The organism is Pseudomonas hygromyciniae (assembly GCF_016925675.1).
GTDB lineage: Bacteria > Pseudomonadota > Gammaproteobacteria > Pseudomonadales > Pseudomonadaceae > Aquipseudomonas > Aquipseudomonas hygromyciniae.
This window is the reverse complement of the sequence record NZ_CP070506.1, coordinates 352,139-467,481: the sequence shown is the minus strand read 5'-3', so window position 1 is coordinate 467,481 and position 115,343 is coordinate 352,139. Positions and strand designations below refer to the sequence as shown.

Here is a 115,343-nt window from a genome sequence, read left to right as displayed (position 1 = left end):
TTTTCCTGTTTGGCCGCACTGCGCGCCAGAGCATCTGGCAATACCAGCAGCGCCTGGCCGACTGGAGCGGACGCGACGACCTGCGCCCCAGCCACACCAAGGTCTTCGGCCAGTTCATGGCCTTCGCCGACGCCTTGCTGGACAAGCTCGACGTCTGGAACGGCAAGCTGCGCCTGGAACAGATCGAAATCATCGACCCCGCCCAACTGCGCGGGCAACTGCGTGGCGAGCGCGGGCAGATGCTGGTGGGCGCACATCTGGGCAACCTGGAAGTGTGCCGCGCCCTGGCGGAACTGGGCGAGAAAGTCACCATGAACGTGCTGGTGCATACCAAGCATGCCGAACAGTTCAACCGCCTGCTGGGCGAAGCCGGGGCGAGTAACCTGCGGCTGATCCAGGTCAGCGAACTGGACCCGGCGGTGATGCTGCTGCTCAGCCAGCGCCTGGACGACGGTGAATGGCTGGCGATTGCCGGCGACCGTATCCCGCTGCATGGCGGGCGCACGGTGCGCGTGGATTTCCTCGGCCATGACGCGGCATTCCCCCAGGGCCCATGGCTGCTGGCCGGCCTGCTCAAATGCCCGGTCAACCTGCTGATGTGCCTCAAGCACCAGGGGCGCTATCGATTGATCATCGAACCCTTCGCCCAATTGATCGAATGGAAACGCAGCGACCGCCAGCAAGTGCTCGCCAACTGGGCCGCTCGCTATGCCGAGCGCCTGGGCCAGTTCTGCCTGCAAGCGCCCCAACAATGGTTCAACTTTTACCCTTTCTGGAAGACCGATGACGACGCATCTGCTTGAGCCGGTAACCTTCGGCGAACTCCCTTTGCGCATCGAAGACGTGCTGGCCCTGGCCAACCGTCAGGCGCCCACCCGCCTGCAAGACGATGCCGGGTACCGCCAGCGCATCGCCAAGGGCGCGCAGTTTCTCGATTCGCTGCTGGACAAGGAAGGCGTGATCTACGGCGTGACCACCGGCTACGGCGACTCGTGCGTGGTGGCGGTGCCGTTGCAGCATGTCGAGGCCTTGCCGCGTCACCTGTACACCTTCCACGGCTGCGGCCTGGGTAAATTGCTCGACGCCCAGGCCACCCGTGCGGTACTCGCGGCGCGCTTGCAGTCGTTGTGCCATGGCGTGTCCGGGGTACGGGTTGAACTGCTGGAACGCCTGCATGCGTTCCTTGAACACGACATCTTGCCGCTGATCCCCGAAGAGGGTTCGGTGGGCGCCAGCGGCGACCTGACGCCGCTGTCCTACGTAGCTGCGACCTTGTCCGGCGAACGCGAAGTACTGTTCCACGGCGAGCGCCGCCAGGCCGCTGACGTCCACCGCGAACTGGGCTGGACACCGTTGGTGCTGCGGCCCAAGGAAGCTCTGGCACTGATGAACGGCACCGCCGTGATGACCGGCCTCGCCTGCCTGGCCTTTGCCCGCGCCGACTACCTGCTGCAACTGGCCACGCGCATCACCGCGTTGAACGTGGTGGCGCTGCAAGGCAACCCGGAGCACTTTGACGAACGCCTGTTCGCCGCCAAGCCGCACCCCGGGCAGATGCAGGTTGCGGCCTGGCTGCGCAAGGACCTGGCCATCGACGCCCCGACCGCGCCACTGCACCGCCTGCAGGATCGCTACTCGCTGCGCTGCGCGCCCCACGTCCTCGGCGTGCTGGCCGACAGCCTGAACTGGCTGCGTTCGTTTATCGAGATCGAACTCAACAGCGCCAACGACAACCCGATCATCGATGCCGAGGCCGAGCGCGTGCTGCACGGTGGGCACTTCTACGGCGGGCATATCGCCTTTGCCATGGACAGCCTGAAAAACCTGGTGGCCAACGTCGCCGACCTGCTCGACCGACAACTGGCACTGCTGGTGGACGAGCGTTACAACCATGGTTTGCCGAGCAACCTGTCGGGCGCCCCGGCGGATCGCGCGATGATCAACCACGGCTTCAAGGCTGTGCAGATCGGCACCAGCGCCTGGACTGCCGAAGCGTTGAAAAACACCATGCCGGCCAGCGTGTTCTCGCGCTCCACCGAATGCCACAACCAGGACAAGGTGAGCATGGGCACCATCGCCGCCCGCGATGCGATCCGCGTACTGGAGCTGACCGAACAGGTGGCCGCCGCCACCTTGCTCGCTGCCAACCAGGGGGTGTGGCTGCGCGCCCAGGTCGACGATGCACGACCATTGCCGCCGGCCCTGGCCGCCATGCACATCGAGTTGGCCAAGGACTTCCCGCCGGTGATTGAAGACCGCGCCCTGGAAGGCGAACTGCGCCTGTGCCTGCAACGTATCGCCGCACAACACTGGAGGCTGCATGCGTAGCCCCGGCGTATTGCACAGCGACACGCAGATCCTCGTGCCGTTCTTCGACATCGACACGATGAACGTGGTCTGGCACGGCCATTACGTGAAATACCTGGAAATCGCCCGTTGCGCGCTGCTGGACAAGCTCGGCCACAACTACACGGCGATGCTCGAATCCGGCTATGCGTGGCCGGTGATCGACATGCAACTGCGCTACGTGCGTGGCGCCACCTTTGGCCAGACCATCAACGTGCGCGCCAGCCTGGTGGAGTGGGAGAACCGCTTGAAGGTCAACTACCTGATCACCGACCTTGCCAGCGGCGAACGCCTGACCCGCGCCAGCACCGTGCAAGTGGCCGTCGAAATCGCCAGCCGCGAAATGCAGTTGGCCTCGCCCAGCGTATTCACCACCGCCGTCGAAAGGGCCCTGAAATGCTGACCCCTGTGGGAGCGGGCTTGCCCGCGATGGTCGTCAACGATAACGCGGGGTGCCTGACGCTGCGCGGCGTCCTCCGGTTTTTCGCGAGCAAGCTCGCTCCTACAAAGGAGTGTCGAAAGGACGGCCCTGTAGGAGCGGGCTTGCCCGCGATGGTCGTCAACGATAACGCGGGGTGCCTGACACTGCGCGGCGTCCTCGGGTTTGTCGCGAGTAAGCTCGCGCCTACAGGGGTTGGGTTGTTTTTGAGCTTTGGGGCTTATGCCTTCGACTTGCAACAACTGAGCGATCAGTTGGCCAAGCCCTCGGTGATCCATGGCAACTTTATCCAGGAGAAACACCTGCGTGCCCTGCCCCAGCCGTTGACCAGCAAAGGCACCTTCGTATTGGCCCGGGACCACGGCCTGCTCTGGCTACTCAAAACCCCGTTGCAACAGGACTATCGCATCAACGCCCAAGGCATAGCCCGCCGCGATGCCAACGGCTGGCAGCCCCTGCCGAACAAAAGCGCCGGGGCCGAGCAGAACCGCTTGTTCCTTGCCGTGTTGCAAGGCGACAGCAGTGGCTTGCAGCGCGACTTCGAATTGCAACTGCAAGGCGAGGCCAAGGCCTGGAAACTCACGCTGATCCCACGCTCGCTGCTGCTCAAGCAAGTGTTCACCCAGATCAATATCGATGGCGGCGAGTTGGTGCACACCATCGAACTGCTGGAAACCCAGGGCGACAGTACCCTGCTGCGCATGCAGGACAGCACCAGCACGCAACCCTTGAGCGACGCGGAGCAACACGACTTTGCCCAGTGAGCGTTGGTTGCCGCACCTGTTCCTGATCCTGCTGGTGGCCGTGCTGGCCCTGGCCGGCTGGCAATGGCGCCATGGCGCGCCGTTGTCGGCGAACCTGATGGAGCTGGTGCCGGGCAACACTCCGAACGCCCTGGAACTGGCGGCCGAGCAGCGCATGCAGGAACCGCTGAACCGCGAGATGCTGGTGCTGGTCGGGCATGCCGAGCGCCAGCAAGCGCTGACCATGGCCCAACAACTGGGTGAGCGCTGGCAATCCAGTGGCCTGTTTGAGAAGGTCACCTGGACCCTGCAGGCCGACCTGCCAGCCCTGCGCCAGCAATTACTGCAAGGTCGCCTGGCGATGCTTTCGGCCAAGGACCGCGAACAGCTGATCGCCGAGCCCGAAGCCTTTATCCAGCAGCGGGTGCAGACACTGTTCGACCCCTTTACCGGCTTCAGCCTGGTGTCGAGCCAGGACGATTGGCTGGGCCTGACCGGGCGCATCCAGAACAGCCAGCCGCAACACGGCGCGGTGCAACTGGATATTGGCAGCGGCGCGTTGATCGCCGATGCCGACGGCAAGAGCTGGGTACTGCTGCGCGCGCGTACCAAAGGTAATGCCTTTGATATGAAACTGCCGCTGCAAGTCGCCGACCTCCTGCAAGCCAGCCGCGACCAGGCCAGCGAGCAAGGCGTGCAACTGCTTGCCGCCAGTGGCCTGCTGTACGCGGCCAACGGTCAACAGCAGGCCAGCCGCGAGATGACCTGGGTCGGCGGTGGCGCAACGGTGGGGATTCTGTTGCTGTTGCTGCTGGCGTTCCGCCGTTGGCGCGTGTTGCTGGCCTTTGTCCCGGTGCTGGTGGGCATGCTGTTTGGCGCAGTCGCCTGCGTGGCGCTGTTTGGCCATATGCATGTAATGACCCTGGTGCTGGGCGCGAGCCTGATCGGCGTCGCGGTCGACTACCCGCTGCACTACCTGTCCAAGAGTTGGAGCCTGCAACCCTGGCGCAGTTGGCCGGCCTTGCGCCTGACCCTGCCGGGCCTGAGCCTGAGCCTGGCCACCAGTTGCATCGGCTACCTGGCCCTGGCCTGGACGCCGTTCCCGGCGCTGACCCAGATCGCCGTGTTCTCCGCCGCCGGCCTGGTGGGCGCCTACCTGTCGGCAGTGTGCCTGTTGCCGGCGCTGCTCAGCGGCATGGACCTGCGCCCGGCACAATGGCCGCTGCGGGTCGCCGAATTCCTGCTGGGGGTGCGCGAGTCGCTGCTCAAACGCCTGCCAAGCCAGGCGCTGCTAGTGCTGGCCCTGCTGTTCTGCGCCGGTGGCCTGTGGCAGTTGAACAGCAAGAACGATATTCGCCAGTGGATCGGCGCGCCGCCGCAGTTGCTGCAAGAAGCCCAGGCCATTGCGCGCATCACCGGCTACCAGCCCACCAGCCAGTTCTTCCTGGTGCGTGCGGACAATCAACAACAATTGCTGGAGCGCCAGGCAGCGCTGAGCCAGCGTCTGGATCAACTGGTGCATATGGACAAGCTCCAGGGCTACCTGGCGCTCAATCAACTGGTCAGCACGCCCAGCGAACAGCAGCAAGTGCGCGAAGCCCTCAAGCAATTGCCGGCGCTGTGGCAACCGCTGCTGGACCTCGGCATCCCCACCAGCGCCCTGCAAGCCGAGCTGGCGCAACTGCAGGCGCTGCCCACCGAAGATATCGACGCGGCCCTGAGGGGACCATTGGCCGAGCCCTGGCGCCTGTTATGGCTGGGCAATGTCGATGGCGGCGTGGCGGCGATGGTCAGCCTGCAAGGCCTGAACAACCCGGCGCTGCTACGGGTCCAGGCCCAGGATTTGCCGGGCGTGCAACTGGTAGACCGCCTCGGCGACTTGAACCAGGTATTTGCCGCGACCCAGGTCAGCGCCGCCGAATTGAAATTATTGTCCTGTGTACTGATCGTCTTGCTGCTGGTCCTGCCCTTCGGCCTGGGCGGCGCACTGCGCATTGTCGCCCTGCCGCTGCTGGCCGCCCTGTGCAGCCTGGCAAGCCTCGGCTGGCTGGGGCAACCGTTGACCCTGTTCAGCCTGTTTGGCCTGCTGCTGGTCACAGCGATCAGCGTCGATTATGCGATCCTCATGCGCGAACAGATCGGCGGTGCCGCGGTCAGTCTGCTGGGGACATTGCTGGCCGCCGTCACCACCTGGCTGTCCTTTGGTTTGCTGGCAGTCTCCAGCACACCGGCGGTAAGTAATTTCGGCCTGTCGGTCAGCCTGGGCCTGGCTTTCAGCTTTATGCTGGCGCCATGGGCCGGCCGCCAGGAACATGCGCAATGACGCCCACTAATTTTTTTGAGTTGAATGTGATGATCGCCAACCCGGCAAGGAGCCACAGTGCCCACAGTTGAAATGGAACGTCGCCAGGTCGTGGTGATCGGTGCCGGTCCGTCCGGTGCCATTGCAGCCGCGTTGCTCAAGCGTAACGGCCACGATGTGTTGATCATCGAGCGCGAGCACTTCCCGCGTTTTTCCATCGGCGAGAGCCTGCTGTCCCACTGCATCGACTTTATCGAAGAAGCCGGCATGCTCGAGGCGGTCAACGCCGCCGGTTTCCAACTGAAAACCGGTGCCGCGTTTGCCTGGGGCGAGCGCTACAGTGCCTTTGATTTCGGTGACACGTTCAGCGCAGGCAAGCCCACCACCTTTCAGGTCCAACGTGCCGATTTCGACAAGTTGCTGGCCGATCAGGCGGCGCTGCAAGGCGTGGAGATCCGTTACGGCCAGACCCTGGTCGGGGTGGATTTTGCTGCTGGCCACCGCTACCTGCATGTGCGCCGCGAGAACGGCCGCGAATACCACATCAAGGCCGGCTTCGTGCTCGACGCCAGCGGTTACGGCCGCGTGCTGCCCCGCCTGCTGAACCTGGAAGCACCCTCGAACTTTCCGTTGCGCCAGGCGGTGTTCACCCACGTCGAAGACCGTATCGAACACCCGGGCTTCGACCGCAGCAAGATCCTCATCACCACCCACCCCACCCAACGTGATATCTGGTTCTGGACCATCCCGTTCAGTAACGGGCGCTGCTCGGTGGGCGTGGTCGCGGCCAAGGAGCATTTCGATGGTTGCGATGGGGATCTGGATGCCTGCCTGCGCGGCTTTATCGAGCAAACCCCGAGCCTGTCCAAGGTGCTGGCGAACGCGGTCTGGGACACCCCGGCGCGGACCATCGGCGGCTACTCGGCCAACGTCACCACCTTGCACGGCCCGGGCTTTGCGCTGCTGGGCAACGCGGCAGAGTTCCTCGACCCGGTGTTCTCCTCCGGCGTGACCATCGCCATGCGCTCGGCCAGCATGGCCGCCGGCCTCTTGCACCGCCAGCTCAAGGGCGAAAGCGTGGACTGGCAGACCGAGTTTGCCGAGCCACTCAAGCGCGGGGTCGACACCTTCCGTTGCTACGTCGAAGGCTGGTACGCCGGCACGTTCCAGGATGTGATCTACCACCCAGGCAGCTCCCCGGAGATCCGCCGCATGATCAGCTCGATCCTCGCCGGTTATGCCTGGGACGAGCGCAACCCGTTTGTCAGCGAACCCAAGCGCCGCTTGCGGATGCTTTCGGAAATCTGCGCGGGGGAAAACCTATGAGCAACCCATCTGTGTCAAAAGAGTACTTGAGCAAAAACTACGTCGAAGAAACCAAATTCGGCTTCTGGTTCCTGCGCAGCCACACCTGGCAGCATCACGTGCTGCGCGTGGCCATCAACGACCTGCGCAGCCTGTTCAGCGCGCCGTTGCCACAGGCGCCAGTGCTGCTAGATGCCGGTTGTGGCCAGGGCAAGTCGTTCCGCTATTTACAGCAGGTGTTCGCCCCCAAGCGCCTGATCGGCCTGGACGCCGACCCGCACAGCCTCGATTTGAGCCGTGCCGAAGCCGCACGCCAGGGCATTGAGATCGAATTGATCGGCAGCGATTGCGCAACGCTTAAAGTGGCCGATGAAAGTGTCGACATCCTGTTCTGCCACCAGACTTTCCACCACCTGGTGGAGCAGCAACGGGCGCTGACCGAGTTTTATCGGGTGCTCAAGCCCGGCGGTTACCTGCTGTTTGCCGAGTCCACCGAAGCCTATATCGATACCTGGGTAATTCGCTGGCTGTTCCGCCACCCGATGCATGTGCAGAAAAGCGCCGCCGAGTACCTGGAGATGATCCGCGACCAGGGTTTCGAGTTCGGCCCGCAGAATATCTCGTACCCGTACCTGTGGTGGAGCCGTTCGACTGACTTCGGCCTGCTGGAGCGTTGGGGCCTGCGCCGGCCCAAACCGTTTGGCGAGCGTGAAGAAACCCTGGTGAATGTGGTCGCACGCAAGCCACTCACAGGCCCGCCAGCATGATCCGTGTGTTGTTGATCGGCTGCCTGTTGCTGCTGAGCGCCTGCGCCAGCCAGCCGCCGCTGCCGGTGCATGCGCCAAGCCTGGCCTTGCCCGTGCAATTGCATATCGAGCGCGAGCAGGACGGCCAGCGCCAGGACTGGCTGCTGGTGATCCAGCGCGAGGGCGAAGCGCTGCGCTGGTCGCTGATGGACCCTCTGGGCATCCCCCTGGCCCGGCAGAAACTGGTGGCCGGCAGTTGGCAGGCAGATGGTTTATTGCCGCCCAATCCCCAGGCCCGTGAATTGTTTGCCGCCTTGCTGTTTGCTTTGACGCCCGCCGCCGAGCTGCCAGGCAACTACCCCCAAGCCCGTGAAGACGACGGCGTGCGGGCGCTCAAGCCGCACTGGCAAGTGATTTACCGCGCGCCCCTGACCTTCACCGTGAGCATGCCCGGCCAGCACCTGGATTATCGTGTCACCGCGCTTGAGAGCAGCCCATGACCGCCTACCTCAATGCCCTCGGGATCATTTGCGCCCTGGGCCGTGGCCAGCAGCAAGTGCGGCGCAACCTGTTTGCCGGGGATTGTTCGGGCATGCGCGCCGAGAGCGGCTGGGTACCCGAGCGGGTGCTGCCGGTGTGCAGCGTGCCCGGCGAACTGGCGCCGCTGCCGCCGCACCTGGCCCAACAGAACAGCCGCAATAACCAGTTGCTGCTGGAGGCCGCCTTGCAGATCGAAGGCCCGATCCAGCAGGCGATCCAGACCTTTGGCGCCTCGCGCATCGGCATCGTACTGGGCACCAGCACCTCGGGCATCGATGAAGCCAGTCGCGGCATTGCCCATTACCTGCAACAAGGGCAGTTCCCCGAGGATTACGACTACCGGCAACAAGAACTCGGCGCCCCGGCCAACTTCCTCGCCGACTGGCTGCAACTGAGCGGCCCGGCCTATGTGATTTCCACGGCCTGCACCTCCAGCGCCCGCGCGATGATGAGCGCGCGCCGCCTGCTGGACCTGGGCTTGTGCGATGCCGTGCTGTGTGGCGGGGTCGATAGCCTGTGCAAGCTGACCCTCAATGGCTTTACCTCGCTGGAGGCAGTGTCCTCCGAGCGTTGCAACCCGTTTTCGGTGAACCGCAATGGCATCAATATCGGCGAGGCGGCGGTGCTGTTCCTGATGAGCAAGACCCCGGCCCCCATTGCCCTGCTGGGCAGCGGCGCGAGCTGCGATGCACACCATATTTCCGCGCCGGAACCCACGGGCAAGGGCGCTTTGCAGGCGATGAGCAAGGCCCTGGCCAATGCGAAGTTGGCACCGGAGCAGATCGGCTACCTGAACCTGCACGGCACCGCGACCCAGCATAACGACGCCATGGAAAGCCTGGCCGTGGCGACGCTGTTTCCCGCTGGCGTGGCCTGCTCCTCGACCAAGCCGATGACCGGCCACACCCTTGGCGCCGCCGGGGCGCTGGAAGCAGCGTTCTGCTGGCTCAGCCTGGTCGAGGGCATGCTGGCGCCGCATATCTGGGACGGCCAGGCCGACCCGGCGCTGCCCGCCCTGCGCTGGGCCAAGGTCGGCGACACCCTGGAAAAACGCTGCCTGATGAGCAACTCGTTTGCCTTCGGCGGCAATAACGTCAGCCTGATTATCGGAGACGCCCCATGACCCATTGGCCGCTCGCCGAACTGCTGCCCCACGCCGGGGACATGATCCTGATCGACCAGGTGCTGTCGTTCGATCAAGAGCAGATCCGCACCCGCCTCACCGTCAAGCCCGGTGGCCTGTTCAACCGCCCCGACGGCAGCCTGCCGGCCTGGGTCGGCGTCGAGTTGATGGCGCAAAGCGTCGCCGCCTATGCTGGCTGTCGCGCACGCCAGAACGGCGACGCGGTGGAATTGGGGTTCCTGCTGGGCACCCGTAAGTTCGAATGCAACGTCGAGCACTTTCCCGCCGGCACCGAGCTGACCATCCACGGCCTGCGCTCCCTGGAAGACGACAACGGCATGGGTGTGTTCGAATGCAACCTGACCGGCGACGGGATCCAGGCCAGCGCGCGCCTGAACGTATTTCGACCGCCCCAGGCGGCCAACTATTTAGCTGAATCGAAGGACACGCGTCATGACTGAATCCGTACTGGTCACCGGCTCCAGCCGGGGTATCGGCCGCGCTATCGCCCTGCGCCTGGCCCAGGCCGGCCATGACATCGTGCTGAATTGCCGCAGTGGTCGTGCCGAAGCGGATGCCGTACAGGTCGAAATCCAGACCCTGGGCCGCAAGGCGCGGGTGCTGCAATTCGATGTGGCAGACCGTGCCACCTGCAAGCAGATCCTCGAAGCCGACGTTGAAGCCCACGGCGCCTATTACGGTGTGGTGCTCAACGCCGGGCTGACCCGCGATGGCGCGTTTCCGGCGCTGTCGGAAGACGACTGGGACGTGGTGATGCGCACCAATCTCGATGGGTTCTACAACGTGCTGCACCCGGTGATGATGCCGATGATCCGCCGTCGCGCGGCCGGGCGCATTGTGTGCATCACTTCGGTCTCGGGGCTGATCGGCAATCGCGGCCAGGTCAACTACAGCGCGTCCAAGGCCGGCTTGATCGGCGCGGCCAAGGCCCTGGCAATCGAGTTGGGCAAGCGCAAGATCACCGTCAACTGCGTGGCTCCCGGCCTGATCGACACGGCCATGCTCGATGAGAATGTGCCGGTGGAAGAGTTGATGAAGATGATCCCCGCACAACGCATGGGCACCCCCGAAGAGGTCGCCAGCGCGGTGAACTTCCTGATGTCGGCCGAAGCCGGCTACATCACCCGCCAGGTCCTGGCCGTGAACGGGGGCCTGTGCTGATGAAACGTGTGGTAGTCACCGGCATGGCCGGCATGACCTCCTTGGGCTGCGACTGGGAAACCATCGTCGCCAACTTCCGTGCCCAGCGCAGCGGTATCCGGCGCATGGACGAGTGGGACCGCTTCAGCGAACTGAACACCCGCCTGGCCGGGCCGATTGACGACTTCGTGGTGCCGGCCCACTGGACCCGCAAACAACTGCGCAGCATGGGCCGGGTCTCGCGCCTGGCCGTGTGGGCAGCAGAGCAGGCACTACAGGACGCCGGCCTGCTGGGCGATGCATCGATCAAGGATGGGCGCATGGGCGTGGCTTGCGGCTCATCCACCGGCAGCACCGATGAGATCAAGGCCTTTGGCAATATGCTGCTCAATTCGGTGGCCGAGGGCCTGAACGCCAACTCCTATGTGCGCATGATGCCGCACACCACCGCGGCCAATATCAGCATTTTCTTTGGCCTTACCGGGCGCCTGATCCCCACGTCCAGCGCCTGCACCAGCGGCAGCCAGGGCATTGGCTATGCCTATGAAGCGATCAAGTTCGGTCGCCTGCCACTGATGCTCGCCGGCGGCGCCGAAGAACTGTGCCCCACCGAAGCCATGGTGTTTGATGCACTCTACGCCACCAGCCTGAAAAACGACGCCCCGCAAACCAGCCCACGTCCCTACGACAGCGGTCGCGACGGCCTGGTGATCGGCGAAGGCGGCGGCATGCTGGTGCTTGAGGAGCTGGAGCATGCCTTGGCCCGTGGCGCGCATATCCATGCCGAGATCGTCGGCTTTGGCAGCAATGCCGACGGCCAGCACACCACCCGTCCCGAGCAGGTCACCATGCGCCGGGCCATGGAACTGGCCCTGGAAGATGCCGGCCTGACGCCCGATGCCATCGGCTACGTGAACGGCCACGGCACCGCCACCGAACAAGGCGACATTGCCGAAACCCTGGCCACCAGCAGCCTGTTCGGCAGCCGCATGCCCATCAGTTCGCAGAAGAGTTTCCTGGGCCATACCCTGGGTGCCTGTGGGGCGCTGGAGTCGTGGTTCAGCATCGAGATGATGAACCGTGACCAATACGTGCCGACCTTCAACCTCGATCAAGTCGACCCGCGCTGCGGCGAACTGGATTACCTGCGCGGCGAGTTCCGCCAGATGCATAACGACTACGTGATGAACAACAACTTTGCCTTTGGCGGCGTCAACACGTCGCTGATCTTTCGCCGCTGGCAGTAAGCCTTTTATTTGATTGGAGAAAACGGAATGTCTTCGTTGCTGCGCGCCACCCTCATCGCCCTGACCCTGCTGACCGCTGCCGGCTGTACCAGCAAACCGGTGCTCAACACCCAGCACGCGCTCGCCGCCAACGAGCAAGTCAGCGAAGAGAAAATGAAACAGAGCATCCTCACCGCCCTGGACAAGCGCAACTGGACCGTCCAGCGCGCCGACCCACGCCTGATCCAGGCCCAGATCAACGTGCGCAACCGCTACTACGCCGAAATCGACATCCGCTATACCGGCACCAGCTACGCCATCACCTACCGCGACAGCCAGGAACTGGGCTACAAGGACGGCAAGATTCATCGCAACTACAACCGCTGGGTGAGCATGCTCGACCGCGACATCATGGCCGGGCTGCGCACAAACGGCGCGGCGCAAGCGGGTACGGCGGCGCAGTTGTTCAAGGAGACGGGGACGTCGAAGCAGAACTGAGTGGCGCCTGGCAAGCCAGCATCCACCTAACACCAGAAACGACAAAGGGCGCCTTTCGGCGCCCTCTTCACAAGCAGGCTGGCTTGTCATCGCCCTTGTCCTGCCCGGCTCTGCGATAGCTGGATTTCCAGGATCCTCAGAGTCTCACAAGCCCCTTTCGGGAACCGGGGCAGTATGCCTGAAAAGCCGGATAGGACAATCCGTGGCAAAACGCCTCCTGTCTTTGGGTTGATAGAGAAGTGTCATCCATGTCACTCAGTGAAAAAGAAACGATTTTGCGCAACGCCAAGGCAAATCGCTAAACCGGTTCCGTTACCTGATATGTGACCGCCGCTACACCAACGCCTTGCGCGTCAGCAGCTCGACAAACGCCTTGGCCATGGGCGACTGCTGGTCTTTACGCTGCACCAGCCACACCGCCGTCACTGCCTCAGGGTCGAGCAAGGTGCGGTAGACCACGCCGTCGATGCGGATGCGCTGGTACGACGCCGGCAACACCGACACCCCCAACCCCGCCGCCACCAGACCGATGATAGTCATGGCCTCGCCGGCCTCCTGGGCGAAGTACGGACTGAAGCCGGCATCGCGGGCCAGGTTGATCAGTTGCGCATATAAACCACTGCCATAGGCCCGTGGGAAAAATACAAAAGGCTCGTCAGCCAACTGCGTCAGGTGCAGGCCACGTTCGCTGCCTTGGGCCAACGGATGGCCGGCACTCAGCACCGCCACCAGGGGCTCGCGCATCAACTCCACGACACTCAACGAGTCTGGCAGGGGCAACGGACGCATCAAGCCGACCTGGATCGACTCGTCCACCAGCGCGCCCGCCACTTCGGTGCTGCTCATTTCCTGCAAATTCAAATGCACTGCCGGGAAGGCCTGACGAAAAGCAAAAATCGCCTTTGGGATGCTGGAGTTGAACGGCGCCGACGAGGTGAAGCCAATCTTCAATTCGCCCAACTCCCCCAACTGCGCACGGCGCGCTACGTCTGCGGCCTTGTCGACCTGAGCCAGTACCAATCGGGCTTCCGCGAGGAACAATCGCCCTGCCTCGCTCAGCTCGACCCGACGGTTGGTACGCTCGAACAGCCGGGCGCCGACCTCCTGTTCCAGGGCCTGTATCTGCTGGCTCAACGGCGGCTGGGAGATGCCCAATACCTGAGCAGCCCGGCCGAAATGCAGCTCTTCAGCCACGGCGATGAAGTAGCGCAAGTGGCGCAATTCCATGAAAACCTCATTAGGTCGTAAAAGCTATCAAACAGGTCGAACAATATATTGGAAAGAATCATTAGCCAGCTATATTCTTTTTTCATTGCCAGCCCTGGCAGCCTTTGCCACCGAGGTCCCGCGTGAAATCTGCTGTTGCTCCACTCTCCCAGGAACTGCCACCCACCGCCCTCGACGAGGTGGTGGCGCAACTCAACGATGTGTACATCGAAAAAGATACGCCGATGTTCATGCGCACGGTGCTGGCCCTGTTTTCCGGCGGATTTGCCACCTTTGCCCTGCTGTATTGCGTGCAGCCGATGATGCCGGCGCTGTCCCATGAGTTCTCCATCAATGCCGCGCAGAGCAGCCTGATCCTCTCAGTCTCCACGGCGATGCTCGCTTTTGGCCTGTTGATCACCGGACCGATCTCCGACCGCCTGGGGCGCAAGCCGGTGATGGTCACCTCGCTGTTCTGCGCGGCGGTATGCACCATCGCCAGCGGCCTGATGCCGACCTGGGAAGGCATCCTGTGGATGCGCGCGCTGCTCGGCCTGTCCCTCAGTGGCTTGGCGGCCGTGGCCATGACCTACCTCAGCGAAGAGATCCATCCGCAGCACATCGGCCTGGCCATGGGCCTGTATATCGGCGGCAATGCGATTGGTGGCATGAGCGGGCGCCTGATCACTGGCGTGTTGATCGACTTTGTCAGCTGGCACACGGCAATGCTGATCATCGGCGCGCTGGCGCTGATTGCGGCGACGGTGTTCTGGAAAATCCTGCCGCCCTCGCGCAACTTCCGCGCCAGTAGCCTCAAGCCGCGCAACCTGCTCAACGGTTTCGTCATGCACTTCAAGGATGCCGGCCTGCCGTGGCTGTTCCTTGAAGCCTTCGTGCTGATGGGTGCCTTCGTCACGCTGTTTAACTACATCGGCTACCGTTTGCTGGCCGATCCCTATGACCTGAGCCAGGCGGTGGTGGGCTTGCTGTCGGTGGTGTACCTGTCGGGCATCTACAGTTCGGCGAAGATCGGCTCGCTGGCCGACCGCCTGGGACGGCGTCGCATGCTGTGGGCCACTATCGTACTGATGCTCGCCGGCATCACCCTGACCCTGTTCAGCCCGCTGCCACTGATCATCATCGGCATGCTGATCTTCACCTTCGGCTTCTTCGGCGCCCACTCGGTAGCCAGCAGCTGGATTGGCCGGCGTGCGCTGAAAGCCAAGGGCCAGGCTTCGTCGCTGTACTTGTTCAGCTATTACGCGGGGTCGAGCATTGCCGGGACGGCGGGTGGGTTTTTCTGGCATTACGCCGGCTGGAACGGGATTGGCGGGTTTATCGTTGCGCTGTTGATCGTTGCGCTGCTGGTGGCGCTGAAGCTGGCGAAGTTGCCGCCGTTGGGGAACGTAAAGACCTGATACGGCGTTGCTTCAAATGTGCGAGCGGGCTTGCTCGCGAAAGCGGTGTATCAGTCATGAATGTATCAACTGACACTCCGCATTCGCGAGCAAGCCCGCTCTCACATATGTTTTGCGTGTTATTCGTGATACTGCGCCGACAACTCATGCACCGCCCGCAGGAACGCGCCCGCATGCTCCGGGTTCACTTCCGGGGTGATGCCATGACCAAGGTTGAACACGTGGCCGCTGCCCTTGCCGTAGCTGGCGAGGATGCGACCTACTTCGGTACGGATCGCTTCCGGCTTGGCGTAGAGCACGGTCGGGTCCATGTTGCCTTGCAGGGCCACTTGGTTGCCCACACGGCGACGGGCTTCGCCCAGGTCGCAAGTCCAGTCCAGGCCCAATGCGTCGGCACCGGCGTCGGCGATGCTTTCCAGCCACAGGCCGCCGCCCTTGGTGAACATGATCACCGGCACTTTGCGGCCTTCGTGTTCGCGGATCAGGCCGCTGACGATTTTGCGCATGTAGGCCAGGGAGAATTCCTGGTAAGCCGCCGCCGACAGGTTGCCACCCCAGGTGTCGAAGATCTGCACCGCTTGCGCACCGGCCATGATCTGGCCGTTGAGGTAGGAAATGACCGACTGCGCCAGCTTGTCCAGCAGCAGGTGCATGGCTTGTGGGTTGTCGTAGAGCATGGCTTTGGTCTTGCGGAAGTCTTTCGACGAACCGCCTTCGACCATGTAGGTGGCCAGGGTCCACGGGCTGCCGGAGAAGCCGATCAACGGTACGCGGCCATTGAGCTCGCGGCGGATGGTGCTGACGGCGTCCATCACATAACCGAGGTCTTTGTGGGGATCAGGGATCGGCAGAGCTTCGATATCGGCCAGGGTGCTGACCACTTTCTTGAAACGTGGACCTTCGCCGGTTTCAAAGTACAGGCCTTGGCCCATGGCGTCGGGGATGGTCAGGATATCGGAGAAGAGGATGGCCGCATCCAGTTGTGGATAGCGGTCCAGCGGCTGCATCGTGACTTCGCAGGCGAACTCCGGATTCATGCACAGGCTCATGAAATCGCCCGCATTGGCGCGGCTGGCGCGGTACTCCGGCAGGTAGCGACCGGCTTGACGCATCATCCACACGGGGGTGACGTCTACAGGTTGCTTGAGCAGGGCACGAAGGAAACGGTCGTTCTTGAGGGCAGTCATGTCGGCATCCGCAAAAAAAGTGCGGGCATTTTCTCAGAGCCGGACGCAAAAGGCACGGTTGCAGGTCAGCCTTTTGTCTATCGGGTCAATTTGTCGCGGATATGAGAGCGCCGCAAAACAAAAGTGGGAGCGGGCTTGCTCGCGAATGCGGTGGCTCAGTCGACCTATTTAGTGACTGATACACCGCATTCGCGAGCAAGCCCGCTCCCACATTTTTGATCCCATTCCTGCTGGAGATCAGTATTAGACCTGCAAGTAGTCCAGGATGCCTTCGGCGGCGTTGCGGCCTTCGAAGATCGCGGTGACTACCAGGTCAGAGCCGCGCACCATGTCGCCACCGGCGAAGATTTTCGGGTTGCTGGTCTGGTGCTTGTACTGGCCTTGTTCCGGGGCGACGACGCGGCCCTGGCTGTCGGTCTGGATCTGGAACTGCTCGAACCACGGCGCAGGGCTTGGGCGAAAGCCGAAAGCGATGACCACGGCGTCGGCCGGGATGATCTCTTCAGAGCCGGGGATCGGCTCAGGGCTGCGACGGCCACGGGCGTCGGGCTCGCCGAGACGGGTCTCGACCACCTTCACGCCTTCGACGCGATCTTCACCCACAATGGCGATCGGCTGGCGGTTGTAGAGGAATTTCACGCCTTCTTCCTTGGCGTTCTTCACCTCTTTGCGCGAGCCGGGCATGTTGGCTTCGTCACGACGATAAGCACAGGTCACAGACTTGGCGCCCTGGCGGATCGACGTGCGGTTGCAGTCCATCGCGGTGTCGCCACCGCCGAGCACCACGACCTTCTTGCCTTTCATGTCGACGAAATCTTCCGGCGACTTTTCAAAGCCCAGGTTGCGGTTGACGTTGGCGATCAGGAAGTCGAGCGCGTCATACACACCCGGCAGGTCCTCGCCGGCAAAGCCGCCCTTCATGTAGGTATAGGTGCCCATGCCCATGAATACCGCATCGTATTCTTCGAGCAACTGCTCCATGGTCACGTCTTTGCCGATCTCGGTGTTCAGGCGGAACTCGATGCCCATGCCGGTGAAGACTTCGCGGCGATTGCTCAACACGGTCTTTTCCAGCTTGAACTCGGGGATGCCGAAGGTCAGCAGGCCACCGATTTCCGGGTTCTTGTCGAACACCACCGGGGTCACGCCGCCACGCACCAGCACGTCGGCACAACCCAGGCCAGCAGGGCCTGCGCCAATGATTGCGACGCGCTTGCCGGTCGGCTTGACCTTGGACATGTCCGGGCGCCAGCCCATGGCGAACGCGGTGTCGGTGATGTACTTCTCCACCGAACCGATGGTCACCGCGCCAAAACCGTCATTGAGGGTGCAAGCACCCTCGCACAGACGATCCTGAGGGCAAACCCTGCCGCACACTTCCGGCAAGGTGTTGGTCTGGTGCGACAGCTCGGCGGCGGCGAGGATGTTGCCCTCGGCCACCAGCTTGAGCCAGTTGGGAATGAAGTTGTGCACCGGGCACTTCCATTCGCAATACGGGTTACCGCACCCCAGGCAGCGGTGGGCCTGGTCGGCCGAGTGCTGGGGTTTGAAGGGTTCGTAGATTTCCACGAACTCTTTCTTGCGTTGACGCAACAGTTTCTTCTTCGGATCTTTGCGCCCGACATCGATGAACTGGAAGTCGTTATTCAGACGTTCAGCCATGTTAAAACCTCATCAAACTCTTCAGGCGCATATCACTGCGGGTTGGCACGGATGCTGGAAAGCAACGATTTCAGGTTGGCAGCCTTGGGCTTGACCAGCCAGAAACGACGCAGGTAATCATCGAGGTTCTCGGCGAGGTTACGACCCCATTCGCTGCCGGTCTCCTCGACGTACTCGTCCAGCACGTGCTGCAAGTGGTTCCGGTAGGACTCCATGGCTTCGCCGCTGATCCGCTGGATCTCGACCAACTCGTGGTTGACCTTGTCGACGAAGGTGTTGTCCTGGTCCAGCACGTAGGCGAAACCGCCGGTCATGCCCGAACCGAAGTTGTAACCGGTCTTGCCCAGTACCGCGACAAAGCCCCCGGTCATGTACTCGCAGCAGTGATCGCCAGTGCCTTCGACCACGGTGTGGGCACCGGAGTTACGCACGGCGAAACGCTCACCGGCGGTGCCGGCAGCGAACAGCTTGCCACCGGTAGCGCCGTACAAGCAGGTGTTGCCGATGATGGCACTGTCCTGAGTCTTGTAAATGCTACCCGCTGGCGGAACGATCACCAGCTTGCCACCGGTCATGCCCTTGCCCACGTAGTCGTTGGCGTCGCCTTCGAGGTACATGTGCAGGCCACCGGCGTTCCACACACCAAAGCTCTGGCCGGCCGTGCCCTTGAAGCGGAAGGTGATCGGCGCCTTGGCCATGCCCTGGTTGCCGTGCTTGCGCGCGATTTCGCCGGAGATCCGTGCGCCGATGGAACGATCGCAGTTGCAGATATCCAAGGCGAACTCGCCACCGCTGGCGTCATTGATCGAGGAGCCGGCCATATCGACCATCTTCTCGGCCAACAGGCCTTTATCGAACGGCGGGTTGCGCTCTACCTGGCAGAACTGTGGCTTGTCTGCCGGGATGTGATCGCTGCCCAACAGTGGCGTCAGGTCCAGGTGCTGCTGCTTGGCGGTCTGGCCCTGGAGGATGTCCAGCAGATCGGTACGCCCGATCAACTCTTCCAGGGAACGCACGCCGAGCTTGGCCAGCCACTCGCGGGTTTCTTCGGCGACGTAGGTGAAGAAATTCACCACCATGTCGACGGTGCCGATGTAGTGATCCTTGCGCAGCTTCTCGTTCTGCGTCGCCACGCCGGTGGCGCAGTTGTTCAGGTGACAGATGCGCAGGTATTTGCAGCCCAGGGCAATCATTGGCGCGGTACCGAAGCCAAAGCTTTCGGCGCCGAGGATTGCGGCCTTGATCACGTCGAGGCCGGTTTTCAGGCCGCCGTCGGTTTGTACCCGGACTTTGCCGCGCAGGTCGTTGCCGCGCAGGGTCTGGTGAGTCTCGGCCAGGCCCAGCTCCCACGGTGCGCCGGCGTACTTGATGGAGGTCAGCGGCGATGCGCCGGTGCCGCCGTCATAGCCAGAGATGGTGATCAGGTCGGCATAGGCCTTGGCCACGCCAGCGGCGATGGTGCCCACACCGGCTTCTGCCACCAGTTTCACCGAGACCAGGGCCTGCGGGTTGACTTGTTTCAAGTCGAAAATCAGCTGCGACAAGTCTTCAATCGAATAGATGTCGTGGTGCGGCGGTGGCGAAATCAGGGTCACGCCTGGCACTGCGTAACGCAGCTTGGCGATCAGGCCGTTGACCTTGCCGCCCGGCAGTTGCCCGCCTTCACCAGGCTTGGCGCCCTGGGCCACCTTGATCTGCAGCACTTCGGCGTTGACCAGGTATTCCGGGGTCACCCCGAAACGACCAGTGGCAACTTGCTTGATTTTCGAGCTCTTGATGGTGCCGTAGCGCGCCGGGTCTTCGCCGCCTTCGCCGGAGTTGGAACGCGCACCCAGGCGGTTCATGGCTTCGGCCAGGGCTTCGTGGGCCTCGGGCGACAAGGCACCCAGGGAAATACCCGCGGAGTCGAAGCGCTTGAGGATCGATTCCAGCGGCTCGACTTCGGCGATGTCCATCGGCGTGTCCAGGGTCTTCACCTGGAACAGGTCGCGGATCATCGATACCGGGCGGTTATCCACCAGCGCGGTGTATTCCTTGAACTTGGCGTAGTCGCCCTGCTGCACAGCGGCTTGCAGGGTGTTGACCACATCCGGGTTGTACGCGTGGTATTCGCCACCGTGCACGAACTTGAGCAGGCCGCCTTGCTGGATCGGCTTGCGCGCGCTCCAGGCTTCGGCTGCCAGGGCTTTCTGCTCGGCTTCGATGTCGACGAAACGCGCGCCCTTGATGCGGCTTGGCACGCCACGGAAGCTCAGCTCGCAGACTTCTTCGGACAAGCCGATAGCTTCGAACAGTTGCGCACCGCGATAGGACGTGACGGTGGAGATGCCCATCTTCGACAGGATCTTCAGCAGGCCCTTGGTGATGCCCTTACGGTAGTTCTTGAACACCTCGTAGAGGTCGCCCAGTACTTCACCGGTACGGATCAGGTCACCCAGCACTTCATAAGCCAGGAACGGATACACCGCCGAGGCGCCAAAGCCGATCAGCACCGCAAAGTGATGCGGGTCGCGGGCGGTGGCGGTTTCGACGAGGATGTTGGAGTCGCAGCGCAGGCCCTTTTCGGTCAGGCGATGGTGCACCGCGCCGGTGGCCAGGGATGCGTGGATCGGCAGCTTGCCCGGTGCGATATGGCGGTCGGTCAGCACGATCTGGGTGCGACCGGCGCGCACGGCTTCTTCAGCCTGATCCGCAACGTTGCGCACCGCGGCTTCCAGGCCGAGGCTCTCGTCGTAGTTCAGGTCGATGATCTGGCGGTCGAAACCTGGACGCTCCAGGGTCATCAACGAGCGCCACTTGGCTGGGGAGATCACCGGCGAGCTGAGGATCACGCGTGATGCGTGCTCTGGCGATTCCTGGAAGATATTGCGCTCGGCACCGAGGCACACTTCCAGGGACATCACGATGGCTTCACGCAGCGGGTCGATCGGTGGGTTGGTCACCTGGGCGAACTGCTGGCGGAAATAGTCGTACGGCGTGCGCACGCGCTGGGACAGCACGGCCATGGGCGTATCGTCGCCCATGGAACCGACGGCCTCGTAGCCTTGCTCGCCGAGCGGGCGCAGTACCTGGTCGCGCTCTTCGAACGTGACCTGGTACATCTTCATGTACTGCTTGAGCTGGTCGACGTCATAGAAAGCCGAACCGTGGTCGTTGTCTTCCATGGTCGCCTGGATGCGCAGGGCGTTCTTGCGCAGCCATTGCTTGTACGGGTGACGCGACTTCAAGCGGTTGTCGATGGCATCGGTGTCGAGGATCTGCCCGGTTTCGGTGTCCACGGCCAGGATCTGGCCAGGGCCGACGCGACCTTTGGCAATCACGTCTTCAGGCTGGTAGTTCCACACGCCGACTTCCGACGCCAGGGTGATGAAGCCGTTGGTGGTGGTCACCCAACGCGCCGGGCGCAGGCCGTTGCGGTCGAGCAGGCACACCGCGTAGCGGCCATCGGTCATTACCACGCCGGCCGGGCCGTCCCACGGTTCCATGTGCATCGAGTTGTACTCATAGAACGCCCGCAGATCGGGGTCCATGGTCTCGACGTTCTGCCACGCTGGCGGAATGATCATGCGCACGCCACGGAACAGGTCGATGCCGCCGGTGACCATCAGTTCCAGCATGTTGTCCATGCTCGAGGAGTCGGAACCCACGCGGTTGACCAATGGGCCGAGCTCTTCGAGGTCCATCAAGTCGTTGGCGAACTTGGTGCGACGGGCTACGGCCCAGTTGCGGTTGCCGGTGATGGTGTTGATCTCGCCGTTGTGGGCGAGGAAGCGGAATGGCTGGGCCAGCGGCCATTTCGGCAGGGTGTTGGTGGAGAAGCGCTGGTGGAACACGCAGATCGCGGTTTGCAGGCGCTCATCGCTCAGGTCTGGATAGAAGGCGGTCAGGTCCGCCGGCATCATCAGGCCTTTGTAAATGATGGTCTTGTGGGAAAAGCTGCAGATGTAGTGGTCGGTGTCCAGGGCGTTGGCCACGGACGAGCGGCGACGGGAGGTGAACAGCTTGATCGCCATGTCCTGGTCGCTCAGGCCGTCGCCTGCGATAAACACTTGTTCGATCTGCGGCAGGCGCTCGTGGGCCAGACGGCCGAGCACGCTGGTGTCGATTGGCACTTTGCGCCAGCCGACCAGTTGCAGGCCGGCGGCGAGGATCTCGCGGTTCATGTTTTCGCGAGCGGCCTCGGCTTTGACCGGATCCTGATTGAAAAACACCATGCCCACGGCGTATTGCTTGGGCAGATCGGCGCCGAAGGTTTGCTTGGCGACGGCGCGCAGGAACAGGTCGGGCTTTTGAATCAGCAAGCCACAACCGTCACCGGTCTTGCCGTCGGCGTTGATCCCACCGCGGTGGGTCATGCAGGTCAGGGCCTCGATGGCCGTTTGCAGAAGGGTATGACTGGGTTCGCCCTGCATATGGGCTATCAGGCCGAAACCACAGTTATCCTTGAATTCATCGGGTTGGTACAGACCTGCTTTCATAGACACTTTCTCACCAGGCTGCCTCTTATTTCGAGGCAAATTTCTTTTCAATTCAACCGGTTACCTTCCACGCCGAACGTACGCCGGCTTAGCGGGGGCAAAAGGGAGGTCATTGTACACACCGACACAGACGCCCACAAATTTGGCGACGAACTGTCGCAAATCTATGTCGCATTTATGAAAGGTTTAAAGCGATATGCTGTGCTAGTCAAAACTTTTTTAACTTTGACCGCTACTACTCAAAAGCCACTGTGACGCAGACACCACAAAGCGCGCGGCCTTCAGGGCTGCACGCTGTTGTCGTTTTTTGAGGTGCTGGGAGGGCGACCTGGGTAAGGTCGCCGGATCTTCAGCGGGTTGTTGCGAGTTCTTGTTGAACGCTGGCAACAGTGCGAGGCCAAGGTTTACCAGCCTGAACCTTCGCTGGCAAGGCCTTGATCGCGGAATCAGCTGCCGCGCGGCTCGGGAAACTGCCGTAGGTGATCACGTAGAGAGGCTTGCCGTTGAGCACTTTCTTGAAATAACGGTACTCGCCACCCTGCTCTTTCACGAACGCCTGGGCGTTGGCTTCGGAGCTGGTGCCGAGGATCTGCACCACATAGTTCTTGGCCGGTTGGCTGCCGTACCAGCCGCTGCCGGCAGCGGCCTTGGCCACGGTCACCGGTTTTTCAGCGGGCTTGGCGGCTGGCGCTAGCTTGGCCGCAGGGGCTGGCGTCGGCTTGACCACTGGGGCCGGGGCTGGGGCAGGCTTGGCGGTGGCGACCTGGGTCGGAGCAGGCGTTGGCTTGGCCGCCGGCACAGGTGCCGGGCTGGCTGTTGCGCCAGGCGGTGGGGCCACGGTGGTAACGGTTGGCGGCGTGGCGCTGGAGCCTTCTACCGGCACGCCGTCGTCGCCTTCGGAGATAGCGCCGGCTTCTTCTGCCAACGGGCCACGCATGACCGGCTGGCCGACCATCGGCAGGTTGGTAGGCTGGCCGGAGCCGGCAAACTCAACGGCAGGTGCGCCGTTGGTAGTGGGCTTGCCCAGTGGCAGTTGCGCCTGCTCGGTCGGCGCGCCTGGCGCGGTCGGAGCCTTATTGCGGCCAGGAATCAACCAGGCGGCGGCGACGGCAACCACGACTACAGCAGAAATCGCCAGTACGTGTTTCTTCGGCATGGTGAACCCCATCTTTGGACGCTTAACCGCAGAGCGGCTGGCAATCATTGCTTCGATCATTGCATCCCGGGCCACCTGGTTGATGGTGCCAGGCCAGCCGTCGGAGCTTTCGTGAATATCAGAGATCTGCTGGGCAGAGAAAAGTTCGATGCCCTGGCCCGCACCTTCAAGGCGCTGGGCCAGGTACTCGCGGGTTTCTTCTTCTTCGTAGGGCTGCAATTCGATGACGTGAAACAGCTCTTGCTCGCCACTGAGCTGCTCCAGATCGGCAATCAGCGACGCCTCACCGAACAGGAACACATGGGGACGACCTTCCGGCGTACCCGCCGCCAGCGCCAGCAAGGCTTCGAGGGCAGATTCGTCGAGCTGCTCGGCGTCGTCCACCAGCAGGTAGACTTCCTGGCCGGTCAGGCCCAGTTGTACCACTTGCTTGAGAATCGCGGTCGGCTCGGCATTGGCCACGTCCAGCGCCTGGGCAACCTGGCGCAACACGCCTGCCGCATCGCCGGCGCCGCGGGCGGAAACCACCACGCTCTGCACCGATTGTTTGTTGGTGCTGGCCACCAGTGCCTGGCGCAGCAGGGTCTTGCCACTGCCCAAAGGGCCGGTGACCACCAGCAGCAACTGGCTATAGCGCGCCAGGTGGTGCAACTGCCCCAGCACCGGCTTGCGCTGCGCAGGGAAAAACTTGAAACCGGGGACCCGTGGCGCAAAAGGGTCGTGGCTCAACTGGTAATGGCCGAGGAAAGCCTCGTCGGCATGCAAACTAGTCATCGGGATCTGGTTAACCTTTCAGCTGGGCCAGGGCGCGGTAATCCGCTCCCAGCGTGGCCTGTAGAATCTCTTTCGGATAATCGTCGGTCACTACCGCTTCGCCCATTCGGCGCAACAGCACCAGACGCAAACGACCATCGATCACTTTCTTGTCTATCGCCATATGTTCAAGGAAGTCAGCCTCGGTCATTTCCTCGGGAGGAATGACCGGCAACCCGGCACGCTGGAACAGGCGGATACCGCGATCACGCTCTTGGGCACTGATCCAGCCCAGGCGTTGCGACATCTCCAACGCCATCACGGTGCCAGCCGCCACAGCCTCTCCATGCAACCAGACACCATAGCCCATGTGGGTTTCAATCGCATGACCGAAGGTGTGGCCCAGGTTCAAGGTGGCGCGTACGCCCGACTCACGCTCGTCGGCATTGACCACCAGGGCCTTGGCCGCGCAGGAGCGGGAGATCGCTTCAGTCAGCGCGACCTGGTCCAGGTTACGCAAGGCATCGACGTGTTCTTCAAGCCAGGTCAGGAACGGCTCGTCACAGATCAGCCCGTACTTGATGACTTCCGCCAGGCCCGCCGACAGCTCGCGGGGTGGCAGGGTGTTGAGGGTGGCAGTATCGATCAGTACGGCATTGGGCTGGTAGAACGCGCCGACCATATTCTTGCCCAGGGGATGGTTGATGCCGGTCTTGCCGCCCACCGACGAGTCGACCTGGGACAGCAGGGTGGTCGGCACCTGGATAAAGTCCACGCCACGCTGGTAACACGCCGCAGCAAAGCCGGCCATGTCGCCGATCACGCCGCCGCCAAGGGCGACCACCGTGGTACGCCGGTCGTGGCGCGCGGTGAGCAGCCCGTCAAAGATCAGTTGCAGGGTTTCCCAGTTCTTGAACGCTTCGCCATCGGGAAGAATCACCGAGATCACCGAATACGCCGCAAGGCTGCGACTCAGACGCTCAAGGTAGAGCGGCGCCACTGTCTCGTTGGAGATGATTGCCACTTGTCGCCCGGCAATATGCGGCGCGAGCAACTCGGGCTGGTCCAACAAACCTTCGCCAATATGGATCGGGTAGCTACGCTCGCCAAGATCGACCTTAAGTGTCTGCATGTGTCCCCGCGCTGAAGATGGAAGCAGGCGTCCTGCCCTGTATTAACGTTGTTGGCACCGTCGAGATCGGACGTTGCCTGATGGCTCTACGCCACACCTCGAACGGCTGCAACGCGTTGCCGAGGATAGCGCATTTCGGCCCTGGCTTTAACGGGGCGCTAGTTGCTGCAAGCGCTCGAGAATATCGATTACGACCATGCGCGGTGGCCGTTCATCGGTTTCCACCACCAGATCGGCGATTTCCCGATAAAGCGGATCGCGCAGCGTCAGCAAGTCCCGCAGGGTTTTCTCGGGGTTGGCGGTGCGCAGCAATGGCCGGTTGCGATCACGCGCAGTGCGTCCGACCTGCTGCTCGACCGACGCATGCAAATAGACCACCCGACCGCCGGCATGCAGCGCCCGTCGGTTTTCCTCGCGCATCACCGCGCCGCCGCCGGTGGCCAATACCACGCCATCGCAGCCGCAAAGTTCGGCAATCATCGCCTGCTCGCGGTCACGAAAGCCCAGTTCGCCTTCCTTATCGAAGATCCACGGGATATTGGCGCCCGTGCGCAATTCAATTTCCTTATCGGAGTCTTTGAATGGCAGGCGCAGCTCTTTGGCCAGCAAACGGCCGATGGTGCTTTTTCCAGCCCCCATCGGCCCTACAAGAATCAAATTTCGCACAGAATCAACGACTCACAGCAATCGCCTGGTTATTCATAATACGCGGAGTCAGGAATACCAGCAGCTCGGATTTTCTTTGGGCAACGACATCACGCCGGAAAAGGCGGCCAAGATACGGCACATCGCCCAAAAATGGCACTTTATCTACCACCTTGCTTTGGTTTTTGGAGAAAACCCCGCCAAGGACAATGGTCTCGCCATCCTTGACCAGAACCTTGGCAGTGACCTCGTTCTTCTTGATCGGCGGCACATCGTTGAGTTTGTTCAGGTAGTCCGGCTCATCCTTGGTCACCCGGACTTCCATGATGACCTGATCATCCGGCGTGATTTGCGGCGTCACCTCCAAAGAAAGCGAGGCCTCCTTGAACGAGACCGAAGTCGCCCCCTCGGAAGTGGCTTCCTGATAAGGAATCTCGGTGCCCTTGAGAATCCGCGCGGTCTCCTTGTTGGAGGTGACCACCTTGGGCTGGGAGATCACTTCGCCGTTGCCGCCTTTTTCCATGGCCGTGAGTTCCAGGTCCAGCAGCACGTTATCGGTGATAAACGCGACGCCCAGGCCAGAGCTTGCGTTAACCACGCCCAGGTCAACGAACGGCGAGCTATCGGGCGGCTCACCCTCACCTGGTGTTTTATTGCCAACCCCACCACCGCCCCAATTACCTTTATTGCGCAGCAAACCACCCCAGCGCACGCCCACGCTTTTGTCATAGTCGACATTGGCTTCGACTATCCGCGCCTCGATCATCACCTGCCGCACCGGGATATCCAACTGATTGACGATGCGCCGCAGCTCCTCCAGGCGCTCCCCCGTCTGGTAGGCGATGATGTTGTTGGTACGGTCATCTACCGTCACCGAACCACGCTCATCGGCCACACCTTCAGGCCCGCTCACCGACTGGAACAGCTTGGCCAACTCGGCCGCCTTGGCGTAATTGACTTGCAACAGCTCCCGCCGCAAGGGCGCCAGCTCGGTCATCAACTTGCGCGACTCCAAGGCCAGCAGTTCGCGAGAGGCCAGTTCCTCAGCCGGCGCCACCAGCAGCACATTGGCCGTCACCCGCTTATCGAGCCCCTTGGCTTGCAGCACCAGGTCCAGGGCCTGATCCCAGGGCACGTCCTTGAGGCGCAGGGTAATCGAGCCCTGCACATCATCGCCGGCCACCAGGTTGAGGCCAGCCACGTCGGCAATCTGCTGAAGTACTGCACGAACCTCGATGTCCTGGAAGTTGAGAGAGAGCCTGTCACCGCTATAGGCCCCACGCCCGGCGCCCAAGGGCGAAGCACCGGGAGGCGGCAGTTGAATCAGGTCAATCCGCTTGGGCACAGCCTCAGTCATCGGTGCCGTGAACGCTATCCATAGCGCCACACCGAAGGACGAAATAATCCTTTTCATTTTTTGCTTCCGTTATGAGTTCACGTTCAACACCAAGGTGCGCGGGCGCTCAAGCCAGGCACCCTCGCCATCGGGAAAAAGTTCGACCAGCTCCAACTGCCCCTCATGGATCGCCACGACACGCCCATGGTCGGTCCCCAGGTAATCCCCCACCGCCAGGCGATGAACACCTGCCGCGCCGCGCAGCAGGGCAAATGTCTGCGCGCCCAGGGACAAGGTGCCGACCATCTGGAACTGGTCCACGGCAAAACCTTCGAGAAACTGCCGGGGGCGGTCGAAGTCCGGCGCAGGTCCGGCTTTGCCGGTGGGTCGACTGGCGGGCTGGTCCGCTGGCTGGAAGGGATCACGCACGGGTGGCGAGCTGGAGACAACCCGCGGCCCCGCCAATGCTGCAGGCGTTTCGTCCGCAAGCGGCAGCACCTGCTGGCGAATCAATTGCAACTCGTCATTCAACGCCTGCAACTGCGGGTCACGCTCGCATCCAGCCAGAAGCAGCAGGCTCAGGCAGGCAACCTTGAGGCGGTTCATGGTAAGGCTCCCTGGTTGCCGTACCTGTAGGTCTTGGCGAGCATCGTCAGGCTCAACAATGCGCCATCCTGGGGACCCTCAGGACGAATGACAAAGTCATGCAGGGTAACGATATGCGACAACCCAGCCACCCCACTGATGAAAGCCAACAGATCGTGATAGGTACCGAGCAGCCTGAGCTGCATCGGCCGCTCGACGAACCCGGGCTGCACCTGCTCCTCCTGCACGCTGAGTTGCTCGAGCAGCACCCCGCTGGCTTGCCCCAGCCGGGCGAAGTCTTCCAGCAGGCCGGGCATTTGCGTCAGTGTCGGCATTTGGCGCAACTGCTCGTTGAAGGCGACACGTAGGGTTTCAAGCTCGCGCACTACCCCTTCATGCCGGGCAGCTAGCCGGGCTTTTGCAGCAAACTGCTGGCGCAGCGCTATTTCTCCCGCTTCCCGGCGTTGCAACACCTCGCGGGCGCTGCTCAGGTAGACAGCATCCCCCGCCACCAGCACCAGCGAGGCGAGTACCGCGCCCACCACAAGCCTGCCAGCCAGCGGCCAGCGAGCGGTGTTGCGGTACAGCGTGGAGAGTTGCGGGAGTGCCAGCCCTGGCGGGCTGGACACGAGGCTCACCGCTGCGTCTCCCGGTGCTCCCCATGGTCCACCATCAACTGGAAGGCGCTGCCCGCACCACCCTCCTCGGCCCGGACATGCCGCAGATTGGGCGCGCGTAGGGTGTTGGAAGCTTCCAGGCTGCGCATCAGCCGGGCGACATCATCGCTGGACACCGCCGTGCCGGTGACCTCCACCGATGTGCCACTGACACTCACCTCGCGCAGTTGAACGCCATCCGGCATCGCCCGGGCCAACTGCTCGAACAAATCCTGGCCGAATGCGCGATGACCCTGTAGGTCTTCGACCACCTTCATCCGCTCCATCAGTTGCTGACGCTGTTCGCGCAGTTCGTCGATGGTCTTGATCCGCGAGTCCAATACCGTGACTTGCTTGCTCAAGTGGTTGTTACGGGCCACTTGCCGATCAATCGCCCGGTCAATGACCCGGTCGGCCAGCCATACGGCGGCCAATGCAATAGTGGTGATCACCAACAGAAAAATCAGGAAAAACCTGCGACGGCGCTCAGCGCGCTCTTCACGCCAGGGTAAAAGGTTGATTCTTGTCATCAATCGAAACTCCTGAGGGCCAAACCGCAGGCGACCCGCAATCCCTGGGCATCGGCTGCCCATTGTGCACTATTGATCCCACTCCCCGGCGCTATCCGGGCGACCACCTGGTAGGTCATCCGCGCCATGGCAAACGCCTCTACATCCACCACTCGCGCAACCAGGCCAGCCATGGCCAATACCGCTTCGCGCGCTTCCACCTGCTCCTTGAGACACGCCACAAGCAGCACATCAACATAACCGGGTTCACGACCCGATGGGCCCTGGACCTGAAAATCAATGGCTACCTCATCCAGCGGATAAGGAATGTACTGGTCGGCTTCACAGCGCAAGCGCTGCTCCATCTCGTCGGGCTCAAGCCCCGCCTCCAGCGCAACCACCCTGCTGATCACCGCAGGGCCCGCCACGGCAACTGCGGCATGCGTGACCTGGATCTGCGCCCGGAACAATGCCTTGGAAATGGTCTGCGCGACAACCTCCAGATCAACGATATTACTGTCGACCACCGCATGACCCGGCAACGGCTGGCTCGCATATGCACGCACCGCATAGTCCTCGCCGGCACGGGCCAGCTCCAGTACCTTGACGCCGCTGTCCTGGATGTCCACACCCAGTAAAGTATTGGCTTTTCGCCTGAAAAATCCCTTTCTCATAAAACTCCCTAAAGCTTTGCCTGTCTCAGGGCTGCTCAGTTGCGGGTTTGATGCATTCGGTCGGCTCGGTTGAGCGGCGCCCATGACGCCCCGAGGCGAAAAATGCTTTAATGCCCAGCGTTTTTTCCCGCTTTTTATCCGCAGGTCGGGTCGATACATTCCTAGTCATGCCTATCCCGACACCTAACTCATTCTTTTCTCTGGAAATCCAAAAGCCTTGATTCGTCTGCTGAAGTTTTTCGGGTACTCCTTCGTCGCGATCGTTTGCGGGCTGCTGCTCGTGTTCAGCGGCGCCTATCTCTACCTTAGCCCGGGATTGCCCTCGGTAGAGGCCCTGAGAAGTATCCAGTTGCAGATTCCTTTGCGGGTCTACAGCAGCGATGAAAAACTGATCGCGGAGTTCGGCGAAATGCGCCGCACCCCGATCCGTTTCGCCGACATTCCGCCCAATTTCATCAATGCCCTGCTGTCGGCCGAAGACGATAATTTTGCCAACCACTATGGCGTCGACCCCAGCAGCCTGGTGCGCGCGGCTACGCAACTGGTAAAAAGCGGACACATTCAATCGGGCGGCAGCACCATCACCATGCAGGTGGCGAAGAACTTCTTCCTCACCAGCGAGCGCAGCTTCTCGCGCAAGGCCACGGAAATCCTCCTGGCGCTGCAGATTGAACGCCAACTGACCAAGGACGAAATCCTTGAGCTGTACGTCAACAAGATCTACCTGGGCAACCGCGCCTATGGGATCGAGGCGGCGTCTCAGGTGTACTACGGCAAGTCGATTCGTGACGCCAGCCTGGCACAAATGGCAATGATTGCCGGCCTGCCCAAAGCGCCATCGCGCTTCAACCCGCTGGCCAACCCGGCCCGCAGCAAGGAGCGTCGCGACTGGATCCTGGGGCGCATGTACAAGCTGGGCAAGATCGACCAGAACGCCTATGAAACGGCGGTGGCCGAGCCGTTGAATGCCAGCTACCACGTACCGACGCCAGAAGTCAGCGCGCCGTACATCGCCGAGATGGCCCGCGCCGAAATGGTCGGCCGCTATGGCAGCGATGCCTACACCGAAGGTTTCCGCGTCACTACGACCATTCCGAGCAACTTGCAGGAAATAGCCAACAACGCCGTGCATGAAGGGCTGATCACCTATGACCAGCGCCATGGCTACCGTGGGCCGGAATCGCGCCTGCCGGGCAAGACCCTGAGCGCGTGGACGGTCGAACTGGGCAAGCAGCGCTCCATCAGCGGCCTGGATCCCGCCATCGTCACCCAGGTGAAAAAAGACGGCGTGCAGGTACTGACCCGCAGCGGCGAAGAACATGTGGCGTGGGACAGCATGAAGTGGGCGCGACCCTTCCTGAACACCAACAGCATGGGGCCGATGCCCAAGCAGCCATCGGACGTGACCCAGGTCGGCGACCTGATCCGCGTGCAGCGCCAGAAGGACGACAGCCTGAAATTCAGCCAGGTCCCGGTCGCCCAGGGTGCCCTGGTGTCCCTGGACCCGCAGAACGGTGCGATCCGCGCCCTGGTCGGTGGCTTCGCCTTCGAGCAGAGCAACTACAACCGCGCCACCCAGGCCAAGCGCCAGCCGGGCTCGAGCTTCAAGCCATTTGTCTACAGCGCCGCGCTGGATAACGGCTATACCGCAGCCAGCCTGGTCAACGACGCGCCTATCGTGTTTGTCGACGAGTACCTGGACAAGGTCTGGCGTCCGAAGAACGACACCAACACCTTCCTCGGGCCGATCCGCGTGCGCGAGGCGCTGTACAAGTCGCGCAACCTGGTGTCGATCCGCTTGCTGCAGGCGATGGGCGTGGGCAAGACGATCGACTACATGACCCGCTTTGGCTTCAACAAGCAGGACCTGCCGCCCAACCTGTCCCTGGCCCTGGGCACCGCCACCCTCACCCCGATGGAAATCGCGACGGGCTGGAGTACGTTTGCCAACGGCGGCTACAAGATCACGCCGTACCTGATCGACAAGATCGAGAGCCGCAACGGCGACACGTTGTTTGTTGCCAACCCGCCGAGCGTACCCAACGGTGTCGCCGCCAGCGATGGCCTGGCCGCCCCTGCCAACGGCGGCATCACTATCGAGCCTGTGCCTGGCGCTGCCCCCACCGATGCCGCAGCCGTCCCGCAAACACCGGCGGTGGCTGAGCGCGTGGTTGACGGACGTACGACCTACATCCTCACCAGCATGCTGCAGGACGTGATCAAGCGCGGCACCGGCCGCCGTGCGCTGGCCCTGGGCCGCACGGACCTGGCGGGCAAGACCGGTACCACCAATGAATCCAAGGATGCGTGGTTCTCCGGCTACAACGCCGACTACATCACCACCGTCTGGACGGGTTACGACCAGCCGGAAAGCCTCGGCCGCCGCGAATACGGCGGCACCGTCGCGCTACCGATCTGGATGAGCTACATGGGCGGCGCCCTCAAGGACAAGCCGGCCCACACCCAGGCCGAGCCGGAAGGCATCCTCAGCCTGCGCATCGACCCGATCAGCGGCCGCGCTGCAGCACCCGGCACGCCGAATGCGTACTTTGAGCTGTTCAAGAGCGAAGACACGCCGCCGTCAATGAATGAACTGGGGAATGGCGTGGCACCGGGCAGCCCGTTGCCTGCGGATGAGTCGGCGCCGATCGATCTGTTCTGATTAACACAGACCCCCTTGTGGGAGCGGACTTGCTCGCGAAGGCGGTGGGTCAGTCACCAAAAAATGCCGACTGATCCACCGCCTTCGCGAGCAAGCCCGCTCCCACAAGGGGTTATATGTAGATGTCTAGTCCTGAAATAGGTTTACACCTGTTTCAGTCTCAAAACGCCCGATGCACCGCATCGGGCGTTTTGTATTTCAGGGACAGGTGTGGCCGTTCCCCGTTGTAGATCAGCACCGATTCATCCACCATTTTCACTGCTTCCGCCAGGTTTTTAGGGCGGCACAGCAAAAGCTCGGTCTTCAAGATCCCGTTTATCCTTTCTGCCAGAGCATTCTGGTAGCAGTCATATCCGTCGGTCATTGAGCATCTAACGTTATGGCTAGCGTGCAAGCGCTGGTAAAGCTCGGAGCAGTATTGGGCTCCACGGTCTGAGTGATGGATCAGTGGCAGCTTGCTTCGACGTTTGCTAATTGCTTTTTCCATCGCTTTGATCACCGACTCGGTATGCAAGCTCTCATGCACATGATGGCCTACGATCTTGCGCGAGTAAGCGTCTGTCACGAGGCTCACGTAGGCGACGCTTTCCTGTGTCGGAAGGTAGGTTATATCTGCGACCCAGACATGCTCGGGCCTGCTGGCAACGATTTGTCCTGGACCCTCTTTGAGCAAATTCGGATGGCGGCGAAAGCGGTGATGGCTGTCCGTCGTTTTGTGGTAAGCCCGTTTGCGCACCACCAGTTCTCGAGCGTTGCGCAAGATGCTAAACAGGCGGTCTCTACCGACCCGCACTGGCGCGCCAACTTCGACGCTCATCAGGTAATGCAGCTTGCGCGTGCCTATCCTGGGCTGGCGGCGGCGCTTTTCAAGAACAAAGTCCATGACCTCTTGATCTTGACGAGTCCTTGCGTCAAAAGCTCGATTACGTTGGTAATACGCTTGGCGCGAAATGCCCATGAACAGGCAAGCCCTGGTGATGCTCAGGTCTTGGATTTGCCCTTGCGAGAGGACTTGCCGAGTCGCTTTTTTACGACGCAAACACCGTAGTCATTCTTCAGAACATTCACGACGGCTTCGAAGAATTGCGCCTTCTGATTGCTTAGCGCCAGCTGTTCTTCGAGCTCTTTGATCCGCTGCTCGGGTGTCAGCGGGAGGGTTTGCTCGGTCATGGACCTGCTCCTCGGCTCTCGAATTGAGGCGCCTTGGCTCCAGTCCTGCCGGCCATGCTTGCGTAGCCAGACCAGTACCGTGGACCGGCCCTGAATGCCGTAGCGCCGTTGAGCCTCTTTATAACTCAACTCGCCCTTTTCGACCTGGTCTACGACCGATAATTTAAAGGCTAGCGTGTAGTCACGCTGGCTCCGCCTTTTGCCCGAATCCATTGGTTCCTCCTGAAGATAGGTCAGAAGGTGTAAACCTTATTCAGGACGGGACAAGAGCCACAAAAAAGCCCCGGCTCGCAAGAGCCGGGGCTTTTTGTTGGTGCGCTACAACGGCTTAGCCGTTGAACACATCATCCACGCTTTGCAGCGGGTAGTTCTTCGGATACGGCAGGGTTGCCACACCGGTCTCGATGGCGGCCTTGGCCACGGCATCGGAGATCACGGTGATCAGGCGCTTATCCATTGGTTTGGGAATGATGTACTCACGGCCAAATTCCAGTTTGCCGCCACCGTAGGCGTCGCACACGTCCTGAGGTACCGGCAGCTTGGCCAGTTCACGCAGGGCGTTGGCAGCAGCCACTTTTATCTCTTCGTTGATGCGCTTGGCGCGAACGTCCAGGGCGCCACGGAAGATGAACGGGAAGCCCAGTACGTTGTTGACCTGGTTCGGGTAGTCCGAACGGCCAGTGGCCATGATCACATCGTTACGGGTGGCGTGTGCCAGTTCCGGGGCGATTTCCGGATCAGGGTTCGAGCAGGCGAACACGATCGGGTTGGCCGCCATGGACTTCAGGCCTTCGGCGCTCAGCAGGTTCGGGCCGGACAGGCCGACGAACACGTCAGCACCATCCAGTGCGTCTGCCAGGGTGCGCTTGGAGGACGGGTGGGCAAACATCGCCTTGTACTGGTTCAGGTCGGTACGCTCGGACTGGATCACGCCCTTGCTGTCGACCATGTAGATGTTTTCAAGGCGGGCGCCCATGCTCACAATCAGCTTCATGCAGGAGATGGCCGCAGCGCCGGCGCCCAGGCAGACGATCTTCGCGTCGGACAGGGTTTTGCCAGCGATTTCCAGGGCGTTGATCATGCCGGCTGCGGTAACGATCGCGGTGCCGTGCTGGTCATCGTGGAATACCGGGATGTCGCACTGTTCGATCAGGGCCTTTTCGATCTCGAAGCACTCAGGTGCCTTGATGTCTTCCAGGTTGATGCCACCGAAGGTGATGGAGATGCGCTTGACGGTGTCGATGAAGGCCTGTGGGCTTTCGGAGTCGACTTCGATGTCGAAGACGTCGATGCCGGCAAAGCGCTTGAACAGTACGCCCTTGCCTTCCATCACTGGCTTGGAAGCCAATGGGCCGAGGTTACCCAGGCCAAGAATCGCGGTGCCATCAGAAATCACTGCAACCAGATTGCCCTTGCCGGTGTATTTGTAGGCCAGTTCGGGATCGCGGGCGATTTCACGCACGGGCTCGGCTACACCGGGGCTGTACGCCAGCGACAGGTCGCGGGCGGTAGCAGTGGCTTTGGTGAGCTCGACACTCAGCTTTCCTGGACGAGGATGGGCATGATATTCGAGAGCGGCAGTTTTCAAATCAGACATATCGGCATTCCGCTTTTTACTGTTGGACGACGGATCGCCGAGGATACTCGCCTCGCAAAGTCCCCACAAGACTGAGTAGTCACAGGTGTCAAGGGCCCTACCCTACGACTTTCGGCCAAGAGCCACGGGATACAAGGCCTACAACTGTTCACAATCGATAGAAAAAATGTCTACAATTTTTCTTATTGTGCCAATTGCAGCATGCCGGGATCGGTCAACGGGAGCAGCCAACGCGCCTGGCCACTTTTCAGGCCGCCACGCCGAGAGCGGTCCACCACCCAGCCACGGGCCTCGATATCCTGGCCTTGCAGGCGCCGGAGCAAGGCGTCATCGAATTGTCCGACAAGATTGGGTGCAACCCGTAATACCAGAGAGCCCTGCAATTCGATCCAGATCCCGCCACGATTGCGTTCGACCTTGCTTACGCGGCCACTGACCACGGCAAAGCCCGACTGCCTGATTTGCTCGGCTTTCTGCACGGGTGACTGGCGCCACAGGCCCAACCTGGCAGCGCGCGCACTGCGCTCGGCCGCCTGCTGGCAGGCGACCAAGTCGACATTCGGCGCCACCGCCACCAAGAATCCGAGGCCCTCGGCGAGCAGTTGGGCCTCCAGGTTTGCGCCGTTGGCCCCATAAAGATGGGCCAGGGTCCGCCCGTAACGGTCCTTGCCCTCACGGCCCGACACCACCCCGACCCGACCACCACTGGCATCCACCAACCCTTGCAGGCGTTGGCGCGCAGCCACGGCGAATGGCTCGTCCGGGCGGCCTTTCTTGCCGGTCTCCGGGGCATTGACGCCGATCATCCGCACACTGCGGCCGTCCTTGAGGCGGACGGTGTCGCCATCGACCACGCGCTGCACCTCGAAGGTGCTGAGTGCAGTGGGCGTAGGGCAAAACACCTCGGCCTGGGCGACCGACAGCCAAATCGCAGGCACAAAAAAGGCGCCCGCAAGGGACGCCTTTTTCATTAGCAGGTAAAAGCCCATCAGGCTCTTGAACCTTACTCTGCTGCTGGAGCTTTCTTGCCGAAAGCACCGAAACGGTCGGCGAAGCGCTGTACACGGCCGCCAGTATCCAGAGTCTTCTGCTTACCGGTGTAGAACGGGTGGCACTCGTTGCATACGTCAGTACCCAGTGGCTTGCACAGGTTCGAACGAGTTTCGAACTTGTTGCCGCAGCTGCAAGTAACTTGGATGGTTTCGTACGCTGGATGGATATCGGCTTTCATGGTGTCTTCCTCAGGCTAGCGTGCCGCCACTCGACACTATTGTCGAATACCGCACGTAATTAGGCCGCGGATTCTACCAGAGCTTTTTAAACGCGCAAGCGCCGCCATGCCCCCTTTCATCAGAAACTGTGGCAGGACACTCCCCTGCGGGTCTGCTAGGCTCGCGCCCTTCTCCACCGCCTGCCATATGAGAACCTCCCGCGTGCCCGACGCCATTTTGCGCCTCGCCCTGCCCTCGCCCCTGCGCCGCTTGTTCGATTATCGGGCGCCTGCCGGTGTGGTGCGGGCGCAGTTGCAGCCAGGGATGCGCGTGCGCGTGCCGTTCGGCCGGCGGGAGATGATCGGGATCCTGATCGAAGTGGCGGACCACAGCGAAGTGCCGGCAGAAAAGCTCAAGCCGGCCCTGGCCATCCTCGATGCCACGCCACCGCTGCCGGCGTCGCTGTTCAAGCTGTGCCTGTGGACCTCCCAGTATTACCAGCACAGCCTGGGCGACACCTTGAGCTGGGCGTTGCCGGTGCTGTTGCGCCAGGGCGAGCTGGCCGAGGCCCGCCAGGAGCGCTTCTGGTCGATGGCCCCCGGCGCGCGCCTGGACGACCCGCGCATCGCCCGCGCCCCGCGCCAGCGTGAGGCCCTGGCCACCCTGGCGCAGCATCCCCACGGCGTTGCCCATCAGTTGCTGAGCAAACTGATGTTGAGCAAGGACAGCCTGGACCTGCTGCTGGCCAAGGACCTGGTGCAAGTGGAAATCCGTCGCCATGCCCCCGGCGAGCGCCATGAGCACTGGCTGGCCCAACCGGAACTGCCGCTGAACCCGGAACAGCGCGCCGCCTTTGAAGCCATCAGCGCTGGCGCCGACAGCTTCCACGCGTTCCTGCTGGCCGGCGTCACCGGCAGTGGCAAGACCGAAGTCTATTTGCAGTTGATCCGCGAAACCCTGGAAGCCGGTAAGCAGGCACTGGTGCTGATCCCCGAGATCAACCTCGGCCCCCAGACCCTGGCGCGCTTCGAGCAACGCTTCAATGCGCGGATTGCCCTGGTGCACTCGGCCGTCAACGACCGCGAGCGCCTGGAGTCCTGGCTTGCCGCCCGGGACGGCGAGGCCGACATTATTATCGGTACCCGCTCGGCCCTGTTCACGCCGATGAAAAACCCCGGCCTGATCATCATCGACGAAGAACACGACGGCTCTTACAAGCAGCAGGAAGGCCTGCGCTACCACGCCCGCGACCTGGCCCTGGTGCGCGCACGCCAGGAAAACATCCCGATTGTGCTGGGCTCGGCCACGCCCTCCCTGGAGAGCCTGCACAACGCCTATACCGGGCGCTACGGCCTGCTGCGCCTCAACGAGCGGGCGGGCGGTGCCAAGCAACCGCGTTTCCTGCGCCTGGATGTAAAAAGCCGGCCACTGGACAGCGGTATTTCCGGGCCGATGCAACAAGCCATCGGCCAGACCCTGGCTGCCGGCCAGCAAGTGCTGGTGTTCCTCAATCGCCGGGGCTTTGCGCCAACTCTGCTGTGTCACGACTGCGGCTGGATGTCCGAGTGCAACCGTTGCGATGCACGGATGACCGTGCACCAGCGCTCCGGCGAGTTGCGCTGCCATCACTGCGGCCATGTGGAACGGGTCCCGCGCCATTGCCCGCAATGCGGCAAAGTCGACCTGCGGCCAGTAGGCGCAGGCACCGAGCGCGCCGAGGAACGCCTGGGGATTCTGTTTCCGGACTTCCCGGTACTGCGGGTAGACCGCGACAGTACGTCGCGCAAGGACGCGATGAACCAGTTGTTTGCCACCATCCAGAAAGGCCAGCCCTGCATTTTGGTAGGCACGCAGATGCTTGCTAAAGGCCATCACTTCCCCCGCGTGACCCTGGTCTCGATCCTGGATGCCGATGGCGGGTTGTTCTCCGGGGACTTTCGCGCCAGTGAGCGCATGGCGCAACTGATCGTGCAGGTCGCAGGCCGCGCCGGACGTGCCGAGGAACCCGGCAAAGTGATCATCCAGACCCACTTGGCCGACCACCCACTGCTGATTCAACTGACAGAGCAAGGCTACTTCGCCTTCGCCGAGCAGGCATTGAGCGAGCGTCGCTCCGCCGGCCTACCGCCCTTTGCGCACCTTGCCCTGTTGCGCGCCGAGGCCCATAAACCGGGACAGGCCGAAGGTTTCCTGGATGAAGCATGCAGCGCGGCTGAACGTTTGCTCGGCGAGCTGGGTCTGAGCGGCATTGAGTTGCTGGGCCCTGTGCCAGCACCGATGGAACGCCGCGCCGGGCGTTATCGCGCGCAGTTACTCTTGCAAGCCAGCGCCCGTGCGCCGCTGCATCGCCTATTAAGTAGCTGGTTGCTTGCTCTGGAGCAAATGCCCAGCGGGCGACAGGTGCGATGGTCGTTGGATGTCGATCCGGTGGATTTGTACTGATAGATACATCGCTATCGCAGGCAAGCCAGCTCCCACATTTTGAACTGTGAACGACGTCAAATCTGGGAGCGGGCTGGCCCGCGATGAGGCCCGCAGGTCCAGTAACGGACCTTGATGGTTGGCAAGCCCGCCCTCGCACCGGATAATGTCCAGTTTTTCCACCTGCGCATCGCGCGCCGCCGCATGCGGTCGAAAGAGAACACCATGAAAGACACAATTCGCCAGTTGATCCAACAAGCCCTCACCCAACTCGTCAACGAAGGTGTGTTGCCTGAAGGCCTGACGCCGGCGATCCAGGTGGAAAACTCTCGAGACAAGACCCACGGTGACTTCGCCAGCAACATCGCAATGATGCTGGCCAAGCCTGCAGGCATGAAGCCGCGCGACCTCGCGGAAAAAATCATTGCCGCACTGCCGGCCGACCCACAGGTCAGCAAGGCCGAAATCGCCGGCCCTGGCTTTATCAATATTTTCCAGAACACCCAGGCCCTGGCTTCGCGCCTGGACGCCGCCCTGGCCGACGCCAAAATCGGCGTGCGCAAGGCCGGCCCTGTGCAGCGTGTGGCCATCGACCTGTCGGCACCCAACCTGGCCAAGGAAATGCACGTCGGCCACCTGCGCTCGACCATCATTGGCGACGGCGTGGCGCGGGTCCTGGAGTTCCTCGGCGACACCGTGATCCGCCAGAACCACGTGGGTGACTGGGGCACCCAGTTCGGCATGCTGATGGCGTACCTGCAAGAGAACCCCATCACCAGCAACGAACTGTCGGACCTGGAAAACTTCTACCGCGCTGCCAAAAAGCGCTTTGACGAATCCGAAGAGTTCGCCAATCGCGCCCGTGGCCTGGTGGTCAAGCTGCAGGCCGGCGACCAGGAATGCCTGGAGCTGTGGGCACGCTTTCGCGATATTTCCCTGTCCCACTGCCAGAAAATCTACGAACTGCTGAACGTCAAGCTGACCATGGCCGACGTCATGGGCGAAAGCGCCTACAACGACGACCTGATCAATGTGGTCAACGACCTCAAGGCCAAGGGCTTGCTGGTTGAAAGCAACGGCGCCCAGTGCGTGTTCCTCGACGAATTCAAGACGGCCGACGGCGAGCCGCTGCCGGTGATCATCGTCAAGGCCGACGGCGGCTATCTGTACGCCACCACTGACCTTGCAGCCGTGCGCTACCGCAGCGGCGTGCTCAAGGCCGACCGTGCGCTGTATTTCGTCGACCAGCGCCAGGCCCTGCACTTTCAGCAAGTGTTCGAAGTGGCGCGCCGCGCCGGTTTCGTCACCCACCCGATGCACATGGAACACATGGGCTTCGGCACCATGAACGGCGCCGATGGCCGCCCGTTCAAGACCCGCGACGGCGGCACCGTGAAGCTGATCGACCTGCTGAACGAAGCCCAGGAGCGTGCCTACAACCTGGTGAAGGAAAAGAACCCGGAACTGGCCGATGCCGACCTGCGCAACATCGCCCGGGTGGTGGGGATTGGCGCGGTGAAATATGCCGACCTGTCCAAGCACCGCACCAGCGACTACAGCTTCAACTTCGAGCTGATGCTCAACTTCGAAGGCAATACCGCGCCGTATCTGCTGTATGCCTACACCCGTGTGGCGGGCGTATTCCGCAAGCTGGGCAAGGATTTCAGCGAAGTCGACGGCCAGATCATACTGCAAGCGCCGCAAGAGCACGACCTGGCCGCCAAGCTGGCGCAGTTCGGCGAAGTGCTCAACAGCGTGGGCGAGAAAGGCACGCCGCATATTCTGTGCACCTACCTGTATGAAGTCGCCGGGTTGTTCTCCAGCTTCTACGAGAACTGCCCGATCCTGAGTGCCGACGACGAAACGCAAAAGCAAAGCCGCCTGCGCCTCGCCGCACTGGCTGGACGGACCCTCAAGCAAGGCCTGGAACTGTTGGGCCTGGAAACTCTGGAGCGTATGTAAGTTGGCAGCCAAGAAAAAACCTGCACCCAAGCGCGGCGCCAGCCGCTACCAGGCACCGGCCAAACAACCGATCCCGGGCTGGATGTGGCTGGCCATCGGCCTGTCGGTCGGTGCGTTTATCGTGTTCCTGATGAAACTGGAACCGGGCCAGGGTGAAGACGTCAAGCGGGTCAAGCAGGAGCAGCAGAAAGCCAGCAAGATCGCCGAAGCGAACAAGACACCACCGAGCCCGACCGCACCTGTGAAGCCGAAATACGACTTCTACACGCTGCTGCCGGAATCGGAAGTGATCGTGCCGCAAGACGCCGTGCCGGAGAAAACCCTGCCGACACCGCAGGTGCCGACGACCCCGGTAACCCCGGCGGAAGCAGCGAAGATCGACACCGCGCGGGCCCAGGCGGCACTGGCCGGGATTACCCCGCCACCGGCACCACCGGTCGCTACCACCAAGGCGGCGCCAGTGACCAAGTTCTTCCTGCAGGCGGGCTCGTTCCCCAAGCAGGCGGATGCCGATCGGGTGCGTGCGCAGATCATCCTGCTCGGGCAGACGGTGACGGTGGAGTCCGGGACGGTGAAGGAGGCGACCTGGTATCGCGTGTTGGTCGGGCCGTTCAGCAACCGTGAACAGCTGACCGTGGCGCAGAAACAACTGGCCGGGGCGGGCTTTAGCAACCTGCTGTTACAACAACGCCAGAGCCGTTGATCCACAGCCAACACGAATCAAATGTGGGAGCTGGCTTGCCTGCGATAGCCATAGGTATCTACACAACTTTCAGAAACTGACGAACTCCCCCGTGGCGAGCGGGCTTGCCCCGCGCTGGGCTGCGAAGCAGCCCTAAAACCAGCCGCTACGGAGTATCTGATACACCGCATACGGCTTACTGGGGCTGCTTCGCAGCCCAGCGCGGGGCAAGCCCGCTCGCCACAACTGCGCTATCTGCCTGGATCTAGGCGTTGCGGCAAAGTTGTGTAGATACCTATGCTGCGATAGCGGTGTATCAGTCAATATTTTCAGTGACTGGTACACCGCTATCGCAGGCAAGCCAGCTCCCACACTGGTTTTATAGTGCGCTCAAGCCTGTGCCAGCCCGCTAGACACCACTCGTCCGCACATCCTTCCTACGGTTGAAATCTCCCCCGCCACCCCCATATGAGTTCCATCAGGGCATTTTCGCCCCGCAGCGTGGAGACTCTCCCCTTGACCACCATCGTTTCAGTTCGTCGCCACGGCAAAGTCGTCATGGGCGGCGACGGCCAGGTTTCCCTTGGCAATACCGTGATGAAAGGCAACGCCAAAAAAGTGCGTCGCCTGTACCACGGCCAGGTCCTTGCCGGTTTTGCAGGGGCCACCGCTGACGCCTTTACCCTGTTCGAACGCTTTGAAGGCCAGCTGGAAAAACACCAGGGCCATCTGGTTCGCGCCGCCGTCGAACTGGCCAAGGAGTGGCGCACCGACCGCTCCCTCAGCCGCCTCGAGGCCATGCTCGCCGTCGCCAACAAAGACGCGTCCCTGATCATCACCGGCAACGGTGACGTGGTTGAGCCCGAGAACGGCCTGATCGCCATGGGTTCCGGCGGTGGCTATGCCCAGGCCGCAGCCAGTGCATTGCTGAAAAAAACCGACCTGTCGGCCCGGGAAATCGTCGAGACCGCCTTGGGTATCGCTGGCGATATCTGCGTGTTCACCAACCACAACCTGACCATTGAGGAGCAGGACCTCGCGGAATAAGCCGTCGGCTTTTTCCTGCTTGAGGACCACACACCACTATGTCCATGACTCCCCGCGAAATCGTCCATGAACTCAATCGCCATATCATCGGCCAGGACGATGCCAAGCGCGCCGTTGCCATCGCCCTGCGTAACCGCTGGCGCCGGATGCAACTGCCCGAAGAATTGCGCGTTGAAGTAACCCCCAAGAACATCCTGATGATCGGCCCGACCGGTGTCGGCAAGACCGAGATCGCGCGTCGCCTGGCCAAGCTGGCCAACGCACCGTTCATCAAGGTCGAAGCCACCAAGTTCACTGAAGTCGGCTATGTGGGCCGTGACGTCGAGTCGATCATACGTGATCTGGCCGACGCTGCCCTGAAGCTGCTGCGCGAACAGGAAATGACCAAGGTCAGCCATCGCGCCGAAGACGCTGCCGAAGAGCGCATCCTCGATGCCCTGCTGCCACCGGCACGTACCGGTTTCAATGAAGACGCCGCTCCCGCCTCGGATTCCAACACGCGCCAGCTGTTCCGCAAGCGCTTGCGTGAAGGCCAGTTGGACGACAAGGAAATCGAGATCGAAGTCGCCGAAACCTCCGGCGTCGATATCTCCGCCCCGCCTGGCATGGAAGAAATGACCAGCCAGTTGCAGAACCTGTTCGCCAACATGGGCAAGGGCAAGAAGAAAAGCCGCAAGCTCAAGGTCAAGGACGCACTCAAGCTGGTGCGCGACGAAGAAGCCGGGCGCCTGGTCAACGAGGAAGAACTCAAGGCCAAGGCCCTGGAAGCGGTCGAGCAGCACGGTATCGTGTTTATCGACGAGATCGACAAGGTGGCCAAGCGCGGCAACTCCGGCGGCGTCGATGTGTCCCGCGAAGGCGTGCAGCGCGACCTGTTGCCGCTGATCGAAGGCTGTACGGTGAATACCAAGCTGGGCATGGTCAAGACTGACCACATCCTGTTTATCGCCTCCGGTGCGTTCCACCTGAGCAAGCCAAGCGACCTGGTGCCGGAGCTGCAAGGCCGCCTGCCGATTCGCGTGGAACTCAAGGCGCTGACCCCTGGCGACTTCGAGCGCATTCTCAGCGAACCGCACGCCTCGCTCACCGAGCAATACCGCGAGCTGCTCAAGACCGAAGGCCTGGGCATCGAGTTCCTGCCCGACGGTATCAAGCGCTTGGCGGAGATTGCCTGGCAGGTCAACGAGAAGACCGAGAACATTGGCGCCCGTCGCCTGCATACCTTGCTTGAACGCTTGCTGGAGGAAGTTTCCTTCAGCGCCGGCGACATGGCGGGCGCGCAGAATGGCGTGGCGATCAAGATCGACGCCGACTACGTCAACAGCCACCTGGGCGAATTGGCGCTGAACGAAGACCTGTCTCGTTATATCCTGTAAGCCTTACGCAGGAACCGCTCTGCTTTAATCTGGGAGCGGGCTTGTGTGGGAGCCGGGCTTGCCCGCGATGGGATCGCCGCGTGGTGTCAGAAACACCGCAGTGATGCCATCGCAGGCAAGCCAGCTCCCACACAAGCCCGCTCCCACATTTTAAAGCCGGTTCCTTCAGGATCATCCATGAGCGGTTCCCCCAATGTCTAAAATGCCCACCGCCATCAATCTGCACAAAGCCTCCAAGACCCTGGCGCTGACCTACGGGCCGGACGAGGTCTATCACCTGAGCGCCGAACTGCTGCGGGTGCACTCGCCTTCCGCCGAGGTCCAGGGTCACGGCAATCCGATCCTGCAATTTGGCAAGCTCAATGTCGGCCTGACCAAGATCGAACCCGCCGGGCAATACGCACTGAAATTGACCTTCGATGACGGTCATGACAGCGGACTGTTCACCTGGGACTACCTCTACCAACTCGCCGTACGTCAGGACGCGTTGTGGGCCGATTATCTTGCCGAGCTCAAGGCGGCCGGAAAAACCCGCGACCCGAGCCAGTCCGTCGTCAAGCTGATGCTCTAACTCAGCCTTCTTGCTCATTAGTGGGCATTTTCTAATTTCATCTGCTTGAATGCCCTGTCGTGTGGCCAACGATTGGCCCGCTTGCGCATTAAATAAAACTCGGGTAACCAATGGAATTGGCAAGTTCCCTGCATTTGACGATGCGGTATCAACGGTCACCCGAGCAGCAGTACCAGGCTTGTGTTGTGCCTCGATAGTTGGGGCACAGCGGTACCCGGTACTCGTCTTTCGGACAATGGAGCGTCGTAGATGAGTAATAAGAATAACGATGACTTGAAACGCCAGGCCTCGGAAAACACCCTGGGGCTGAACCCGATCATCGCGTTACGCAAAAAGGATTTATTGGCTTCTGCGCGAATGGTGCTGACCCAGGCCATCAAGCAACCGTTACACAGCGTCAAGCACGTCGCCCACTTTGGCGTCGAATTGAAGAACGTGGTGTTCGGCAAGTCCGAGCTTGCCCCGGAAAGCGATGACCGTCGCTTCAACGACCCGGCCTGGAGCCAGAACCCGCTCTACAAGCGCTACCTGCAAACCTATCTGGCGTGGCGCAAGGAATTGCACGACTGGATCGGCGACAGCAACCTGTCGGAACAGGACATCAGCCGCGGGCACTTCGTCATCAACCTGATGACCGAGGCCATGGCGCCAACCAACAGTGCCGCGAACCCGGCCGCCGTCAAACGCTTCTTTGAAACCGGTGGCAAGAGCCTGCTCGATGGCCTCTCGCACCTGGCCAAGGACCTGGTCCATAACGGCGGCATGCCGAGCCAGGTGAACATGGGCGCCTTTGAAGTAGGCAAGAGCCTGGGCACCAGTGAAGGCGCGGTGGTGTTTCGCAATGACGTGCTGGAGTTGATCCAGTACAAGCCGATCACCGAGCAGGTGCACGAGCGTCCGCTGCTAGTGGTACCGCCGCAGATCAACAAGTTTTATGTATTCGACCTGAGTCCGGACAAGAGCCTGGCGCGCTTTTGCCTGCGCAATAACCAGCAGACCTTTATTGTCAGTTGGCGCAACCCCACCAAGGCCCAGCGCGAATGGGGCCTGTCGACCTACATCGAGGCGCTCAAAGAGGCGGTCGATGTGGTGACCGCGATTACCGGTAGCAAAGACATCAATATGCTCGGCGCCTGCTCGGGCGGCATCACCTGCACCGCGCTGCTGGGCCACTATGCGGCGCTGGGCGAGAAGAAGGTCAACGCCCTGACCTTGCTGGTGAGCGTGCTGGACACCACCCTTGACACCCAGGTGGCCCTGTTCGTCGACGAGCAGACCCTGGAGTCAGCCAAGCGCCACTCCTACCAGGCCGGCGTCCTGGAAGGGCGGGACATGGCCAAGGTCTTCGCCTGGATGCGCCCCAATGACCTGATCTGGAATTACTGGGTCAACAACTACCTGCTGGGCAATGAGCCGCCGGTGTTCGACATCCTGTTCTGGAACAACGACACCACGCGCCTGCCCGCGGCCTTCCATGGCGACCTGATCGAGCTGTTCAAGAACAACCCGCTGATACGGGCCAATGCCCTGGAAGTGTGCGGTACACCGATCGATCTCAAGCAGGTGACAGCCGACATCTATTCGCTGGCAGGCACCAACGACCACATCACACCGTGGCAGTCCTGCTACAAGTCGGCGCAGTTGTTTGGCGGCAAGGTGGAGTTCGTGTTGTCCAGTAGCGGGCATATCCAGAGCATCCTCAACCCACCGGGCAACCCGAAGGCGCGCTACCAGACCAGCGAAAGCATGGGCGAGAAGGCCTTGGACTGGCAGGAAAACGCCACCAAACATACCGACTCGTGGTGGCTGCACTGGCAGGGCTGGATAGGGGAACGCTCGGGCAAGCTGAAGAAAGCACCTACGAGCTTGGGTAACAAGACTTACGCAGCGGCAGAGGCTGCACCCGGCACATACGTTCACGAGCGCTAAGGCAAACACTTTTGCGCGATTGAAATGGGATCAAATGTGGGAACTCGGTCAGGGTGGGAGCGGGCTTGCTCGCGATGCAGGCAACACGGTGTATCTGTCAGGCCGAGTTGATGCGATCGCGGGCAAGCCCGCTCCCACACAAGCCAGCTCCTACATTGGCCACATTCCAGCAGTAACACTTCACAGGGTTTGAGCATGCCGCAACCGTTCATCTTCCGTACCATCGACCTGGATGGCCAGACCATCCGCACGGCGGTACGACCGGGCAAGTCTCACTTGACGCCGCTGCTGATTTTCAACGGCATCGGCGCCAACCTGGAGCTGGTGTTTCCGTTCGTCCAGGCCCTGGACCCGGACCTGGAAGTGATTGCCTTCGACGTACCCGGTGTCGGCGGATCGTCGACACCCAGCCGCCCCTATCGCTTTCCCGGCCTGGCCAAACTCACTGCGCGCATGCTCGACTACCTGGACTATGGCCAGGTCAATGCCGTTGGGGTTTCCTGGGGCGGCGCCCTGGCACAGCAGTTTGCCTACGACTACCCGGAGCGCTGCAAGAAGCTGATCCTTGCCGCCACCGCCGCCGGCGCCTTCATGGTGCCCGGCAAGCCGAAGGTGTTGTGGCTGATGGCCAGCCCCCGCCGCTATATCCAGCCGTCCCATGTGGTACGCATCGCGCCGATGATCTATGGCGGCTCGTTCCGCCGGGATTCAAAACTGGCTGCCGAGCACGCGAGCAAAGTGCGCTCGGCGGGCAAGCTGGGCTACTACTGGCAACTGTTCGCAGGCCTGGGCTGGACCAGCATTCACTGGCTGCACAAAATCAAGCAGCCGACCCTGGTGCTGGCCGGCGACGACGACCCGCTGATCCCGCTGGTCAATATGCGCATGCTGGCCTGGCGCATTCCCAATGCGCAGTTGCACATCATCGACGACGGCCATCTGTTCCTGATTACCCGGGCCGAAGCGGTGGCACCGATCATCATGAAGTTTCTCCAGGAAGAACGCTTGCGTGCGGTGATCCATCCGCAGCCGGCGCCCTATAGCAATACCTGAGCAATACCGGGTCAGGATGACCTTTACGCGCAACTTGGCCAGAACCGACTATGGTTCTGAACTGGCGTGCTTGTTGGCGAATTGACGAAGGAGTGTTGACCCATGCGTGACAGACCCGCAAATGTCCCGGCGCCCACACCCGCCGCGTTCATCAATGCACAAAGTGCAATCACCGGCCTGCGCGGCCGGGATCTGCTCTCGACCCTGCGCAGTGTCGCGGCCCATGGCTTGCGCAACCCGCTGCACAGCGCCCGCCATGCCCTGGCACTGGGTGGGCAGTTGGGCCGTGTGCTACTGGGCGAAACCGTGCATGAGCCCAACCCCCACGACAGCCGCTTCGCCGACCCCACCTGGGCCCTCAACCCCCTGTACCGGCGCAGCCTGCAAGCCTATTTGAGCTGGCAGAAACAGACCCGGCACTGGATCGACGACAGCCGCTTGAGTGACGACGATCGCGCGCGGGCGCACTTTGTCTTCTCGTTGCTCAACGATGCGGTGTCGCCGTCCAATACCCTGCTCAACCCGCTGGCGATCAAGGAGTTGCTCAACTCCGGCGGTAACAGCGTGGTGCGCGGCATAAGCAATCTGTTCGATGACGTGCTGCACAACAACGGCCTGCCGCGCCAAGTCACCAAGCAGGCGTTTGAGGTCGGCAAGACGGTGGCCACCACGCCCGGCTCGGTGGTGTTTCGCAATGAACTGCTGGAGCTGATCCAGTACAAGCCCATGAGCGAAAAACAGTACGCCAAGCCGCTGCTGGTGGTGCCGCCGCAAATCAACAAGTACTACATTTTCGATTTAAGCCCGGCCAACAGCTTCGTGCAGTACGCCCTGAAGAACGGCCTGCAGGTGTTTATGGTCAGTTGGCGCAACCCGGATGTGCGCCATCGCGAGTGGGGCCTGTCCACCTATGTGGCGGCGCTGGAAGAGGCGCTGAATATCTGCCGGGCAATCAGCGGCGCCCGTGAAGTGAACCTGATGGGCGCCTGCGCCGGTGGCCTGACCATCGCGGCCCTGCAAGGCCATCTGCAAGCCAAGCGCCAACAGCGCCGGGTCGCCAGTGCCACCTACCTGGTCAGCCTGCTGGACAGCCAGATCGACAGCCCCGCCATGCTGTTTGCCGACGAACAGACCCTGGAAGCAGCCAAGCGCCGCTCCTATCAGCAGGGCGTGCTGGATGGCCGCGACATGGCCAAGGTCTTCGCCTGGATGCGCCCCAACGACCTGATCTGGAACTACTGGATCAACAACTACCTGCTGGGCAAGGAGCCGCCGGCGTTCGACATCCTGTACTGGAACAACGACAACACCCGCTTGCCGGCAGCCTTGCACGGCGACCTGCTGGACTTCTTCAAGCACAACCCGCTGAGCCATCCCGGCGGCCTGGAAGTGTGTGGCACGCCCATCGATTTGCAGAAAGTCACGGTCGACAGTTTCAGCGTGGCCGGGATCAACGATCACATCACGCCGTGGGACGCGGTCTACCGCTCAACCTTGCTGCTGGGCGGCAACAAACGCTTCGTGCTCTCCAACAGCGGGCATATCCAGAGCATCCTCAACCCACCGGGCAACCCCAAGGCCAATTTTGTCGAAAACCTCAAGCTGAGCAGCGACCCACGCGCCTGGTACTACGACGCCAGCCATATCGAGGGCAGCTGGTGGCCCCAGTGGCTTGAGTGGATCCAGCAACGCTCCGGGGTGCAGCGCGAGACCCTGACGGCCCTGGGCAACCAGAATTACCCACCGATGGAAGCGGCGCCCGGCACCTATGTGCGGGTTCGCTGACACCCTGGCCCCTTGAACACTAAGAAGACTGGATGAAAACCCGCGACCGAATCCTTGAATGTGCCCTGCAGTTGTTCAACCAAAAGGGCGAACCGAATGTTTCAACCATGGAAGTGGCCAATGAAATGGGGATCAGCCCCGGCAACCTCTATTACCACTTCCATGGCAAGGAACCCCTGGTCATCGGGCTATTCGAGCGCTTCCAAGGCGAACTGGCGCCGCTGCTCGACCCACCGGCGCAGGTGCAGTTGGCGCCGGAGGATTACTGGCTGTTCCTGCACTTGATCGTCGAGCGCATGGCGCACTATCGGTTCCTGTTCCAGGACCTGTCGAACCTGGCCGGGCGCTTGCCGAAGCTGGCCAAGGGCATTCGCAACCTGCTGACCGCACTCAAGCGCACCCTGGCTTCACTGTTGGCACGGCTCAAAGCCGAGGGGCAGTTGGTCAGCGAAACCCAGGCGCTGGGGCAACTGGTGGAGCAGATCACCATGACCCTGCTGTTTTCCCTGGATTACCAGCGGATTCTTGATCGCGAGGCTGAGGTGCGGGTGGTGGTCTATCAAGTGATGATGCTGGTGGCGCCGCACCTGTTGATGCCCGCGAGGTTGGCGACGGAGCGCTTTGCACTCAGATACCTGGATGACACCGATTAGAAATATGGGGGTGGGCTTGCTCGCTCCCACATCAGGGATGTGTTGTTGCACGCGCCAAGCAAAAACGCCCGACCTTTGCAGGCCGGGCGTTTTTACAGGTCCCGTGTGAATCAGGACTGACTGGATGACGTCGGGGTTACCGGCGTTACAGTCGAGGTAGCTGCGGCGGGCGTCGGCGCGGTAGCCGAGTTGGTCGCGGGTACCGGGGTCGCAGGCTTGGCCGCAACAGCAGGCTTGGGCGCTGCAGGTTTCTTGGCTACGGCCGGTTTTTTCGCCACTGGCTTTGCAGCAGGTTTGGCTGCTGGCTTGGCGGCGGCCGGTTTGGCAGCGGGTTTTGCGGCAACTGGCTTGGCAGCCGGCTTGGCCGCAGCGGTTTTGGCCGCTGGCTTGGCGGCAGGTTTCGCTGCCGGCTTGGCCGCTGGTTTTGCAGCAGCTTTGGCCGCTACTGGCTTCTTCGCAACAGGTTTGGCAGTAGGTTTGGCGGCTGCGGTTTTCGCTGCAGGCTTGGCGGCTGCTTTCGCTGCAGGTTTAGCAGCGGCCTTGACCAAAGGTTTGGCCACGGTTTTGCTCGCAGGTTTGGCCGCAACAGTCTTCGCAGCCGGCTTGGCAGCAGGTTTTGCCGCAGCTTTGACTGGAGCCACTTTGGCGCCGGTCAGTTTCTCGATTTGCTTGGTCAGGGTATCGACCTTGCTGTGCAGCGCCTTCACTTCATTGCGGCTAGGCACGCCCAGGCGCGAAATGGCACTGTTAAGACGCTTGTCGAGTGCGCCTTCCAGTTCGCCCCAGGTACCCAGGACCTGTTTTTTGGCATCACTGATACGGGACTTGGCAGAGCTGGCGCTCGCCTTGGCCGCATCGACTTGTTTACCGACGGTGCTCTTGGTCAACTTCTCGGCCTTCTCGCCGTCTTTAACCAAAGTCTCGAAGAGTTTGCTGCCGTCACTGTCGATCTTCGAGTACACGCCTAAGCCAGCCAGCCAGATCTTGCGGGAGTATTCTTCAACTTTCCCGACCCAAGAGCTGCCTTCTTTCTGAGTAGTCTTTTTAACAGCCATCCGATGTCTCCTTAGTGTTTACGCGCGACACGTTCGAGCAATGCCGTTAGCTCATCGAGCTTAGCAGAGAGTGTCTCCACGTCATGTTTAGACGCAATGCCGATACGATTCAAGGCACTTGCGACACGCGCATCAAAAGCCTTCTCGACTTTATCCAGTTGCACTTCCACACGACCTTTGACGCCGGAGACATTGCTCTTGACGTAATCAATCTGACTGTTGGCCGCATCAAGTTGTTCATTCACAACTTTTTTGCCTTTGCTTTCAACATGTTGACCGGACTTCACGAGTTCCTTGAAGTACTCGCCGCCTTCGCTACCGACCTTCGCGTAAGCCCCCAAACCCGCCAACCATATCTTGCGAGCATAGGTTTTAACCTCGCTCAGGGCGTTGTTTTGGGTGTCGATTTTTTTCTTCAAAATAACTTTGGCCATGGTGCACCTCACGCATAAAAGGGTGGAGGAACTGCCCACAGGAGTTGAGGGCTGAGGACAAAGTAGGGAGAAAAATTAGAATCGGCACCCTAACAAGCAGCCCTTTCCAAGGCGCTCAAGTTCCACTTCGTGCCTAGTCGTGGCGAGGGGGCTTGTCCCCCGCTGGGCTGCGCAGCAGCCCCAAAGCCTGGCACCTCGGTGTATCTGATAAAAATGAGGTGTGCCTTATTGGGGCTGCTGCGCAGCCCAGCGGGGGACGAGCCCCCTCGCCACAACAGCCTGCTTGCCACAGTTGAGTGTTTGCGCTGCAAGTGCAGGTCAGGCCAGTGCCTTATCCAGGGCCTTTTCGATTTCCGACTTGATGGTGCCACTCATGGCCGACATCAATAGACCCAGCTCCACCTCGATCCTTAAAGAGTCCTCCGCTACTTTCAGCGTGCCTTTAACTCCCGAACGCTTGAGGTTCAGCGTATCGCCGGACCACGACGGCTCAAGGCCGTACTGTTCCTTGAGTTTGTGCGCCAACTTCTCGGCCTTCGCCCTGGCGACTTCTTTCCCAAGAGTATGGGCACGTTCAACCTGTATCCGGGCCATGTGAATGACTCCTCGCTGCAAAGACTTATTGAGCCCCTTGTTTACCCGGCCATGCGGCAAAAGGTCTCGGTGGCGACCTATCTTACCTTCAGCCTTGCCAAGACAAAGCAGGCCCTGGGGATTATCATGTCCCGCATTCTCTTTTGGTGACAGCGATATGACTGATCAGCGCAAAGGCAGCGATGCCGAACCCACCACTCACTTCGGCTTCAAGAACGTCCCGGAAAGCCAGAAAGCGGAAAAAGTCGCTGAAGTGTTCCACTCCGTGGCCGCCAAGTACGACCTGATGAACGACGTGCTGTCGGGCGGCATGCACCGCCTGTGGAAGCGGTTCACTATTGAGTTGTCGGGCGTGCGCGCCGGCAACCGGGTGCTGGACATCGCCGGTGGCACGGGCGACCTGGCAGCCAAGTTCTCCAAACTCGTCGGGCCTACCGGCCAGGTGGTATTGGCCGACATCAACGGCTCGATGCTCAAGGTGGGCCGCGATCGCCTGCTGGACAAGGGCGTGGCGGGCAATATCGAATTCGTCCAGGCCGACGCTGAAAAGCTGCCGTTCCCCGACAACCATTTCGACTGCGTGACCATCGCCTTCGGCCTGCGCAACGTGACCCATAAAGAAGACGCCCTGCGCTCGATGCTGCGGGTGCTCAAGCCGGGCGGCCGCCTGCTGGTGCTGGAATTCTCCAAGCCGACCAACGCGCTGATGTCCAAGGTCTACGACACCTACTCGTTCGCCTTCATGCCGTTGATGGGCAAGCTGATCACCAATGACGCCGAAAGCTATCGCTACCTGGCCGAATCGATCCGCATGCACCCGAACCAGGAAACCCTGAAGTCGATGATGGTCGAGGCCGGTTTCGACCGTGTGACCTACCACAACATGACCTCCGGCATCGTTGCCCTGCACCGCGGCATCAAACCCTGATGTTGTTCACGGGCCTTCTCGCCAGCGTTGAACACGGCCTCAACCGTGTCTTGCGCCTGGACAGCACCGCCCTGGCGCGGCTGGCGCACCTCAATGGCAAGATCATTGCCGTCGATTGCACCAGCCCCGCCTTGCAACTGTTTATCCTGCCCAGCGATGAAGGCCTGTTGCTGGCGGCGCACTGGGCCGCCGATGCCGACTGCACCCTGCGTGCTTCCGGCTCAAGCCTGCTGCGCCTGGCCATGAGCCGGGACAAGACCACGATCCTCCACGGCCCGGACGTGGAGCTTGAAGGCGACAGCGCGGTGCTGATGGACCTGGCCGCCGTGCTGCAAGACCTGGAGCTGGACTGGGAGTACGAGCTGTCGCGCTGGCTCGGCCCCGTGGCCACCCAACTGATCAGCGGGCACCTGCGCAGCCGTTCACGCTGGTACCAGCAGGGTTTCGCCAGCCTCAATCAGAACCTCGCCGAATACCTGAGCGAAGAATCGCGCACCCTCGTCGGACAACGGGAGGCCGAAGCGCGCTTTCGTGAACTCGACCAGGCCAAACTCGACCTGGAACGGCTTGAGGCGCGCTTCGAGCGCCTGAGCCGCTCCCTTGATCCAAGCGATAACGCATGAAGCTGCTCGCCGTCCGCCGTCTGTTCCGAATCCAACGCGTCGTCATTCGCTACCGCCTAGATGACCTGCTGTTCGCCCTGCCGCTGCCGTGGTTTTTGCTGGCGGTGCGCTACGTGCTGCCGTGGCGCTGGTTCCCGCGCAAGACCCTGGACCTGAGCCGGGGTGCACGCCTGCGCCTGGCCTTGCAGGACTTGGGGCCGATCTTCATCAAGTTCGGGCAGATCCTGTCCACCCGCCGCGACTTGCTGCCCGAAGATATCGCCGACGAGCTGATGTTGCTGCAGGACCGCGTGCCGCCGTTCGACTCACAGCAATCGATGAAGCTGATCGAAGAACAGCTGGGCAGAAAAATTAGCGACGTGTTCAGCCGGTTCGACGTCGAACCCCTGGCCTCGGCTTCAGTCGCCCAGGTGCATGCCGCGCAGTTGAAAACCGGCGAAGAAGTGGTGGTCAAGGTGATCCGCCCCGGCCTCAAGCCGATCATCGGTCAGGACCTGGCATGGCTGTTCATTCTTGCCCGCGCCGCCGAGCGGTTCTCTGCCGATGCGCGCCTGCTGCACCCGGTGGACGTGGTCGCCGACTACGAAAAAACCATCTACGACGAACTCGACCTGCTACGTGAGGCGGCCAACGCCAGTCAACTCAAGCGTAACTTCGAAGGTTCGCCGCTGCTGTATGTGCCGCAGGTGTATTGGGACTGGTGCCGGCCGAAAGTGCTGGTGATGGAGCGTATCTACGGGGTGCAGGTCACTGACCTGGCGACCCTGGCCGACCAGCGCACCGATATGAAGATGCTCGCCGAGCGCGGTGTGGAGATTTTCTTCACCCAGGTGTTTCGCGACAGTTTCTTCCACGCCGACATGCACCCCGGCAATATCTTCGTCAGTACGGTGAACCCGTGGAGCCCGCAGTACATCGCAATCGACTGTGGCATCGTCGGTAGCCTCACCCCCGAGGACCAGGACTACCTGGCGCGCAACCTGTTTGCCTTCTTCAAGCGTGACTACCGCCGCGTGGCGCAATTGCACATCGATTCGGGCTGGGTGCCGGCCGAAACCAAGCTCAATGAATTCGAAGCGGCGATCCGCACCGTGTGCGAGCCGATCTTCGAAAAACCGTTAAAAGATATTTCCTTCGGCCAGGTACTGATGCGCCTGTTCCAGACGGCCCGGCGCTTCAATATGGAAGTGCAGCCGCAACTGGTACTGCTGCAAAAGACCCTGCTCAATATCGAAGGCCTGGGCCGCCAGCTGTACCCGGACCTGGACCTGTGGAACACCGCGCAACCGTTCCTTGAACGCTGGATGCGCGAGCGCGTCAGCCCGAAAACCCTGCTGGGCAACCTGCAAAGCCAGGTCGAGCAACTGCCGCACCTGGCCAACATGACCCGCGACCTGCTCGAGCGCATGTCCCAGCCCCACGCCAAGGACCCGGCGCCGCCGTGGCACCCGCGCAAGGACGATTGGTTCCTGCGCCTGCTGGGCGCGGCGCACCTGGCCGGTGGCGCGGTGCTCGCAGCCGGTGGGCCGTTGAATGGGCTGGGCCATTGGCCGGCGGGGATCATGGTCGCCGTGGGCCTCTATCTGGTCGTGCGTCGATAGGCCGACCGGTTATACACTGTTGCACATTGCCGGGGCGGGTCGCGCACGGCTGTCGGAGTCGAAGATGAAAGACTGGCTGGACGAGATCAAGTGGGACAGTGACGGCCTGGTGCCGGCCATTGCCCAGGACCACAAGACCGGGCGCATCCTGATGATGGCCTGGATGAACCGCGAGGCCCTGAGCCTGACTGCCGCCGAGCAGCGTGCCATCTACTGGTCACGTTCCCGTGGCAAACTGTGGCGCAAGGGCGAAGAGTCCGGGCATGTGCAAAAACTCCACGAAATGCGCCTGGACTGCGACGCCGACGTGATCGTGCTGATGGTCGAGCAGATCGGCGACATCGCCTGTCATACCGGCCGCCACAGCTGCTTCTACCGGGTGTTCGAGAACGGCGCGTGGAAAACCGTCGAGCCGGTGCTCAAAGACCCGCACGCCATTTACTCGGCAGGACATTGAACATGAGCGATACCCTGAACCGTGTGGCCCAGGTGCTGGAGGACCGCAAAGGTGCGGACGCCGACAGCTCTTATGTCGCCAGCCTGTACCACAAGGGCCTGAACAAGATTCTGGAAAAACTCGGCGAAGAATCCGTCGAGACGATCATCGCCGCCAAGGATGCCGAGATCAGCGGCGATTACAGCGATGTCATCTATGAGACCGCTGACTTGTGGTTCCATAGCTTGGTGATGCTCGCCCAACTGGGGCAGCACCCACAGGCCGTGCTCGATGAACTGGACCGTCGCTTCGGCTTGTCCGGGCACGCCGAAAAGGCCTCGCGCCCGTCCGCCTGAATAACTTTCTAACTTAAGGAATTGCAGCATGGGCATTTTTGACTGGAAACACTGGATCGTCATTCTCGTGGTCGTCGTCCTGGTGTTCGGCACCAAGAAACTGAAGAACCTGGGCACCGATGTCGGCGAATCCATCAAGGGCTTTCGCAAGGCCATGAACGACGACGAAAAACCGGCCGATGCCGGCGCAAATCCGGTTCCACCGGCGCAACCTGTACACCCGCAGGCCGCGCAGCCGATCACTGAACGTCGCACCTTCGACGTGCAGGCCGAGAAAGTCGAAGAGCCGTCCCGCAAAGACTCGTGAGCACTGACTAATGTTTGGTATCAGCTTCTCTGAACTGCTGCTCGTCGGCCTTGTTGCCCTGTTGGTGCTGGGGCCTGAACGCCTGCCCGGCGCCGCACGCACGGCTGGCCTGTGGGTCGGGCGCCTGAAACGCAGTTTCAACGCCATCAAACAGGAAGTTGAACGGGAAATCGGCGCCGACGAGATTCGTCGGCAACTGCACAACGAACACATTCTGTCCCTGGAGCAGGAAGCGCGGAAAATTCTCGCGCCCCAGCAACAGGCGCCGACACCGGTTGAACCGGTGGCCGAGCAAAGCATTGCGCCAGTGCCCGAAACCACCCCGGCCGCAACGCCCGTGCCCCCAACAGAGCCTGCGCCGACGCCCGCCGCGTCGCCCGCTCCCCACGACCCTACATTGCCGCCGCGAGCCCCATGAGCGCTGATAAACCGGAAAACGACCAGCATATGCCGCTGGTCTCGCACCTCACCGAGTTGCGTACCCGCCTGCTGCGGTGTGTCGCGGCGATCTTCGTGATCTTTGCCGGGCTGTTTGCCTTTACGCAGCAGATCTACACCTTTGTCTCCACGCCGCTGCGCGAGTACCTGCCGGTGGGCGCGACGATGATCGCCACCGACGTGTCCTCGCCGTTCCTCACGCCGCTCAAGCTGACGATGATGGTTTCGCTGTTTTTGGCGATCCCGGTGATCCTGCACCAGATCTGGGGCTTTATCGCACCGGGCCTGTACAAGCATGAAAAACGCATCGCCGTGCCGTTGCTGGTGTCGAGCATCATGCTGTTCTACACCGGCATGGCGTTCGCCTACTTTCTGGTGTTCCCGCTGATCTTCAAGTTCTTCGCCGCCGCCACCCCGGCCGGCGTGGAAATGATGACCGACATCACCAGCTACCTCGACTTCGTGATGACGTTGTTCTTCGCCTTTGGCGTGGCCTTCGAGATCCCGGTGGCGGTGGTACTGCTGGTATGGATCGGCGTGGTCGACGTCAAGTACCTGCGCAAGATCCGCCCGTACGTGATCATCGGCTGCTTTGTGGTCGGCATGATCCTGACCCCGCCGGATATCTTCTCGCAAACCTTGCTGGCCGTGCCGATGTGGATGCTGTTTGAAGTCGGCATCCTGTTTGGCAGCCTGGTGAGCAAGCGTGGCGAACATCCGGATGACCAACCCGCCGATGACGACCAGCCGCCAGCGACACAACCGTGAACCTGCTGCTGCTGGAAGACGCTGACTTTATCGCGGCCGACCGGGTGGTCCTGCGTGACCGACGCTTGGTGCACATGCAGGAAGTGCATCGCGCGGCGGTCGGCGACAGCCTGCGCGTCGGGCGCATTGCCGGCTTGATGGGCAATGCGCAGTTGCTGCGCCTGGAAGCGGGCGAAGCCGAGCTGCAAATCAGCCTCAACCAGCCGCCACCGGCCAAACTGCCGCTGACCTTACTGCTGGCCCTGCCGCGCCCGAAAATGCTGCGTCGGGTGTTGCAGACCGTGGCGTCCATGGGCGTGCCACGGGTGGTGCTGGTCAACAGCTATCGGGTCGAGAAAAGCTTCTGGCAGACGCCCTTCCTGGAGCCCGAAGCGGTGCGCGAACAACTGATCCTTGGCCTGGAACAAGCCCGGGATACCGTGCTGCCCGAGATCATCATCGAAAAGCGCTTCAAGCCCTTCGTCGAAGACCGCCTGCCGGCCCTGGCCCAGGGCACCCTCGGCCTGGTCGGGCATCCCGGCGCTTACCCACCCTGCCCACGTGGCCTGGATGAGCCGGTGACCCTGGCCATCGGCCCCGAAGGTGGCTGGATCCCCTATGAGGTGGATTTGCTGGCCAAGGCCGGGTTGCAGCCGGTGCAACTGGGTGCGCGGATCCTGCGTGTGGAAACCGCCGTGACCGCCCTGCTCGCCCGCCTCTTCTAACCCCCTCTGATAGACCACTGAAATCTCCTGTAGGAGCGAGCTTGCTCGCGAAAACCTTGAGAGCGGCGCGTTCATTTAGCAAGCACTGGTTATCGTTGACGATTTTCGCGAGCAAGCTCGCGCCTACAGAATCGCGCTCGCATGCCGATACCCTCAGGATAAGTCCAAGCCTTGTTCAGGGGAGTTCACCGCATGTACCGTTGGCTAGCTGAAAAACTGGGGAATGTGAGCGTCAATCGCAAGCTGAGCGTGGGCTTTGGCCTGGTGTTGCTCCTCACGCTCCTGATTACCTTCACCGGCTGGACGGGCCTCAGCGGCGTGATCAGCCGAGGCGATAAACTGGGCTTTATTTCCAGCCTCAATGAACTGACCAAAGACCTGCGCCAGGCCCGCCTGGACTATGAAATGCGCCGTGGTGAACAAGGTCCCGGGTTGGTCAACGAGCTGATGGAGAAGCTCGACAGCGGCCTGAAGACCGCACGTAGCCAGATCGAGCAGCCGGCCGATGTTGCCATCATCGATGAGCAACTGGCCGCCGTTGCCAACTATCGACAAGCCTTCGGTGCCATGGTCCAGGCCGGCGCCCATCGCGAAGACGCCCGCAGCAAACTCGGCGCCACCGCTGACAACGCCGTCGCTCGTATTTCGGAGATCGAAAAGATCCTGCTGCAAGGTGATAGCGTCAGCCAATTCAACAGCGTGGTCGACTTGAGCAAATTGATCCAGCAGGCACGCTTCCAGGTACGTGGCTACACCTATAGCGCCAAGGTCGAGGCCGAGCAGCCGGCCCTGGACGCCATCGCCAATGCCCTGAAAAACGCCGACAGCCTGCGCAGTCAATTGCCGGAGCAATACAGCGCCAACCTGCAAGAGGCCAGCGACTCCCTCAAGGCCTATCTCGCGGCAGTCAGCCAGTTCCGTGATTCCCAGGTGGCCAGCGCCGCCGCCCTCAAGGTCATGGCTGAACAAGGCGACCTGCTGTTCGACCGCAGCAAAAAACTCACAGCCTCACAAACCATCATCCGCGACGCCGACGCTGCACAGGCCAAGTTCCTGTTGATGCTCGCCACCGCCCTGGCGCTGGTCTTCGGCATCGTGGCGGCCTGGGCGATCACCCGCCAGATCGTGATACCACTGAGCCAGACCCTCAAGGTCGCCGAGCGGGTCGCTGCCGGTGACCTGACCCACGACCTGGTGTCGCAACGCCAGGACGAACTGGGCCAACTGCAACGTGCCATGCAAAGCATGACTATGGGCCTGCGCGACTTGATCGGCGGGATCAGCGACGGCGTGACGCAGATCGCCAGTGCTGCCGAAGAATTGTCGGCCGTTACCGAGCAGACCAGCGCCGGGGTCAACAGCCAGAAGGTCGAGACTGACCAGGTCGCCACCGCCATGAACGAAATGGCCGCCACCGTGCAGGAAGTGGCGCGCAATGCCGAAGAGGCTTCCGAAGCCGCCGTCGCCGCCGACCAACAGGCCCGCGAAGGTGACAGAGTGGTCGGCGAGGCCATCGCCCAGATCGAGCGCCTGGCCGGTGAAGTCGGCAACTCCACCGAGGCCATGGGCCATCTCAAGCGCGAAAGCGACAAGATCGGCAGCGTCCTGGACGTGATCAAGTCCGTGGCCCAACAAACCAACCTGCTGGCACTCAACGCCGCTATTGAAGCCGCACGCGCCGGGGAAGCCGGTCGCGGCTTCGCGGTGGTGGCCGATGAGGTACGCAGCCTGGCGCAACGCACGCAGAAATCCACCGAGGAAATCGAAGAACTGATCGTCGGCCTGCAAAGTGGCACCCAACAAGTAGCGACCATCATGGACAACAGCCGCAGCCTCACCGACAGCAGCGTCGAGCTGACACGCCGGGCCGGCAATGCCCTGGAAAACATCACTCGCACGGTTTCGGCAATCCAGGCCATGAACCAGCAGATCGCGACCGCCGCCGAACAACAGAGCGCGGTGGCCGAAGAGATCAACCGCAGCGTGCTGAATGTGCGTGACGTTTCGGAGCAGACCGCAGCGGCCAGTGAAGAGACCGCCGCCTCCAGTACCGAACTGGCGCGCCTGGGCACCCATCTGCAGGCATTGGTCGGCCGCTTCCGGGTTTGATACCTGCCCTTCGCGGCGATCCGTCCGGGTCGCCGCTTAAAGCTTGTGAAGTTTCCTACATTCTTTTCGGACCGTGATCCATACGCCCGGCGCCCAACGGAACTAGCGTTCAAATGGGTTCACTGTGTCCACGCCCTTCGGCGCCCCGGCACAGCGAACGCCTTTGTTCACTTGCCGGAGGTTGACCATGCTTCGTCGAATGACTCAACTGCTGGGTGACGCCAGCGTCACCCTCAAACTGGTTCTGGGCTTTGCCTTGGTATTGGCCCTGAGCCTGGTGATTGCCCTCACCGGTTGGCAGGCCCTGGCGGCTTCGCTTTACCGTTCACAGACCCTGAGCGTACTGGCGCAACTGGCGGTGACCGGCGAAGAGCTGCGGGCCGATCGCATCGTCTACCGCACCCTTGACGATGAGACCAGCCTGAAAAAACTGAGTCTCTCCATGGAGCGGGTCGACGGTTATCTGGCCGAGGTTTCAATACGGGTCAAGGCAGCCAAGCCGCTCCAATATCTGCAAAGCATGGTGAGTATTTCCGGTCAGTTCAAAACCACGCTCAAGGATGTACCGGCACTGGTCAAGCAGCGGGAAACCGCCCGTGAACAATTGAAACAAAGCACCGTCGACAGCGGTGACGCCTTGTCCCAACTGGCCAGCGACCTACCCGATCAAGAAGACCAGAAAGCACTCGATACCGTCGAGGATTTGCGCCTGGCCATCGAACAGGCCGAAGACCGCGCCACAAGCCCGGCCTGGGCCGCCAGTTCCCTGGATGCCTATGCCCAGACCGTCAGCGACGCTGAACGCAACCTCAAACAGGCCCAGGCCGCCGTAGAGAAGTTACCGGTGGACAGCGGCGCATTGAAAAATGTCGTACTCAGCATCCGCACCCATCTGACACGCCTGCGCGATACCCAACTCAACACCGAAAAGGCGCAAAACCTGCTGGAGCAGCAACTGGACCAACTGTTGGCACAAAGTGACCTGCTCAGTCAGGACCAGACCGAGCGTCGCGACCAGGAGGCCGAAAACGCTCGTACCCAAACCCTTGCCATCACCGCTGCAGCCTTGCTGTTCGGCGCCCTGGCAGCCTGGGTGATTGCCGGGCAGATCGTAAAACCGCTACGCCGGGCGCTGGCCGTGGCCAACCGCATCGCCGATGGAGACCTGAGCCACGATGTGCAAACCCGGCGCCGGGATGAACTGGGTCAGTTGCAATGCAGCATGGCGCAAATGACCCTCAACCTGCGGGGGCTGGTCGGTAGCATCAGCGACAATGCCCGGCAGATCGCCAGCTCCGCCGAAGAGCTTTCGGCCGTCACCGAACAAACCCGCGCGGGCGTCAGCAATCAGCGAGACGAAACCGAGCAGGTAGCGACCGCCATGAACCAGATGCTCGCCACCGCCCAGGAAGTGGCCCGGCATGCCGAACAGGCCGCGATTGCCGCCAGCCAGGCCAATCAGCAGACCGAACTGGGGGACCAGGTGGTGACGGATGCGGTGGCGCACATTGAACACCTCGCCCACGAGATGGCGCGCTCAAGCCAGGCGATGCTGGGCCTGCAACGGGAAAGCCAGAAGATCGGCAGTGTGCTGGAGGTGATCAAGTCAGTGTCCCAGCAAACCAACCTGCTGGCGCTCAACGCGGCGATCGAGGCCGCCCGCGCCGGTGAAGCCGGTCAAGGATTTGCGGTGGTCGCCGACGAAGTACGCAGCCTTGCCCAGCGCACCCAGCAGTCCGCCGAGGAAATCGAAGAACTGATTGGCGGGCTGCACAGTGGCACGCAACAGGTTGCCGATATCATGGACAACAGCCGCACCCTGACCGATCGCAGTGTCGGCCTGACCCGCAACGCTGGGGACGCCCTGACGGAAATCGCGCGCACCGTGCTGGTCATCCAGGAAATGAATCCACAGATCGCCGCCGCCGCCGAACAGCAAAGTGCGGTGGCCGAGGAGATCAATCGCAGCGTGTTGAAAGTGCGGGACGTGTCGGAGCAAACCGCTGCTGCCAGCGAACAGACGGCGGCAGCAAGTATTGAATTGGCACGCTTGGGAACGAATCTTCAGCAGTGCGTGGGCAAGTTCAAGGTTTGAACCTGCCCATGGGACTTACAGGACCTGACGCAAGAACGCCTGTGCCCGTGGATCCTTCGGCGAATCGAAGAACTGCGCGGGCGCTGCGTCTTCCAGTAGTTTGCCGTGATCGAAGAACAACACCCGATCCGCCACTTCCCGGGCAAAGCCCATTTCGTGGGTGACGCAGACCATGGTCATGCCTTCCAGGGCCAAGGTTTTCATGACATCCAGCACTTCGCCGACCATTTCCGGGTCCAGCGCCGAAGTAGGCTCGTCGAACAACATGACTTTGGGCTCCATGGCCAACGCCCGGGCAATCGCCACGCGCTGTTGCTGGCCACCGGAAAGCCGCGAGGGGAACTCGTTGGCTTTCTGTGCAATGCCGACCTTCTCCAGCAACGCCAGGGCCTTGGCCTCGCGCTCTTTCTTGCCGCGCTTGCGCACGACTTTCTGTGCCAGGCACAGGTTTTCCAGCACGGTCATGTGCGGGAACAGGTTGAAGTGCTGGAACACCATGCCGACTTCGCGACGATAGGCGTTCACATCGGTCTTGGGGTCGGCCAGTTGCAAGCCGTCGATGCTCACCGAGCCTGAGTCGAACTCCTCCAGGCCATTGAGGCAGCGCAGGAACGTCGACTTACCAGAGCCAGATGGGCCGATTACTACCAGCACTTCGCCCTTGGCCACCTGGGTGGTGACGTGATCCACGGCGCGGACCACCTGCCCACGGGTGTCGAAGACTTTTACCAGATCGCGGACTTCAATCACTTTGCGCGAGCCTCCGCTCAAGCCGACTGGCCATTTTCGACAGCGGCAGGTTGATCAGCAGGTACAGGCCTGCGACACAGAACAGGATTTCAAACGGCGAAAACGAGGTGGTGATGACCTCGCGACCACTTTTGAGCAGCTCGGTAATGGCGATCACCGAGACCAGCGAGGTGTCCTTGACCAGGCTGATAAACTGCCCGGCCAACGGCGGCAACACGCGTTTGAAGGCCTGCGGCAACACCACGTGGCGCATCGACTGGCTGGCGCTCAAGCCCAGGGAGCGGGCCGCTTCGCCTTGGCCACGGGCAATCGACTGCACGCCCGCCCGCACGATTTCGGCCACGTAGGCGCCGGTAAACAGCGACAGCGCGGCGATGCCGGCGAACTCACGGGACAGGTTCAGTACCGTGCCGATAAAGAAGTAGAAAATGAAGATTTGTACCAGTAGCGGCGTGCCGCGCACCAGTTCGACGTAGATCGTCGACAGATCGCGCAGGGTCGGGTTATTCGACAACCGACACAGGCCCGTCGCCAGGCCGATGAACAAGCCCAATACCCCCGATACCAGAGACAGCCACAGGGTGGTCCACAACCCCCACATCAACGGGCCAAGCGCCCAATGCCGGGTCACACCGATTACATCGCCTTCGGCCACATCGTCGCCACGGGCCACTTGCAGGCTGTTTTCGGCAACCGTCAGGTGCTGCTCGGCGCCGGCGTCATTGCGCAGGGTGACTTCAGCAACATCGCCCTTGCGCACCAACTCAACCACGGTGGAAATATCCGCCGCCCGCTTGGACTCTTCAGCCTGGTAGGCGAAGTATTGCGGCACGCGGTTCCAGCGCCATTCGTAGGACATCAGCGAGGTGGCGTAGTACAACGCGCCGGCCATGCCGACCAGCACCAGCACGGTCAGCAGGTGCCAGGGCCATTGGGCTTTTTTCTGTTTCATTGCTCAACATCCATCAAGGTCGGGGCAAGCCCCTCTGTGGCGAGGGGGCTTGTCCCCCGCTGGGTGGCGAAGCCGCCCCTGCAAGGCTTACCCAGCTGTATCAGATAGACCGCAGGGGTTGGTTTTGGGGCGGCTTCGCCACCCAGCGGGGGACAAGCCCCCTCGCCACAACTAGCTTATTCCATGTCCTTGAGCCACTCGGAGCTCTTGAACCACTTGTCATGGATGCGATCGTAGGTGCCGTCGTGCTTGATCTGGTGCAGGAAGTTGTTGATGAAGTTGATGCTGTCGTAGTCGCCCTTCTTCAGACCGAATGCCAGAGGCTCGTAGGTGAAGGGTTCTTCGAGGTACACCAGCTTGCCATTGCCGACTTTTTTCTCGGCAACCACGTTGTACGGCGCGTCGTAGACAAAGGCGTCGGCCTTGCCGTTGACCACGTCAAGCACACCTTCCTGCTCGTTGTCGTAGCCGTGGTACTTGGCCTTGGAGATCAGCTTCTTGGCCACCATCTCGCCGGTGGTACCGAGCTTGGAGGTCAGGCGATATTTCTCATCATTCAGGTCTTTGTAGGACTTGATGGTGCCTTCCAGGTCCTTGCGGATCAGCAGGGTCTGGCCAACCACGATGAACGGTTCGCTGAAGTTCAGGCGCAGGTTGCGTTCCTGGGTCAGGGTCATGCCGCTGCCGATCATGTCGAACTTGCCAGTCAGGAAGGCCGGGATGATGCCGTCGTAACCGGTAGAGACCAGCTCCAGCTTGACCCCCATGGACTTGGCCATCGCTTTGAGCAGGTCGACTTCGAAACCAATGATTTCGCCGCGCTTGTTGGTCATCTCGAATGGCATGTAGGTCGGATCCATGCCGACTTTCAAAGTGCCGCGCTTGACCGCGTCGTCAATCGCCCCGGCCTGGGCCGTATTGACTGCCAACAAGGCTGTAACACCGAGCATCAGCATCGAAAGATACTTTTTCATCACCAAGTCCCCTGACTCATTTTATTTTGATGCAGGCCTTAGAACGGCTGCACTATTTCTTCGGGGAGCGATGCTAACCCACTCGCCCACTGGCACAAAGGTCTAGCCGGGATTTGTTGGCGGATATGACAGAAAAACCCTACAAAACGCCGGAGAAAAGCGTAGTTAGACGGCTTGCCACAGAGGGTGCGACTCCAGGACTTATGTAAGCAGTTGTGACCGTCACTCGATCTCCGACAACCAATCCGTGTCCCGGAACCACTTGTCATGCAGCCGATCGTAGGTGCCGTCCTGGGCAATCTGATTAAGGAAGTGATTGATCCAATTCAGGCTGTCGTAATCGCCCTTATTCACCCCAAACGCCAGGGGTTCATAGGTAAAAGGCTGTTCCAGGGCCAGCAGCCCGCGGTTCTGCGGCTTGGCCAGGGCGATCAGGTTATAGGGCGCATCATGGACAAACGCATCAACCTCACCGCTGACCACCTGACGTACGCCTTCCTCCGCCGTGGTAAAGCTGCGCAGCTGGGCAGCTCCCAGGAAGCGACGCGCCGCTGCTTCGCCCGTGGTGCCGTCTGCCGCAGCAATCCGGTAGTCGGCTTCGTTCAAGTCTTCAATGCTGCTGACCTTGCCGGCCAGCCGCGGGTGGAGCAGGACGGTCTGGCCGACAATGATGAATGAATCACTGAAGTTGAATTGCAGGTTGCGCTCCTGGGTCACGGTCATGCCGCTGCCGATCATGTCGAAGCGGCCGGCCAGCAGGCCCGGGATCAGCTCGGTATAGGCCACCGGGACCCATTCGAGCGTCACCCCCAGGGCATTGCTCATCTCTTCGAGCAGGTCGACTTCAAAGCCAATCACGCGCCCGTGCTTGTCAGTCATTTCAAAGGGCACATAGTTGGGGTCGGTCCCTACTTTCAGTACGCCGCGCCGCACGGCGTCATCGATGGCGCCTGCCTGTGCCATCTGCACTTGTAGCAACACGACAATGCCCAACAGCAGTGTCGACCAGTAACCCTTGATCATGAAAAGCCCCTTTTTCATTAAGCAGCCGCGCACCGGGCGTTGCGGGTTTAGCGCAAACCAGAGGCGGTCAATACAGATTTGGGGGGCGATCCTAACCCACTGGCAGGCACGGCAATACGCCTTGAGCCGGGGTCTTTTGTATCGAAGTTAGAAGGTCGAGAAAGAAGCGACAGGTGCTGTAGGACGGGCGTATCAAGCGCCCCCGAGACAGGTCTCGGGGGCGTCTGAATCAGGCAAGTTGAGCCTGGGATGACAGCGGCTTGAGCGGCAGCAACGGCGCATGGGGATCGGCCTTGACCGACTCGCGCCAAGCACCAAGCCATTCGGCGTGCCCTTCGCTCCAGACCTGCTCATGCAGGCGGGCCAGGGCCACCGGGTCGCTGAGCAAGGCCACGCGCTCGTTGTTGTTCAGCCCAGCCGGGCCGACTTTCAACGCATGCCGTACGCGATCGGTACGCAGCCACTCAATCGGCTCCGCCTGGCCATGGCGCGAGGTTGCCAGGGCGCAGGCCAGGGCGTTCTGCTGCGGATCGACCACTGCCCGTACAAAACCGTCATTGAGTGCATGCCAACGGTTTTCGTGGGTGTAGCGATCGGTCGACAGCAGCGCCTGCGGCGGATTGTATTCCTCGGGGATCAGGAACAGGCTTTCGTCGCGGGACTTGAGGCCCAGCTTGACCCGGCTGGAGATCACCGAGACCGGGATCGACAGCATCAACGAACCGACAATCGGCACCAACCACCACAGGAAGCTTGGGTTCAACCACACCACCAGCAGTGCCCAGAAGAAACCCAGCAAGGTCTGCGGGCCGTGGCGCTTGACCGCCTCGCTCCATGGGGTGGAGTCGTCGTCACGTTGCGGCGAGTTCCAGGTCGCGGCCCAGCCGAGGAACGCGGCGAGTACAAAGCGGGTGTGGAAAATCATCCGCACCGGCGCCAGCAGCATGGAGAACAACATCTCAAGGAGCATCGACAAGGTCACCTTGAACTTGCCACCAAACTCTTTCGCGCCCTTGGCCCAGATCAGGATGATGCTCAGCAATTTAGGCAGGAACAGCAGCACGATGGTGGTGGAGAACAGTGCCACCGCCTTGTCCGGATGCCATTGTGGCCACAGCGGGTACAACTGGCGTGGCGCCATGAAGTACTGCGGCTCCATCAGGGTGTTGACCGCCAGCAGCGCCGTGGACAGGACCAGGAACAGGAACCACAACGGCGCCGACAGGTAGGACATCACGCCGGTGAGAAACACCGCGCGGTGTACCGGGTGCATGCCCTTGACCAGGAACAGGCGGAAGTTCATCAGGTTACCGTGGCACCAGCGACGGTCACGCTTGAGTTCGTCCAGCAGGTTGGGCGGCAGTTCTTCGTAGCTACCGGGCAGGTCATAGGCAATCCATACGCCCCAGCCGGCACGGCGCATCAGCGCGGCTTCAACAAAGTCGTGGGACAGGATGGAACCGGCGAACGCACCTTTACCCGGCAATGGCGCCAGGGCGCAGTGCTCGATAAACGGCTTCATGCGGATGATCGCGTTATGGCCCCAGTAGTGGGATTCGCCCAACTGCCAGAAGTGCAGGCCGGCGGTGAACAGCGGGCCGTAGACGCGGGTAGCGAACTGCTGCATGCGCGCATACAGGGTGTCCATGCCCGACGCCCGTGGCGCGGTCTGGATGATCCCGGCGTCCGGCGTGGCTTCCATCAGGCGCACCAGGCTGGTCAGGCATTCGCCGCTCATCACGCTGTCGGCGTCGAGGACCACCATGTACTTGTAGTCACCGCCCCAGCGACGGCAGAAGTCGTCGAGGTTACCGCTCTTGCGTTTGACCCGACGGCGACGGCGGCGATAGAAGATCTTGCCAAAGCCACCGGCTTCGCGGCACACATCAAGCCAGGCTTGCTGTTCGGCGATGCAGATATCGGCGTCGTTACTGTCGCTGAGCACAAAGAAGTCGAAACGATCCAGGTCACCGGTAGCGGCCACCGACTCAAAGGTCGCACGCAACCCGGCAAATACCCGCGGCACGTCTTCGTTGCAGATCGGCATGACCAGCGCGGTACGCGCCTCTTTCGGGATCGGCTCGTCGCCGGCGCTTTTGCCGGAGATGCGGTACTTGTCGTGACCGGTGAGCAGCTCGAGGAAGCCCATCAGCGCAGTCCAGAAACCAGCCGAAACCCAGCAGAACAAGATCCCGAACATGATCAGGATGCTGGTTTGCAGGGCGTATGGCAGTACCTGGGTAGCAGTTTGCAGCAGAGTCTGGTTGCGCACCTCGTCAAAGTCGACGAAGGACCAGCCCTGGTAAGGCATGATGCCTTTCATGTACCAGCCAGCCACAATCGTCTGGCCAAGCATCAGCACCAGCAGGATATAGCGGCGGATCGAACCGACGGTGCGCCAGCGCGCAGCCGGCAGCACGCGTTCGTCCTTGGGCGGCGCAGGTGGGTTGCTGCGACCGGTCAGCCGGCGCCAGCCGCGTACCAGGATATTGGTACGCCAAGGCTCGGGCACCACCCTGGTACGCCGGATCGGCGGAGTGGCCTTGAGGCAAACCCGGCCAGCGGAGTCGAGCACCAGCATTTCGGCGTCTTCGAGCTCTTCGGCCGTATTGAGGGTCAAGCGGCGGCCAACCGACGCCTGCGCGGCGTCCACCGGTGCGTCAAAGGTCGACGACGACAGGCGCTCGTGCAGTTCGGAGAAGGACTTGCAGCCCGCCAGTTCGGCGCGCTGCTCGTCGGTCATCGGAAGATGCGCCAGATACTCGGCAAGAGTCTCTGGCTGGACTTGGGAGTTACTCATCGGCAGGCAACTGATTGCTCCAGGTTTCAGTCAGGACTTGTTCTGTCTTGACCGGTTCCGGGGTGGCTGGGGCAGCTTCTGGCTGCTTGTCTTGCTTGTCCTTGGCGTCTTTCTTGGCCTGTTTCTCGTGTTGCTTGGCCAGGGCTTTGTCAGCCTTCAGAACTTGGGTGGAAACCTGCTCAAGCTCAGGCTTGACGATGTCCTGGACCAGGGCCGCACGCATTTCGGTCGGCTTGCCTGCGTCCTTGATCTTCAAGCGCAGGGTCAGGCGCCAGCCTTTGGTGTGCGGGTTGTAGCGCACGCTGTTTTCCACGACTTCGCCGTTTTCACCGACGCTGACCTGGCTGCGTACTGCCGCATCGGGCTTCAAGGCCTTGAGGGACGGGCCCTCGAAGTCCACCAGATAGGCCACGCTGCCGTCTGGTTGACGGATCAGGTTGGACTGTTTCACATCACCGGTAGAACGCAGAGTCTGCTTGACCCAGGCACTGTCCGGCGAGTGGAACGGTGCGTCGTTGAGCGTCCAGTGCAGGCGATAGGCGATATCCAGCGGCTCACCAGGCTTGGGCAGCTCGGCCGGGCTCCAGAACGCAACGATGTTGTCGTTGGTTTCATCGGCAGTCGGAATCTCTACCAGGTCGACGGAACCCTTGCCCCAGTCGCCTTCAGGCTCGATCCAGGCGCTTGGGCGCTTGTCGTAGTTGTCGTCGAGGTCTTCGTACTGGCTGAAGTTGCGACCGCGCTGCAACAGGCCAAAACCACGCGGGTTTTCTACCGAGAAGTTGCTGACCGACAGGTGTTTTGGGTTGTTCAGCGGGCGCCAGATCCACTCGCCGTTGCCGGCATGGATCGACAGACCGCTGGAGTCGTGCAGTTCACGACGGTAGTTGAGGACCTTGGACGGCTGGTTGGCGCCGAACAGGAACATGCTGGTCAGCGGGGCAACCCCCAGTTTGCTGACCTTGTCGCGCAGGAACATCTGCGACTTGACGTCAACAATGGTGTCGGTGCCCGGGCGCAGGATCAGGCGATAGGCACCGGTGGCCCGTGGCGAATCCAGCAGGGCAAAGATCACCAGGTGCTTGTCACCCGGCTTTGGACGCTCGATCCAGAACTCGGTGAAACGCGGGAACTCTTCGCCGGACGGCAGCGCGGTATCGATCGCCATGCCACGGGCGGACAAGCCATAGACCTGGTCCTTGCCCACGACGCGGAAGTAGCTGGCGCCGAGCATGGTCATGATTTCGTCTTGCTTGTCGTCCTTGTTGATCGGGTACAGCACGCGAAAGCCGGCATAACCCAGCTGATCGGTGGCTTTAGGATCAAACTTGACGTCACCGAAATCGAAACGCGTCGGGTCGTACTTGATTTCCTGGACGTCGGTCGCGGTGATTTCGTTGATCTTCACCGGCGTGTCGAAGTGCATGCCCTGGTGATAGAACGACAGCTTGAAGGGGGTTTTCTGCTCGGCCCACTCGGCTTTTTCATTGCGGAAACGAATTTTCTGGTAGTCAGCGAATTTCATTTCGCGGAATTCGTTCGGCAGATTGCTGCGCGGGGCTTCGTATTTCTGCCCGGCCAGCTCTTTTGCCTTGGCCGATACATCGTCCAGACTGAAAGCCCACAGTTGACCCGCGCCGAACAGGCAAAACAGGGCGGAGCCCGTCACCAGTGCGTTTCGTAACCGTTTGGCAGACAATTTTGGTGCATTACAGGGACTAACAATCACGAGCAACCCTCGCCGAAAACAGATCAAAAAACCAACGGCCAGCTATCTATATGCCAGGTTGGCGAGCATTGTTCCGACTCCGACCGGGCTAAATGATTCCCCATCGGCAAGCGGACAAGTCTCTACCTAAATCAAAATTGGACCAATTTACGCTGATCCCCGTAGCGCGCGATTATCTAGTAGCCCGTGAGATAACGCAGCAGGGGCAGCGAAGTATTTGTAGCGAAAACCTGGGTTTTTGCGCATTAAAAGTCGTTTTTCATACAATCAGGTCTGCAAAAGGAAGGTGACGGGCCCGTCATTGACCAGATGCACCTGCATATCCGCACCAAAACGCCCCGATGCCACCGTGCCATGCAATTGTTGCGCTTGTAGCAGCAAGTGCTCGAAAAGCGCTTCACCCAACGCCGGAGGTGCCGCCGTGGAGAAGCTGGGACGCAAGCCGCTCTTGGTATCGGCCGCCAGGGTGAACTGAGACACCAGCAGCAAACCACCGCCAATATCCTTCAACGACAAGTTCATCTTGCCCTCGTCGTCACTGAACACCCGATAGTTAAGCAGCTTATGTAACAACTTGTCGGCACTGGCCGCGGTATCTGAAGGTTCGACAGCCACCAGCACCAGCAAACCCTGGTCTATCGCCCCCACCACTTCGCCTGCCACCTCGACCCGGGCGCCACGCACCCGTTGTAAAAGCCCCTTCATGCTTCTTCTGGCGGCAGATCAAGCAGGCGCCGTGCCATCTCGTTGGTTGCTCGCACCAGTGCGTCCGTGATTCCAGGCTCCGCGGCAGAATGACCAGCCTCGCGGATCACCTGCAATTCGCTGTTCGGCCAGGCTTGATGCAATTCCCAGGCGTTGTCCAGCGGGCAGATCATATCGTAGCGGCCATGCACGATGACGCCAGGCAGATGAGCGATCTTGTGCATATCGCGAATCAGCTGGTCGGGCTCGAGGAAGGAATTATTGGTGAAGTAGTGGCACTCGATACGCGCAATCGACAGGGCGCGCTGGGGCTCGGAGAAACGCTCGATCAACTGCGGGTTGGGGCACAGGCCCAGCATACGGCCTTCCCAGGTGGACCAGGCCTTGGCGGCATGCATCTGGGCGATCTGATCGTTACCGGTCAGGCGCTTGTGATAGGCGCTGATCATGTCGTGGCGTTCTTCCACAGGGATTGGCGCAATGTAGTCCTGCCAGTAATCGGGGAACAGACGGCTCGCGCCAGCCTGGTAGAACCATTGGATATCCTGGGGGCGGGCCAGGAAGATGCCGCGCACGATCAGGCCAAGCACACGCTCGGGGTGGGTTTGCGCATAGGCCAGGGCCAGGGTCGAGCCCCAGGAGCCGCCGAACAGCACCCATTTTTCAATACCCAGGTGCTCGCGAATGCGCTCAAGGTCGGCGACCAGATCCCAAGTGGTGTTGTTTTCCAGGTTGGCCCGTGGCGTGGAGCGCCCGCAACCACGTTGGTCGAAGGTGACGATGCGGTACAGGTTGGGATCGAAATAGCAACGGCTGTTGGCATCGCAGCCGGCGCCGGGGCCGCCGTGGATGAAGACAACGGGCAAACCTTGCGGGGAACCACTTTCGTCGACATACAGCGTGTGGGTTTCATCGACGGCCAGATCGTGCCGGGCGTAGGGTTTGATCTGCGGGAACAAAGTCTGCATTGCGCGCTCCGTAAGGGGTCGGTTCCATCCCTGGGGGGACGTCTATTATTTTGCCGTCTGGCATCATAAACCCGAATTGTGCAATGAGCATGTCCTTGAGGACTTAGACCTGTGTCAGCGATCCGCCAGGAAGATTCACGGAACCCAATGTGGGAGCGGGCTTGCTCGCGAAAGCGGTGGGTCAGTTGATAAATATCTGACTGTTCCTCTGCTTTCGCGAGCAAGCCCGCTCCCACAGTTTGATTCTCGTTGACTCAGGTGGAGTGCTTCTGGCCCCAGGCCAGAAATCCTTGCAACAACTGCTTCAACACCACCCGCGTCGGCTCGGCCAAATCCGCCCGATAGCGAAACGGCTCAAACTCCTCCATATACGTGCACTGCCCCAACTCCAGTTGCACCGCATGAATATCCTGCGCCGGGTTGCCGTAGTGCCGGGTGATGTGCCCGCCCTTGAAGCGCCCGTTCAGCACATGGCTGTACTGCGGGTGCGCCGCGCAGATGGCTTCCAACTGGCTGGCCAATCCAGGATCGCAGGCGGCGCCATTGAAGGTGCCGAGGTTGAAGTCCGGCAGCCTGCCGTCGAACAGGTGGGGGATGACCGAGCGAATAGAATGCGCGTCGAACAGCAGCGCGTAGCCGAACTCGGCCTTGAGCCGCGCCAGTTCGCGCTGCAGGGTCTGGTGATAAGGCATCCAGATCTGCTCCAGGTAGGTCGCCCGCTCCGCCTTCGACGGCTCCTTGCCTTCGATAAACAACGGCACACCCTCAAACAACGTCGCAGGAAACAGGCCGGTGGTCGCGCCGGCATACAGCGGCTTGTCGTCAGATGGCCGGTTCAGGTCGATGACAAACCGCGAATACTCGGCCGCCAGGGTGCTGGCCCCCAGCTCTGCCGCAAAATCGTACAGCGTGGGGATATGCCAGTCGGTATCCGGCAGGCTTTGTGCCTCGGGGATCAAGCCCGCCGCCACCGCAGGCGTCAGGCGCAACCCAGCGTGGGGCATGCTGATCAGCAGCGGTGTGCTGCCTTGTTTGAAGTTCAGAACCTTGTCCACAACGCGACTCCTTACACAGTGACGTCAACGCCGTGGCGCACGACGCGTTTATCCAGCTCGCCGCCCAGCCAGTAGGCCAGGTCGGCGGGACGATCGATCTGCCAGGCGACAAAGTCCGCGACCTTGCCCACCTCCAGCGAACCATGGGTATCGCCCATACCCAGCGCCGTGGCGGCATGCCGGGTGGCGCCGGCCAGGGCTTCTTCCGGGGTCATGCGGAACAAGGTGCAAGCCATGTTCAGCATCAGGCGTACGGATAAGGCCGGCGAAGTGCCAGGGTTGAGGTCGCTGGCAATCGCGATCTTCACCCCGTGCTTGCGCAAGGCGTCCATCGGCGGCAACTGGGTTTCACGCAGGAAGTAGAACGCCCCTGGCAATAGCACGGCGACAGTGCCGGAGGCGGCCATGGCGATGGCGTCTTCTTCGGTCATGAATTCCAGGTGGTCCGCCGACAACGCCTGATACCGCGCCGCCAGGCTCGAACCGTGCAACGACGACAGTTGCTCGGCGTGCAGCTTGACCGGCAAGCCCAAGCGTTGCGCGACTTTGAATACGCGCTCGACCTGCTCGGTGGAAAACGCCAGGTATTCGCAAAACGCATCCACGGCATCCACCAACCCTTCAGCGGCCAGGGCCGGCAGCATTTCGTTGCAGATATGCTCGATGTAGTCGTCCGCGCGGTCCTTGTACTCCGGCGGCAACGCATGGGCCGCCAGGCACGTGGCACGCACGCTGACCGGCAGCTCCTGGCCCAGGCGCCGGGCCACGCGCAGCATCTTGCGCTCGTTGGCCAGGTCCAGGCCGTAGCCGGACTTGATCTCCACGGTGGTCACGCCATCGCGCAGCAAACTGCGCAGGCGCTTGCGGCTGCTGTCGAACAGCTCGTCTTCGGTCGCTGCACGGGTGGCACGCACGGTGCTGGCAATGCCACCACCGGCTGCGGCGATCTCGGCGTAGCTCACGCCCTGCAAGCGCTGCTCGAATTCACCGCTGCGGTTACCGCCAAATACCGTGTGGGTATGGCAGTCGATCAGCCCTGGAGTGACCCACGCGCCCTGCAAGTCATGGGTGTGCGTGTAGTCACCACGCGGCAGCTTGGCCCGGGGGCCGATCCACTCGATCAGCGTACCGGCCGTGACTATCGCGCCATCCTCGATGATCGAGTACTCGCCCTGGGCCATGGTTGCGATGTGGCAGTGTTGCCAAAGCGTTTTCATCAACGCCTCCCTAAGTTATCGGTGAGACAAAGCCGGGTCGTAATGGACCTTGGCCGCTTGCCCGGCTGCGGGCTTGACCCACAGCAGGTAGGCGAGGACCAGCAACACGATCCACACGGCGCCCACCATCAGCGCGGCCTGGGTGTCCGGGAAGTAGCCCAGTACGCCAAAAATAAACAGCATGAACACAATGGCCGCCGCCGGCGCATAGGGCCAGAACGGTACCGGGAATTTCAGCTCGGCGATCTGTTCCTTGCTCATCGAGCGGCGCATCGCCACCTGCGTGACCAGGATCATCAGCCATACCCAGACGGTGGCGAAGGTGGCAATCGAGGCGATCACCAGGAACACGTTTTCCGGGATCAGGTAGTTCAACACCACACCGCCCAATAGCGCAGCGCCCATCACCACCACGGTCATCCACGGCACACCGTGACGCGACAGTTGCGCAAAGCCCTTGGGGGCCTGCCCTTGCTGGGCCAGGCCGTACATCATGCGGCCTGCGCCGAAGATGTCACTGTTGATGGCCGAGACCGCCGCCGAGATCACCACGATGTTGAGGATGGTCGCCGCCGAGCCAATCCCCAGGTTGCTGAAGATCTGCACGAACGGGCTGCCCTGGCTGCCGATCTGCGGCCATGGGTAGATGGCCATCAGCACAAAAAGGGTCAGCACATAGAACAGCAGGATGCGCAGCGGTACCGCATTGATCGCCTTGGGGATTACCCGTTGCGGGTCCTTGGCTTCACCCGCAGTGATGCCAATGATTTCGATGCCGCCAAAGGCAAACATCACCACCGCAAACGAGGCGATCAGGCCGCCCACGCCATTGGGCATGAAGCCGCCATGGGCCCACAGGTTGCTCAGCCCACTGGCTGGCGCGTCACCGGCCGAATGCACGCCGAACAGCATGATGCCGAAGCCACCGAGGATCATCGCGACAATCGCGCCGACCTTGAGCAGCGACAGCCAGAATTCCATTTCGCCAAACACCTTGACGTTGCACAGGTTCAGCCCGCCGATCAGCAGGACAATGCCGAGCACCCAGACCCAGCGTGCGACTTCGGGAAACCAGAAGCCCATGTAGATGCCAAAGGCCGTGACGTCCGCCAGGCAGACGATGATCATCTCGAAGGCGTAGGTCCAGCCGAGGATAAAGCCGGCCATCGGGCCCAGATAGGTACTGGCGTATTGGCCGAAGGAGCCGGACACCGGATTGTGCACGGCCATTTCACCGAGGGCGCGCATCACCATGAATACGGCAGCGCCACCGATCAGGTAGGCCAGCAACACCGCCGGGCCGGCCATCTGGATAGCCGAGGCGGAGCCGTAGAACAGCCCGGTGCCGATCGCCGACCCCAGTGCCATGAAGCGAATATGGCGGGCGGTCAATCCGCGTTTGAGACCTTGTGCTTGCTGGTGCATTTCTCGTCCCTAATTATTGTTATGCAGGGAAAAACGCTCCCCTTTGTAGGAGCGAGCTTGCTCGCGAAAAACCTGAGAACGCCACGGGGCGTCAGGTTTCCCGCATCATCGTTAACGATTTTCGCGAGCAAGCTCGCTCCTACAGGGGGCCTTGTGCTTAGAGGCTTGGTAGCAGCTTGGCGGGTACCAGCTCGTTCAGGCAGCGGCTGGCCAACAGCTCACTGGCGGCATTGATGTCCGGGGCGAAGAAGCGGTCCTTGTCATAGAACCCCACTTTGGCGCGCAGGATCCCACGGGCCTGTTCCAGCTTCGGCGAGGTTTTCAGGCCATCGCGCAGGTCCAGGCCCTGGCACGCGGCCAGCCATTCCACCGCGAGAATGCCACGGGTGTTTTCAGCCATTTCCCACAGGCGCTTGCCGGCAGCCGGCGCCATCGAAACGTGGTCTTCCTGGTTGGCCGACGTCGGCAGGCTGTCGACGCTATGGGGATGGGACAACGCCTTGTTCTCACTGGCCAAGGCCGCAGCGGTCACCTGGGCGATCATGAACCCGGAGTTCACCCCGCCATTGCCCACCAAAAATGGCGGCAGTTGCGACATGTGCTTATCCATCATCAACGAAATACGGCGCTCGCTGAGGGAGCCGATTTCGGCGATGGCCAGGGCCATGTTGTCGGCGGCCATCGCCACCGGTTCGGCGTGGAAGTTACCGCCGGAGATCACATCACCCTCGGCGGCAAATACCAGCGGGTTATCCGACACCGCGTTGGCTTCGACCACCAACACCTCGGCCGCCTGGCGCAACTGGGTCAGGCAGGCGCCCATGACTTGTGGCTGGCAGCGCAGGGAGTACGGGTCTTGGACCTTGTCGCAGTTCTGGTGGGACTGGGACACCTGACTGCTGTCACCAAGCAGGTCGCGATAAGCGGCCGCCGAGTCAATCTGCCCACGCTGGCCACGGGCCGCATGAATGCGCGCGTCGAACGGCGAGCGCGAGCCCAGCACGGCTTCCACGGTCAGGCCACCACAGGCGATGGCGGCGGCGAACAGGTCTTCACCTTCAAACAGACCGCGCAGGGCGTAGGCGGTGGAGACCTGGGTGCCGTTGAGCAGCGCCAGGCCTTCCTTGGCGGCCAGGGTCAAAGGCGTGAGGCCGGCGATTTTCAGCGCTTCGGTAGCCTCCAGCCATTGCCCTTTGTAACGGGCCTTGCCTTCGCCCAGCAGCACCAGGGACATATGGGCCAGCGGCGCCAGGTCACCGGAAGCACCCACCGAACCCTTGAGCGGGATATGCGGATAGACCTCGGCGTTGATCAGGGCGATGAGCGCGTCGATCACCTTGCGGCGAATCCCGGAGAAACCCCGGCTCAGGCTGTTGACCTTGAGCACCATCACCAAGCGCACCAGCGCATCGCTGATCGGCTCGCCCACCCCGGCAGCGTGGGACAACACCAGGGAGCGCTGGAGGTTTTCCAGGTCTTCGCTGGCGATACGGGTCGAGGCCAGCAAGCCAAAACCGGTGTTGATGCCATAGGCAGTGCGGTTCTCGGCAAGGATCTGCTCGACACAGGCAACACTGGCTTCGATCTGCGCCGTGGCGCTGTCATCCAGGCTGAGGGTTACCGGCTGCTGGTAGATGGCACGCAGTTGGGCAAGGCTCAGTTGGCCTGGAATCAGATTTAGCGCAGTCACATTCATACTCCTTTTTGAAATAGGGTTCAGTGCAAATTCGGTAGAGCGTGGTTCAGCAAATCGGTGTTCTTGAGCATCTGGGCGGTGGTCGCGATATCCGGCGCTAACCAGCGGTCCTGTTCATAGGCCGGGACGTGCTCGCGCAGCAAGCGCCAAGCGGTGTGGGTGCCGGCGCCGAAGCTTTGTTCCTTGAGGAACTCAAAGGCTTGGGCCGCCAGCAGGTATTCGATGGCGAGGATCTGGGTGACGTTGTCCAGTACCGCGTGCAGCTTGAGCGCGGCATTGGTGCCCATGCTCAGGTGGTCTTCCTGCAGGCCCGAGGTGACGAAGTTGTCGAGCACCGCCGGCTGCGCCAGTTGGCGATTCTGCCCACAGAGGGACGCGGCGACGTACTGCACGATCATCATCCCCGAGTTAACCCCGGGGTTGCTCACCAGGAAAGCCGGCAAGCCGCTGACGTGGGGGTTGATCAGGCGGTCCAGGCGACGCTCGGCGATGGAGCCGATCTCGGCCATGGCGATGGCCAGCATATCCGCCGCAAGTGCCACGGATTGGCCGTGGGGGTTGGCCTGGGACACCACGCGGTAGTTGTCCGGCGTGCCCAGCAGCAACGGGTTGTCGGTGGCGCCATTGAGTTCGGTTTCGATCTGCCGGGTGGCGTGCTCCAACTGATCGCGGGCGGCACCGTGGACCTGGGGGATCGAGCGGATGCTGAGCGCGTCCTGGGTACGAATGCCACGGCTGGCGGCAATTACCTGGCTGCCATCGAGCAAGGCCCGCAGGTTGCTGGCGACCTGCTGCATGCCCGGATGGGGTTTGAGGGCGATGATCTGCTGGTCGAATGCGTCGATCTGGCCGCGTTGCGCTTCAAAGCTCATGGCACCGACCACATCGGCCCATTGCAGCAAATGGTGGGCATCGGCCAGGGCCAGGCAACTCAGGCCGCTCATGCACGGCGTACCGTTGACCAGGCTCAAGCCGTCCTTGGCGCCGAGCACCACGGGCTGCAGGCCTTCGGCGGCCAAGGCGGCCTGGGCGGTAACGATCTGCCCGCGATAGCTGACACTTCCTACACCCAGCAAGGCAATACCGATATGGGCCATATGGGTCAGGTAGCCCACCGAACCCTGGGACGGCACTTGCGGGGTGATGCCATGGTTGAGCAGTGCCAGCAGCGAATGCACCACCTGCGGATGCAGACCGGATTTGCCCTGGCAGTAATTGATGATGGCGGCGCAAATAATGGCGCGGGTCTGTTCATCGCTCAGCGGCGCACCGACACCGCAGGCGTGGCTGAGCAAGGTGTTACGCGACAGCTGGCTCAGTTGCTCGCCCTTGAGCGACACATTGCACAGGGCGCCCAGGCCGGTGTTCACACCATAGGCACGCTCGCCGCTGCTGACGATGCGTTGCACGATGGCCTGGGCATTATCGATGCGCGCCCAGGCCTGGCCCGACAGCGCAAGCTCGGCGCCGAAGCGAGCGACGGCGACCACGTCCTGCCAATGCAGGGGGGTGTCGGTGATGATGATTTTTTTAGCCTGGGACATCTTCATACCTTCTTCAATTCTTTTGCAGCCTTGCCGGCCTCTTCGCGAGCAAGCCCGCTCCCACAGGGGAACGCACTCCAAATGTGGGAGCGGGCTTGCTCGCGAAGAGGCCAGCCAACTCACCACAAAACCCGGCTCAGACCACCGCCGCCCGCCGCTGAACAAACCGGTCCACATATTCATCCGCCGGCGAATGCAAGATCTCCCGCGGCGTACCGACCTGGATCAGCTTGCCGTCCTTGAGGATCGCGATGCGGTTACCGATACGCACGGCCTCGTCCAGATCGTGGGTGATAAACACGATGGTCTTGTGCAGGGTCTTTTGCAGCTCCAGCAACTGGTCCTGCATCTCGGCACGGATCAGCGGGTCGAGGGCGCTGAACGCCTCGTCCATCAGGATGATGTCGGTGTCGGCGGCCAACGCACGGGCCAGGCCCACCCGTTGGCGCATGCCACCCGACAGCTGGTGCGGGTATTTGTTTTCGTAGCCCTTAAGGCCCACGGTCTGGATCCAGTGCAACGCGCGCTCGGCGCACACTTGCTTGCTTTCGCCGCGCACTTTCAGGCCGTAGGCCACGTTGTCCAGCACGCTCTTGTGGGGCAACAGGCCGAAGCTCTGGAACACCATGCTGATCTTGTGCCGGCGGAACTGGCGCAACGCGTCCATATCCAGTTGCAGAATGTCTTCGCCGTCCACCAGGATCGCGCCGCTGGTGGGGTCGATCAGGCGATTGAAGTGGCGCACCAGGGTCGACTTGCCAGAGCCCGACAGGCCCATGATCACAAAGATCTCGCCGGTGCCGATGCTCAGGGACAGGTCATTGACGCCCACCACGCAACCGGTCTGCGCCAGCACCTGGTCCTTGGTCTGGCCTTGGCCAATAAGCGCCAGGGCTTCTTTTTCCCGCGCGCCGAAAATCTTGAACACGTTTTTAACTTCGATCTTGCTGACAGTAGTCATTTGCTCGCCTCATGCCGTGGACGACCATAGGCCTGGGTAATGCGGTCGATGACCACTGCGAGAATCACAATTGCCAGGCCAGCCTCCAGGCCACGCCCGACGTTGAGGGTCTGGATGCCGACCAGTACGTCTTCCCCCAGGCCACGGGCGCCGATCATCGAGGCGATCACCACCATCGACAGGGCCATCATGGTGGTCTGGTTGATCCCGGCCATGATGCTCGGCAGGGCCAGCGGCAGTTGCACGCCGAACAGTTGCTGCCAGCGGTTGGCACCGAAGGCATTGATGGCTTCCATCACTTCACGGTCCACCTGGCGAATGCCCAGGTCGGTCAGGCGAATCAGCGGCGGCGCGGCGTAGATCACCGTGGCGAAAATCGCCGGCACCTTGCCCAGGCCAAACAGCATCAATACCGGGATCAGGTACACGAAGCTGGGCATGGTCTGCATGATGTCCAGCAGCGGCATCAGCACCGAGCGCAGGCGATTGCTGCGCGCCGAGAGGATGCCCAGGGGAATACCGATCAGCACCGAAATCACCGTGGCCACCATCATCAGCGCCAGGGTCTGCATCAGTTTGTCCCACAGGCCGACCGCGCCGACCAGGAACAACAGGCCGACGATCACCGCCGTGGTCACTACCTTGCGGGTCGCGTGCCAGGCAATGCCGCCGACTATCGCCAACATCAGCCACCAGGGTGCTGCGCGCAGCAGGCCTTCCAGGTTGACGATGGCCCACAGCAAGGTGTCGGAAATCTGCCGGAACACATCGCCGTAGTTGGTCACCAATGCATCGACCCAACCGTTGACCCAGTCGGCGATGGAAAACGTAAAACTCTCAGGAAACATAACGTGCTCTCGATCCAGTGGAGTGTGGCCGGGTACCCGGCTGCCTTTTCAGGGTAGCCGGGAGCACTGTGCCTACAAGGCCGCGTCGATTTTCTTGGCGGCGTCTTCGCTGACCCAGGCATGCCAGACTTCCGGGTGTTCCTTGAGGAAGATCTTCGCCAGCTTCGCTGAGTCAATGCGCTCTTTGCTCATGCGCGCCAGGTTCTGGATGAGCAGGTCGATCGGCAGGTTGACCTTCTCCAGCACCGCCACCAGTTCCGGGGCCTGCTCGTGGAAGGTCTTGGACAGGCCGACCTTGATGGTCACGCTCTTGTCCACGCCGGGCTTTTCGTCGAGTTTGACCAGGTCCACCTGGCCCATCAGCGGCGTCGGCGACCAGTAGTAGAACAGGATCGGCTCGCCACGCTTGTAGCTCGACAGCACCGCCGCATCCAGCGCCGGGCCGGTGCCTGGGCGGAAGTTGGTGTAGGAGCTTTCCAGGCCATAGCTCTTGAGCATTTCGCTGTTGTCCAGCTCGCAGGTCCAGCCGGCCGGGCAGTTGTAGAAGCGGCCTTTGCCGGGCTCTTCCTGGTCCTTGAATACCGCGGAGTACTTGGCCAGGTCGGCAATGTTTTTCAGGTCCGGGGCCTTGGCTTCGAGCTTGCGTTTGGCGTCGCCTTCGATCACGTAGCGCGGCACATACCAGCCTTCGACCGCACCAACCACGGGGGCGCCGACGCCCACGACCTTGCCGGCTTTCTCAGCCTTGTTCCACACTTCGCTGCGGCCGACCCACTCCTCGGCGAAGATCTGAATATCGTTGCTGCCCAGGGCGTTTTCCATGGTGATGGAATTGCCCGGCAGGCTATCGGTTTTGCAGTCGTAGCCTTTTTCCAGGACCACTTGCAGGACGTCGGTCAGCAGCATGCCGCTTTCCCAGTTCAGGCCGGCGAACTTCACCGGTTTGCCCGACTCGCACCAGCCGGCCGCCTGAGAAGCGCCAGCAACGGCCAGCAGGCCTGCGGCGAGCAATGGGGTCAGCAGGGTCTTATGCATTTTCATTGTGTGACGCTCCCAATCATGAAATGGATTACGGCAGTCAAAAGGCATCCTGCCTCGTCCACGTCCCATCAGGCTTGTGCAAGCTGCCCGGTTGTTGTTGGTGTAGCGCCCTGCTCTACCGGCAGGATCAGTCGTTCTGGAATCGCGCCGTGCCATTTTTTCGCACACACGTAATACAGGGCGGCGGGCAGTACCAGGCCGATGATCCAGGAAATATCCACCCCGCCCAGGGTGTCCACCAGGGGGCCGGTGTAGAACTTGGTGGCGATGAACGGCAACTGCACCAGCACCCCGAACACATAGACGCTGATACCCAGCGGGTTCCAACGGCCATAGCGACCGTTCGGATCGGCCAGCGCCGGCACGTCATAGCGATCGCGGGTGATGCAGTAGTAGTCCACCAGGTTGATCGCGCTCCATGGCGTAAAGAACGCCAGCAAAAACAGGATGAAGGACTTGAACGCACTGAGGAACGAGTGCTGGCCGAGCAACGCGATCAGGGTCGCCGCGCCGACGATCAGCAGCACGAAAACCAGGCGCTGCAAGCGCGTCACCTCCATGCGCCCACGAAAACCGCTGACGATGGTCGCAATGCACATGAAGCTGCCGTAGGAATTGAGCGTGGAGATGGTGACCTTGCCGAACGCGATGCTGAAGTACAGCAGCGCCGCCGTAGCTCCGGTACCGCCCAGGCCAACGATGTAGGCCACTTCGTTACCGGCAAATTGCCCGTTGGACATGGCGGCGGCAAACACCCCGAGAATCATCGCCACTTGTGCGCCAATGACCGAACCTGCGCCTGCGGCCAGAAAGGTTTTCACCGAGGACGTAGTGCGCGGCAAGTAACGGGAATAGTCGGCCACGTAAGGCCCGAAGGCGATTTGCCAGGATGCCGCGAGCGACACCGCCAGCAGGAAACTGCTCCAACTGAAGTGGCGGATTTGCAGGAGTGCGCCCACATCGGTCTGGCTCATCAGGCGGCTGAACAGGTAGACAAAGGCAATCACCCCAATGACGCTGGCGACACGACCGATGAAATGGATCACCCGGTAACCGAGCACCGTAACCAGCACGATGACACTGGCAAAGATAAGGATGCCGACGCTGTCGCTGACCCCGAACAACTGGCCCAGCGCCTGGCCGGAAAGCACGGTGCCGGTGGCGGTGAACCCCAGGTACATCAGGCACACCAGCACGATCGGAATGGCCGCACCATATACCCCGAACTGCACCCGGCTGGAGATCATCTGCGGCAGGCCAAGCCTGGGCCCTTGCGCCGCATGCAATGCCATCACCGCGCCGCCCAGCAATTGGCCGATCAACAGACCGATCAACGACCAGAACACATCACCGCCCAACACCACGGCCAGGGCCCCGGTGACAATCGCGGTGATCTGCAGGTTGGCCCCCATCCAGAGGGTGAACTGGCTAAATAGACGACCGTGTCTTTCCGCTTCCGGGATGTAGTCGATAGAACGCCTTTCGATCAACGGGGTGGAGCTTGCACGTGCGTCTTTTGCAGCCATGGGGGTTCAACCTCTGATGGATTGTTTTCTGGTTCACTGCAGATCAAATGTGGGAGCGGCGATGCGACGGTTCGACTTGCTCGCGAAAGCAGTGGGTCAGCTAACGCTTGCGGTGACTGATACACCGCATTCGCGAGCAAGCCCGCTCCCACATTGGTTACTTGATCATCGGGAGATTGAGGCCCTGTTCCTTGGCGCAGTCGATCGCGATCTGGTAACCCGCATCGGCGTGACGCATCACCCCAGTGGCCGGGTCGTTGTGCAGCACGCGGGCGATACGCTCGGCGGCTTCATCGGTACCGTCGCAGACAATCACCATCCCCGAATGCTGGGAGAAGCCCATGCCTACGCCGCCACCGTGGTGCAGCGAAACCCAGGTCGCGCCGCTGGCGGTGTTGAGCAGTGCGTTGAGCAGCGGCCAATCGGACACGGCATCGGAACCGTCCTGCATGGATTCGGTTTCGCGGTTGGGGCTGGCCACCGAGCCGGAGTCCAGGTGGTCACGGCCGATCACCACCGGCGCCGACAGCTCGCCGCTGCGCACCATCTCGTTGAATGCCAGGCCAAGCTTGGCGCGTTGGCCCAGGCCGACCCAGCAGATGCGCGCCGGCAGGCCCTGGAAGCTGATGCGCTCGCGGGCCATGTCCAGCCAGTTGTGCAGGTGGGCGTCGTCGGGGATCAGCTCTTTGACCTTGGCGTCGGTTTTGTAGATATCTTGCGGGTCGCCCGACAGAGCAGCCCAACGGAACGGGCCGATGCCACGGCAGAACAACGGGCGGATGTAAGCCGGCACAAACCCCGGGAAGTCGAAGGCATTTTCCACGCCTTCTTCTTGCGCCATCTGACGGATGTTGTTGCCGTAGTCGAAGGTCGGAATGCCTTGTTTCTGGAACTCGAGCATCGCTTTGACGTGCACGGCCATCGACTGCTTGGCCGCCTTGATCACGGCGGCAGGCTCGGTCTTGGCGCGAGCGCGGTACTCGTCCCAGGTCCAGCCGGCTGGCAGGTAGCCATTGAGCGGGTCGTGGGCGCTGGTCTGGTCGGTGACCATGTCCGGGCGTACGCCGCGCTTGACCAGTTCCGGGAGGATTTCGGCAGCGTTGCCCAGCAGGGCGATGGAGATGGCCTTGCCTTCCTGGGTGTACTTGGCGATGCGCGCCAGGGCGTCGTCGAGGTCGGTGGCTTGTTCGTCGACATAACGGCTGTTCAAGCGGAAGTCGATACTGACCTGCTGGCATTCAATGTTCAGCGAGCACGCGCCGGCCAGGGTCGCGGCCAGAGGCTGGGCGCCGCCCATGCCGCCAAGGCCGGCGGTGAGGACCCAACGGCCTTTGAGGTTACTGTCGTAATGCTGGCGACCAGCCTCAACGAAGGTTTCGTAGGTGCCCTGGACGATGCCCTGGCTGCCGATGTAGATCCAGCTGCCGGCGGTCATCTGGCCGTACATGGCCAGGCCCTTGGCATCCAGTTCGTTGAAGTGTTCCCAACTGGCCCAGTGCGGCACCAGGTTGGAGTTGGCAATCAGCACGCGGGGCGCGTTGCTGTGGGTCTTGAACACGCCCACCGGCTTGCCGGATTGCACCAGCAGGGTTTCGTCGTCGTTCAGATGGGTCAGGCTTTCGACGATCTGGTCGTAGCACTCCCAGTTACGCGCCGCGCGGCCGATACCGCCGTACACCACCAGCTCTTTGGGGTTCTCGGCCACTTGCGGGTCGAGGTTGTTCATCAGCATGCGCAGCGGTGCTTCAGTCAGCCAGCTTTTGGCGGTCAGCGTGTTGCCACGGGCGGCGCGGATTTCAACGTCGCGGTACTTGGTAGGCTTGTTCTGGGAAAAGTCAGTCACAAAAAACTCCTCAGCAATCGATGCGCGAACACGATGGTGCGAAGAGGATGTTTAGCGACTCTTATGCACACACCTTTACTTGTACATACAAGCATATGCAATCAAGCGGCCAACTTCTGCGCCATGTGCCTGATATTTTCTTGTGGGGTGCGTGTAAGCCTCGGAAAACAAGGCTTCTGGGCTTGATGAAATTTCTTACAGAGGGGTTTTGAAGTGCCGGGGGGTTGCTACTGAAGCAGGGCATTGCGCCATGCTGGGGCATTCGGTAACAACTTGGTGCGGGACTGGAAACAGATTTTGCAGCCTATGAAGATCCAAATGTGGGAGCGGGCTTGCTCGCGAATGCGGTGTATCAGCCGCCGCAAGCGTTAGCTGACACACCGCATTCGCGAGCAAGCCCGCTCCCACATTTTTAATTGCGTGCAGTCAGTTCGATAAGGCAGCAGCGGCCTGTCACGCTGATATCCAGCAACCCAGTGTTACCGTCCACCTGCAGACAATCATGATGCCCCAGCACTTGGCCCAGCACCTTCACCTCATCCGCCACACTGAACACCAGTACGGTATGCGCGGTACTGAAAAACTGCTGCACCCCGTCCACCCACTGCAAACGTGCGTGGTAACGCTGGGGCGAATAGATCAGGTTGAAATCGCGGATCGGCCCGGTGATCAGGCGGCACGCCACTTGGCTTTCACCGCTGAAGGCAAACGGTTGCAACGGCAACAATCCGCGCTGCTCCTCGCCATCCACCGTCAGCACCATGCCCGCCCCCTGGATCACGGTGATGATCCGCTGATACCCGGCAAACGTGGAAAACCCGCCCGACTCGCCGATATCGGCAATCGACAGGCGCCAGCCAAAACCGTCGAGACCATGGCCGGCGTCACGGGTGATTTCTTCGGTGCTGCCGCCGCCGTTCTTCCACGGCATACGCACGTAATCGCCAGCGCGCCAGACCTTTACTGCATTCATTTGCTGAAACGTCCTTCGAGGCTATGCCGGGAACCAGGGTGGATCAGACGCGCAGCAGTCACCGGCTGGCGCCCGGACCAAGTGCGCCGGCGAATCAACAGGCACGGCTCGCCGGCCTCGATCTGCAACAGCTTGCATTCCTGCGGGTCGGCCAGGATCGCTTCCACCACATGCTCACCCTCGGTCAACGGTGCGACCTGGTTGAGATAGGCGTAGGGGGTTTGCTGGGTGAAATCCTGTTGCAGGTATTCCGGTGCCACCAAGGCGTTGACGAAGCGGTCTTCGATTTGCACCGGGATATCATTTTCGTAGTGCACGATCAGCGAGTGGAACACCCGCCCGCCTTCACGCATTTCCAGGGCCACGGCACGCTCGGAACCGGCGGCCTCTTCGCCCAGGGTAATGACCTTGCAGGTGTGGCGATGACCCCGGGAGCCAATTTCATCGGCGATGTTATGCACCTCGAACAGCGCCGACTGGCTCTTGGGCTCGGCGACAAAGGTGCCAACACCTTGCATGCGCACCAGCAAACCTTCGGCGGTCAGTTCCCGCAGCGCCCGGTTGATGGTCATGCGGCTAAAGCCCAGTTGGTTGACCAACTCGCTTTCAGAAGGCACGCGATAGTGCGGCGGCCAGTTGCCGTTGAGAATCTGCTGGCTGATCATCTGCTTGACGCGGGCATACAAGGGCGCCGGACTTTCGTCCATGTGGGCAGCCAGCGGGGACTTGGCGGGCGGAGTCGGCACGGGGAATCCTTGCAGGGGGAAAAGATGCATAGATTGCCGGAGTTTACCGAGCAGGCAAACGTCTGTATATGTATATACAAATAAACACACGACCGGGGTGCCTTGATCATGTCCGCTTTCTTTGCCGAACGCGCGCTGCTGCCTAGTGGATGGGCCACTGATGTACGTCTTGAAGTCAGCGCCGATGGCCTGCTGACCAACGTAACGGCCAATGCCAGCGCAGACGGCGCCGAGCGGTTGAGAGGGCCCCTGTTACCGGGCATGCCGAACCTGCATTCCCACGCGTTTCAACGGGCCATGGCGGGGCTGGCAGAGGTTGCCGGCAATCCCAATGACAGCTTTTGGACCTGGCGCGACCTGATGTACCGCATGGTCGGCCAGATCAGCCCCGAGCAACTGCAAATCATCGCCCGCCAGCTGTATATCGAAATGCTCAAGGCCGGCTACACCTCGGTCGCCGAGTTTCACTATGTACACCACGATGTCAGCGGCCAGCCGTACGCCGACCCCACCGAACTGTCGCGCCAGATCAGCCTGGCGGCGGCCAGCAGCGGGATCGGCCTGACGTTGCTGCCGGTGTTGTACAGCCACTCGGGCTTTGGAGGCCAGACGCCGAACGAAGGCCAGCGCCGGTTTATCAACAGCACCGAAAACTACCTGGACCTGCAAGCGCGTTTGCAACCGATAGTGGCCGCGCAACCGGCGCAGCAACTGGGCCTGTGTTTCCACTCATTGCGCGCGGTAACGCCACAACAGATCAGCGCAGTCCTGGCCGCCAGCGACCAGGCCTGCCCGGTGCATATCCACATCGCCGAACAGCAAAAGGAAGTCGATGACTGCCTGGCATGGAGCGGCAAGCGCCCGCTGCAATGGCTGTATGACAATGTCGAAGTGGACCAGCGTTGGTGCCTGGTGCACGCCACCCACGCCAACCCTGAAGAAGTGACGCTGATGGCCCAGAGCCGAGCGATTGCCGGGTTGTGCCTGACCACTGAAGCCAACCTGGGCGACGGGATCTTCCCGGCGGTGGACTTCCTGGCCCAGGGCGGGCGCATGGGGATTGGCTCAGACAGCCATGTGTCATTGAGCGTGGTCGAGGAACTGCGTTGGCTGGAATACGGCCAGCGCCTGCGCGACCAGCGGCGTAACCGGCTGTACCGCAGCGATCAACCGATGGTCGGCCGCACCCTGTTTGACGCCGCCCTCGACGGCGGCGCCCAGGCCCTGGGCCAGCCGATTGGCCGCCTGGAAGTGGGCAAGCGCGCCGACTGGCTGGTGCTGGACGGCAACGATCCGTACCTGGCGACGGCCAGTGAAGACGGGATTCTCAACCGCTGGCTGTTCGCCGGGGGTGATCGGCAAGTGCGTGATGTACTGGTCAATGGCCAGTGGGTGGTGCGCGATGGGCGGCATGCGGGCGAGGAAGAAAGCAGCCGGGCCTTCACGCAGGTTCTTAGAGACCTACTGTCCTAACAGTGGTTGGGGCTGGCGTTTGGTCATGGTTTGTAAAGGGCCAGCAAGGTGCGTCCCTTTAAATCGCAGGACATTTCCGAGACAATCCCGGCCGCCTTGTGCCTGTTGGAATCGATGGCTAGCCTGCGATCCGTCACTGCCCATCAGTGATCGGGTTTAGTCGCCCGGTACATCACAAGGTGCATGGTCCCATGAAGTTTTATGGTGGCTGTGCGCAGGGCACCCTCGGGTGCGCCGGATTTCCTTGTGGCCGGTCGACTAACCTGCGTACAGCCGCCACCCTTCGTTTAGTCGCGACGGGCCGGCTCCGATTCTCACAAGGAGCTTCGCCATGCATAAAGTTGTCCCCGACCCACCCCGTGATCCTGCCAAAGACCGCGCCGCGTTCAATCGCGCCATCGACCATTACCTGCCCACCCCAGATGCTCAAAGCACTCACTCCGACTTGAGCTTCGAAGATGCCCTGCTCTTCACCGCCAGCCTGCTGGATAGCGCTTCGGCGACTGCGCTCGATTGTGGAGAGCTGCTGCACAGCTCCGAACGGGCCAAAGTGCTGGCGGTATGGCATTTACTGGAGATCGCCAAGACCACCGTTGATCGATCCATTGAATGCCTGCGTCCCACCACAGCAAAAACCTGAGGGCAAAAAAAGGGCGGGTTTATTAAAAAACCCGCCCTTTCTATTTCGCATTACTGCGACGTCTTGCTCATCTGCTTATCCGACGTACGCCAGATCAACCGTGTGGTGTCGTAACCCTGCTGCCGCGCCCTGCTCAGCAGGTCTTCGCGGGTGTCGGCGCTGACGGTCGGCGTGCGTGACAACAGCCACATATAGCGCCGGCTCGGGCTGCCGACGATGGCGGTCTTGTAGTCGTCGCTGACGTACAACACCCAGTAATCGCCCTTGGCAACGCCCGGCAACAGCGCGGTGAACCAGTTATTGAATTCGACCCACAACTTGTCGGTCTTGCCCGGTACTTGCGGCGTGGCCGTGCCCTTGGCTTCTTCCCACTTCCACTCGGTGGTCAGGCAGCGGTTGAACACTGACATGTCGCCATCGGGCAGCAGGGAGTAACGGGCCTCGGACTGCGCGCAGTTACGCTGGAAGTACATGGGCAGGCGGGCCAATTCGTACCAGGTGCCCTGGTAACGTTTGAGGTTGACGCTGCCGACGGTCTTGGGTTGCAGATCATCGCCAGAATGGCTGGCGCAGCCTGCCAAAAACAGGCTGGCGCAAAGGTATAAAACGAAACGCATCATTCTTCTTCTCCCGCAGGCTTGCGCCCCGGTTTACTTCAGGCCTTGCCCGGAAAACATCAGAACTTTGTCACCGGCGTACTGCACGCTGATAAAGCTGGTTTTATCGCCCCAGGTGCAACTGGACATGCCCAGCGCGCCGGAACAATCGGTGGGCTTACCCAGCAACGACTCCACTTCAGCCTTGGCCATGCCAGCCGAGAGCTTTTGGTAGTTTTCCTGGGTGACCTTGCTGCAAGCGGCCAATAGGACGCAAAAGCACAAGAGTGCGAGACGGCGTAACGACATGGTAGAGCTCCTGGAGGGACACGCAGCAGTGGGGGTCTGCCAGAAGCTTAGAAGGGAAAAGGGGGGTCTGGTTCCCGGAAGGCAAAAACAAAAAAAGCCCCCTGTGGCTAGGGGGCTTGTCCCCCGCTGGGGTGCGAAGCAGCCCAATAAAGCCACAGAGTACTTTCAGGTAAACCGAGTGGGTTGGTTTGGGGGCTGCTTCGCAGCCCAGCGAGGGACAAGCCCCCTCGCCACAGGGGGTTGCATTAGCCTTTGTGGTAACCGGTCACGCGTGCCACTTCTTCCTTGGAACCCAGGAACACCGCCACACGCTGGTGCAGGCCTTCAGGCTGGATGTCGAGGATACGCTGGTGACCGTCTGTCGACGCACCGCCCGCTTGCTCAACCAGGAACGACATCGGGTTGGCTTCGTACATCAGGCGCAGTTTGCCCGGTTTGGACGGCTCGCGGCTGTCGCGTGGGTACATGAACAGGCCGCCACGGGTCAGGATGCGGTGTACGTCGGCAACCATCGCGGCGACCCAACGCATGTTGAAGTTTTTCTTCAACGGGCCTTCTTCGCCTTCCATCAACTCGTTGACGTAGCGCTTGACCGGTTCTTCCCAGTGGCGCTGGTTGGACATGTTGATCGCAAATTCCTGGGTCGAGGCAGGAATGGAGATGTCTTCGTGGGTCAGCACGAAGCTGCCCATTTCACGGTCCAGGGTAAAGCCCTTGACGCCATCGCCCAGGGTCAGCACCAGCATGGTCTGCGGGCCGTAGATCGCATAACCGGCGGCGACCTGCTCGGTGCCTGGCTGCAGGAAGGCCTTTTCGTTCAGGGCTTCGTTCTGGCTCAGGTATTCGTTCGGGCAGCGCAGTACCGAGAAGATGGTGCCGACTGGCGCGTTGATGTCGATGTTCGACGAGCCGTCCAGCGGGTCGAATACCAGCAGGTACGCGCCTTTGGGGTATTTGCCCGGGATCTGGTAGGCATTGTCCATTTCTTCGGACGCCATGCCGGCCAGGTGACCGCCCCATTCGTTGGCTTCGAGCAGGATTTCGTTGGAAATCACGTCGAGTTTCTTCTGCACTTCGCCTTGCACGTTTTCAGTGCCCATGCTGCCCAGGACACCGCCCAGCGCGCCCTTGGACACGGCGTGGCTGATTTCCTTGCAAGCACGCGCCACCACTTCGATCAGGAAGCGCAGATCGGCAGGGGTGTTGTTGCTGCGGGTCTGCTCAATCAAATAGCGACTCAGGGTAACGCGGGACATGGACGGCTCCGGAGAATGGGGGGGGCTAAAAACCCGCGCAGTTTAGCGCGAGTCGGGGCGCATTTCCTCCTATCAGACGAGATAACCCTGACAGAGTTCATGTAGGCCCCGGCTCAGGGCTTGGCCGGCGGCTTGCGCAACAGGCTGTAGGCCATCGCCCCGAGTGCCGCTACACCCAACAGCAATACGGCCCACAGGCCGATTGTCTGCCAACGGATACCTGCGACATTTGGCGCAGCCACTGGGTTGGCGTGCCACTCGCCATCGACCCTGGCCTGGCCCAACGCCGCGAGGCGCTGCGGTTGATAACCGGGAATCAGGGTCGTCAACGGTAGGTTCGCGGCCTTGGCCGACGGGTTGCCCAGCGCCAGGGTAAACGGCGGTTCGCCCCGCGCCAGGAACACCACTTGCGTGGCCCGCACGGCAAAACTCAACCCCGGCGCCTGCGCGCCCAGGCCCCCGCCCCGCTCGTCTACGTCCAGCTTGAGTTGCCGGACCGGGTAACCCGGCAACTGCAATTGATCCTGGGTGATTTCTTGCCCGTTTTGCGTCAACCGGTAGAGCAAGCCACGGCTCAACGGCTGCCATGCCTGCTTGCTGTCCTGGCGCCCTTGCAGACCTACCGGCGCCAGGCTGTTGGGCTGACGCAGCTCAACGCGCACCCGCTCAATGCTTAAAGCCCCAGGCAATTGCCAGCTGTACTGCCCCGATTCAAGGGTGCTGCCGGCCAAGGGCTCGGACCACACCAGGGGCAACGGCAGGCTGCTGGTGCTCTGCACTTCAATGGAGGTCAACTCCGGCGCGGCCTGGCCTTGCCATAACAGGCGCAGGTAACGCGCCGGCTGCCCTGGCAAGGCCACTTCACGCAGCTCAACCCGATCGTCGGCAAACGCCAGGCGTGCCACCTGCCCTTCGCCCCAGGAGCGCCAGTGCAGCAAATCGTCACTGGCTTCGATGCTGAAACGCTGGAAACCGTCGTGCTCGGCGGGCCAGTCGAGGATCAATTTTTGCAACGGCGCCTTGATTGCACTGGCATCAAGCAACCAGCCGCGTCGCACCTGCACGCCGGACAGTGCCTCGCTGGACGGCTGCACCTGCACCAGGGTCCCCGTGGCGCTGGATTGCACGCGCACGCTGGCCACGCTGTCACTGGTGGTGTCGGCGGCATACAGCGGGAAGCCCTTGAGCCGGGCCACATTTTTTGCGCTTTCGGCCGACTGACGCACCAACGCATACGCCTGAGGCTCGCCAGCGGCGTTGAACACCCGCAGGTCACTGAGATCGGCCTGGCGGGCGCTCAGTTGCACCGCCAGCGGCAACTCCAGGCGATACCACGGGCCTTCGCCGCTGATCGCCAGCGGCACTTGGGCGCTGAAGTCGGCGGGGGCTTCTGCGGCCCACGCCGATAGCGCGGTGCACAGGCCCACTAGGGCAATACTCAGTTTGCCGATCAAGAGGAAGCTCCTTGGGTTTGAACTTCGGGTTCGATGCGTTTGGGCGGCAGCGGGGCAAAATAGCCCACCACCAGCAACAGCCCGCCCACGCCGATAAACGACACGATCCGCTCCAGCCCGCCACGGTTGCTCAGCTCGACGAGGAACAACTTGGCGACCACTACGCCAATCAGCACCGCGCCGACCAGCCACACTTCCCGACGATTGCGCAGATGACCACCGATCATCAGGCCCAGGGCAATCAGGGTCCAGACAATCGACAGTCCGGCCTGCACCAGCATTGAGTCGAGCAAGGCATCCAGATGAAACGGCACGCCGCCCCAATGGTGCGCCGCACGCATCACCAATGCGGTGAAGAAAGCGAACAGCGAAACCCCGGCAACGCCCTGGGCAATCCATGGGGTGCGGCCGCCCAGTTGCGGCGCCGCGCTGCGTGCCCACAGGTACACGCCCAGCAGCGCGAACAGCAGGCCAAGGTCCAAGGGATTGAGCAACGGTACATAGGGCAACGGTTTGGCAGTACCGTCGCTGAAGATATTGGCCAGCCAGAACCACACCAGCATCAGCGCCGCCAACGGCAGCCCGGCCAGCAGGCGGTATTCGCGCGGATAAGCAGATACCGGCCACGGCCATTGGCGCGGCGCAGCGATGGCTATCAGGTACAGGCTGGGGAAAATCGCCCAGCCCAGCCAGCGCCAGGCGTTGTATTGCACCGAAAGCACCAGCAAGCCGTAGCGCAATTCCAGGGCCAGCATGCCGATCAGCATCCAGCAGCCCAGTACATGGGCGATGCTCAAAGCCTTGGCCGGCGCCACCAGACTCAACAGGCGCAACGAGATGAAATGTACGGCGAACACGCAGCTCCAGGCCAGCCAGCCAAATTCGGCCGCCGGGTGATAATAGCGATGCGCCGAAACCAGCAGCACCATCGCCGCTGCCGGCATCAGCAACAGGCTCATGGCGCCCAGCGACGCCCAGCGCAGACGCACGGCCAACACAGTCCAGAGCGCCACACTGGCCGCCGCGGCCGCCAGCAGGAACGTGGCTTGCAGTTCAGGAGGCGTAAAGCGCAGCACTTCGCTGTTCAGCGCTGCCGCCCACCAGATTACGCCCCAGGCCAACAGCCCATCCGCGATACGCGGCAACTTAAGCCCGTCAAACACCGACGATTGACCTACGCCCCGCAAACGCCAGGCGCCCACGAATGCTGCCAGCCCTACAAGCATCGGCGCCCAGAATCCTAGATGCCGGAACGCAGGCCACTCTTCGTCGATCCACGGCGCCCACCACAACAGCAATGTGCCGCCCAGCACTTGCACAGCAAGCCCCGCGAACAGGAAGGTGCGCGAAGCGATACGCAGGCCGGCAAACAGTGTCACCGCGCCCGCCAGCGCCCAACTGATCGCCGTACCGTTGATCGACAACAGCAACGGTGCCAGCAAATACAAGCAGCCCAGCCCCAAGCCGGCCAACACCGGCAAACCGTGGCGCTCCCAGGCAGACACCTGCTCATCGCCCGCCTTGCGCAGTTGCCAGAAGCTAAACAGCAACGCCACGCCAAGCAGCAACGCGCCCAACGGTGCCCCCTCAAGCAGCGTGTGTTCGCCCGCCTGCAACTCACTGAGAAACGCCAGTGCCGAACCCAGTTGCAGCAGCAGGCCAAACCCGCGCGCCAGCAAGCGCTGCTGACGCAACCCCAGCCAGAAGATCCCCGCGCCCTCCACCGCCCACGCCGCGGCGGTCCAGCGTGCATCCAGGCCCAGGGGGATCGCCAGACTGGCGAAGATCACGCCCAGGGCCAGGCAGGTTTCGGCCAGCAATACGGTGCGCCCGCCACTGAGCACACGTGCCAGGAGCATATAGATGATGCCCAACGCCAACGCGCTGAATGCCGGTGCGAACTCCAGGTGTTGCACCAGGGTGAACTGCAAGCCAAACGCCACAAGCGGTGGGCCGAACAGCAGGCCGCCATCGACATAATCACCCTTGGCCGCCGACCAGCGCAGCAGCGCGCCACGGCTGCCATCGGCCGGGGCATCGGGCATTTCCAGGAGTTTGCGCCGCGCAAACAACAGGCCGATGGCCAGGTACATCAGGAAAAACAGGATCAGGAACGGCTCGGTACTCCACAGCAGTTCCGGTGTGTAGGAACCAATGCCCCAGGCGAAGCCGATACCGAAGGTGCCGGTAAAGCCAATCACATTGAGCAAGCGCCAGGCCTTGAACCAGGCGATGGCGAAGATGCCGGCGTTAAGCAGGGCGAAGTAGCTGAACAACGCCACATGGTTGCCCTCGCCGGTGGACGCCAGGATCGGCGCGGCAAAACCGCCGAGGGCGGCGGCACAGGCCAGGCCGATCGCGTCCTGGGTAATTGCGAGGATCGCCGAGAACACTGTCACCGCCACCAGCAGGCCCAGCGCCGCACCCGGATCGAGCAACGGGTGCAGACGCATGGCGGCGAACACCGTCAGGTACAGCACGGCGATGCCCGCGCCTTGCAAGATCAGCGCGTAATTACCCCGACGCAGGCGCAGCCACCAACCCAGGCCGAGCAAGCCCAGGGCGCAGGCGGCGACACCGGCGTAGCGCAACTCGATGGGCACCACCATGCCTTCGGTGGCATAGCGCAGCAAAAATGCCAGGCCAAGGAACAGCAGCACCACGCCGACCCGCAGCACGGTGTTGCCACCCAGCAGCCAGTTGCGCGCACCCTGGATGGCCCGTTCGATCAGGTTGGGGCCACGGGGGATCTGGGGTTCAGCTTCGCGTGCAGCAGCGGCCGGTTTCCACAGGTCGTCCGGCAGCGGCTGGCCAGGTTCGGCAGCAGAGGTGGGTTGCAGTTCGGCGGGCAGTTCCCAGACCAGCTCTGGGGCGGGCGCGGGTTCGACCATGGGCGGCTCGACATGCGGCGGCTTTTCCAGCATCGCCAGGCGTTGCTCCACAGCCTTCAAGGCGCTGCTAAGGTTCGACAGACGAATGGCCTGGCCAATCCCCAAACCCAGGAGCGCGCCGAAGCCCGCATCGCTGAACGACTCGTCGAGCGCCCAGCCGAGCACCAGGCCAATGAGCATGAACATCCATTGCATGGTCGAGATCCCTAAGCAGCCCGAAGCGGGCGTAACCGACGCTCAGTATATCGACACAAACCCAATGTGGGAGGTGGCTCGTGTGGGAGCTGGCTTGTGTGGGAGCAGGCTTGCCTGCGATAGCATCCCCTCGGTGTCACTGATACACCAAGGCGCCTGTATCGCAGGCAAGCCAGCTCCTACACAAGCCCGTTCCTACACGGGATTTCGCGGGGTCTAGTCCAAGGCTTTCCAGATCTCGGTGGCATATTCGCGGATGGTTCGGTCGGACGAGAACCAGCCCGTGCGCGCGGTATTGAGCACCGCCGAACGCCACCACTCCTTGGAGTCGTGCCAATGGGCTTCGACCCGCGCCTGGGCGTCCCAGTAGGCATCAAAATCGGCGCACACCAGGAACCGGTCATAGGCGATCAACGAGTCGATCAACCCTACATAGCGCCCCGGATCGTCCGGCGAGAACACCCCGCCACGAATCGCCTGCAACACGTCGTTCAAGCGGTGGGATGCGGCGATATCAGGGCCGGCATTGAACTCACCCGCCTGTTTACGCGCCTCCACCTGCTCGGCGCTGAGGCCGAAAATAAACATGTGCTCGCCGCCGATACGCTCATGCATCTCCACATTGGCGCCATCCATAGTGCCGATGGTCAGCGCGCCATTGAGGCCGAACTTCATGTTGCTGGTGCCCGAGGCCTCGAACCCGGCGGTGGAAATCTGCTCCGACAGGTCCGCCGCCGGGATGATGTTTTCCGCCAGGCTGACGTTGTAGTTGGGCAGGAACACGACCTTGAGCAAGCCGCGCACGGTTGGGTCGTTATTCACCGTACGGGCGATGTCGTTGGTCAGCTTGATGATCAGCTTGGCCTGGTGGTAGCTGGCCGCCGCCTTGCCGGCGAAGATCTTCACCCGTGGTACCCAATCCACCTCCGGCTCGGCACGAATGGCCTGGTACAGGGCGACTGTGTGCAGCAGGTTCAGCAATTGGCGCTTGTATTCGTGGATGCGTTTGACCTGCACATCGAACATCGCCGCCGGGTTGACCGCGATCCCCAGGCGCTCATGGATGATATCGGCCAGCACGCGCTTGCTGTGCAGGCGCTGCTCGGCGAAGGCTTTGCGAAAGGCGTCTTTCTCGGCAAAGGTTTCCAGCTCCACCAGGCGCTGTTCCATATTGTCGAGAATGTCCGGCCCCAAGGCCTCCACCAGCATCGCGGTGAGCTTGGGGTTGGCCTGGAACAGCCAGCGGCGGAAGGTAATGCCGTTGGTCTTGTTGTTGATACGCTCGGGGTAGAGCTTGTGCAGTTCGGAAAACACCGTGCTGCGCATCAACTGCGTGTGCAGCCCGGACACGCCGTTGACGCTGTGGGAGCCCAGGAACGCCAGGTTGCCCATGCGCACGCGGCGACCGTTGTCTTCTTCGATCAGCGAGACCGCGCGCAGTACGTCGAAGTCGTGAATGCCCTTGGCCCGCAGCGAATCAATGTGCTGGGCGTTGATCAGGTAAATGATCTGCATGTGCCGGGGCAGCATGCGTTCCATCAGGCCCACCGGCCAGGTTTCCAGGGCTTCGGGGAGCAAGGTGTGGTTGGTGTAGGACAGCGTTTCGACCGTGACCTGCCAGGCCGCATCCCAGGCAATATCGTGCAGGTCGACCAACTGGCGCATCAACTCGGCCACGGCGATCGACGGGTGGGTGTCATTGAGCTGGATGGCCGCGTGCTCGCCCAGGCTCAAGACCGAACCGTGCATGTTTTTGTGGCGGCGCAACAAGTCTTGCAAGGAGGCCGAGACGAAGAAGTATTCCTGGCGCAGGCGCAATTCCTGCCCCGCTTCGGTGCTGTCGGCCGGGTAAAGCACCCTTGAGATGCTTTCGGCACGGGCCACTTCGGCGACGGCGCCCAAATGGTCACCGGCGTTGAAGCGCTCCAGATGCAGGTCTTCGACGGCCCGCGCACGCCACAGGCGCAAGGTGTTCACACTGGCGCCACGCCAGCCGACCACCGGGGTGTCGTAGGCCACGGCGCGCACGGTCTCGTTGGGCGACCAGACCTGGATTGACTTGCCGGACGCATCCAGCACGGTCTCGACGCTGCCGCCAAAGCCGATCGGGTAGATCACCTCGGCGCGCTCGAACTCCCAGGGGTTGCCGAAGTCCAGCCAGCGTTCGGTCTGCTCCTGCTGCCAGCCATCGACAATCGCTTGGCGAAACAGCCCGTGTTCGTAACGAATGCCATAGCCATGGCCGGCAATGCCCAGGGTCGACATGCTTTCCATAAAGCACGCGGCCAGGCGCCCCAGGCCACCGTTGCCCAGGGCCGCATCGGGCTCCAGCAGGCGAATGCGCTCCAGATCCACACCCAACTCGCCGAGGGCTTCGCGCGCCACCTCCAGCAGGCCGAGGTTGCTCAGGCTGTCAAACAGCAAACGACCGATCAAAAATTCCAGGGACAGGTAATACACCCGCTTCTGCCCACGCCGGTAGATCCGCCGGGTGTGGTCCATCCAGTGGTCGACCATATGGTCGCGCGCCGCCAGGGCAATGGCTTCGAACCAGTCATGGTCAAAGGCGTGATCGGGATCCTTGCCCACCGCATAAGTGAGTTTGGTCAAGACAGCATCGCGAAACGCGGCTACCTCTGCTTCTCGTACAAGCGGTTCCTGAGACATCGGTGCGACCTCGGGCGAGATAGAAGAAGGGAAATCCTAGAGCCTAGACGGTCTGACCTATGGCATGGCTGACGGTTCGGCAGTTTTTTCACTCATTCACGCATGTAGGTTTTAGATGCAGGGGCCGTGCCCGTTTACGCCGCGCAGCTGCCTTTGAGCCGAAACCCGCAAAATATTGTTCAAAAAACCACCAATCCCGGTATGATCGCGCGCCCGGACAAAGCCCCTCTTGGAAACCTGATGAAGCCTCAACTGATCGCCGCCGCGGAACTCGACCGTCTCGAAACGTGGCAGAAATACTCCAGCCACATGTGCGGCGGCTGCACGTCCAACTGCTGCACCCTGCCGGTTGAGGTGAAGATCAAGGATTTGATCCGCATTGGCATCGTCGACGAATTCGAGCGTGGCGACCCGCCGAAGAACATCGCCAAGCGCTTGCAGAAGGAAGGCATCGTCGAGCGTTTCAACTCCAAGTCCGAAATCTTTACCCTGCAGCGCATGAGCAACAACGATTGCCTGTACCTGGATCGTAAGACGCGCTTCTGCACTATTTATGACAAGCGCCCGGATACCTGCCGCAATCACCCGAAGATCGGGCCACGGCCGGGTTATTGCGCGTACAAGCCCAAGGAAGTGGTGCGCGAGACCAAGTTCAAGACCCTCGACAAGTTCTGATCCGGATTTTGCAGGGCTCTTGAGAGCCCCATCGCAGGCAAACCACCACAAAATCTACAGGCATAAAAAAACGCCCCCGGCCTTTCGACCGGGGGCGTTTTTTATTCAGCCAGAACTAAGTATCAGTTCTTGGCCTTTTTGGCAGCGCGGGTACGCTCGCCTTCGTCCAGGATCTTCTTACGAAGACGGATGGACTTCGGCGTCACTTCGCACAGCTCGTCGTCCTGGATGAATTCCAGAGCCTGTTCCAGGGTGAAGCGAACAGGTGGAACCAGGGCGATGGTTTCGTCTTTACCCGAAGCACGCATGTTGTCGAGCTTCTTGCCTTTGGTTGGGTTGACGCCCATGTCGTTGTCACGGCTGTTCAGACCAACGATCTGGCCGTTGTAGATCTCTTGGCCGTGTTCAACGAACAGCTTGCCACGCGCCTGGAGGGTTTCCAGGGAGTAGGTCAGTGCCTTGCCGGTTTCTACCGATACCAGAACACCGTTCTGACGGCCGGACATGTCGCCGGACTTCATGGTGTCGTAGCGATCGAAGATCGAGGTCAGGATGCCAGCACCGTTGGTCAGGGTCAGGAACTGGTTACGGAAACCGATCAAACCACGAGCAGGGATGTTGTATTCCAGACGTACACGGCCTTTGCCATCCGGCACCATGTTGGTCAGGTCGCCCTTACGCAGGCCCATCTCTTCCATGACCTTGCCCTGGGATTCTTCAGGGGTGTCGATGGTGACGTTTTCGAACGGTTCCTGCTTCACGCCGTCAACGGTACGGATGATCACTTCCGGACGGCCAACGCCCATTTCGAAGCCTTCGCGACGCATGGTTTCGATCAGTACCGAGAGGTGCAGCTCACCACGGCCGGAAACCTTGAACTTGTCAGCCGAGTCGCCTTCTTCAACGCGCAGTGCAACGTTGTACAGCAGCTCTTTGTCCAGACGTTCCTTGATGTTACGGGAAGTCACGAACTTGCCTTCTTTACCGCAGAAAGGCGAGTCGTTTACCTGGAAGGTCATGGAAACGGTTGGCTCGTCAACGGTCAACGGCACCATTGCTTCAACCATGTCCGGGTGGCACAGGGTGTCGGAGATGAACAGCGAGTCCATACCGCTGATGCACACGATGTCGCCTGCAGCAGCTTCTTCAACGTCAATACGGTGCAGACCGTGGTGACCCATCAGCTTCAGGATACGACCGTTACGCTTCTTGCCGGTGGCATCGATAGCCACGACTGGAGTGTTCGGCTTGACGCGGCCACGAGCGATACGGCCAACGCCGATAACACCCAGGAAGCTGTTGTAGTCCAGTGCCGAGATTTGCATCTGGAACGGACCGTCACGGTCGACTTTCGGCGCAGGTACGTTGTCGACGATCGACTGGTACAGCGGGGTCATGTCTTCAGCCATGTCGGTGTGTTCCAGACCGGCAATGCCGTTCAGGGCCGAGGCGTAGACGACTTTGAAGTCCAGCTGTTCTTCGGTGGCACCCAGGTTGTCGAACAGGTCGAAGATCTGGTCCAGAACCCAGTCCGGACGCGCGCCTGGACGGTCAACCTTGTTGATCACCACGATTGGACGCAGGCCGGCTTCAAAAGCCTTCTTGGTCACGAAACGGGTTTGCGGCATAGGGCCGTCTTGGGCATCAACCAGCAGCAGAACGGAGTCAACCATCGACATTACACGTTCTACTTCGCCGCCGAAGTCGGCGTGGCCCGGGGTGTCCACGATGTTGATGTGGTAGCCGTTCCAGTTGATGGCAGTGTTTTTTGCCAGGATGGTAATACCGCGCTCTTTTTCCTGGTCGTTGGAGTCCATCACGCGCTCGTCGTTGAGCTCGTTGCGCTCCAGGGTGCCGGATTGACGCAGGAGTTTGTCTACCAGGGTGGTTTTACCATGGTCAACGTGGGCAATGATGGCGATGTTACGTAGATTTTCGATCACTTGTGTATCTCGATCAGAGGATTCGGTGTGCTGACAGGTCGTGGCAGCGATTAACAGTAGAGTCAGGCCTTGCCGTTACAGCTTGACGGCAGAGTCGGGGGGCCGGTGACGCAGGCCACAGGCAAACAGCCCCGGGCTCTTAGCTCGGTCGATAAACGCGCACATTGGCATATCCCTCACTGAGCAAATGGTGGGCATGCAGGCGACTCATCACGCCTTTGTCGCAATACAGCAGGTACTGACGGCTGTTATCCAGTTCCTTGAAACGCGCGTTCAGTGCATAGAACGGCAGCGTTTGCACGTCGATGCCAGCGATTTCCAGCGGCTCGTCTTCAGCGGCATCCGGGTGACGGATGTCGATGACAATCTGACCGGTCAGGGCTTCGCTGACTTCTTCGATCTGTACGTCCTGGCCCAATTCGTCGATGACTCGATCGATCGGCACCAGTTTGGCGTTCTCGAGCGCTCGCTCCAGAATCGCCATGTCGAATTCTTTCTCTTCATGCTCCACGCGATAGCGCTTGGCATGGGTCTTGGGGTTCACCGAGATGACCCCGCAGTACTCTGGCATGTGCTTGGCGAAATCAGCGGTGCCGATTTCGTTGGCCAGGTCGATGATGTCTTGCTTGTGGCTGGCGATCAGCGGGCGCAATACCAGCTTGTCGGTCACGCAGTCGATCACGGACAGGTTCGGCAGGGTCTGGCTGGAGACCTGGGAAATCGCCTCGCCGGTCACCAGCGCTTCGATTTGCAGGCGGTCGGCGATTTTCGACGCTGCGCGCAACATCATACGCTTCAATACGACGCCCATATGACCGTTATCGACTTTTCCGAGAATTTCTCCCAGGACTTCCTCGAACGGTACGCTGACAAACAGCACGCGCTGGGAGCTGCCGTACTTCTTCCAGATGTAGTGCGCGACTTCCATCACGCCCAATTCGTGCGCACGTCCGCCCAGGTTAAAGAAGCAGAAGTGGCTCATCAGGCCCCGGCGCATGATCTGGTAGGCCGCCACGGTAGAGTCGAAACCGCCGGACATCAGCACCAGGGTCTGCTCCAGCGCACCTAGCGGGTAGCCACCGATGCTGTTGTGCTGGCTGTGGATCACAAACAACCGTTGGTCGCGAATTTCGATGCGCACTTCGATTTGCGGCTCTTTAAGCGAGATTCCAGCGGCCCCACACTCGCGGCGCAGCTTGCTGCCGACGTATTTCTCGACGTCCATGGAGCTGAACGGGTGCTTGCCCGCACGCTTGCAGCGCACCGAAAAAATCTTGCCTTCAAGGCTGGTGCCAAAGTGCAGTTTGCATTTTTGCGTGATGTCGTCGAAGTCGCCCAGCGGGTACTCGTCGACCTGCAGGAAATGCGCGATGCCCGGCATGCAGCTCAGGCGCTCGGTCATATCTTTCAAGGCTTTAGGGTCGCTGATGCGGGTTTCCAGCTCGAGATTGTCCCACACACCGTTCACCACCACGGCCGGGTCCAGGTCACGGAGCACGGCGCGGATATTCTTGGCCAATTGACGGATGAAACGCATCCGTACCGGTCGGCTCTTGATGGTGATCTCGGGGAAGACTTTAACGATTAATTTCATGGAAACAGCGCGCGCAGGGCCAGCCGAAAAAGGGGGGCGCGGATTATAGCGGAAATCGCTCAAGGTTTGACCAGTTAATATACAAACGGCACGCTCCGCACCAAATAGGTGCATTTGCGGGCGATTACGCTACATTGCAGTGCGCGAATTTTGCCATTTTGACGATTTGCACCTTTATAGGGGCCATTTTGAGGCAAAAAACCCATGTCGGGGCACTGGCATGCAATTTGCTCTCTTGTGAGGCAGGTTGCCATGGCGGACTATCCGCGCCGGCATCACCCACATTCTAAGGGCTACTCCACTACCCAAGCCCGAAGCCACCCGGAGGACACTATGTCGAAGTCGGTTCAACTCATCAAAGATCATGACGTTAAATGGATTGATCTGCGCTTCACGGACACCAAAGGCACTCAGCACCACGTGACCATGCCGGCTCGCGACGCGCTGGATGACGCCTTCTTCGAAGAAGGCAAAATGTTCGACGGTTCCTCCATCGCTGGCTGGAAAGGCATCGAAGCCTCCGACATGATCCTGATGCCGGACGACTCCACCGCCGTACTCGACCCGTTCACCGAAGAGCCAACCCTGATCATCGTCTGCGACGTGATCGAGCCTTCGACCATGCAGGGCTACGACCGTGACCCACGTGCGATCGCCAAGCGTGCCGAGGAATACCTGAAGTCCACCGGTATCGGTGACACCGTATTCGTGGGCCCGGAGCCTGAGTTCTTCATCTTTGACCAAGTGAAGTTCAAGTCCGACATCTCCGGCTCCATGTTCAAGATCTACTCCGAACAAGGTTCGTGGATGTCCGACCAGGACGTGGAAGGCGGCAACCATGGCCACCGTCCAGGCATCAAAGGTGGTTACTTCCCAGTTCCGCCGTTCGACCACGACCACGAAATCCGTACCTCCATGTGCAACGCCATGGAAGACATGGGCCTGGTCATCGAAGTGCACCACCACGAAGTGGCCACTGCCGGCCAGAACGAAATCGGTGTGAAGTTCAACACCCTGGTGGCCAAGGCTGACGAAGTACAGACCCTGAAGTACTGCGTACACAACACTGCCGTTGCTTACGGCCGTACCGCTACCTTCATGCCTAAGCCACTGTACGGCGATAACGGTTCGGGTATGCACGTTCACCTGTCCATCGCCAAAGATGGCAAGAACACTTTCGCTGGCGAAGGTTATGCCGGCCTGTCCGACACCGCCCTGTACTTCATCGGCGGCATCATCAAGCACGGTAAGGCCCTGAACGGCTTCACCAACCCGTCGACCAACTCCTACAAGCGTCTGGTCCCAGGTTTCGAAGCCCCAGTGATGCTGGCCTACTCGGCACGTAACCGTTCCGCTTCGATCCGTATTCCTTACGTGTCCAGCCCTCGCGCTCGCCGTATCGAAGCACGCTTCCCGGATCCAGCAGCCAACCCGTACCTGGGCTTTGCTGCACTGCTGATGGCTGGCCTGGACGGCATCCAGAACAAGATCCACCCAGGCGACGCCGCCGACAAAAACTTGTACGACCTGCCGCCTGAAGAGGCCAAAGAGATCCCACAAGTGTGCGGCAGCCTGAAAGAAGCCCTGGAAGAGCTGGACAAGGGCCGTGCGTTCCTGACCAAAGGCGGCGTGTTCAGCGACGACTTTATCGATGCCTACATTGCCCTGAAAAGCGAAGAAGAAATCAAGGTCCGCACCTTCGTACACCCACTGGAATACGAGCTGTACTACAGCTGCTGATCCGGTAGCGCTGCTCAACGCGGCGTGACAAAAAGGCCTCCTTCGGGAGGTCTTTTTTTTGCCTGAAACAATGACTATCGACCTTTGCAAACCCCATCAAAACTGTGGGAGCTGGCTTGCCTGCGATATCTACACAACTTTCAGAAGCTGACGATCCTCCCTGTGGCGAGCGGGCTTGTCGGAACGCCGCATCGCCCGCGCTGGGCTGCGAAGCAGCCCTAAACCCTGCCGTTGCGGTTTACCTGAAGAAACGCGGCGGGCTTATTGGGGCTGCTTCGCAGCCCAGCGCGGGCGATGCGGCGTTCCGACAAGCCCGCTCGCCACGGGGGGCGTCAGTTTCTGAAAGTTGTGTAGATACCGATGGCTATCACAGGCAAGCCAGCTCCTACAGTTTGATTGGGTGCTTTCAGGAAATAGTTGATCGCTGAACAGAATGCCGGGATTCGCACTATATTGGTGCGATAGGTTGCACCCCTGCCCACCGACCAACCCATTTTGGGTCGAAATGTCCCGAGTGAGCTGGCAGAGCGCCATAGTTTCGTGCCCCAAGCCCCCATTTCAGGGCTTTTACGCTTCTTTTCGGAGCCTTGGTTTGGTTTTTGCATTTTCCTGGTATCAGCGTGAGCCTCAAGCCCACGCCTTGCTCCAAAAGAGGTCCTAATGACCATCAGCGACGCACTGCACCGCTTGCTACTCGACAACCTGACCACCGCGACCATCCTGCTCAATGCCGAACTGCGCCTTGAGTACATGAACCCCGCGGCGGAGATGCTCCTGGCCATCAGCGGCCAGCGCAGCCATGGGCAATTTATCAGCGAGCTGTTCACCGAGTCCGCCGAGGCCTTGAGTTCCTTGCGCCAGGCCGTGGAGCAGGCCCACCCGTTCACCAAGCGCGAAGCGATGCTCACCGCCCTCACCGGGCAGACCCTGACCGTCGACTACGCGGTAACACCGATCCTGAGCCACGGCGCCACCCTGCTGCTGCTAGAGGTGCATCCCCGCGATCGCCTGCTGCGCATCACCAAGGAAGAGGCGCAGTTGTCCAAGCAGGAAACCAGCAAGATGCTGGTACGCGGCCTGGCCCATGAAATCAAGAACCCCCTGGGCGGGATTCGCGGCGCCGCACAGTTGTTGGCCCGCGAGCTGCCGAATGAGAACCTCAAGGACTACACCAACGTCATCATCGAGGAAGCCGACCGCCTGCGCAACCTGGTGGACCGCATGCTCGGCTCCAACAAGCTGCCGTCGCTGGCGATGACCAATGTGCATGAAGTGCTGGAGCGCGTCTGCCAGTTGGTGGAGGCCGAAAGCCAGGGCTGCATCACACTGGTGCGCGACTATGACCCGAGCATTCCCGACGTATTGATCGACCGCGAGCAGATGATTCAGGCGGTGCTCAATATCGTGCGCAACGCCATGCAGGCCATCAGCAGCCAGAACGAGTTGCGCCTGGGGCGCATCAGCCTGCGCACCCGCGCCTTGCGCCAGTTCACCATTGGCCATGTACGCCATCGCCTGGTGACCAAGGTCGAGATCATCGACAACGGCCCGGGAATCCCGGCCGAACTGCAGGAAACCATTTTCTTCCCGATGGTCAGCGGCCGCCCGGACGGTACCGGGCTGGGCCTGGCCATTACCCAGAACATCATCAGCCAGCACCAGGGCCTGATCGAATGTGAAAGCCATCCCGGCCACACGACCTTTTCGATCTTTCTGCCACTGGAACAAGGAGCCCCATCGACATGAGCCGTAGTGAAACTGTCTGGATCGTCGATGACGACCGTTCCATCCGCTGGGTCCTGGAGAAAGCCTTGCAGCAGGAAGGCATGACCACCCAGAGCTTCGACAGCGCCGATGGGGTGATGAGCCGCCTGGCGCGTCAGCAGCCCGATGTGATCATCTCCGATATCCGCATGCCCGGCGCCAGTGGCCTGGACTTGCTGGCGCGGATCCGCGAGCAGCATCCGCGCTTGCCGGTGATCATCATGACCGCGCACTCGGACCTGGACAGCGCTGTCGCGTCCTATCAGGGTGGCGCCTTCGAGTACCTGCCCAAGCCGTTCGACGTCGATGAAGCGGTGGCGCTGGTCAAGCGCGCCAACCAGCACGCCCAGGAACAGCAAGGCCAGGCCGTGGTACCGACCCTGACGCGCACCCCGGAAATCATCGGTGAAGCACCGGCGATGCAGGAAGTGTTTCGCGCCATCGGGCGCCTGAGCCACTCCAACATCACCGTGCTGATCAACGGTGAGTCCGGCACCGGTAAAGAGCTGGTTGCCCATGCCCTGCACCGCCACAGCCCACGGGCGGCCTCGCCGTTCATCGCGCTGAACATGGCGGCGATCCCCAAGGACTTGATGGAGTCCGAGCTGTTCGGCCATGAAAAAGGGGCGTTTACCGGCGCGGCCAACCTGCGGCGCGGACGTTTTGAACAGGCGGACGGCGGCACGCTGTTTCTCGATGAAATCGGCGATATGCCGGCCGACACCCAGACCCGGCTGTTGCGGGTGCTGGCCGACGGTGAGTTCTACCGTGTCGGCGGCCATACGCCGGTCAAGGTCGATGTGCGGATCATCGCCGCGACCCACCAGAACCTGGAAACCCTGGTCCACGCCGGGAAGTTTCGTGAGGACTTGTTCCACCGCCTCAACGTGATCCGCATCCATATTCCACGGATGTCGGACCGCCGCGAAGACATCCCGACCCTGGCCCGCCACTTCCTCAGCCGCGCCGCCCAGGAGCTGGCGGTAGAGCCCAAGCTGCTGAAGACGGAAACCGAGGAATACCTGAAGAACCTGCCGTGGCCGGGCAACGTGCGCCAGTTGGAGAATACCTGCCGCTGGATCACGGTGATGGCGTCCGGGCGCGAAGTGCATATCAGCGATCTGCCGCCCGAGCTGTTGAGCCTGCCGCAGGATTCGGCCCCCGTGACCAACTGGGAACAAGCCCTGCGCCAATGGGCCGACCAGGCTTTGGCCCGTGGCCAGTCGAGCCTGCTGGACAGCGCCGTGCCGACCTTCGAGCGGATCATGATCGAGACGGCCCTCAAGCACACCGCTGGCCGCCGGCGTGACGCCGCCGTGCTGCTGGGCTGGGGTCGTAACACCTTGACCCGCAAGATCAAGGAATTGGGGATGAAGGTCGATGGCGGGGATGATGAGGAGGGTGAAGAGGGCTGAGCACAGCCCTCCATGCCACTGAAGATCCCCCTGTAGGCTTGTGTGGGAGCTGGCTTGCCTGCGATAGCCTCACCTCGGTTTTTCAGTGAGACCGAGGTGAGGCTATCGCAGGCAAGCCAGCTCCCACATTTGTTTGGTGTGCACCGCTTCAACGCACCATGAACCGGCATCGCGCACAAACTCAACGCTTAAATTAGATAAACGCTGAACCCTGAAAACACCAAAGCCCCGCAACCCGGGGCTTTGCTCTTTATAAAAGAATTTTCTTAGGCCCTCTCGCCATTCTGGCACGCCCCCTGCAATACCCCTGGTACTACCCAGTTTCGGGGACCTTGGTACAGGCAGGCCGAGAATCCCCTCTTTAATTCGAGCTTCAAACCGTTTTGGGAGCCCTGGTACAGGCAGGCCGGGAACTCCCTCTTTTATTGCTCCAGGAGATGGATCTCCAGTCGCCAGCGGTCATCGACCGCCTTGCCCGACCATTCCCCGCGCAGCGGCCGTGCCGCCACCAGGTTCAACAGCAAGCCACCATCGGTCTTGCGCACCCGCCAATTCACATCCTTGTCATTGACCTTCAATTGCCCCGCCTGCGCATGGCCCTGGGCGTCAAACAGCAGCGCCACGGTGCCGTCGATATGCTCGCCGTGCAACTTCGGTTCGTTGTTGAACCACACCACCAGGCCATCGGCGGCCGGCTCGACCTGCAGCAGGGCAGTCGGGTCCGGGGTGGTCAGGCGACCGATCATCAAGCCCACCATCAGGCCGACAATCGCCAGCGAACCCAGGACTCTGGGCAATAGCTGCGGCCTGGGGTCGTCTTCAGGGGTAGAATGCGCTGCATCTTTATCTTCGGAGCCGTGCATGTTTCACGTCATCCTTTTTCAACCAGAAATTCCGCCGAACACCGGCAACGTTATCAGGCTGTGCGCCAACAGTGGCTGCCACCTGCATTTGATCGAGCCGCTGGGCTTCGAGATGGACGACAAGCGCCTGCGCCGCGCCGGCCTGGACTATCACGAATACGCCACCCTGCAGCGTCACGCCGACCTCGCCAGTTGCCTGGAGAGCCTTGGCCACCCGCGCCTGTTTGCGTTCACCACCAAGGGCTCGCGGCCGTTTCATGATGCCAGCTTCGCCGAGGGGGACGCCTTCTTGTTCGGCCCTGAGAGCCGTGGCCTGCCGGCAGACGTACTCGACGCCCTGCCCGATGGCCAGCGCTTGCGTTTGCCGATGCGTGAAGGCTGCCGCAGCCTGAACCTGTCCAACACCGTGGCCGTCGCGGTCTACGAAGGCTGGCGCCAGCTCGGGTTCAAATAACCCCCTTGTCCCTGTAGCAGCGAGCTTGCTCGCGAAAAACCAACAGGCAACGTGGGCTACCTGATAGCGCTGCGTCATGGTTGACGCTTTTCGCGAGCAAGCTCGCTCCTACAGGCGTTAGCCGTGCATAAAAAAAGCGCCAGTGATGGCGCTTTTTATGCATCGTCGACTTACTGAACCGTCGGTGCGCCTTCCTGTTGCATGCGCTGCAGCTCTTGCGCATACAGGGCATCGAAGTTCACCGGGGCCAGCATCAGGGCCGGGAACGAGCCACGGGTGACCAGGCTGTCCAGGGTCTCGCGGGCATACGGGAACAGGATGTTCGGGCAGAACGCGCCCAGGGTGTGGCTCATGGACGCATCGTCCAGACCCTGGATCAGGAAGATACCGGCCTGTTGCACTTCAGCGATGAAGGCCACTTCTTCACCGTTCTTCACGGTGACCGACAAGGTCAGCACGACTTCGTGGAAGTCGCCTTCCAGCTGCTTCTGACGGGTGTTGAGGTCCAGGCCGACGCTTGGAGTCCACTCCTGACGGAAGATCGCCGGGCTTTTCGGCGCTTCGAACGACAGGTCACGCACGTAGATACGCTGCAGGGAAAATTGTGGGCCTTGAGCCTCTTCTGCTGCCGCTTCGGTGTTCGGTTGGTCAGTCATCTCGCAGATCCTTCTTGATCTTGGGGTCTTTTAGGGTTTTGGAGTCAGACGTGAAGCAGCGCATCCAGTTTACCGGCGCGCTCCAGGGCGAACAGGTCGTCGCATCCACCGATATGCTGGGTACCGATCCAGATTTGCGGCACAGAGGTGCGCCCCGCCTTCTGGGCCATCTCGGCACGTACCTGGGGCTTGCCATCGACCTTGATCTCGTCGAAGGCAACCTTTTTGCTCTGGAGCAACTGCTTGGCTCGCGTGCAATAGGGGCAATAATCGCTGGAATAAACGACAACCTGGCTCATATCACTTCACCAACGGCAGGTTATCGGCGCGCCAGCTGGAGATACCACCCGACAGCTTGGCGGCGGTGAAACCGCTTTTCAGCATTTCGCGGGCATGGCCACCGGAGTGCTGGCCCTGGGCGTCGACCAGGATAATGGTCTTGGCCTTGTGCTTTTCCAGTTCGGCGATGCGGGCGATCAGCTTGTCCTGGGGAATATTCAGCGCGCCAACGATATGGCCGGCGGCAAAGTCCTTGGCCGGACGGATGTCGACGACAACGGCCTGGTCCTTGTTGACCAGCGCGGTCAGCTCGGCGGTGCTGAGGCTACGGCCGCCACGGCTCACTTCATGAGCAATCAGCAGCGCCAGCAGTACGACGAAGGCACCGACCAGCAGATAGTGAGAGGTAGCAAATGCAATCAGGTGATCAACCATCAAGGAGGTTCCAGGGCGTTAAAATGGCGGTAAGTATACACAGCCGCCATGGGGGGCCAACCCCCGTAAAGCGGTGACGGCATCGGAACTTCGCTTTAAACTGCCACTCCCTTTTCAATCGCCTTCCTTTAATACCGCCGCGAGAGGATCTATGACTACCACGCCTAAACCTTTGGTCCTGATGATTCTCGATGGCTTCGGTCACAGTGAAAACCCCCACGACAACGCCGTACTCGCGGCGAACAAGCCCGTACTGGACCGCCTCTGCGCCAACGTACCCAATGGCCTGATCTCAGGATCGGGCATGGACGTCGGCCTGCCGGACGGCCAGATGGGCAACTCTGAAGTCGGCCATATGAACCTTGGCGCCGGACGAGTGGTATATCAGGACTTCACCCGCGTGACCAAAGCCATCCGCGATGGCGAGTTCTTCGAGAACCCGACCATCTGCGCCGCGGTGGATAAAGCCGTCGCCGCCGGTAAAGCCGTGCATTTCATGGGCCTGCTGTCCGACGGTGGCGTACACAGTCACCAAGATCACCTAGTGGCCATGGCCGAACTGGCCTACAAGCGCGGCGCCGAGAAGATCTACCTGCACGCCTTCCTCGATGGCCGCGACACCCCGCCCAAAAGCGCGCAATCGTCCATCGAGCTGCTGGACGCCGCCTTCGCCGCCCTCGGCAAGGGCCGCATCGCCAGCCTGGTCGGCCGCTATTTCGCCATGGACCGCGACAACCGCTGGGACCGCGTGTCCCAGGCCTACAACCTGATCGTCGACGGCAACGCCCAATTCAACGCGGCTACCGCCCAGCAAGGCCTGGAAGCGGCCTACGCTCGCGGCGAGAGCGATGAGTTCGTCAAGGCCACCACCATCGGCGAGCCGGTGAAAGTCGAAGATGGCGACGCCGTGGTGTTCATGAACTTCCGCGCCGACCGTGCCCGCGAACTGAGCCATGTGTTCGTCGATGACGGTTTCAAAGACTTCGAGCGGGCGCGCCAGCCGAAAGTCGAGTTCGTGATGCTGACCCAATACGCCGCCAGCATCCCGGCCCCGTCAGCCTTCGCACCGGGTAGCCTGGAAAACGTGCTGGGCGATTACCTCGCCAAAAACGGCAAGACCCAGCTGCGCATTGCCGAGACCGAGAAATACGCCCACGTCACCTTCTTCTTCTCCGGCGGGCGCGAAGAACCGTTCCCCGGCGAAGAGCGCATCCTGATCCCGTCGCCAAAAGTCGCCACCTACGACCTGCAGCCGGAAATGAGCGCACCGGAAGTCACCGACAAGATCGTCGACGCCATCGAACACCAGCGCTATGACGTGATCGTGGTCAACTACGCCAACGGCGACATGGTCGGCCACAGCGGCAACCTGCAAGCGGCGATCAAGGCCGTGGAATGCCTGGACTTGTGCGTAGGCCGAATCGTCGACGCGCTGGAGAAGGTCGGCGGCGAAGCGCTGATCACCGCTGACCACGGCAACTGCGAGCAGATGTCCGATGAATCCACCGGCCAGGCCCATACCGCCCACACCACCGAGCCGGTGCCGTTCATTTATGTCGGCAAGCGCGACTTCAAGGTGCGCGAAGGCGGCGTGCTGGCCGATGTGGCGCCGACCATGCTGATGCTGATGGGGTTGGAGAAGCCTGCCGAGATGACCGGCACCTCGATTCTGGTCTGATTTTCAAACCCACCACAAACCCCATGTGGGAGCGGGCTTGCTCGCGATAGCGGAGTGTCAGTTGATACATTTCTAACTGATCCACCGCCATCGCGAGCAAGCCCGCTCCCACATTGTTTTGTGGTGTTTTTGAGCATGGCGTTTAGCCATACCCCGCCACACGGCAGTTAACTTACCCATTGGACGTTTTTTTTGCAGCGTGGGGCGGGCATACTAGGCCGTCCCTTTCCCTGGTGTCGCCCGCCTCTATGCTTCGCGCCTTGATTACCCTTGCTCTTGTCTGCGTGCTCCAACCGGCTATGGCCGACGAGCGTGCGCAAACCCAACAACAGTTGGACGCTACGCGTCAGGACATTACCGAGCTGAAGAAACTGCTCGGCAAGCTCCAGGAAGAAAAATCCGGGGTGCAGAAAGACCTGCGCGGCACGGAAACCGAAATGGGCAAGCTGGAGAAGCAGGTCCAGGAGCTGCAAAAAGAACTAAAGAAGAGCGAGTCGGAACTGGAGCGGCTCGACGGTGAGAAAAAAAAACTCCAGAGCGCGCGCGTTGAACAGCAACGCCTGATCGCAATCCAGGCCCGTGCCGCCTACCAGAACGGCCGCCAGGAATACCTCAAGCTGCTGCTCAACCAGCAGAACCCGGAAAAATTCGCCCGCACCCTGACCTACTACGACTACCTGAGCACCGCGCGCCTGGAGCAACTCAAGAGCTTCAATGAGACCCTGCGCCAGTTGGCGAACGTCGAGCAGGAAATCGCCGACCAGCAAAACCAGCTTCTGGACCAGAAAAGCAGTCTGGACAGCCAGCGCGATGAGCTGGATAAGGTGCGCAAGGAACGTCAGCAGGCACTCGCCAAGCTCAACAGTGACGTAAAAGCCCGTGATGCCAAGCTGCAAGCACGGCAACAGGACCAGGCCGACCTGGCCAAGGTGCTGAAAACCATCGAGGAAACCCTGGCGCGCCAGGCCCGCGAGGCGGAGCAAGCGCGACAAAAAGCGCTGATCGCCCAGCAGGAAGCGGAAAAAAAGCGCCAGCGTGAAGCCGAGGCGCTCGCCACCGACGCCCCGCGCAAACCGGCGCGTGCAGCGCCTGGCCCATTGGTTTCCAGTGCCGGCGAATCGTTTGGCGGGCCTTTTGCTACTGCCCGAGGCAAACTTCCATGGCCAGTTGATGGTCGATTACTGGCACGCTTTGGTGAAACCCGTGGCGATGACACCCGCACCAAGTGGGACGGCGTGATGATCAGCGCCTCTGCGGGCAGCCAGGTACACGCCGTCCACGGTGGGCGCGTGGTGTTCGCCGATTGGCTGCGCGGCGCCGGTTTGCTGGTGATTCTCGACCACGGTAATGGCTATTTGAGCCTTTACGGCCACAATCAAACATTGCTCAAGGCCGCAGGTGATGTTGTAAAAGCCGGTGAATCCATCTCCACTGTCGGTAACAGTGGCGGCCAGGACACCCCGGCGCTGTACTTCGCTATTCGTCAGCAGGGCCGCCCAAGCGACCCTGCACAATGGTGTCGCGCCCAAGGATAGGGCCGCATCTACATTAGGAGTTCGTTCGACATGCTGCATTTGTCCCGCCTCACTTCGCTGGCCCTGACGATCGCCCTGGTGATCGGCGCGCCTATGGCATTCGCCGACCAGACCGCCCCGTCAGCCACGGCCGCGACCACCAAGGCGCCGCTACCGCTGGACGAATTGCGCACCTTTGCCGAGGTCATGGACCGGATCAAGGCAGCCTATGTCGAACCCGTGGACGACAAGACCCTGCTGGAAAATGCCATCAAAGGCATGCTCAGCAACCTCGACCCGCACTCTGCCTACCTGGGCCCGGAAGATTTCGCCGAGCTGCAGGAAAGCACCAGCGGCGAATTTGGCGGCCTGGGCATCGAAGTCGGTGCCGAAGACGGCATCATCAAGGTGGTGTCGCCCATCGACGACACCCCGGCGTCCAAGGCCGGTATCCAGGCTGGCGACCTGATCGTCAAGATCAATGGCCAGCCGACCCGCGGCCAGACCATGACCGAAGCCGTCGACAAGATGCGCGGCAAGGTTGGCCAGAAAATCACCCTGACCCTGGTACGCGACGGCGGCAGCCCGTTTGACGTGACGCTGACCCGCGCCACCATCGTGGTCAAGAGCGTAAAGAGCCAGTTGCTGGAGTCGGGCTACGGCTATATCCGCATCACCCAGTTCCAGGTCAAGACCGGCGACGAAGTGGCCAAGGCCCTGGCCAAGCTGCGCAAGGACAACGGCAAGAAGCTCAACGGTATCGTGCTGGACCTGCGCAACAACCCCGGCGGTGTGCTGCAATCGGCAGTGGAAGTGGTCGACCATTTCATTACCAAGGGCCTGATCGTCTACACCAAGGGCCGCATCGCCAACTCCGAGTTGCGCTTCTCGGCCACCGGCAAGGACCTCAGCGAAAACGTCCCGCTGGCGGTGCTGATCAACGGCGGCAGCGCCTCGGCCTCGGAAATCGTCGCCGGCGCCCTGCAAGACCAGAAACGCGGAGTGCTGATGGGCACCACCAGCTTTGGCAAAGGCTCGGTGCAAACCGTGCTGCCGCTGAACAACGAGCGTGCGCTGAAGATCACCACGGCGCTGTACTACACGCCTAATGGTCGCTCGATCCAGGCCCAGGGCATCGTGCCGGATATCGAGGTTCGTCGGGCCAAGATCACCAACGAGAGCGACACCGAGTACTTCAAGGAAGCTGACCTGCAAGGTCACCTGGGCAATGGCAACGGCGGTGCCGACCAGCCAACCGGCAGCGGCCCGAAAGCCAAGCCGATGCCGCAGGACGACGACTACCAACTGGCCCAGGCGTTGAGCCTGCTCAAGGGCTTGAGCATTACGCGCAGCCGTTGATATGCGTATTGCTCTAATCCTTGCAATAGTGTGCAGCCTGGCAGGAGTCGCCCAAGCGACCCCTGCCGACAAGCCCCACAAAGCCTACCTGACCCTGATTATCGACGACCTTGGGCAAAACCTGCCCCGGGATCGTCGCGTACTGGCCCTTCCCGGCCCGGTGACGGCGGCGATCATGCCCGATACCCCGCATGCCGCCGAATTCGCCCGCGAGGCCCATCGCGCCGGCAAGATCGTGATTCTGCACATGCCCATGGACCCGGCCACCGGCCCGTTCGCCTGGCACCCCGAGCTGCCCATCGAAGAACTGGGCAAGCGCCTGGA

General features: G+C 61.4%; 96 protein-coding genes and 4 pseudogenes (2 of these 100 running past the window's edge). 48 read left to right on the top strand and 52 right to left on the bottom strand.

Features of this window, described 5'->3' with window-relative positions; translation table 11 throughout:
• The 13 genes from JTY93_RS01980 to JTY93_RS01920 all read left to right on the top strand — a co-directional run.
• A protein-coding gene (locus JTY93_RS01980) for a lysophospholipid acyltransferase family protein (RefSeq protein WP_205477356.1) crosses the window boundary here: on the top strand, positions 1-803 show its 3' portion. 136 nt of this gene lie to the left of the window's left edge; 803 of the gene's 939 nt are visible here — the last part of the coding sequence; its start codon lies off the left edge, out of view; the stop codon is at positions 801-803.
• Complete coding sequence (locus tag JTY93_RS01975) at positions 784-2,328, top strand: HAL/PAL/TAL family ammonia-lyase (RefSeq protein WP_205477355.1); 1,545 nt, start codon at positions 784-786, stop codon at positions 2,326-2,328. The genes JTY93_RS01980 and JTY93_RS01975 overlap by 20 nt, the downstream gene beginning before the upstream one ends.
• Positions 2,321-2,749, top strand: a complete 429-nt coding sequence (locus JTY93_RS01970; protein ID WP_029296114.1) for an acyl-CoA thioesterase — start codon at positions 2,321-2,323, stop codon at positions 2,747-2,749. The genes JTY93_RS01975 and JTY93_RS01970 overlap by 8 nt, the downstream gene beginning before the upstream one ends.
• Before the next feature lie 149 nt (positions 2,750-2,898).
• Entirely contained in the window at positions 2,899-3,549 is a 651-nt protein-coding gene (locus JTY93_RS01965; RefSeq protein ID WP_205477372.1) for an outer membrane lipoprotein carrier protein LolA, read from the top strand.
• Positions 3,539-5,851, top strand: a complete 2,313-nt coding sequence (locus tag JTY93_RS01960; protein ID WP_205477354.1) for an MMPL family transporter — start codon at positions 3,539-3,541, stop codon at positions 5,849-5,851. The genes JTY93_RS01965 and JTY93_RS01960 overlap by 11 nt, the downstream gene beginning before the upstream one ends.
• A gap of 57 nt (positions 5,852-5,908) precedes the next feature.
• On the top strand, positions 5,909-7,156 hold the full coding sequence (locus JTY93_RS01955) for an NAD(P)/FAD-dependent oxidoreductase (protein ID WP_240357264.1): 1,248 nt from the start codon (positions 5,909-5,911) through the stop codon (positions 7,154-7,156).
• A gap of 11 nt (positions 7,157-7,167) precedes the next feature.
• Entirely contained in the window at positions 7,168-7,902 is a 735-nt protein-coding gene (locus JTY93_RS01950) for a class I SAM-dependent methyltransferase (RefSeq protein ID WP_205477370.1), read from the top strand.
• A complete protein-coding gene (locus JTY93_RS01945; RefSeq protein WP_205477353.1) occupies positions 7,899-8,381 on the top strand; it encodes a DUF3261 domain-containing protein in 483 nt (160 codons plus the stop codon). Before JTY93_RS01950 ends, JTY93_RS01945 begins: the two co-directional genes overlap by 4 nt.
• On the top strand, positions 8,378-9,544 hold the full coding sequence (locus JTY93_RS01940) for a beta-ketoacyl-[acyl-carrier-protein] synthase family protein (RefSeq protein ID WP_205477352.1): 1,167 nt from the start codon (positions 8,378-8,380) through the stop codon (positions 9,542-9,544). The genes JTY93_RS01945 and JTY93_RS01940 overlap by 4 nt, the downstream gene beginning before the upstream one ends.
• Positions 9,541-10,005, top strand: a complete 465-nt coding sequence (locus tag JTY93_RS01935; protein WP_205477351.1) for a hotdog family protein — start codon at positions 9,541-9,543, stop codon at positions 10,003-10,005. The genes JTY93_RS01940 and JTY93_RS01935 overlap by 4 nt, the downstream gene beginning before the upstream one ends.
• Complete coding sequence (fabG, locus tag JTY93_RS01930; RefSeq protein ID WP_205477350.1) at positions 9,998-10,726, top strand: 3-oxoacyl-ACP reductase FabG; 729 nt, start codon at positions 9,998-10,000, stop codon at positions 10,724-10,726. Before JTY93_RS01935 ends, fabG begins: the two co-directional genes overlap by 8 nt.
• Positions 10,726-11,952, top strand: coding sequence for a beta-ketoacyl-ACP synthase (locus JTY93_RS01925; RefSeq protein ID WP_070996545.1), 1,227 nt, complete (start codon positions 10,726-10,728; stop codon positions 11,950-11,952). Before fabG ends, JTY93_RS01925 begins: the two co-directional genes overlap by 1 nt.
• A gap of 27 nt (positions 11,953-11,979) precedes the next feature.
• On the top strand, positions 11,980-12,429 hold the full coding sequence (locus JTY93_RS01920) for a hypothetical protein (RefSeq protein ID WP_029296094.1): 450 nt from the start codon (positions 11,980-11,982) through the stop codon (positions 12,427-12,429).
• A gap of 333 nt (positions 12,430-12,762) precedes the next feature.
• Here the strand turns inward: JTY93_RS01920 and JTY93_RS01915 are convergent, their stop codons facing one another.
• Positions 12,763-13,656, bottom strand: a complete 894-nt coding sequence (locus JTY93_RS01915) for a LysR family transcriptional regulator (RefSeq protein WP_205477349.1) — start codon at positions 13,654-13,656, stop codon at positions 12,763-12,765.
• 155 nt (positions 13,657-13,811) lie between these two features.
• Here JTY93_RS01915 and JTY93_RS01910 point away from each other — a divergent pair, with 155 nt between their 5' ends.
• Positions 13,812-15,053 (top strand): MFS transporter, encoded by a 1,242-nt coding sequence (locus tag JTY93_RS01910; RefSeq protein WP_240344398.1) that lies wholly within the window; start codon positions 13,812-13,814, stop codon positions 15,051-15,053.
• A gap of 119 nt (positions 15,054-15,172) precedes the next feature.
• Here JTY93_RS01910 and hemE read toward each other — a convergent pair whose 3' ends face one another.
• The 11 genes and pseudogenes from hemE to pilM form a co-directional block, all read right to left on the bottom strand.
• The gene (hemE, locus tag JTY93_RS01905; protein WP_029296084.1) at positions 15,173-16,240 is read right to left on the bottom strand and encodes a uroporphyrinogen decarboxylase; all 1,068 of its coding nucleotides are present in this window, start codon (positions 16,238-16,240) and stop codon (positions 15,173-15,175) included.
• Positions 16,241-16,483: 243 nt separating this feature from the next.
• A complete protein-coding gene (locus JTY93_RS01900) occupies positions 16,484-17,902 on the bottom strand; it encodes a glutamate synthase small subunit GltD family protein (protein WP_010213750.1) in 1,419 nt (472 codons plus the stop codon).
• Positions 17,903-17,934: 32 nt separating this feature from the next.
• A complete protein-coding gene (gene gltB / locus JTY93_RS01895; protein ID WP_205477347.1) occupies positions 17,935-22,380 on the bottom strand; it encodes a glutamate synthase large subunit in 4,446 nt (1,481 codons plus the stop codon).
• Positions 22,381-22,729: 349 nt separating this feature from the next.
• A complete protein-coding gene (locus JTY93_RS01890; protein ID WP_205477346.1) occupies positions 22,730-24,310 on the bottom strand; it encodes an SPOR domain-containing protein in 1,581 nt (526 codons plus the stop codon).
• 10 nt (positions 24,311-24,320) lie between these two features.
• Positions 24,321-25,421, bottom strand: a complete 1,101-nt coding sequence (aroB, locus tag JTY93_RS01885) for a 3-dehydroquinate synthase (RefSeq protein WP_169992065.1) — start codon at positions 25,419-25,421, stop codon at positions 24,321-24,323.
• A gap of 147 nt (positions 25,422-25,568) precedes the next feature.
• Entirely contained in the window at positions 25,569-26,087 is a 519-nt protein-coding gene (aroK, locus tag JTY93_RS01880) for a shikimate kinase AroK (RefSeq protein ID WP_029296072.1), read from the bottom strand.
• Between the two features lie 4 nt (positions 26,088-26,091).
• Positions 26,092-27,423, bottom strand: a complete 1,332-nt coding sequence (locus JTY93_RS01875; RefSeq protein ID WP_205477369.1) for a type IV pilus secretin PilQ — start codon at positions 27,421-27,423, stop codon at positions 26,092-26,094.
• Between the two features lie 69 nt (positions 27,424-27,492).
• Positions 27,493-27,861: pseudogene (locus tag JTY93_RS28830) on the bottom strand (pilus assembly protein PilP); the annotation flags it as partial.
• 143 nt (positions 27,862-28,004) lie between these two features.
• Positions 28,005-28,625 carry a type IV pilus inner membrane component PilO gene (locus tag JTY93_RS01865; RefSeq protein ID WP_205477344.1) on the bottom strand — a complete coding sequence of 207 codons (621 nt, stop codon included), beginning with the start codon at positions 28,623-28,625 and terminating at the stop codon, positions 28,005-28,007.
• Entirely contained in the window at positions 28,622-29,173 is a 552-nt protein-coding gene (locus JTY93_RS01860) for a PilN domain-containing protein (protein WP_205477343.1), read from the bottom strand. The genes JTY93_RS01865 and JTY93_RS01860 overlap by 4 nt, the downstream gene beginning before the upstream one ends.
• On the bottom strand, positions 29,173-29,826 hold the full coding sequence (gene pilM / locus JTY93_RS01855) for a type IV pilus biogenesis protein PilM (protein WP_205477342.1): 654 nt from the start codon (positions 29,824-29,826) through the stop codon (positions 29,173-29,175). Before pilM ends, JTY93_RS01860 begins: the two co-directional genes overlap by 1 nt.
• A 220-nt stretch (positions 29,827-30,046) precedes the next feature.
• On the opposite strand from pilM, the gene JTY93_RS01850 reads away from it, so the two are divergent.
• Positions 30,047-32,488 (top strand): penicillin-binding protein 1A, encoded by a 2,442-nt coding sequence (locus tag JTY93_RS01850; RefSeq protein WP_375373152.1) that lies wholly within the window; start codon positions 30,047-30,049, stop codon positions 32,486-32,488.
• A 160-nt stretch (positions 32,489-32,648) separates the two neighbouring features.
• Here the strand turns inward: JTY93_RS01850 and JTY93_RS01845 are convergent.
• The 4 genes from JTY93_RS01845 to rpmE form a co-directional block, all read right to left on the bottom strand.
• Positions 32,649-33,871 (bottom strand): IS3 family transposase gene (locus JTY93_RS01845; RefSeq protein WP_205480962.1). Its coding sequence is split into 2 segments (ribosomal slippage): positions 32,649-33,520 and positions 33,520-33,871, totalling 1,224 coding nucleotides; the frame shifts between segments, so codons are not numbered across the junction.
• A gap of 115 nt (positions 33,872-33,986) precedes the next feature.
• On the bottom strand, positions 33,987-35,255 hold the full coding sequence (locus JTY93_RS01840; RefSeq protein ID WP_205480600.1) for a malic enzyme-like NAD(P)-binding protein: 1,269 nt from the start codon (positions 35,253-35,255) through the stop codon (positions 33,987-33,989).
• A gap of 182 nt (positions 35,256-35,437) precedes the next feature.
• Positions 35,438-36,244, bottom strand: a complete 807-nt coding sequence (locus tag JTY93_RS01835) for a thermonuclease family protein (protein WP_205480598.1) — start codon at positions 36,242-36,244, stop codon at positions 35,438-35,440.
• Positions 36,245-36,258: 14 nt separating this feature from the next.
• A complete protein-coding gene (rpmE, locus tag JTY93_RS01830) occupies positions 36,259-36,486 on the bottom strand; it encodes a 50S ribosomal protein L31 (protein WP_169992051.1) in 228 nt (75 codons plus the stop codon).
• A 202-nt stretch (positions 36,487-36,688) separates the two neighbouring features.
• Between rpmE and JTY93_RS01825 the strand changes: the two genes are divergently transcribed.
• From JTY93_RS01825 to JTY93_RS01780, 10 genes are all read left to right on the top strand, one after another.
• Positions 36,689-38,908 carry a primosomal protein N' gene (locus JTY93_RS01825; RefSeq protein WP_205480596.1) on the top strand — a complete coding sequence of 740 codons (2,220 nt, stop codon included), beginning with the start codon at positions 36,689-36,691 and terminating at the stop codon, positions 38,906-38,908.
• Positions 38,909-39,112: 204 nt separating this feature from the next.
• Positions 39,113-40,849: an arginine--tRNA ligase gene (gene argS / locus JTY93_RS01820; RefSeq protein ID WP_029296047.1), complete on the top strand. Its 1,737-nt coding sequence runs from the start codon at positions 39,113-39,115 to the stop codon at positions 40,847-40,849.
• 1 nt (position 40,850) lies between these two features.
• Positions 40,851-41,552: an SPOR domain-containing protein gene (locus JTY93_RS01815; RefSeq protein ID WP_029296044.1), complete on the top strand. Its 702-nt coding sequence runs from the start codon at positions 40,851-40,853 to the stop codon at positions 41,550-41,552.
• A 495-nt stretch (positions 41,553-42,047) separates the two neighbouring features.
• Positions 42,048-42,578 (top strand): ATP-dependent protease subunit HslV, encoded by a 531-nt coding sequence (gene hslV, locus JTY93_RS01810; RefSeq protein WP_017738857.1) that lies wholly within the window; start codon positions 42,048-42,050, stop codon positions 42,576-42,578.
• Between the two features lie 38 nt (positions 42,579-42,616).
• On the top strand, positions 42,617-43,954 hold the full coding sequence (gene hslU / locus JTY93_RS01805) for an ATP-dependent protease ATPase subunit HslU (protein WP_205518968.1): 1,338 nt from the start codon (positions 42,617-42,619) through the stop codon (positions 43,952-43,954).
• A 193-nt stretch (positions 43,955-44,147) separates the two neighbouring features.
• Entirely contained in the window at positions 44,148-44,525 is a 378-nt protein-coding gene (locus JTY93_RS01800) for a gamma-butyrobetaine hydroxylase family protein (RefSeq protein WP_205477653.1), read from the top strand.
• Positions 44,526-44,774: 249 nt separating this feature from the next.
• A complete protein-coding gene (phaC, locus tag JTY93_RS01795) occupies positions 44,775-46,454 on the top strand; it encodes a class II poly(R)-hydroxyalkanoic acid synthase (RefSeq protein ID WP_029296037.1) in 1,680 nt (559 codons plus the stop codon).
• A 195-nt stretch (positions 46,455-46,649) separates the two neighbouring features.
• Complete coding sequence (gene phaZ / locus JTY93_RS01790; protein ID WP_029296035.1) at positions 46,650-47,507, top strand: poly(3-hydroxyalkanoate) depolymerase; 858 nt, start codon at positions 46,650-46,652, stop codon at positions 47,505-47,507.
• Between the two features lie 102 nt (positions 47,508-47,609).
• Positions 47,610-49,292 carry a class II poly(R)-hydroxyalkanoic acid synthase gene (gene phaC, locus JTY93_RS01785; RefSeq protein ID WP_205477654.1) on the top strand — a complete coding sequence of 561 codons (1,683 nt, stop codon included), beginning with the start codon at positions 47,610-47,612 and terminating at the stop codon, positions 49,290-49,292.
• A 32-nt stretch (positions 49,293-49,324) separates the two neighbouring features.
• Entirely contained in the window at positions 49,325-49,945 is a 621-nt protein-coding gene (locus JTY93_RS01780) for a TetR/AcrR family transcriptional regulator (RefSeq protein ID WP_169992039.1), read from the top strand.
• A gap of 110 nt (positions 49,946-50,055) precedes the next feature.
• Here the strand turns inward: JTY93_RS01780 and JTY93_RS01775 are convergent, their stop codons facing one another.
• The 3 genes from JTY93_RS01775 to JTY93_RS01765 all read right to left on the bottom strand — a co-directional run bounded on the left by JTY93_RS01775 (position 50,056) and on the right by JTY93_RS01765 (position 52,028).
• Positions 50,056-51,000 carry a phasin family protein gene (locus JTY93_RS01775; RefSeq protein ID WP_205477655.1) on the bottom strand — a complete coding sequence of 315 codons (945 nt, stop codon included), beginning with the start codon at positions 50,998-51,000 and terminating at the stop codon, positions 50,056-50,058.
• Between the two features lie 11 nt (positions 51,001-51,011).
• Entirely contained in the window at positions 51,012-51,434 is a 423-nt protein-coding gene (locus tag JTY93_RS01770) for a phasin family protein (RefSeq protein ID WP_169992035.1), read from the bottom strand.
• Positions 51,435-51,752: 318 nt separating this feature from the next.
• Entirely contained in the window at positions 51,753-52,028 is a 276-nt protein-coding gene (locus JTY93_RS01765) for a polyhydroxyalkanoic acid system family protein (RefSeq protein ID WP_205477657.1), read from the bottom strand.
• A gap of 157 nt (positions 52,029-52,185) precedes the next feature.
• On the opposite strand from JTY93_RS01765, the gene ubiE reads away from it, so the two are divergent.
• The 12 genes and pseudogenes from ubiE to JTY93_RS01710 all read left to right on the top strand — a co-directional run bounded on the left by ubiE (position 52,186) and on the right by JTY93_RS01710 (position 62,393).
• Positions 52,186-52,956: a bifunctional demethylmenaquinone methyltransferase/2-methoxy-6-polyprenyl-1,4-benzoquinol methylase UbiE gene (ubiE, locus tag JTY93_RS01760; protein WP_076961787.1), complete on the top strand. Its 771-nt coding sequence runs from the start codon at positions 52,186-52,188 to the stop codon at positions 52,954-52,956.
• Positions 52,956-53,579 (top strand): ubiquinone biosynthesis accessory factor UbiJ, encoded by a 624-nt coding sequence (locus JTY93_RS01755; protein ID WP_169992031.1) that lies wholly within the window; start codon positions 52,956-52,958, stop codon positions 53,577-53,579. The genes ubiE and JTY93_RS01755 overlap by 1 nt, the downstream gene beginning before the upstream one ends.
• Entirely contained in the window at positions 53,576-55,180 is a 1,605-nt protein-coding gene (gene ubiB / locus JTY93_RS01750) for a ubiquinone biosynthesis regulatory protein kinase UbiB (RefSeq protein WP_205477658.1), read from the top strand. The genes JTY93_RS01755 and ubiB overlap by 4 nt, the downstream gene beginning before the upstream one ends.
• A gap of 64 nt (positions 55,181-55,244) precedes the next feature.
• The gene (gene hisI, locus JTY93_RS01745) at positions 55,245-55,637 is read left to right on the top strand and encodes a phosphoribosyl-AMP cyclohydrolase (protein WP_029296001.1); all 393 of its coding nucleotides are present in this window, start codon (positions 55,245-55,247) and stop codon (positions 55,635-55,637) included.
• A 2-nt stretch (positions 55,638-55,639) separates the two neighbouring features.
• Positions 55,640-55,972 (top strand): phosphoribosyl-ATP diphosphatase, encoded by a 333-nt coding sequence (locus JTY93_RS01740; protein WP_029295998.1) that lies wholly within the window; start codon positions 55,640-55,642, stop codon positions 55,970-55,972.
• 28 nt (positions 55,973-56,000) lie between these two features.
• Entirely contained in the window at positions 56,001-56,279 is a 279-nt protein-coding gene (locus tag JTY93_RS01735) for a twin-arginine translocase TatA/TatE family subunit (RefSeq protein WP_029295996.1), read from the top strand.
• Positions 56,280-56,289: 10 nt separating this feature from the next.
• A complete protein-coding gene (gene tatB / locus JTY93_RS01730; protein WP_205477659.1) occupies positions 56,290-56,697 on the top strand; it encodes a Sec-independent protein translocase protein TatB in 408 nt (135 codons plus the stop codon).
• Positions 56,694-57,485, top strand: a complete 792-nt coding sequence (gene tatC, locus JTY93_RS01725; RefSeq protein WP_032862241.1) for a twin-arginine translocase subunit TatC — start codon at positions 56,694-56,696, stop codon at positions 57,483-57,485. The genes tatB and tatC overlap by 4 nt, the downstream gene beginning before the upstream one ends.
• A complete protein-coding gene (locus tag JTY93_RS01720; protein WP_205477660.1) occupies positions 57,482-58,189 on the top strand; it encodes a 16S rRNA (uracil(1498)-N(3))-methyltransferase in 708 nt (235 codons plus the stop codon). Before tatC ends, JTY93_RS01720 begins: the two co-directional genes overlap by 4 nt.
• Positions 58,190-58,381: 192 nt before the next feature.
• Positions 58,382-59,395 (top strand): annotated as a pseudogene (locus JTY93_RS29860) (methyl-accepting chemotaxis protein); the annotation flags it as partial.
• Positions 59,396-59,425: 30 nt separating this feature from the next.
• Entirely contained in the window at positions 59,426-60,298 is an 873-nt protein-coding gene (locus JTY93_RS29855; protein ID WP_371923394.1) for a methyl-accepting chemotaxis protein, read from the top strand.
• Between the two features lie 187 nt (positions 60,299-60,485).
• Positions 60,486-62,393: a methyl-accepting chemotaxis protein gene (locus JTY93_RS01710; protein WP_205477662.1), complete on the top strand. Its 1,908-nt coding sequence runs from the start codon at positions 60,486-60,488 to the stop codon at positions 62,391-62,393.
• A gap of 15 nt (positions 62,394-62,408) precedes the next feature.
• On the opposite strand, the gene JTY93_RS01705 is transcribed toward JTY93_RS01710, so the two are convergent.
• The 21 genes and pseudogenes from JTY93_RS01705 to hutC form a co-directional block, all read right to left on the bottom strand.
• Positions 62,409-63,143, bottom strand: a complete 735-nt coding sequence (locus JTY93_RS01705; RefSeq protein ID WP_205477663.1) for an amino acid ABC transporter ATP-binding protein — start codon at positions 63,141-63,143, stop codon at positions 62,409-62,411.
• Positions 63,136-64,095 carry an amino acid ABC transporter permease gene (locus JTY93_RS01700; RefSeq protein ID WP_057958060.1) on the bottom strand — a complete coding sequence of 320 codons (960 nt, stop codon included), beginning with the start codon at positions 64,093-64,095 and terminating at the stop codon, positions 63,136-63,138. Before JTY93_RS01700 ends, JTY93_RS01705 begins: the two co-directional genes overlap by 8 nt.
• Before the next feature lie 176 nt (positions 64,096-64,271).
• Positions 64,272-65,069 carry a transporter substrate-binding domain-containing protein gene (locus JTY93_RS01695; RefSeq protein WP_029295979.1) on the bottom strand — a complete coding sequence of 266 codons (798 nt, stop codon included), beginning with the start codon at positions 65,067-65,069 and terminating at the stop codon, positions 64,272-64,274.
• A 222-nt stretch (positions 65,070-65,291) separates the two neighbouring features.
• Positions 65,292-66,092: a transporter substrate-binding domain-containing protein gene (locus tag JTY93_RS01690; RefSeq protein WP_205477664.1), complete on the bottom strand. Its 801-nt coding sequence runs from the start codon at positions 66,090-66,092 to the stop codon at positions 65,292-65,294.
• Between the two features lie 227 nt (positions 66,093-66,319).
• A pseudogene (gene mdoH, locus JTY93_RS01685) lies at positions 66,320-68,892 on the bottom strand (glucans biosynthesis glucosyltransferase MdoH); the annotation flags it as partial.
• Positions 68,885-70,621 carry a glucan biosynthesis protein G gene (locus JTY93_RS01680; protein ID WP_205477666.1) on the bottom strand — a complete coding sequence of 579 codons (1,737 nt, stop codon included), beginning with the start codon at positions 70,619-70,621 and terminating at the stop codon, positions 68,885-68,887. The gene JTY93_RS01680 and the pseudogene mdoH, both read right to left, overlap by 8 nt.
• Positions 70,622-70,888: 267 nt before the next feature.
• Positions 70,889-71,326, bottom strand: coding sequence for a D-aminoacyl-tRNA deacylase (dtd, locus tag JTY93_RS01675; RefSeq protein ID WP_169991986.1), 438 nt, complete (start codon positions 71,324-71,326; stop codon positions 70,889-70,891).
• Positions 71,323-72,294 carry a prolyl aminopeptidase gene (gene pip / locus JTY93_RS01670; RefSeq protein WP_169991984.1) on the bottom strand — a complete coding sequence of 324 codons (972 nt, stop codon included), beginning with the start codon at positions 72,292-72,294 and terminating at the stop codon, positions 71,323-71,325. Before pip ends, dtd begins: the two co-directional genes overlap by 4 nt.
• 254 nt (positions 72,295-72,548) lie before the next feature.
• Positions 72,549-73,349 carry an N-formylglutamate deformylase gene (hutG, locus tag JTY93_RS01665; protein ID WP_205477667.1) on the bottom strand — a complete coding sequence of 267 codons (801 nt, stop codon included), beginning with the start codon at positions 73,347-73,349 and terminating at the stop codon, positions 72,549-72,551.
• Positions 73,350-73,360: 11 nt separating this feature from the next.
• The gene (gene hutI, locus JTY93_RS01660) at positions 73,361-74,566 is read right to left on the bottom strand and encodes an imidazolonepropionase (protein ID WP_205477668.1); all 1,206 of its coding nucleotides are present in this window, start codon (positions 74,564-74,566) and stop codon (positions 73,361-73,363) included.
• Positions 74,567-74,581: 15 nt separating this feature from the next.
• A complete protein-coding gene (gene hutT, locus JTY93_RS01655) occupies positions 74,582-75,991 on the bottom strand; it encodes an L-histidine transporter HutT (protein WP_205477669.1) in 1,410 nt (469 codons plus the stop codon).
• 44 nt (positions 75,992-76,035) lie between these two features.
• A pseudogene (locus tag JTY93_RS28825) lies at positions 76,036-76,122 on the bottom strand (outer membrane lipoprotein carrier protein LolA); the annotation flags it as partial.
• 26 nt (positions 76,123-76,148) lie between these two features.
• A complete protein-coding gene (hutH, locus tag JTY93_RS01650) occupies positions 76,149-77,687 on the bottom strand; it encodes a histidine ammonia-lyase (protein WP_169991976.1) in 1,539 nt (512 codons plus the stop codon).
• Between the two features lie 20 nt (positions 77,688-77,707).
• On the bottom strand, positions 77,708-79,231 hold the full coding sequence (locus JTY93_RS01645; protein ID WP_205477670.1) for an HAL/PAL/TAL family ammonia-lyase: 1,524 nt from the start codon (positions 79,229-79,231) through the stop codon (positions 77,708-77,710).
• 136 nt (positions 79,232-79,367) lie between these two features.
• Complete coding sequence (locus tag JTY93_RS01640) at positions 79,368-80,192, bottom strand: quaternary amine ABC transporter ATP-binding protein (RefSeq protein ID WP_205477671.1); 825 nt, start codon at positions 80,190-80,192, stop codon at positions 79,368-79,370.
• Positions 80,189-81,040 carry an ABC transporter permease gene (locus tag JTY93_RS01635; RefSeq protein ID WP_169991970.1) on the bottom strand — a complete coding sequence of 284 codons (852 nt, stop codon included), beginning with the start codon at positions 81,038-81,040 and terminating at the stop codon, positions 80,189-80,191. Before JTY93_RS01635 ends, JTY93_RS01640 begins: the two co-directional genes overlap by 4 nt.
• A gap of 72 nt (positions 81,041-81,112) precedes the next feature.
• Positions 81,113-82,081: an ABC transporter substrate-binding protein gene (locus JTY93_RS01630; RefSeq protein WP_205477672.1), complete on the bottom strand. Its 969-nt coding sequence runs from the start codon at positions 82,079-82,081 to the stop codon at positions 81,113-81,115.
• A gap of 68 nt (positions 82,082-82,149) precedes the next feature.
• A complete protein-coding gene (locus JTY93_RS01625; protein WP_205477673.1) occupies positions 82,150-83,607 on the bottom strand; it encodes a purine-cytosine permease family protein in 1,458 nt (485 codons plus the stop codon).
• A 157-nt stretch (positions 83,608-83,764) separates the two neighbouring features.
• Complete coding sequence (gene hutU / locus JTY93_RS01620) at positions 83,765-85,450, bottom strand: urocanate hydratase (protein WP_205477674.1); 1,686 nt, start codon at positions 85,448-85,450, stop codon at positions 83,765-83,767.
• Positions 85,451-85,862: 412 nt separating this feature from the next.
• On the bottom strand, positions 85,863-86,423 hold the full coding sequence (locus JTY93_RS01615; protein ID WP_205478916.1) for a HutD/Ves family protein: 561 nt from the start codon (positions 86,421-86,423) through the stop codon (positions 85,863-85,865).
• Positions 86,420-87,199: a histidine utilization transcriptional repressor HutC gene (gene hutC, locus JTY93_RS01610; protein WP_169991959.1), complete on the bottom strand. Its 780-nt coding sequence runs from the start codon at positions 87,197-87,199 to the stop codon at positions 86,420-86,422. The genes JTY93_RS01615 and hutC overlap by 4 nt, the downstream gene beginning before the upstream one ends.
• A gap of 78 nt (positions 87,200-87,277) precedes the next feature.
• Here hutC and JTY93_RS01605 point away from each other — a divergent pair, with 78 nt between their 5' ends.
• Both JTY93_RS01605 and JTY93_RS01600 read left to right on the top strand, forming a co-directional pair.
• A complete protein-coding gene (locus JTY93_RS01605) occupies positions 87,278-88,642 on the top strand; it encodes a formimidoylglutamate deiminase (protein WP_205478917.1) in 1,365 nt (454 codons plus the stop codon).
• Between the two features lie 331 nt (positions 88,643-88,973).
• Positions 88,974-89,282, top strand: coding sequence for a DUF6124 family protein (locus tag JTY93_RS01600; protein ID WP_205478918.1), 309 nt, complete (start codon positions 88,974-88,976; stop codon positions 89,280-89,282).
• A 50-nt stretch (positions 89,283-89,332) separates the two neighbouring features.
• On the opposite strand, the gene JTY93_RS01595 is transcribed toward JTY93_RS01600, so the two are convergent.
• The 6 genes from JTY93_RS01595 to JTY93_RS01570 all read right to left on the bottom strand — a co-directional run bounded on the left by JTY93_RS01595 (position 89,333) and on the right by JTY93_RS01570 (position 98,650).
• A complete protein-coding gene (locus JTY93_RS01595; RefSeq protein ID WP_029295936.1) occupies positions 89,333-89,902 on the bottom strand; it encodes a lipocalin family protein in 570 nt (189 codons plus the stop codon).
• Positions 89,903-89,932: 30 nt separating this feature from the next.
• The gene (locus JTY93_RS01590; RefSeq protein WP_029295934.1) at positions 89,933-90,187 is read right to left on the bottom strand and encodes a hypothetical protein; all 255 of its coding nucleotides are present in this window, start codon (positions 90,185-90,187) and stop codon (positions 89,933-89,935) included.
• Positions 90,188-90,432: 245 nt separating this feature from the next.
• Positions 90,433-91,443 carry a class 1 fructose-bisphosphatase gene (locus JTY93_RS01585; RefSeq protein ID WP_029295932.1) on the bottom strand — a complete coding sequence of 337 codons (1,011 nt, stop codon included), beginning with the start codon at positions 91,441-91,443 and terminating at the stop codon, positions 90,433-90,435.
• A 113-nt stretch (positions 91,444-91,556) separates the two neighbouring features.
• The gene (locus tag JTY93_RS01580) at positions 91,557-92,894 is read right to left on the bottom strand and encodes a DUF3999 domain-containing protein (RefSeq protein WP_205478922.1); all 1,338 of its coding nucleotides are present in this window, start codon (positions 92,892-92,894) and stop codon (positions 91,557-91,559) included.
• Positions 92,894-95,983, bottom strand: a complete 3,090-nt coding sequence (locus JTY93_RS01575) for a DUF2339 domain-containing protein (RefSeq protein ID WP_205478919.1) — start codon at positions 95,981-95,983, stop codon at positions 92,894-92,896. Before JTY93_RS01575 ends, JTY93_RS01580 begins: the two co-directional genes overlap by 1 nt.
• A gap of 216 nt (positions 95,984-96,199) precedes the next feature.
• The gene (locus JTY93_RS01570) at positions 96,200-98,650 is read right to left on the bottom strand and encodes a glycogen/starch/alpha-glucan phosphorylase (RefSeq protein ID WP_205478920.1); all 2,451 of its coding nucleotides are present in this window, start codon (positions 98,648-98,650) and stop codon (positions 96,200-96,202) included.
• A gap of 240 nt (positions 98,651-98,890) precedes the next feature.
• On the opposite strand from JTY93_RS01570, the gene JTY93_RS01565 reads away from it, so the two are divergent.
• Complete coding sequence (locus JTY93_RS01565; RefSeq protein ID WP_029295922.1) at positions 98,891-99,325, top strand: YkgJ family cysteine cluster protein; 435 nt, start codon at positions 98,891-98,893, stop codon at positions 99,323-99,325.
• A gap of 122 nt (positions 99,326-99,447) precedes the next feature.
• Here JTY93_RS01565 and typA read toward each other — a convergent pair whose 3' ends face one another.
• Both typA and thiI read right to left on the bottom strand, forming a co-directional pair.
• Entirely contained in the window at positions 99,448-101,268 is a 1,821-nt protein-coding gene (typA, locus tag JTY93_RS01560; RefSeq protein ID WP_092232819.1) for a translational GTPase TypA, read from the bottom strand.
• Positions 101,269-101,407: 139 nt separating this feature from the next.
• Positions 101,408-102,862 carry a tRNA uracil 4-sulfurtransferase ThiI gene (thiI, locus tag JTY93_RS01555; protein ID WP_205478921.1) on the bottom strand — a complete coding sequence of 485 codons (1,455 nt, stop codon included), beginning with the start codon at positions 102,860-102,862 and terminating at the stop codon, positions 101,408-101,410.
• A 333-nt stretch (positions 102,863-103,195) separates the two neighbouring features.
• On the opposite strand from thiI, the gene glnA reads away from it, so the two are divergent.
• The 3 genes from glnA (at position 103,196) to ntrC (ending at position 107,781) form a co-directional block, all read left to right on the top strand.
• Positions 103,196-104,602, top strand: a complete 1,407-nt coding sequence (gene glnA, locus JTY93_RS01550) for a glutamate--ammonia ligase (protein ID WP_057958042.1) — start codon at positions 103,196-103,198, stop codon at positions 104,600-104,602.
• Positions 104,603-105,262: 660 nt separating this feature from the next.
• Positions 105,263-106,348 (top strand): nitrogen regulation protein NR(II), encoded by a 1,086-nt coding sequence (glnL, locus tag JTY93_RS01545; RefSeq protein WP_205477634.1) that lies wholly within the window; start codon positions 105,263-105,265, stop codon positions 106,346-106,348.
• Positions 106,345-107,781, top strand: a complete 1,437-nt coding sequence (gene ntrC / locus JTY93_RS01540; protein WP_205477633.1) for a nitrogen regulation protein NR(I) — start codon at positions 106,345-106,347, stop codon at positions 107,779-107,781. Before glnL ends, ntrC begins: the two co-directional genes overlap by 4 nt.
• A gap of 422 nt (positions 107,782-108,203) precedes the next feature.
• On the opposite strand, the gene JTY93_RS01535 is transcribed toward ntrC, so the two are convergent.
• Complete coding sequence (locus JTY93_RS01535) at positions 108,204-108,644, bottom strand: hypothetical protein (RefSeq protein WP_205477632.1); 441 nt, start codon at positions 108,642-108,644, stop codon at positions 108,204-108,206.
• On the opposite strand from JTY93_RS01535, the gene JTY93_RS01530 reads away from it, so the two are divergent.
• Positions 108,643-109,098 carry a tRNA (cytidine(34)-2'-O)-methyltransferase gene (locus JTY93_RS01530; RefSeq protein WP_029295910.1) on the top strand — a complete coding sequence of 152 codons (456 nt, stop codon included), beginning with the start codon at positions 108,643-108,645 and terminating at the stop codon, positions 109,096-109,098. The two genes, JTY93_RS01535 and JTY93_RS01530, sit on opposite strands and share 2 nt — an antisense overlap.
• A gap of 170 nt (positions 109,099-109,268) precedes the next feature.
• Here JTY93_RS01530 and secB read toward each other — a convergent pair whose 3' ends face one another.
• Genes secB through JTY93_RS01515 form a run of 3 tightly spaced genes read right to left on the bottom strand, consistent with a single transcriptional unit; the run spans position 109,269 to position 110,468 of the window.
• Complete coding sequence (secB, locus tag JTY93_RS01525; protein WP_029295909.1) at positions 109,269-109,754, bottom strand: protein-export chaperone SecB; 486 nt, start codon at positions 109,752-109,754, stop codon at positions 109,269-109,271.
• A gap of 44 nt (positions 109,755-109,798) precedes the next feature.
• Positions 109,799-110,053, bottom strand: a complete 255-nt coding sequence (gene grxC, locus JTY93_RS01520; RefSeq protein ID WP_029295908.1) for a glutaredoxin 3 — start codon at positions 110,051-110,053, stop codon at positions 109,799-109,801.
• 1 nt (position 110,054) lies between these two features.
• Positions 110,055-110,468 carry a rhodanese-like domain-containing protein gene (locus JTY93_RS01515; protein ID WP_169991940.1) on the bottom strand — a complete coding sequence of 138 codons (414 nt, stop codon included), beginning with the start codon at positions 110,466-110,468 and terminating at the stop codon, positions 110,055-110,057.
• Positions 110,469-110,619: 151 nt separating this feature from the next.
• On the opposite strand from JTY93_RS01515, the gene gpmI reads away from it, so the two are divergent.
• From gpmI to JTY93_RS01495, 4 genes are all read left to right on the top strand, one after another.
• Positions 110,620-112,146, top strand: a complete 1,527-nt coding sequence (gene gpmI, locus JTY93_RS01510) for a 2,3-bisphosphoglycerate-independent phosphoglycerate mutase (RefSeq protein WP_205477631.1) — start codon at positions 110,620-110,622, stop codon at positions 112,144-112,146.
• Positions 112,147-112,394: 248 nt separating this feature from the next.
• A complete protein-coding gene (locus tag JTY93_RS01505; protein ID WP_205477630.1) occupies positions 112,395-113,681 on the top strand; it encodes a murein hydrolase activator EnvC family protein in 1,287 nt (428 codons plus the stop codon).
• 30 nt (positions 113,682-113,711) lie between these two features.
• Entirely contained in the window at positions 113,712-115,019 is a 1,308-nt protein-coding gene (locus tag JTY93_RS01500; protein ID WP_205477629.1) for a S41 family peptidase, read from the top strand.
• A 1-nt stretch (position 115,020) separates the two neighbouring features.
• Positions 115,021-115,343 carry the 5' portion of a divergent polysaccharide deacetylase family protein gene (locus tag JTY93_RS01495; protein ID WP_205477628.1) on the top strand. Its footprint extends 451 nt past the window's final position, so the window shows 323 of its 774 coding nt (coding positions 1-323); the start codon lies at positions 115,021-115,023; its stop codon lies off the right edge, out of view.

Coding starts and splice junctions, on each gene's coding strand:
- JTY93_RS01975 (WP_205477355.1), top strand. CDS start 784: ATGACGACGCATCTGCTTGAGCCGGTAACCTTCGGCGAACTCCCTTTG.
- JTY93_RS01970 (WP_029296114.1), top strand. CDS start 2,321: ATGCGTAGCCCCGGCGTATTGCACAGCGACACGCAGATCCTCGTGCCG.
- JTY93_RS01965 (WP_205477372.1), top strand. CDS start 2,899: ATGGTCGTCAACGATAACGCGGGGTGCCTGACACTGCGCGGCGTCCTC.
- JTY93_RS01945 (WP_205477353.1), top strand. CDS start 7,899: ATGATCCGTGTGTTGTTGATCGGCTGCCTGTTGCTGCTGAGCGCCTGC.
- JTY93_RS01940 (WP_205477352.1), top strand. CDS start 8,378: ATGACCGCCTACCTCAATGCCCTCGGGATCATTTGCGCCCTGGGCCGT.
- JTY93_RS01935 (WP_205477351.1), top strand. CDS start 9,541: ATGACCCATTGGCCGCTCGCCGAACTGCTGCCCCACGCCGGGGACATG.
- fabG (WP_205477350.1), top strand. CDS start 9,998: ATGACTGAATCCGTACTGGTCACCGGCTCCAGCCGGGGTATCGGCCGC.
- JTY93_RS01925 (WP_070996545.1), top strand. CDS start 10,726: ATGAAACGTGTGGTAGTCACCGGCATGGCCGGCATGACCTCCTTGGGC.
- JTY93_RS01920 (WP_029296094.1), top strand. CDS start 11,980: ATGTCTTCGTTGCTGCGCGCCACCCTCATCGCCCTGACCCTGCTGACC.
- JTY93_RS01915 (WP_205477349.1), bottom strand. CDS start 13,656: ATGGAATTGCGCCACTTGCGCTACTTCATCGCCGTGGCTGAAGAGCTG.
- hemE (WP_029296084.1), bottom strand. CDS start 16,240: ATGACTGCCCTCAAGAACGACCGTTTCCTTCGTGCCCTGCTCAAGCAA.
- JTY93_RS01900 (WP_010213750.1), bottom strand. CDS start 17,902: ATGGCTGAACGTCTGAATAACGACTTCCAGTTCATCGATGTCGGGCGC.
- gltB (WP_205477347.1), bottom strand. CDS start 22,380: ATGAAAGCAGGTCTGTACCAACCCGATGAATTCAAGGATAACTGTGGT.
- JTY93_RS01890 (WP_205477346.1), bottom strand. CDS start 24,310: ATGACTAGTTTGCATGCCGACGAGGCTTTCCTCGGCCATTACCAGTTG.
- aroB (WP_169992065.1), bottom strand. CDS start 25,421: ATGCAGACACTTAAGGTCGATCTTGGCGAGCGTAGCTACCCGATCCAT.
- JTY93_RS01875 (WP_205477369.1), bottom strand. CDS start 27,423: ATGACTGAGGCTGTGCCCAAGCGGATTGACCTGATTCAACTGCCGCCT.
- JTY93_RS01860 (WP_205477343.1), bottom strand. CDS start 29,173: ATGACAAGAATCAACCTTTTACCCTGGCGTGAAGAGCGCGCTGAGCGC.
- pilM (WP_205477342.1), bottom strand. CDS start 29,826: ATGAGAAAGGGATTTTTCAGGCGAAAAGCCAATACTTTACTGGGTGTG.
- JTY93_RS01840 (WP_205480600.1), bottom strand. CDS start 35,255: ATGTCTGATTTGAAAACTGCCGCTCTCGAATATCATGCCCATCCTCGT.
- JTY93_RS01835 (WP_205480598.1), bottom strand. CDS start 36,244: ATGGGCTTTTACCTGCTAATGAAAAAGGCGTCCCTTGCGGGCGCCTTT.
- rpmE (WP_169992051.1), bottom strand. CDS start 36,486: ATGAAAGCCGATATCCATCCAGCGTACGAAACCATCCAAGTTACTTGC.
- argS (WP_029296047.1), top strand. CDS start 39,113: ATGAAAGACACAATTCGCCAGTTGATCCAACAAGCCCTCACCCAACTC.
- hslU (WP_205518968.1), top strand. CDS start 42,617: ATGTCCATGACTCCCCGCGAAATCGTCCATGAACTCAATCGCCATATC.
- JTY93_RS01800 (WP_205477653.1), top strand. CDS start 44,148: ATGTCTAAAATGCCCACCGCCATCAATCTGCACAAAGCCTCCAAGACC.
- phaC (WP_029296037.1), top strand. CDS start 44,775: ATGAGTAATAAGAATAACGATGACTTGAAACGCCAGGCCTCGGAAAAC.
- phaZ (WP_029296035.1), top strand. CDS start 46,650: ATGCCGCAACCGTTCATCTTCCGTACCATCGACCTGGATGGCCAGACC.
- phaC (WP_205477654.1), top strand. CDS start 47,610: ATGCGTGACAGACCCGCAAATGTCCCGGCGCCCACACCCGCCGCGTTC.
- JTY93_RS01780 (WP_169992039.1), top strand. CDS start 49,325: ATGAAAACCCGCGACCGAATCCTTGAATGTGCCCTGCAGTTGTTCAAC.
- JTY93_RS01775 (WP_205477655.1), bottom strand. CDS start 51,000: ATGGCTGTTAAAAAGACTACTCAGAAAGAAGGCAGCTCTTGGGTCGGG.
- JTY93_RS01770 (WP_169992035.1), bottom strand. CDS start 51,434: ATGGCCAAAGTTATTTTGAAGAAAAAAATCGACACCCAAAACAACGCC.
- JTY93_RS01765 (WP_205477657.1), bottom strand. CDS start 52,028: ATGGCCCGGATACAGGTTGAACGTGCCCATACTCTTGGGAAAGAAGTC.
- ubiE (WP_076961787.1), top strand. CDS start 52,186: ATGACTGATCAGCGCAAAGGCAGCGATGCCGAACCCACCACTCACTTC.
- JTY93_RS01755 (WP_169992031.1), top strand. CDS start 52,956: ATGTTGTTCACGGGCCTTCTCGCCAGCGTTGAACACGGCCTCAACCGT.
- ubiB (WP_205477658.1), top strand. CDS start 53,576: ATGAAGCTGCTCGCCGTCCGCCGTCTGTTCCGAATCCAACGCGTCGTC.
- hisI (WP_029296001.1), top strand. CDS start 55,245: ATGAAAGACTGGCTGGACGAGATCAAGTGGGACAGTGACGGCCTGGTG.
- JTY93_RS01740 (WP_029295998.1), top strand. CDS start 55,640: ATGAGCGATACCCTGAACCGTGTGGCCCAGGTGCTGGAGGACCGCAAA.
- JTY93_RS01735 (WP_029295996.1), top strand. CDS start 56,001: ATGGGCATTTTTGACTGGAAACACTGGATCGTCATTCTCGTGGTCGTC.
- tatB (WP_205477659.1), top strand. CDS start 56,290: ATGTTTGGTATCAGCTTCTCTGAACTGCTGCTCGTCGGCCTTGTTGCC.
- tatC (WP_032862241.1), top strand. CDS start 56,694: ATGAGCGCTGATAAACCGGAAAACGACCAGCATATGCCGCTGGTCTCG.
- JTY93_RS29855 (WP_371923394.1), top strand. CDS start 59,426: ATGCAAAGCATGACTATGGGCCTGCGCGACTTGATCGGCGGGATCAGC.
- JTY93_RS01710 (WP_205477662.1), top strand. CDS start 60,486: ATGCTTCGTCGAATGACTCAACTGCTGGGTGACGCCAGCGTCACCCTC.
- JTY93_RS01700 (WP_057958060.1), bottom strand. CDS start 64,095: ATGAAACAGAAAAAAGCCCAATGGCCCTGGCACCTGCTGACCGTGCTG.
- JTY93_RS01695 (WP_029295979.1), bottom strand. CDS start 65,069: ATGAAAAAGTATCTTTCGATGCTGATGCTCGGTGTTACAGCCTTGTTG.
- JTY93_RS01690 (WP_205477664.1), bottom strand. CDS start 66,092: ATGATCAAGGGTTACTGGTCGACACTGCTGTTGGGCATTGTCGTGTTG.
- dtd (WP_169991986.1), bottom strand. CDS start 71,326: ATGAAGGGGCTTTTACAACGGGTGCGTGGCGCCCGGGTCGAGGTGGCA.
- pip (WP_169991984.1), bottom strand. CDS start 72,294: ATGCAGACTTTGTTCCCGCAGATCAAACCCTACGCCCGGCACGATCTG.
- hutI (WP_205477668.1), bottom strand. CDS start 74,566: ATGAAAACGCTTTGGCAACACTGCCACATCGCAACCATGGCCCAGGGC.
- hutT (WP_205477669.1), bottom strand. CDS start 75,991: ATGCACCAGCAAGCACAAGGTCTCAAACGCGGATTGACCGCCCGCCAT.
- hutH (WP_169991976.1), bottom strand. CDS start 77,687: ATGAATGTGACTGCGCTAAATCTGATTCCAGGCCAACTGAGCCTTGCC.
- JTY93_RS01645 (WP_205477670.1), bottom strand. CDS start 79,231: ATGTCCCAGGCTAAAAAAATCATCATCACCGACACCCCCCTGCATTGG.
- JTY93_RS01640 (WP_205477671.1), bottom strand. CDS start 80,192: ATGACTACTGTCAGCAAGATCGAAGTTAAAAACGTGTTCAAGATTTTC.
- JTY93_RS01635 (WP_169991970.1), bottom strand. CDS start 81,040: ATGTTTCCTGAGAGTTTTACGTTTTCCATCGCCGACTGGGTCAACGGT.
- JTY93_RS01630 (WP_205477672.1), bottom strand. CDS start 82,081: ATGAAAATGCATAAGACCCTGCTGACCCCATTGCTCGCCGCAGGCCTG.
- JTY93_RS01625 (WP_205477673.1), bottom strand. CDS start 83,607: ATGGCTGCAAAAGACGCACGTGCAAGCTCCACCCCGTTGATCGAAAGG.
- JTY93_RS01615 (WP_205478916.1), bottom strand. CDS start 86,423: ATGAATGCAGTAAAGGTCTGGCGCGCTGGCGATTACGTGCGTATGCCG.
- hutC (WP_169991959.1), bottom strand. CDS start 87,199: ATGCATCTTTTCCCCCTGCAAGGATTCCCCGTGCCGACTCCGCCCGCC.
- JTY93_RS01605 (WP_205478917.1), top strand. CDS start 87,278: ATGTCCGCTTTCTTTGCCGAACGCGCGCTGCTGCCTAGTGGATGGGCC.
- JTY93_RS01600 (WP_205478918.1), top strand. CDS start 88,974: ATGCATAAAGTTGTCCCCGACCCACCCCGTGATCCTGCCAAAGACCGC.
- JTY93_RS01595 (WP_029295936.1), bottom strand. CDS start 89,902: ATGATGCGTTTCGTTTTATACCTTTGCGCCAGCCTGTTTTTGGCAGGC.
- JTY93_RS01590 (WP_029295934.1), bottom strand. CDS start 90,187: ATGTCGTTACGCCGTCTCGCACTCTTGTGCTTTTGCGTCCTATTGGCC.
- JTY93_RS01585 (WP_029295932.1), bottom strand. CDS start 91,443: ATGTCCCGCGTTACCCTGAGTCGCTATTTGATTGAGCAGACCCGCAGC.
- JTY93_RS01575 (WP_205478919.1), bottom strand. CDS start 95,983: ATGCAATGGATGTTCATGCTCATTGGCCTGGTGCTCGGCTGGGCGCTC.
- JTY93_RS01570 (WP_205478920.1), bottom strand. CDS start 98,650: ATGTCTCAGGAACCGCTTGTACGAGAAGCAGAGGTAGCCGCGTTTCGC.
- JTY93_RS01565 (WP_029295922.1), top strand. CDS start 98,891: ATGAAGCCTCAACTGATCGCCGCCGCGGAACTCGACCGTCTCGAAACG.
- thiI (WP_205478921.1), bottom strand. CDS start 102,862: ATGAAATTAATCGTTAAAGTCTTCCCCGAGATCACCATCAAGAGCCGA.
- glnA (WP_057958042.1), top strand. CDS start 103,196: ATGTCGAAGTCGGTTCAACTCATCAAAGATCATGACGTTAAATGGATT.
- glnL (WP_205477634.1), top strand. CDS start 105,263: ATGACCATCAGCGACGCACTGCACCGCTTGCTACTCGACAACCTGACC.
- ntrC (WP_205477633.1), top strand. CDS start 106,345: ATGAGCCGTAGTGAAACTGTCTGGATCGTCGATGACGACCGTTCCATC.
- JTY93_RS01530 (WP_029295910.1), top strand. CDS start 108,643: ATGTTTCACGTCATCCTTTTTCAACCAGAAATTCCGCCGAACACCGGC.
- JTY93_RS01535 (WP_205477632.1), bottom strand. CDS start 108,644: ATGCACGGCTCCGAAGATAAAGATGCAGCGCATTCTACCCCTGAAGAC.
- secB (WP_029295909.1), bottom strand. CDS start 109,754: ATGACTGACCAACCGAACACCGAAGCGGCAGCAGAAGAGGCTCAAGGC.
- grxC (WP_029295908.1), bottom strand. CDS start 110,053: ATGAGCCAGGTTGTCGTTTATTCCAGCGATTATTGCCCCTATTGCACG.
- JTY93_RS01515 (WP_169991940.1), bottom strand. CDS start 110,468: ATGGTTGATCACCTGATTGCATTTGCTACCTCTCACTATCTGCTGGTC.
- gpmI (WP_205477631.1), top strand. CDS start 110,620: ATGACTACCACGCCTAAACCTTTGGTCCTGATGATTCTCGATGGCTTC.
- JTY93_RS01505 (WP_205477630.1), top strand. CDS start 112,395: ATGCTTCGCGCCTTGATTACCCTTGCTCTTGTCTGCGTGCTCCAACCG.
- JTY93_RS01500 (WP_205477629.1), top strand. CDS start 113,712: ATGCTGCATTTGTCCCGCCTCACTTCGCTGGCCCTGACGATCGCCCTG.